Raw genomic sequence first — 84,496 nt, forward strand, 5'->3', positions numbered from 1 at the left:
AATCTCCGTTACCTACTACGGCGGTGCTGGTGCACGCCGCGATGTCATCGAGCTGGTGCTATTGCAACAGGCCTTACACTTGGGCGGGTTTACGGGCAAAGTGATAATGCGCCCGGAAAACAGTTATCTGCGAATTTTAAAGTTGGTGCAAGACGGCCAGGTGCCTCTATCCGGCGCGCTTATGTGGCGGGAAGATTTAATCAGCTATTCCGACTCTTTATTCACCACCAAGGCCGTAATAAAAGAAGGTGAATTTATCGCCGGGCTTTATACCCACGCCACTAACACTAAAGCACTTAGTGCAACAACACCCGATAAAATCCGGCAATTAAGTGCAGCATCCAATGATCATTGGAAAGCCGATGTCGCTACCCTCAAATCACTTGGCATTAAAAAAATTCATTACGCTACTTATTGGGTACAGATTGTTCGCATGGTGGTAGCAGACCGCGCTGATATCACCCTCGCCCCCTTTCAAAGTAATTCTGATATGAAAGTTCACCTGGATAATCTGGAACTAGTGCCAATTCCCGGTGTAAAAGTCAGTCTACCCGGTAGCCGGCACTGGCCGATTAGTAAGAAGCACCCGCGTGGTGAAGAAATTTATACCGCTCTTGAAAAAGGTATTAGGCTGCTGGAAGAAAAAAATATTATCCAGCGCGCTTATGAAGAGTGCGGTTTTTTTCATCCCGCAGTTAAAGAGTGGAAGCTAGTAAATCCACATCCCTGAATAATCTCACCTAACCCCTAATCTGATTTAGGGGCTGGACCTGTACTCTCACGAATCATTAACTGATGCGGCAAAATCCGTTTGATCGGTATCATAGGCTCACCATTAAGCTGAGGTAAAAGCAACTCCATACAGGCTATGCCAATTTCAGTCATTGGTTGTGCAATAGTGGTTAGCGATGGACTGCAATACTCGGCATAGCGAATATTATCAAAACCCATCACTGAAAAATCCTGTGGAATTTTAAAGCCCATTTTGTGCAGAGTGGATATACAGCTCATCCCCATCTCATCACTGAATGCAAATATCGCTGTTGGCGGATGTGTTAATTGCGTCAGTTTGTAAGTCGCCTCAGCTGCCCCCGAAAGCGCGTAATTGCCAATTTCGACTAACTGCTCATCAAATGCAATGCCTGCTTTTTGCAATGCATTTTTATAACCTTCCATCCGGCTTTGAGTACTAGGTACGGCCATATTCCCGGCAATAACACCGATGCGTTTATGCCCCAGACTAAGCAAATAATTTACCGCATCTTCAGCTGCGGCAGAGTTATCGATATTCACGCTGGGAATCCCCTCAATATCGACCGGCTCGCAGGCATTCACCAGCGGTGGTAGCTGCTCAGCCAAGCCGCGCTCAGGGTCTATGTCAAATGGCAGGCGCGAGCAAAATAATAAAATCCCATCTGCCTGACGTGAACGCACCATATTGGCAAATGAGCGCTCGCGACTTTCTTTTTCCTGAGTGTCACCCAACAGTAGGGAGTAGCCCTTTTCAAGCGCGATACTTTCAATGGCGCGAATAACCGGATAGTTAAATACACTGATTGCATCAGGGATAATCGCGACCAAATTATAGGTTTTGGACATTCGCAAGCTCACCCCGAGGCTATTCGGGGTGTAACCAGTGCGCTTCACCGCTTCCAATACACGTGTGCGCTTATCTTCTGTTACCAATTCGGGGTTGCGCAGCACGCGCGATACGGTGGCAGGAGACACTCTGGCCTCTTTGGCGATATCTTTAATTCCGATCATTGAGTGACCCTATTTTTTGTTGTTATTGATTGACGCTGTGTCTAACGCATAAAGGCTAGCACCTTTTCGGATCAGGGGGTATTTCAGGCAGAGTTAAGAAAAATAAAAAAGGAGCAGCGTGATACACCAGCAATTAAGGATAGACACTTTCCCAATTGGCTATTCACTACTGCCCCCAAAGAAGGGAGAGACTATGGATTACAAAAGATCATTTCAAAACAAACAACTATCTGGCGACAAGGCTAATGGCAGCACCTCCTCCGGGAGCCAATTGCAATGAAATTGCATCGCCAGCGGTGACGTCCATTTCTTTAATGCCATAACTGCCCGGATTCTTTGCGTAGTGAGCATCTTTGCCATCTTGATAAATACGCGCAGTGTATTTTTTACCCGCTTCGAGAAAATCCAATTTGATTTCCAGCTTACGCGCGTTTTCATTGGTTAAAGCCCCCACAAACCAGTTGCTGCTATCGCGCGCCTTGCGGGCAATAGCCACATACTCGCCAATTTCACCTGCTAGTGGACGTGTAGTTTCCCAATCCACGGCAACATCTTTAATAAATTGAAATGCATCCAAATGTTGCTCGTAATGTTCCGGTAAATCCGAGGCCATTTGCACGGGAGAATAGATCACCACATAGAGTGCCAATTGCTTGGCCAGCGTGGTATTCACCTGATTATTCGGGCGCGATGGCAGCGTTAATTCAAATGCACCGGGGGTAAAATCCATTGGCCCTGACAACAAGCGAGTAAACGGAATAATGGCAGTGTGACTAGGCGGATTACCACCATCGGCAGACCAAGCGTCATACTCCTGTCCGCGCGCCACTTCACGCGAAATAATATTGGGATAGGTACGGCGCTCGCCGGTATCCTTCACAGTTTCATGAGCCACTACCGCAACTTTATGCTTGGCAGCAATATCGATCACACGCTGGGCGTGGTTCACATAAAACTGTCCGTGATGATACAAACCATTCACCAACTCTTCACCCGTTTCCACATAACCGGTTTTCACCGCCTTCATGCCGTAACGTTCCAGAAACGCAAACGCATCTTCCAATTGGCTTTCATAATTTTCGATAGCGGCACCAGTCTCATGGTGACCGATAATGTAAACACCTTTTTGTTGTGCATAGCGACTTAACTCAGCCACATCAAAGTCCGGGGTGGGCGTATAAAAGTTAAATGCATTGCCACCTCCGGGCAGCCACCACTCTCCATCCCAGCCTTTATTCCAGCCTTCTACCAACACACCAGCGAAGCCATGCTTAGCGGCAAAGTCGATATATTTTTTGGTGTTGGCTGTCGTAGCACCATGCTTCTCGCCGGATTTCCAACTAGTTTTTTCCAAATGCAGCTCCCACCAAATCCCAACATATTTCGCCGGTTTGATCCAGGAGACATCGCCCAACTTATTGGGCTCATTCAAATTCAAGGTTAAATAGTTAGTGATTAAGTCTGCCGCTGAATCTTCAACCTGCAATGTCCGCCACGGAGTGACTGCAGGAGCATCAATACGCACAGCAGTAGGCATATTTTTAGAAATAGGCACCAGAGTCGCACTGATTTTACCGCCGGCACCGCCGGTGACATTCATCGTGGAATAATTGTGCAACGCTGCTTCATGCAAGGCGACATAAACACCGCTTGCAGTTTTCAAAGTCACCGGCGTATGAACCAAACCCATTTTGCTAATGGGCGTGTGTTGATACAGATATTCATACTGATTTCCCGCCTGTGCTGGTGTCCACCAAGCGGCGTGATCAGCTGTCATATTAAACTCCGTCAGCTCATGCAATATCTCCAGCGATTGCAGTGACTTTTGCTCGGGAAATTCATAGCGAAAACCAACACCATCATCATAAACACGAAAAACCACATCCAATTTGCGTTTGGCGCCACTAGCTTCGCGCAAAGCAACGCGCAATTGGTTGTAATGATTGCGAATAAATCTCTCTTCTCCCCAAGGCTGCTCCCAGGTTTGATCGAAACGGCTGGCTTTTGCCGACACCATTTTAAAACCACTTGCCAGATCAGCCTGGTTTTTCAAAGCAAAGCCCAAGCGAGAATCAGCGACCAATTCATTGCCCTTGTAATTCACCTTGTAACTTGGAGCGCCGGCATCGGACAAATAAAAGTTAACTTCTAGCGTTTGACCAGGAGACGAAATACTGGCTGCAGGTGTTTGTGCTGCAGCTACCGAAGAAATCAGGGAGGCAAAAAAAACCATAACTATTTTTTTCATTGTGATGAACGTCTTGATAATTAATATTGTTATGAAATTAACTCGGCCAAAAAAATTACCTAATCAATCAATTTCAGCGCAGAGTTTTTATTCTTTCGTTCCCCTGCACTTGCTATCAATTTAATAGCAGCTTTTTTCCAGTGTCCAGCAGCAAAATATTGTTTTATAAAAAGAAATCGTTTTCATTTTTTTGAAAACGATTTCAGAATTTTATCTTCCTAAAATTAAGAAAAATTTTTATTAAAAAATGCCAAACCCATAACCCCACTGAGACCATAAAAAATGATCGCCATCAAAAATTTTAAAACTGCAAACGTTTTCAAAAAAAGAAATCGATTTCAGATTTTTTTTGCGGCGCCTTTTAATCTAGACACGAACACTTTTTCATCATTAAGATATTTTCGCGCTATCCAATAACTATAAAAAAACGTGGGCTTCACTTCAGACACGAGCCTGCCCATATCACCTTACAAGTCGGATATGGGCAGGCTCACAGCAAGCACATAACAATAATTGTTTCACTCTCATGCAGTAACCACGGGGGTTGTTTGAATCCAGGTCAACGGCATCGACTCAAACTGCACCCAACAACATCAATAACAATGAGGAAACTCACAATGAATATTCCACGAACCAACAGACACTTAAGTCTGTTTCGGCGCAGCATGCTCTTTAGCGCGCTAGGATTAATCGGCTCAATTGTAGCTAGCGGCGCTCACGCCCAAACCAATCTGGCACAAGGAAAGGTTGCCAGTGTCACCAGCAGCGTCGATGTCTATGGCGCCGCCAACACTATCGATGGCAATCAAGGCACCTATTGGGAAAGCCAAAACAATGCCTTCCCACAATCGCTCACCGTGGATTTGGGTAGCGCTTATAGCGTCAATCAAGTGCGCGTGAAATTGCCCACTAACTGGGGCTCGCGCACGCAAAATATTTCTGTCTCCGGCAGCGTGAATGGTTCCAGTTATTCAACGCTGGTCGGCGCCACGAACTACAACTTTGTTCCCGGCAGCAGCAACATAGTAAACATCAGTGTGCCGAGCAGCAGTGCGCGTTATGTGCGTTTGAATGTGGCAAGCAATACCGGTTGGCCAGCGGCGCAAATTTCTGAAATGGAAGTCTACGGCGATAACCAAACGCCACCGCGCGATGCAACCGCACAAATTAAAGCCACCTCTTACAACAGCATGAGCGGCATTCAAACTGAAGCAACAACCGATACTGGTGGTGGCAACAACATTGGTTGGATTGATGACGGCGATTGGGTTGTTTTCAATAATGTAAATTTCGGAACTGGCGTAAATAAAGTGAGTGCGCGCGTTGCAACTAACACCGCAGGCGGCACGATTGAAATGCGTTTGGGTGGCGTGAGCGGTTCACTGATCGGCACTATTACAGTGGCCAACACCGGCGGCTGGCAAACCTGGATCACCAAAACCGCAAACGTATCGGCAATGGGTACACAGGATTTGTACCTGGTCTTTAAGGGCACTGCAGCGGGTGGTTTGTTTAACCTGAACTGGTTGCAGTTCAGTAATGACAACGCACCGGCAGTTCCTGCAGCGCCAACCAATTTGGCATCCACTGGCAAAACCACTTCCAGCGTTTCATTGTCATGGACTGCATCCAGCGGTGCAGATGGTTATGAAATTCTGCGCAATGGAAATTTAGTGACTACAACAACCGGAACCACTTACACAGATTCTGGTTTAAGTGCAGGCACCAGTTACGCCTACACAGTGCGTGCGTTTAACGCCTCTGGCAGCTCTACACAAAGCAACAGCGTGAGTGTGACTACCGATAGCAATAATCAAAATCCATTGGTGGTAAAAGTGTCTGGAGGTAAACCTGTTACTGCAAGCACATCGCTTGGACATACGCCTCCCACTAATGCGGTTGACAACAATCAAGCGACTTATTGGGAAAGTAATAGCAACGCCTTCCCACAAACACTCACCATCGATTTGGGCAGCACCCATCGCGTAAGCAAAGTTGTTTTGAAATTACCGAATGATCCTGCTTGGGCAACGCGCACACAAACTTTGTCAGTACTCGGTAGCAGCAACGGCACTGCATTTACCAATTTGGTGAATTCAAGCGGTTATGTTTTTAATCCTGCATCAGCGAACACTGCCACCATTAACTTCAATGAAACCGCAACTCGCTATGTGCGCATTAATGTCACTGACAATACTGGCTGGCCTGCCGCGCAAATTTCTGAATTTGAAGTGCATGGTTATCCTGATCCTGTTCCGCCTACTACACCGCAGAATTTGCGCGTGACGGGCACATCGGCATCATCTGTTTTCCTCGCGTGGGATGCAGCAAATGGCGCAACCAGTTATCGCATTATGCGCGGCAATACTTTGGCGGCAACTGTATCTGGCACTACTTATGAAGATACAGGCTTAACGCCAGTCACCAATTACAACTACACAGTGGTTGCGGTAAACCAATACGGTAATTCAACCGCGAGCAATCAAGCAACGGCAACCACTACCCAAGAAAATACTGGCGGTGGCGGCACTGATCCGTGGGAGCCAAATGGTACTCACGGTGCGCAAGTTCCTTATGATCGCTACGACACTGAGCACGCAACATTTGGCGGTGGCGCGCAATTAAAAACTGCTCCAACTCATATCCAAACACTCACTGCTTCTGAAGCGTCCGGCCAAGCCTATATCGCATTACCCTCTAACGGTTCATATGCACAATGGACGGTAAGACCCGGTGAAGGTGGCGCTGGTGTGACTATGCGTTTCACTATGCCCGACTCCAGCAATGGCATGGGTTTGAACGGGTCATTGGATGTTTTGGTTAACGGCGTAAAAGCGCAAACTATTTCGCTGACCTCTTACTACAACTACCAATACTTCAATGCCGGTAGTGGTCATCCTTCTGATACACCCGGTGGTGGCGATCCACTCTTCCGCTTCGATGAAGTGCATTGGAAACTGAGCACGGCACTGAATCCGGGCGATGTAATTCGCATCGTAAAAGCTAACGGCGACAACCTGGAATACGGCGTTGACTTCCTCGAGATTGAACAGGTTCCTACTGCAATTTCTCGCCCAGCCAATTCTGTTTCTGTTACCGATTTTGGTGCAGTCGCTAACGACGGCAATGATGACTTGGCTGCGTTTAACTCTGCGGTGACTGCGGCAGTTGCCAACAATCAAATCCTTTACATTCCAGCGGGAACTTTCAACCTGAGCAACATGTGGGTGATTGGTTCTGTTGCCAACAAAATTAACAACATCACCATTCGCGGTGCGGGTATGTGGCATACCAACATTCAATTTACCAACCCGAATGTGGCTGGTGGCGGTATCTCCTTCCGCGTTGCAGGCAAGTTGGATTTCAGTAACGTCTACATGAATTCCATGCTGCGTTCACGCTACAACGAAGGTGCAATATACAAAGCCTTTATGGATAACTTCGGTAAAGACTCCAAAGTGTATAACGTGTGGGTTGAACACTTTGAATGTGGATTCTGGGTTGCGGATTACGCACATACGCCAGCGATTTATGCGGATAATTTGTTGATCGAAAACAGCCGTATTCGCAACAACCTGGCCGATGGAGTGAACTTCGCACAAGGCACCAGAAACTCTACCGTGCGCAACACTAGCATTCGCAATAATGGTGATGATGGCCTTGCCGTATGGACCAGTAACGTAAACGCAGCACCAGCGGGAATCAACAACACCTTTACCTACAACACCATTGAATTTAACTGGCGAGCAGCGGGTATTGCCTTCTTCGGCGGCAGTGGCCACAAAGCCACATTCAATTTAATTGTGGACGGTGTTGGCAGTTCAGGCTTCCGCATGAATACCGTATTCCCCGGTTATCATTTCCAGGACAACACCGGCATAGTCTTCTCAGACAGCACCATTATTCGCAGCGGCACCAGTTTGGATACCTGGGGCGGTGAGCGCGGCGCGATTGATTTGGAGGCATCGAGCGACCCAATCCGCAACGTGACCATTTCTAATATCGATATCTATGATACTCAACGCGATGCAGTGCAAATGGGTTACAGCGGCGGTTTCCAAAATGTAGTGTTTAACAACATCAACATTAACGGAACCGGTAAAGATGGCGTTACCACTTCACGCTTTGCCGGCCAACATCTAGGCGCTGCGATTTACACCTACACCAATAACGGCACAGCGACATTCAATGGCTTAACCACCAGCAACATCGCCAACCCCAATACCAATTTTGTACAACAAGGGTTTAATTTAATTATCAACAACTAACCAGCGCAGCCTGAACCATTGCAAAATGGTTTGGGCACAAACCTACAGGCATAAAAAATCCTGCTGATCACTCAGCAGGATTTTTTATTGCCAACCATTAGAGATAGATCAGCAGCCAAAATTTCAAATTAAACAGTTACGCCATTATAAATAGCGAGCCAACTTTCTCATATTAGCCAGAGAAAAATACTGCGCATAAACATAGTTAGCGATTACTAAAAATGCATCCTTTTGTTGAGTATCGCCCTCAATGACTCGGGAAATTCTATTCGGATCTATTCCATAAAGTCCTTCAAGGGTTACCGAAGGCTTATCTTTATATTGCACCTGAGCATGTAGCTTTGAAACCAGATCCAGCTCTAGCACCTTATCCACATACTTATCCGTTTGTTCAAAGCCGTGATGCAACTCAACCAATGCCGCAACAGCTACATCAAAGCCGTCAGATTGATTTTTAAAAATATAATCGCCAACTCCAGACTGTAATTTCACTCCGGCAGCACTCCAATTGATACCAATTAACGGCTGCCCTTTATCCTCTTGCGGCGCCACTGCAACCAAGGGCAGGCGCCGGATATTCAGCGGCAGTACTTCATCATCAGCCCAATCACAATGATCCAACAAATTGGTTTCAGCAGAAATACCCAGCAGTATTGAACAATTAAATTTACCAGTGGCCTGATCTTTCACAAACACAATGGGGTAGTGAAACATTAAGCTTTGAAATTCGGAAACCACCACTGGAATCAACTCACGCCGAGGTCCACGCCGCGCCGCATTAAAATCAATATTAATATCAGCGTGCAGGTTGCGATCAAGTATTTCTATATTTCCCATTTTTATATCCTCTGCAGACCATATTCATGGATTTTATCTATCAGGGCACGATTATTTGGCAGTGCATTCACAAGTGCAGCCATAGCATTCTGTTGTTGTTTAATTTTCTTTTCCAGAATATTTAACTGTGCATCCCCAACGGCATGAGTTTCTGTTTGAAATTGCATGCCGTACAAGATGTAAGCGTAACTTTCAAAGGGAAATACATCTGCCCGATTTAGAAAATCCACTACAGAAAGACAATGCTCTCCCCATGTCTTCAGCTTTTCTTGTAGCAGGATCGGAATAGAATTCGAATGCGTATTGTCTCGCCAAAAATCCGTATCAGTACGCTTGGAAATGCAGTAGTGCAGCTTCAAAAATTCGATAATGGAATCCCAACGATAAAGAAATGTATCGTTAAATTGTTTAGCGCAGCTTTCGAACCCAGACTTTTTATAAGGCAATTTTTCGGCAACCCAGTAGGCAGAGATTTCCACCAGCAAAATAGAGGATGCTTCAAGCGGCTCCACAAAACCCGCCGCCAGCCCCACCGCTACGCAATTTTTCTCCCAGAATTTTGCGCGATGACCAGGCGCGTATTTAATATGGCGAACATCCAACTGATCGATTTTTTTTCCAACATACTTACGCAAATCGCTCTCTGCCTGATCACTGCGAGTATGCTGCGATGAATAGACATGGCCGATACCGCGGCGTTTTTGCAAGCCTATATCCCATATCCAGCCTGAGCCTGTTGCAGTTGAAATTGTATGACTGGCAATAGGAGCATCTAAACTCTCATAAGGGCATTGCACGGCAAGCGCCCTATCACAAAATAAGATATCGCTTTTATCAAGAAAGGGAATTTTAAAATGCTTATCGATCAACAGGCCCGCAAAGCCAGAGCAGTCTATATAAAAATCGCCGATTAATTCTGAGCCATCCACTAGACAAAGCGCACCCACACCGCCATCTTCACTTAAGGTAGTGCCCACAATGTCTGCCACCACATGATTAATGTTTAATTTGCTCACGCAGTGGTCTTTAATAAATACCGAAAATTTATTGGTATCCAAATGGTATGCATAATTCAACAGCCCCTGATATTCAGGCGTCGTAATATTCTTTGGAGCCAAACCTCGCTCACACACAGCCTCTTGTGCGCACACTATATTGGAATATGACCAGGCATCTACACCTGATTTCATATTCAATTTTCGAACAACTGAATTCAGCGGGCCAAGATTGGATGGGAGCATCAAGGGATGGTAGTAAAAATCGTTTTCACGGTTATCGATCCAGCGATTAAAACGTGCACCCTGCTTGAAAGTTGCATCGCAGTGGCTAATAAAATCGGACTCGGAAACGCCGATTGCCTGCAGCGTAGTTCTTAGCGAAGGCCAAGTACCTTCTCCGACACCAACATTGCCTAAAGTGGGCGATTCAATCAGGGTAATTTTTAAATCGCGCCCCTGCTCTTTTACACATTTTGCCGCGAGTATGCCTGCAGTCAGCCATCCGGCGGTGCCTCCACCGACAACGACTACATGCTTAATGCTGGTGTTTGTCATTATGTATCCCATTATTGTTTTGCGCGTTTATTGTTATAGCGCGATCTGGTTTTGACACATAAGACAAGGGCCTTATAAAAAGGCCCTTATCCGCTCAACTTAAATCGACTTCATGAATTCAATCTGCATTAAAAAGAAGCTCGTATACCCAAGGTATAGCGTGCACCACTTTCTTCGGCAAGCAAGAATTGATTATCAAAGCGCGCATGATGGAGATTTTCTTCACCCGTAATGTTTATGCCGTCCAACGTCAGCGTTATATTTTGAGTCAGGTTGTAGCTCGCGCCTAAATCCCACTGCCCATAGGCTTCAACAAACACCGGCTCATTGTTTCTGAAATCCATCAGAAACTCATCGCGCCAGTTGTAAGCCAAACGCACTTGAAACTTCTCATTCTCGTAGAAGCCTACAAGATTATAGGTATCGCTCAAACCAGTGATAACAAAATTGCGATCAAACTGCGTTTTGTCATACTCAGCATTAGTATTCACAATAGTCGCGTTCGCAACAGCACCGAAGCCACTATCACCAAACATATGCTGCACAGCAAATTCAAAACCTTCGACATCAGCTGTTTCAATGTTTGATGGTTTAGTTACCTGGAAGACAATTTCCTGACCGGTAGCTGGGTCAACAACGGGCGAGCCATCCTGACCATTTATTTTTTCACCGCTGGTTGCATTAACGATAAAGTTATCAACCTGTTTGTAGAACACGCCCGCAGAGGCATAGCTACCTTCGTCGTAATACCACTCAAGTGATAAATCAATATTTTCTGATTCAAGTGGTTTTAACTCTGAATTACCTGCCTCGACTGGATATGGGCCGCGCTGTTTTAAATCGCCAAATGTCAAACCGGGACGCATATCCGTCATAGATGGACGCGTAATGGTTTTTGAGTAAGACACACGACCAACCACGTCATCAGTAAAATCAAACTTAAAATCAACATTTGGTAAAAACAAAGCGTAGTCTGATTTAAATGTTGTCGGCGTAACCGGCGTAAGAACCTCTTGCAACACCTCGTTGCCAACCGGCATTACATCGATTAAGGATGCCAGATTACCTTCGACATCAAGATTTGTTTTTTCATAGCGCAAACCGGTAACGAAATCATAGCGATGCCCAGCCAAATCTCCGGCGAACTCCAACTGAGTGTAGAGCGACAAAATGTCTTCACCAATAGTGTAAGACTCGCTGGGAACCTTCGCGGTTTCAAACGGAAGACCGACGTGCCCTTCATAAATGCGACGGAATTCATCGTGATCAAACTGCAACCATTTGGTTTGAATTTTTCCACCACTACTGACACCACTTAAAAAATCCGAGCCCACATCAAGTACTGTCACATTGGGAGGTGTAACGGCGGTCCAGTAAAATTGACCATCACAGAACATGCAGTTCATTGCGCCCTTCACCCAATCAGGAACATTAGGTTCATTTGCTTTCACGGTTGCCCATTCAGCATCCGTCATACTGCGTTCGGTGGTGGTTTTTTCACGAGATTTTTCGCGCGACTTATAAGACATACCGAAGTTTGCCTTTACCAGTCCCTGATCGTCGTTTGATTGATACACACCCTCAAATTTAAATTGATCAATAGTGTCTTCTACTATTCGACCAGTGCGCGTGGTAAATCCAGGGCGAAGATTGCTTGGATCAAGATAATCTTTATTCGGAATAGTTAACTGACCATTGGCATCTGGTTGATAGCCAACATCGCCAGTGCCAGATTCAAATCCGGAAATATAGGGAATAAATCCGCCTTCCATATCCCAGGTTAAACGGTTGCGATAACCCATAGTGACCTGTGAATTGCCAAAACCCATTGGGTCTTCATAATTGGATTCCGAACTATAGACATCACCGATCAAACTAAAATTGTCGGTAATCTCCCATTCAGCATTAAATCCGGCCACTAACGTATCGGATTTGCGATTCTCTCTAATCGCATTAAATTCTGTCGCCTGAACGGCACCCTCACCTTCACGTCTATCGGCAATAAAGTGCGTCACAGTTCCATTTTCATCGGCAACCACATCACGCCAACTGCCGCGACTACCAAACCAGTTCACCAACATATTTTGATCACGCAACAGCTCGTAATCGGAATAAAGCACATCCGCAGTTAAGGTAAGGCCATCAACAGGTGCAAATTGCAAAACCAGATTGGCATTGTCCCGTGTGCGCCTATCTTGTTGCAGATTGATAAAGTGGTTTTGTGGCAAATAAATGCGGCCGTCTGGATTGGCATTTGAGCGCAATTCATCTGGATCAGGATAGTTTGCATCGCCCGAATCTTTTTCAATTCGCAGCCAATTATTATTGGTAATACGATTTACTGTAGAGTCGCGCTCAAAATGATTGTAAGCAAAAAGAACGCCGAGAGTATCATCAGCAAAGGTTTGGCTAACCAGAATAGAACCTTGTGGTGCAGTTTCTTCACCCAGAGTTTCATAATCCATCTTTAATGAGCCGGCAATTTTGTCACCTAGATCAAACGGTCGAGAGGTTCTGATATCAATAGTCGCACCTATACCGCCTGATTCAGTGAGTGCAGAACCGGTCTTATTGATTACCAAACCGCTAATCATTTCGGAACCAAGCGTATCAAACTCAAAGTCACGGTTAACGTTTTCCGACGTAATTTGGCGACCATTCAAAGTTGTTACGTTAAAACCCGCCCCAAATCCACGAACAGTCACGTATTTCCCTTCTCCGCCTTCACGATCAATTGAAACACCGGGAATACGCTGCAAAGATTCTGCGAGATTGGTATCTGGAAATTTACCAATATCCTCGGCGCTAATCGCATCAACAACACCAGAAGCATCGCGCTTGGTTTCCATTGCCGATATCAACGCGGCGCGAACTCCGGTTACCACGACCTCTTCAACACTACCATCATTACTTTGGCTTTGCGCAATCGCAGGGGAGGCAAAACCGACAGCTACGATTGAAGTGACAGCACTGGCAATAAGATTTTTTTTAAAGTATCGCATTGTGCTCATGAACGTCTCCTTTATCAGTTATGAATTATTTTTGGACTGTATTTATATCCCCGCCGCTTTATGCACACACCAAAAAACTTCTGCTGTATGCATACCATTCACCTGACAGGAAAGAGTGAATGTTTCGTTTCAAACATCTTAATAATGGCTATTGGCAGATGTCTATATGCACGCTTTAAAAGAAATCGTTTTCAATTTTTTGAAATCGATTTCAACTTAAATTTATTTTTTATTTTGTAAAAAATAAATTTAAGTATTCACTGAAAACGTTTTCAGAATGGGATAAAAATAGCCGGCATATATTGGCTTTATATGCCAAAAAATTGGCCCGGATTTGTTGGAAAGGAAGGAATCGGAAAGGAATCAAAATTCAAACTAATCGCCCCCAAAAACCAGTCGAATTGAGCAGTGAGCACAAAGCCCACGAGCAGAGGGGATTTAGCTATAATTGCCAGCATCAGCGCACAAATATAATCATACAAATAAATGACCGCTTTCACCTAAAGCTGGTCGCAGAAAAACCAATAATTAGACACAGCTATGAACAGCAAACCGCAACTCGGGTTTTGGCAGATATGGAATCTCTGCTTTGGCTTTTTTGGAATCCAATTTGGGTTTGCCCTGCAAAACGCCAATGTCAGCCGCATTTTCCAAATTTTGGGCGCCCCTATCGAAGAAATTCCCATTCTGTGGGTTGCCGCACCTATCACCGGTCTACTGATTCAGCCAATCATAGGCTATATGAGCGATAAAACCTGGCATCGCAACGGGCGCCGCCGCCCCTATATTTTATTTGGAGCAATTGCCGCAACACTGGCACTACTGGTGATGCCCAATTCTCCGGAGCTGTGGATTGCCGCCGGCATGCTCTGGGTATTGGATGCATCGCTGAATATTGCGCTCGCCCCTTCTATCGCATTGGTCAGCGACATGCTCCCTGATGAACAGCGTTCCGCCGGATTTTCCATGCAAAGTTTTTTTATTGGAGTCAGCGCTGTCGTTGCCTCAGCCTTGCCGTGGATTCTGAGTAACTGGCTGGAGATAACCAACACTGCACCACAAGGACAGGTTCCGCCATCAGTCACCTATTCTTTTTATATTGGCGGGGTGATGCTGTTGCTCAGTTTACTGTGGTCGACTTACAACACCCGCGAATACAGCCCGGCGCAGATAGCACTATTCCAACGCTGGCACGATGCACAACAAGCTCACCTCAAACAACAGCAGAACCACACCGGATTTTTTCGTCAAGGCATCATTTTTCTAACCATCGGCACCATCGCCAGTGCACTGATAGCCAGCCTCGATTTTGACAGCAAACTCTATGTGCTCAGCGTTGGAATTGCTCTGTTCGGCCTATTACAACTTGCCGCAGGTAAGCTGCAAAACTCCAACCTCACTGACAATGCGCTCTACCAAATCACACGCGATATGGTGCAAATGCCGCGCACCATGAAGCAACTTGCAATTGTTCAATGTCTCTCTTGGTTTGCGCTCTTTTCAATGTGGATTTACGCCACTGCTGCAGTTACATCGCATCACTATCACAGTTCTGACCCCAGTAGTCACAACTACAACGAAGGTGCTGATTGGGTCGGAGTACTGTTTGCCGCCTACAATGGTTTTGCCGCGTTGGCGGCTATTGCAATTCCTTTTCTAGTTCTCAAAACCAATAGAAAAATTGCCCACATGATCAATCTTTGTTTAGGTGCACTTGGGCTAGTATCGTTTTTGTTTATAGAAAATTCGCACTGGTTGCTACTGGCAATGGTCGGCGTTGGTTTCGCCTGGGCATCCATACTCGCACTGCCACTGGCGATGCTGACTAGCGCATTGCCTCCGGGGAAAATGGGCGTCTATGCTGGCATTTATAATTTTTTTATCGTCATACCCCAGATCCTCGCCTCAAGCATACTGGCGATAGTGGTAAGCCAGTTATTTAATGGTCAGCCTATTTACGCCATAGTCACTGCCGGTATATTTATGTTGTTTGCTGCAATAGCTACCGCTTTTGTCGATGATGTAAACAGCGACTAAACGATTACTCAAAGGCAACGCTATGCCCGCCAATATCGAAACATTGATTAATGGAGTTTATCGCACTGAGTCGCGCCGGGTATTGGCGACATTAATTCGTTTGCTCAAAGATTTTGATCTCGCTGAAGAAGCACTACAGGATGCGTTTGCTGCAGCTTTACAACAGTGGCCAGTAGATGGTGTGCCGCAAAATCCGCGCGCGTGGCTGGTGTCTACGGGGCGCTTTAAAGCGATTGATCAATTGCGTCGCCGCGCTAAATTTCATGTATCGTTAGAAGATGTGATCGAACAGCTAGAGGATGAAGTTCAAGAGCAGGATGATGATTTAAACAGTCATCTTGAAGACGACCAGCTGCGGCTAATCTTTACTTGTTGCCACCCTAGCCTCGCACCAGAGGCGCAAATGGCGCTGACGTTGCGTGAAATTTGTGGATTGACGACAGAGGCCATCGCACGCGCTTTTCTCACCACACCCAGTACCTTGGCGCAACGAATTGTGCGCGCCAAAAATAAAATCCGCGACGCCAACATTCCCTATGAAATTCCCGCGCGCAACGAATTACCTGAGCGTTTAAGCGCTGTTCTGCATGTGATTTATTTGCTATTTAACGAAGGCTATTCTGCATCATCCGGCAGCGAATTAATTCGTCAGGAACTCACAACAGAAGCAATCCGCTTGGGGCGCTTACTCACGCAACTCTTACCCGATGCAGAAGTACTGGGGTTAGTTGCCCTGATGCTAATTCAGGACTCGCGCAAACATGCACGCATAGATAGCAAGGGTGATTTGATACGACTGGAAGATCAGGACAGATCGCAATGGAACCACGAGCAAATTGCCGAAGGCTCTGTATTAATCCAACGCGCACTTAGCAGTGGCAATGCCGACATTTATTGTTTGCAGGCCGCGATTGCGGTACTCCATGCAGAAGCCAAAAGTTTTGCTGAAACAGACTGGGCTGAAATTTGCGGCTTCTACGATTTACTGCTGGAGCGCAGCCCATCGCCGATTATTGAACTGAATCGTGCGGTTGCCATTGCACAGCGCGATGGTGCACAGCAAGGTTTGGCACTATTGGATGATTTACTCACACGCAACCTGCTCACTGAATATCACTTACTACACGCTGCACGCGCCGAGTTTCTCACTCAACTCAACCAAATTCCTGCCGCAAAACTCGCTTACGAAAAAGCACTGACGTTAACCACACAAGAACCGGAGCTACGATTTCTGCGCAACAAACTCAGTGCCTTATAAAACGAAAAAATCAGGCGTCTTTTCCGTTGTAGTGCTGCACCGGAATGGATGCCAAATCAATGTTTTCAATGCAACGAATATTAATTGCCGCTATCTGATTCCCCGCAGGATCAGCACCTTCAGCATAAGGGCTTACACCACAAATCTGACAGAATTTATGATGAATAACATGCTTGTTAAATGTGTAGCTACCTATATTCTCACCGGATGTGAGCAGCTTAAATGCATTAAACGGTGCAAACCACAAAATCGATCCTTTTCGCTGGCAGATCGAACAATTACACGAAACACCTGAATCTATATCACCTTCCACTTCAAAACGAATATTCCCACAATGACAGCTACCGATGTTTTTCATAAAGCCTCCGTCAATAAAAATAGAAATCCACACCCGTTGTTAAATTAATATCGGAAAAATCTGAGCAATCGCAACTTGAGCATTGGTATCACATCTTCCCGCTTTAAAAACTCTTCAATATCCATCAATTGCCAATACTGCCCTTCATCACCAAAAACAATATTTTCAATCTCAACTTGGCTACCTGAGACCACAAAAAAATATGACATTCCCGTGCATAAGTGATTGGCCAAGTACGTTTTATAAACCAGTCGGGATACTGGCATCTTTATTGAAAACTCTTCCTGAAGCTCACGTAATACGCATTGTTCAGGTGTTTCATCGCCCTCCCGTCCGCCACCAGGAAAGTCCCACAGATCAGGAAATATAAGACCAGCCTTGTTATCACGCCGATACACAAGAAGTTTACCCTTGAATATATAAGCGAGCTTGCAGCCAGTAAATTCATTAGCGGTTGAATACAAGTCAAACCCTCAATAACCCGCGAAAACCACGCGCTGCATAATAGGACTGGGCACCATTGTGATAGACAAACACATGGTTGTAGCGACGATCGGCAAACAAAGCGCCACCGAGCTTGCGGATTGCTTCAGGAGTTTTAATCCAACTGGAGGTTTTTAAATCGAATTCACCAAGTTGTTGCAGTGCGCGATATTGTTCTTCATCGAGCAAATCTATACCTATGGTTGCAGCCATATCCAAAGCATTATTTTCCGGTTTATGCTCTTTGCGTGATTCCAGCCCGGCACGGTCGTAGCAAGTACTACGGCGCCCTGCTGGGCTTTCTGTAGAGCAATCGCAAAAAAGGTATTCGCCCGTTTTTGCATCGCAGCCAATTACATCTGGCTCACCGCCAGTTGCTTCCATTTCTGCAAGCACTTTTACTTTTTTCGGTGAAGACTCCAGCTTTTTTTGTACATCTGCCCAATTAATACCCTTATGGAGATGCATATTCTTTTCAAAACGGGATTGCAATAACGACATCAGCTCGTCATGTTTTTTGGTAGCCATAGATATTTCCTTTTAATTAATCATTGATTACAACTGCCCATCTTTACTGAATAAATCTTTCAGCTCTTTACGACTTTGATTTATCAGCTGCGACAATTCTTTTGGGTCTTTACTAAGCGCGATAACCTGATGCAGCAAGCTTTGATCGTGCTCACGAAAAATATCGATTGCATGTTGGGATTGCCCTTCGGTGTAGCCAATTTCGTTTAAAGTTTTCATCGCCGCAGTTAGGCTTGATTCATAAATTTCCCTAATCGGATTTTCAACCCCTAGCTCAGCTAAACGATAGGCATGAGCGCGGTCGCGTGCACGAACGATCAACGTAATATGCGGAAAATGTTGTTTGACCAACCGGGTAATCGCAAGCGAAGCCTCAACATTAATCAGCGCAATCACCAACACCTTGGCCTCACGAATACCGGCAGCCTCTAACAATTCCAAACGTGTCGCATCGCCGTAGTAACTCTTCACGCCGTAATTTTTTAAGAATTCGATATGCTCCGAATTTTTATCCAGCGCATTAAACGGGATATTTCCCGCCGTCAAAATACGCCCGATAATTTGCCCAAAACGACCAAAGCCCGCGATTATTACTTCTGCGTTATGCGCATCCGGCTCATCCAACTCTTTAAATGAATGCTCCGTTTGTTTTGCATCTTCCGAGGCTTGCTCCTGCTGTCTAAGCTTGCGGGTCAACAGTTCATACAACATCACCAGAGGGCTAGTTAGCGCCATAGAAACTCCAACGACTAACACTACATAGCTGCTGATATCGGCGGGTATAAACGCACTCTGCTCCGCAGTCGCCATTACCACAAAGGCAAACTCGCCGCTCTGTGCCAACAAAATTCCAACAAGCAAACTGTCTTTTGGTGATTGCTTGCGCAAGCGCAAGATGATGCTAATCACCAACATTTTTATCAGCATCAATGCAAATGCAAGCGCAATGATTAGCAGCGGCTCGGCGAAGAGCAGGCGCAAATCGAGCGACATACCAACGGCGATAAAAAATAGACCGAGCAACAGACCTTTGAAGGGTTCTATATCTGCAGCCAATTGATGTCGAAAACTGGATTGCGCCAATAACATTCCCGCAAGAAATGCGCCCATGCTCATGGAAAAACCGACCAACTGCATTAAATAGGCGACGCTTAATACAATCAGCAATCCCGCGGCGGTGAGAATTTCGCGGCTGCCATATTTGGCCACCACTTGCAGCAGAGGATTAAATAAACGCGCACCTGCCAGCAATAAAAATGCAACAGTACTCAACCCCAACCACCAGGGAACCTGATGCTCAGGGTCAAGCGCAGGCGACCAGCTTGCGAGCAATAACAAAATCGGAATTACCGCCAGATCTTGTAGCAGTAAAATCGAAAATCCTTTGCGGCCAATCGGCGAGCCCATAATTTTTTGCTCTTCCATCAAAGGCACCGCAAATGCGGTCGATGAAAGCGCAAGCGCAAGCCCAATAATAAAACCCTGCTGCCAATTTAAATCCAGAATCGCCGTTAGCAATCCTGTAATGGCCAACGCAGTAAGCAGCATTTGCGCGCTGCCAATCAGGCCGATATCAAAACGCATCTTCCACAATTGCTGCGGGTTCAGCTCCAGCCCGATAACAAACAACAGCAGCACCACACCCAATTCGGAAAATTGGAAAGTGGCCTCAGGTTGATAAATCAACCCCAGCTCATAGGGACCGATAATGGCGCCTGCAACCAAATATCCCAAAATCGCCCCCAAACCGAGGCGACGAAATAGCGGCACCGCAATAGTCGCGGCCAACAAAAAATAGATGGCGTGAAGCAGTGTTTCATGGTGATCCATAGCGTTGACCTTGTTGTGTTACTGCGACTGACTATAGAGCAGTTTTCATATTTGCCCAAATGAACGATTTTTTTGTTAATCGCTGTCGATTTTAGCAATGCCTATTCGACTAGAGTATGAAACCAACTATTTTCACCGATTGCTTTCTGCGTAAAGCCACAAACCTGTATAGCCACAAACCAAAGGAGTCTGTTATGTCACATTATGTCGATGGTTTTTTATTACCGATTGCCCCGGAAAAATTACCGGAATACCAAAAAATGGCCGATAAGGCGGGTGCCGTATGGAAAGAGCACGGCGCTATCGCCTACTGGGAGTGTGTGGGCGATGATTTGGATATCGCCGATATGACCTCGTTTCGCACATCGGCTGGCTGTAAAGATAACGAAACAGTCGTCATCGCCTGGATTATCTTCCCCTCACGCGAGGAGCGCGACCGCATTAACGCCTTGGTGATGGCCGACCCGCGCCTGAAAGATATGTGCGATGAGAAAAATCCACCTTTTGATTTTAAACGCATGGCCTATGGTGGATTTAAATCCATAGTGCACCACGAATAAAAACATTCCAGAAACCATTTTTCGCAACTATTAACCACTATTCGCAACTATTCGCAACTATTAACAACTAAAGGAGATACCTATGCCAACACAAGTATTTATCAATTTGCCGGTGAAAGATCTGGAAAAATCCAAGGCGTTTTTTTCACATCTGGGCTACACCTTCAATCAGCAATTTACCGATGACACAGCCGCCTGCATGGTCATTAGCGACACCATTTACTCGATGCTAGTAACCGAACCCAAATTTCAGACCTTCACCTCAAAGACCATTGTAAACAGCCATGAGTCTAAAGAAGTGATTGTCTGTTTATCCTGCGAAAGCCGTGAACAAGTCGATAAAATCATTTCCAATGCCGTGGCAGCAGGCGGTAAAGCCTGGCCTGCCGAGCCACTGGATTATGGCTTTATGTACTATCACGGTTTTGAAGACTTGGATGGCCATCACTGGGAGATCATGTATATGGATCCCACTCACATTCAACCTGCATAACACAGGATTCACTATGAAATATTTATGCCTGGTTTATTACGATGAAAACATCATCAACAAAATGACATCGGAAGAATGGCAATCGTTAAATGCGGAGTGTGAAAACTGCGGCCAAAACCTGCGCGACACCGGCAAAATGATTGGCGGTAATGCACTGCACCCAGTCGCTACCGCAACCAGTTTGCGCGTGCGCGATGGCAAACCGATTATCACTGATGGCCCATTTGCCGAAACCAAAGAGCAACTGGCTGGGTTTTATATGTTGGATGCGCGTGATTTAAATGAAGCAATTCAACTGGCAAGAAAAATACCACCTGCACGCTTAGGCACAATTGAAATCCGCCCTGTGCGCGAATTGGATTCAAGCAAGGATGAGCGCAATCAAAAGCTGGCGGTCTGAGCTTTGTAATAGATTGTAGCGTTGCAATAGGTTCGAAGAGCAAAGCTCTCCGAACCTATACATCACTGCATAGGCGAATTAAGCGAGACAATACGCGTCTTGCTGATTCTATGGCGATAAATTTCGCGCAGGTACTTAATGGCTTTTTTCACACTATCGCGCGATAGGCGAATATCGTTAATCGAGCAGAATTTGGCGGAGTCATTGATCAACTCGCGATATTTTTTCTCGTACATAGGTTTGATCGCATACCAATTGGTATCGAGAATTTTGGCGGGGTTTTCGTACTCGTTCAGCATTTTATCGACCAGCTGCTCATCGAACTCTTCTGCACGAATAAAGTCGAGCATGGCGGTGTCCAGCTGCTCATCAAAGCGATAAGGATCTTTGGCAAAACAGCGCTTGATGAAAGCGACAATCAATGTCAAAAAGTCATCGCTCAAACATGGGCTTTTTACAATCAAGGTCGTCAACGAAATATTGGCCGACGCACCAATCACCAGCGCATAACGTTTTAAGGTGGTATTGGGAAACAAAGCATTTAGATGGGATTTGAGTTTATTCAAATCCATGTAGCTGAGCTTGTAATCTTTCGGCAGGGAAATTATCGATACCACTGACGAACAATTTTTAAAGAAATGCAGGTCTTTAAGTTCGTTGGCGTCGTAGCCTTTTTGCAGGTAACGCGACAGCGCTTCGCGATAGCGCACCGATTCAATCGGCAGCAAGCTAATCCCTTCAATTGCCTGTGTGACTTTATTAAAGTGCGGCAAATCAATTGAGCGATAAAATAAATCATCGATATTAAGATCGCCCGGTTTTTTCACTTCAATTCCGCGCAGCTTATCCACACCTTGCGGTGCATGATGTGGAATAACTGATTCAGCATAGGCAACTGCCACAGGCCCCGCCAAACTCATAAATAAATCGTTAGCGTCAAGGCGAATGGTTTCGCCTATATCAATCCCCGCGCGACGGAAATAATTTTCGTCGTAATCGGTTGTCACTGCTTGCGCGGTGAGAATGTTGAATATCTGCTGGGAAATATATTGGTTCGCATATTTCTCCATCGCATTCACATCTATGTGCTGAATAATGCCATCGTCGGTTGCCTCGGCGTAGCGCATGATGTCGTTGGAAATTAACATCATCGCATTCCAGGGGCGAATGCGATGCATAACACTTGACTCGCTGCTGTCTTCATTGTCGAAGTTGTACGAAAAATCCCACTCTTCCGATAAATATTTGCACAATAAGCGCCCGGCATTAATGTGCAATGCCTCCGACATTTCTACGCCGTGGTCAGAAATATTCGGCAATATACAAATGCCGCTGGTAAAAATTGGCTCAAACACAAATGAATGGCCGCGATTCTCTGCCGACTCCGACTGCGCGCGCGAATCAAAGGTTTTGCTCATGTAGGCATACTGCTGCGCGAGGCCAAACTCACTGGCCATACCTGAACCTGTGCCGCCGCCAGCGCTGAAAATATAAAAATACAAACGCGACTGATTGGCTTTAATGCCACAGGAATCGATTAGATACGAGTGCACATGTTTCCAATCGGGATTGGAAAAGCGCTGGGTATCTTTATTCAAAATAATTTTGGCAAGGTATTGCCCCAGAATCGGCGCGTTACCTGAGCCGCCCGCATGGACTTCGGACAAGTCCATGATTTTCATTTTGGTGTAATCCTTGAGAAAACCAGAGCGCTCGCCTTTGTGCGAAAAGCGAATACGCCCCTCGATGTCTTTATCCAAATCGCCCAACATTACCAGCGGCTCGATCAAAAAAACCGGCTTGAGTTGATGCCCGCCTTTCAGGTGCAGGCTGCGCTTGATCCAGCGCATAGGCTTATCTTGTTCGCGGACTTCTTTTTCTTCGCTGTTAAATTCGTTGAGATAAAAATTGCGCGCGTTGTACACCAGCGAGGCGACATCCAGCGCGATATTAGAACCACAGCGCCCAAGACCTATCAGGCACACTGAGGGAAATTGCGGCTGTTTGTAATTATCGGAATCCTGTTGATTGGCGAGGCGGGGATAAACGCTGGTGCGCAGAGTATCGAGATTAAACAGGATTTTATTGAGGTCGCGCTCGGTGAAGTACATATAGCCATTAGCAGGCGCGAGCAGGTCGATCACTTCTGCTGCGGGAGGCACATCATCCAAAACAACTACATCACTCTGTTCTTCGTTTTCCGAGCTGCGGGAGGTTTTCTTGATGGCCATTGCTGTAAGTCCTTGAAAGCAGTCTGTGGGAGATATCAATACAATTCTGCGATTACTCTGCATTCGCTGAATTTGCTGAATTTGCTGAATTTGTATTGACGCTCAATTAACGCTAGCTGCGACCCGGCATAAATACAAACTCAGATGCCGGATTTTCGCGCACAGACTGCTCGCCTGACCTACAGTGTTTAGTTTTTTATTTAACCTTTTATTTAGCTTCGTTATTTAACTGCGCTTATTTAACGCAGCGAGCACTTTGGCGTCGCGCGCGTAAATATCCGGCTTGAATGCAACCTGAGTTTCACTCACCGCATCCACCGTCCAATAGGCCAGCAGGATAGGTACACGTTTCGCTAGCGTGACATTGCGCGTTTTTCCGGTCGCCAGTTGTCTATCGATTGCTGCGGCATCCCAGTTGGGGGTTTCAGCGAGCAGCAATTCCACCAGTTCCAGCGCGCGCTCAACGCGAATACAGCCCGAACTAAATGCACGCTGGCTTTTATTAAACAGCGCCTGATGGGGCGTATCGTGCAAATACACAGCGTGGGAATTGGGGAAGCGGATCACTGCCTTTCCTAAAGCTGCACCTTCGCCCGCATCCTGCCGCAGAGTGACACCGCTCGGGCGATTCCAATCCACTGTCGCCGGGTCCAGTTCGCGGCCACTGCTATCCAATACCCGAATTCGATGTTCGCGCAGATAATTCAGATTTTTACGTACCTTGGGCAAAATATCTTTGCGCAAGATTGTCGGCGGCACAGTCCAGGTGGGGTTGAGCGTAATGTAGTTTACTTCCGACTTGAAAATCGGGCTGGTGCGATAGGCCATGCCCACCTGCACGCGCGAGCGCCAAATCGGCTGATTTTCTTTGTAATAGGTGACTTTGAATCCCGCCACATCGACCAATAACATTTCCGCAGGAATGTTGTGCAGCAGCCAACGCGCGCGATCGAGGTTGACGCGAATCTGGTCGATACGCGATTGCACCGAAATATTCAGCGCCGCGCGCGTAGCCGGACCTATAGCGCCATCCACATCCAAATACTGTTCGCTTTGGAATTGTTTAACGGCGGCAACCAAATGCTCATCAAAAACTTCATCGGAATTAACCGAGGAAGCGCTATCAGCATCGCTGCTGGCAACTTCGGCAACAGCACCACCGCTGAGCGCCGGCTCACTGGAACTGGAATCTGAAGATGTGACTGGGGTGAGGCATTTTTCTACCGCTATGCGCACCTCAGCTTCAGAGGGTGCGACATATTCGCCGGTGACGGTCAGACGCTGGCGCAGAATTGCCACCTGCGGATCAATCATGCAGGGTTTCAACGTGGGGCCAACCGGCAAGGATGGCCAACCGCCCTGCTCCGCCAACTCGCGGTAGCGGCGCAACCCCGCTTTAAAGCTGCGGTAGTTCACGTGTTGCGGCCGAGTCTCCTCGAACAATTGCGCAATCTGCCCCTGTTCTGCGGCATTGGCGACGCGCACCACATCGGCCACTGGCGACATATCCCGAAATTCGAAATTCCACTGCGGATCAAGCCCGGCCGGATCGACCTTGCCGTTATATAAATGATAGAGCGCGCGCAGGTAAGCATTGGTCGCGCGCAGCTCATCGACAATGCGCGCAGGTAACGCCTCTACTGAATCATCACCCACCAGAGGCAAGGCTTGGCGCAATTGCTCGACACGATAATCCTCGGGAGACAAACCGTCATCCGCCAGCGACTCAAGCGCACTGATCAACTGCTCCATACGCGCCGGCTCATCCCACAGCGGGCGATACTGACGCTGCTCATACAGGCTAATCATGGCCTGCGTCAGCTGCTGGGAACCGGATGCGGAGCGCCCTTCGGCGATATCCAGCTGCAACCCGATCATCTGGGCTTCGATTTCACGGCCAAGCAAGGTGGATGAACTGAGCATTTTGCCCATCTCAGCGCTTGCCAACTCATCGCCCTCAACCGCCTTGGCTGAGCTGACTTGCAACCCAATCACCCCCAACAACACCAATAACACCAATAACACCAATAACAAGCCTTTTGCCAAAACGGCACCAGGGCGATAGATACATCCCAATACATCTGATAACAGCATAAACGAGCGCTCCTGCACGCTTAAAAATGAAAACCGACAACCCTAAAAGCGAACAAAAAAGATACAAATTGATCACTTTTTTGATATTTTGTTATTTGCCCCATCCTTTTTAGGATGTTAGGATTCAACCACTTCGCCAGTTTTAACTGGGAAAACCGCAAATTTCCATAGCAAGGCCGCTACAAATTTCAATAAACAAGAGTGTTCGGCCATCATGTTGTACTCATTCATTAAGGGCCTCCTTTTTACGGCCTGCTGCAGTATTCTGTTTTCGTTTAATACCGCCGTGGCGAAAGATCGTCCGACCAATCCATTTAACGCAGTTGCCAGCTTTAACCATGACCAAAAATCGTTAGCACTGCTCACCAAAATGAGCAAAGCGGCACCTGCGGCCAATCCCAATGTGATCGGTCTCGCACTATCAGCACTCGACTGCGCACTGAGCCAGGGAATGACACCCGCACGCAACTTGACGGTTATCGACTACTCATTAGTGTCCACAACGCCGCGTTTATGGGTATTTGATCTGATCACCGGCAAACTTTTGTTTCAGGAGCTGGTCGCCCACGGCAAAAACACCGGTGAAAACTTCGCACGTAACTTTTCCAATACCTATGGTAGCCTCCAAACCAGCCTTGGGCTATTCCGCACCAAAGAAACCTATATGGGATCCAACGGTTACTCACTGCGCATGGAAGGTTTGGAAGACGGCTTTAATGACAAGGCTATGGAGCGTGCGATTGTGTTCCACGGTGCCGACTATGTAGATTTGAAACTCGCCAAAAAACTGGGGCGCCTCGGCCGCAGTTGGGGCTGCCCCGCAGTGCGCAGAGGTATAGCGCGCAAGGTGATTGATACCATCAAGGGTGATCAATTCTTGTTTTCCTACTACCCGGATCAAAAATGGCTTACCACCTCGCAGTTTCTGAATTGCCCCGGTCGCCAACTGGCTAAAAACTAGTGCAATAGAACCTGCAATAGCCCGGCTGGTTTTTAGCCAGCCGCAAACCTTCCGTAAAGCTTTGTTAAAAAAGCAGTTCCCGCCTCGCCAATTGATCAAGCTGTGTAAAAAGCATCGCCGCCTGCGTAGACAAATAGTATAAATACGCTAATGGTTTAAATGACTTTTACGATTTTTAATCGCTTGGCAATCCCCTTCTTCCCTGCCATTCATTGATGGCCATTTACCCAATGGCGATTGAATACGATTGCAGCGGCGACAATTTGATCGCAGCCAAAGAGGAGGTTTTGTAAAAATCTGCCAAGCTTAAGGTTCACATTAATAACCACCCTGACACACTCAACCCACTATAAAAAAATCCAGGTCAACACTATGAAAAAGCTCTTTGCTCTTAACCCCCTATTAGTTACCACTAGCCTGCTGTGTGCTGTATCGGCACCACTTGTGTCTGCTGCCGAAAAAGAACCTTGGGAACTCGCACAAGAAACCGAAGTATGGGAGCCGGTTCCGCCGGTTATCAGCGCTCCAGCCAATGGTATTCCGTCCGACGCTATTGTGCTGTTCGATGGTAAAAATCTGGATCAATGGCAAGCAGTTGAAGGCGGCGGCGCCGCGCAATGGAAAGTTGCCGATAACGCATTTACTGTTGTACCGAAAAAGGGTGATATCAGAACCAAAGAATCTTTTTGCGATGTGCAATTGCACATTGAATGGAAAACCCCAACCGATTTTATCGGTGAAGATGGCAAGCCAACCGAAAGCCAAGGCCGCAGCAATAGCGGTGTATTTTTCCAAGAGCGCTATGAAATTCAAGTATTGGATAACTACAACAACAAGACCTATCCCAACGGTCAGGTTGCGTCGGTTTATAAACAAACTATCCCACTGGTAAATGCCTCGCGCGCACCGGGCGAATGGCAGACCTACGATATTATTTTCACTGCACCAAAATTTGATAGCGCACAAAAACTCACCACGCCGGGCTACGTCACTGTGATGCACAACGGTGTAGTTGCACAAAACCATGTTGAAATCCAAGGCGCAACCGAGTGGATTGGCAAACCGGTTTATAAAGCTCACGGCTGCGCGCCTCTGCGCCTGCAAGATCACGGCAATCTGGTGAGCTTCCGCAATATTTGGGTACGCAAACTTTAATTCCCTTTTCTATCCGCGACAGCTCCCTGTTGACTGTCTTTTTCGCGCCGCCGTGTTTCACCGCGGCGCTATTTTTATCCGCTTACGCAGGCACAGATTATGTCCCTCCTGAAGAAAACACTCATAAGCACACTGCTCCTTTGCAGTACCCCACTTTACGCACAAAACCCCGTCGATTATTTCACGCCCAACAGTGATTGGATCAGCGCCAGTAAAGTCAGCGCCGTTGGCAATAAATTGCAAGTTACACCAGCATCTGACGGTGAGATATTGGTGCTTAAAGCTAACGGCAGTAGCCAACATTTGAATACCAATGTTCATATTGGTGATTCGGTGATGGACACAGAATTTTTAGTCCCCGAAGGCAGCGATGCAAAATTGTATGTGCAGGGTCGCTACGCGATCGACCTTAAAAACGTCAACAACGAATGGCAAAAATTGCACGTCACTTTTCGTGCACCGCGCTACAACGACGCCAGCGCAAAAATAAATTCCGCATTGATTATGGAAGTGCGCATTAACGGCGAAACCGTTTTGCTCAATGATATTCGCAACGGCATGAGTGAAAACGCCAATGTCGGCTGGGAAAATCCGGCCGGTATCACCAGCTTTTTAGTCAATAAAGGCCAACTGGCACTGCGCAATTTCAGTATCGCCCCAGCTGACTTTTCACTGATCAAAATGCCGGCCAACTCCGGTGAAAAAACCAATATCGATGAACTGGTGGATTTTGTTGCGCTCGGCAAAGAAACTTTTGAATCCGTCGGCTGTAACGCCTGTCACCTGACTGCAAAAAATGATGGCGGTGTGAGCACTGGGCCAAATCTCTTCGGTTTATTTAAACGCGAACCGCGCGACCGCGAAGTCGTAGAAGGCGGTGAAGGTCATAGATTTACCATCAAAGCTGACCGCCAATATTTGCACCGCAGCCTACGCGCCGCGACTGATCAATTAGCAGTTGCTGAAAGCGGTGCAAAAAAAGGTGAGGCCTTTTTACCGATCATGCCAACGTTTTCGCAACAAGTATTAAGTGATGTACAAATTGACGCTATTGGCGATTACCTCGCCACACTCAATGATCTGCGCGAACAAGGCCCTGCAATTAAATTACTTGCACAAACCGGCGCCGAAGAATACGACCCTATCGCCGACCGTTTGCAATTATTGGTTGACGATGAAGTGCGTTTACAACGAGGCCCAATGGCAGGAGTGTCTGGCCGCGCTATTCATGTGGGGTCGCCTTGGGGCGTGAACTACTCCTTTGATCCACGCCTGCTCGCCATTACCAAAATCTGGCAAGGCGGCTTTTTGGATATGACCGGCGAATTTACCAATCGCGGCGGCAAAGGTTTGAAGATGGGTTTTGAAAGCCGGGAAATTAATTTTGGCGATCAGGAATTTTTATTTGCGCCTGCAAATGCTCAGGGCAAGCTCATCGATTTCTCGTTTAAAGATGCAAAGTTTGGCGATGTAGAAACCATTAAAGCATCGCTCAATAGCAAAGAAGATCATCTAACACGCGTTGCCGCTATGGATGCGCAATTTTTAGGTTACACGCGCAACTCCAAACAAAAAGATGAGCTGCCAACCTTTAATTATCGCGTCGGCAAAAATACGCTAAAAGTACAAACACTGATTGCCGCAACTGGCGATGTAAAAATCACAGTGACTGGCGATGTAAAAGCCGCACAAACTTTTTTGCTTAACACACAATTGCTGCAAAACGCTGCTGTGAGCACTGGCAAAATCGAAAACGGCCAATGGCAATTGCCAGCGGGCAGCAAGAGCGCAACGCTCACCGCCAAAATGCAAGTTGCGGAAAACGTCTGGCACGCAAAAAAATCTGACTTTGATTATCGCAAACAGCCGATCAAAATCACCGAATCCAAAGCGGATATGCCTGCGGGTTACAGCATCGAAAGTTATTATCCCCCTAAAGATAATTTTGGCCGCGAGCAATTATTTGAAGCACTGGGCTTAGCATTAACTGAAGACAACACTACCGTGATCGCCACGCGCACTGCCGGTATCTGGCGCATGGTAAAAGGTGAATGGCATTTTTTTGCCGAAGGCACCTTCGATAGCCTCGGCGTGTTAGTGGAAGATAAAAAAGGCTTCACGGTTGTTGCTGGACAAAAAGCGGAATTAACACGTATTAGCGATACCAATGGCGATGGCATCGCCGACAATTATGAAACTTTATTTGATGCACATTCCTACCACGGCAACTATCACTCCTATATGCACGGGCCGACGCGCGGCAGCGATGGAGCTTACTACCTCAGCATCAACCTCGCCGATGGCGGCGATGGTTCTACCTACAATGCTGGCGGCAAATACATGGGCAGCCAAGGTGGTCTGGCAGGTTGGAATATTCGCGTTGAACCCAACGGCAAATTTGAGCTTTGGGCGAACGGTTTGCGCAGTCCCGCCGGTATAGGCACAGGGCCAGATGGTCGCATTTGGTATTCCGACAATCAGGGCGAATACATGGGCACTTCGAAATTATTTACTATCGAAAAAAATAATTTCTTTGGTCATCCATCTGCACTGGTTGATCTGCCGGGTATGACGCCCGCATCGCCAGAAATTGCGTGGGAAAAAATGCAAAACAAACGCACCAATGCAATTGTATTACTGCCACATAACCGCGTTGCCAACTCACCGGGTAATCCTGCGTGGGACACTACCAAAGGTAAATTCGGCGCATTTCCAGGGCAGATGTTAATGGGCGATCAAACCCAATCGAATTTGCTGCGCATTGCGATTCAAAAAGTGGATGGCATTGAACAAGGCAGTGTTATGCCGTTTATCGATGGTTTGGAATCCGGTGTGATGCGCCCACTGTTTTTGAAAGACGGCAGTTTGTTGCTCGGCCAAACTGGTCGCGGTTGGCAGGCAAAAGGTGGCCATGTCGCCAGCTTGCAGCGCATCACTTGGGATGGCAAAACCATCGCACCTGCAATTACCCAAATGCTCGCAACACCAACTGGGTTTGCGCTGGAGTTAACGCAACCGATTAAAAACTCTGCAACTGTGGAAGAATTAAAATCACTGCTGGCAATTGAGTCTTGGGTTTATCGCGATGCGCCGGATTACGGTTCAGATGAACTGGGCTTGCAGCAGGATGCAATTAAATCAGTAACGTTGAGCGATAATCGCAAAACACTGCTGATTGATTTGGAATCGCTAGAGCAAGCCAACGTTCACCCACAACAAACGGCACGTGTTTATCATGCGCAATTAAAAACCGAAACTTTGTTCGACAAAAATGCGCCGGAAAAAATGGATGCGTATTACACGCTTTATCAATTTCCGAAAAAGAATTAACCGCGATGTTTCCAAGTGCGATAAAAATGGATTCCGGCATTTACTCTGAGACCGTGCGCAGCATGGATGCTGTGCTCGAGCCTACAGGGATGTATTCACGGCGAGTCTCAGAGTGAATGACGGAGTCCATTTATCTATCAGCAACAGATCAAACTATCAAACACAGTAATTAAGGCGACAAATGAAAAAGTTTAGTTTCTCTCCCTTGTTCCTTGCACTTCTTGCAGTTCCAGCGCTCTCCGCACCTGAAGAATTAATCGTTACCGGCAGCTATAGCCCGGTCACTAACGAACAACTTTCCTCATCGGTTTCTGTCATCAACAAAGAACAATTGCTGCAACTGAGCAACAACAGTTTGATTGATGCACTGCGTCAAATTCCAAGCCTTTGGATTGAAGAACAAGGTGGCCCTGGCGGTGTTACTTCCATCGTGTTGCGCGGTGCAGAAGCTAACCACACTATGGTGTTGCTCGACGGCGTACAAATGAATGACCCAACCAATACCCGCGGCGGCGCGTTTGATTTAAATGCAATCAATATTGAATCTATCGAGCGCATTGAAATTGTGCGCGGTGCGCAATCGTCTGTGTACGGTTCCGATGCGCTCGCCGGTGTGATTCACATCATTACCCAAGCACCGGGCAAAAAATCCACCAGCCTGAATGCAACACTCGGCACTGACGATTACAGCAGCGTCGGCGTTGCTACCAGTGGCAGCGTGAAAAACTTGGGTTACGCATTTTCGCTACAAGGTAAAGATGCAGGCGAGCCAGTTGAAGGCAGCACTGCAAAAAATACTGAATTCACCAGCCGTTTAAATTGGCAACAAGATCAGCACACGCTGAATTTTAGTTATCGCTATTTTGATGGCGAACGCACCAGCTTCCCCGAACAAAGTGGCGGCCCTGAATACGCCGTTGACCGCGACCTGGATACCAGTGATTACACCGATCAAAACGCTGCGTTAAATTGGACTATGAAAGTCAATGATTTCTGGACCAGTAAAACCAATGCCAGCTGGTATGAACGCGAGGAAGACTACGCATCGCCCGGCATTGCACCATACGATGCGGTTCCTGCAAATGGTTCAACAACCGACTTTACCCGCACTTCATTTAGCTGGGTAAACACCTTGGGCGACCAGAATAAAATCTGGAGCAACATTGGTGTTGAAACACGCAAAGAGGAAGGTGATAGCCAAGGCTATCTCGATATAGGTTTTGAGATGCCGACAGACTTTTCCCTTTCGCGTCGTATCGACAGCGGCTTTATTAATATCAATGCCTATGTCATCGAGCAGTTATTGGTACAAGCCAGTGTGCGCCGTGACGACTCCGAAGATATAGCAGCCAACACCAGTAGCCAAGCAGGTGTTCGCTACAATTTTAATGAGCAGTGGAGCTGGTTTGCCAACTGGGGCGAAGGCTTTAAATTGCCGAGCTTTTTTGCACTTGGCCATCCGTTGGTTGGCAATCCGGATTTAAAACCGGAAACCGTGACCAGTGCCGATACCGGCATTGAATTCACGCAGAATAACTTGAGCGCGCGTTTCAGTTATTTTGAAAATGATTACCGCGACCTGATCGATTTTGATAGCGAAACTTTTAGAAACGTAAACCGCGCGCGCGTAGAAACCAGCGGTGTTGAAGGCGAACTGAATTGGCAGCTGCAAGATAATCTCGCGCTGCGCGCCTACGCCACCTATACCGACATCGACATGCTGTCATCCGACAATCACCTGCTCGGCCGTCCGCAAGTGACTTACGGCACTTCGGTTAACTATGCGTTAAACGATGCGTGGAGTTTCAATGCGCACTATATGCGTGTCGATGAGCGCTTTGCGGTGAGCCGTTATACCGGCATGGACGTTGAAGAAGTGCTGGATGCTTACAACCGCATTGATGCGCGCATCACCTGGCAGGCCAACACACAAACCAAAGTAGGCTTGAGCTTGGAAAACCTCGCTGATGAAAACTACTACACCGACATAGGTTTCCCGGCCGCAGGTCGCGGGGCCAAGCTCAGCATGAACTGGAGTTTCTAATCCGGTAATTAAGCTCGCACCAGATTCCGGGACGCCTTCTATCCCGGAATCTTTTTCTTCCTTCCCTCCTGCTTATCCCCCCCTTTCAATCCCGATCACCTGTTAGCTTTGGCGCCGAAATTTTGCCGATATTCTTTACAAGACTGATCATTTTTCGACCACGCTCGCGATCACAAAAATCCAACTGCTTGATTTGCTGCGCTTAAATTACCGTGGTGCATAAATTGCTGATTCCGCTTAAGTGCCACAAGGAATTAGCTATATGAATAATTTTCTTTTATACAGCGGTTCATCGGGAACAGAGGTCGCGCAGCTGCGCCAGCAACTGGCCAGCCTGTTAGTGGACGACGGCAAAGAGTTTCAGCCGTTGACCAAGGGCGATACCTTTGACGCGCTTACCGAGTCTGCGGTGCGCCGCTGGCAGGCAGGTATCGGTATTCTGGCCGATGGCATAGTCGGCCCCTACTGCCAAAGCTTACTGGACAACACTAAAGCCAAGGTGAGCCTGAGTGTCGATCAGGTAAGGCCTCTCTTCCCCGCCACCAAAGCTTCAAATATTGCCCGCTACCTGCCCTATGTCACCGCTGCGCTGGCGGCAACAGGGTTGACGGACGAACCTATGATTTGCGCTGCGCTGGGCACCATCCGCGCCGAAACCGAGGGGTTCGTACCTATTTCCGAGCTGCCCTCGCACTTCAACACCCCCGCTGGCCGCCCGCCATTTAGCGCCTATGACGGGCGCAAGGATTTGGGCAATACCCAACCCGGCGACGGCGCGCGCTATCGCGGCCGCGGCTTTGTACAGCTAACCGGCCGCCACAACTATCGCGAGTACACCAAGCGCATTAAAGCCGATATTGAAGCGCTGCCCGATTTGGCCAATGCGCCCGAGGTTGCCGCGCTCTTACTTGCGCTCTTCCTCGCTGACCGCGCCGAGCCGATGCGCAAAGCGTTGGATGCCGACGACTACAAAAAAGCGCGCAAGCTGGTGAATGGCGGTTCTCATGGACTGGATAAATTCAAAAGCGTCTTTGCAATTGCCCGACAAGTCTGGCTACCCACTGCCGCCGCCAGTATTGCCGCCTCCATGCAGCAGAAAGCCGCAGGCAAATTACATCTGGCGGGAAAATCAGGCATCGACCATAGGGAAGTCCCCGTCGCCGAGCCGCCGGGCACTAAAGCCAACGCACCGCGTCGCCTGACGGTCACCAAAGACCCTATCGACCTGCGTGACCGCAGCTATATGCCGCCGCCGCTCAGCCTGAGTGAACGCTATCCCAGCGATGAACATATCGCGCAATTTCTCGGCATCTACTCCAAAGCCGGGTTGATTCTCGATCAGGGTCAAGAGGGCGCCTGCACCGGTTTCGGCTTGGCCTGTGTAGTAAATTACCTGCGCTGGCGTAAAGCTGGAGCCCCTGCAAAGCTGGAGTCGGTCAGCCCGCGCATGCTCTACAATTTTGCGCGCCGCTACGATGAATATGCCGGTGAGGATTACGACGGTTCCAGCTGCCGCGGTGCGCTCAAGGGCTGGTTCCATCACGGCGTATGTATGGAATCCGACTGGCCCTACAGCTCACAGGATACAGCGCCCCCCAAGTACGGTTATGCCACCCGCGCCACCAATCATACCCTCGGCGTTTACTACCGCATCGACCTTAAACTTATCAGCGACTTGCAGGCCGCCATCTTTGAAACAGGCGCTATTTATGTATCCAGTTTCACGCACGATGGCTGGGATGAGGTCAAGGTCAGCAAACGCAAAAAAATCTCCGGCCACAACTCGCTGCCGATCATCCCCTTTGACGGCAAACCTTCGCGCAGCGGCGGCCATGCCTTTGCCTTGGTCGGCTTTAATACCGATGGATTTATTGTGCAAAACTCCTGGGGCAATGGCTGGGGCGCAGGCGGATTTGCCGTACTCACCTACGCCGACTGGCTCGCCAATGCGATGGATGCCTGGGTTGCCGCTCTAGGCGTACCCGGCGTGGTGCTGGGGCAGCTGGCCTCGGGCAGCAAACTCGGCAACAGCCGCGCCGGCGTCAACCGCAGCGAATGGTGGGATGAAGCTACCGCCTATGAACACAGTGTAGTGCTGGGCAACGACGGCCGGGTCGATCGCTATCTCACCCAAGATGAGATGAGCCGCGCACTCCTCTACCAAGCCTGTGGCCTGCCAGACCAGTGGTTTCGCAAGCAACCTGGCAGCAAAAAGCGCCTGCTGATCTACGCCCACGGCGGTTTGAACAGCGAGGCAGATGCCATCAAACGCGCACGCGTGATGGGGCGTTACTTTATTGGCAACGGCTGCTATCCACTGTTTATGGTGTGGAAAACCGGTTTGCTGGAATCCATCGGCAATATCATCAGCGAGCAGTTCAAACGCGAGGAGGCGCGCGCCGGCAGCCTGCGCGAAAGCATTACCGACGCCAGCGACTGGCTGATTGAAAAGTCCATCGCCCGCCCCTTGGCGCGGCCGCTGTGGAGCGAGATGAAAGAAAACGCCGAATTCGCCAGCCTGCCAACCCGCGGCGGGGATTTATTAGTCGGCGCCCTGCAAAACCTCAAAGCTATCTGGGGCAATCAATTGGAGATTCATTTAGTCGGTCACTCCGCTGGCTCCATCTTCCTCGGCTATTTGATCGACCTGTTAACAGCGCGTGGCTTGGAGGCGCAGACAGGCACCATCCACCTCTATGCCCCCGCTTGCACGGTGCAATTCGCCAATCGCCATTTCGCGCCCCATGACGCACTGATGAAACGCTTGTATCTGGATATTTTGTCCGATGAAAACGAGCGCGATGACAGTGTGACGATTTATCGCAAATCCCTGCTCTACATGGTGTCCAATGCACTGGAAGGCGATTTACGTACACCGATATTAGGCTTGGAAAACGTACTCGATGAAAACTACAAAGGCTGGGATGGATCATCCAGCACCGGCGAAGCGCTCGGCAACTGGCGGCAGGCGGTCAAACTGAGCGGCATGGAAAAAGCGCACCGGCTCAATATCGTCAAGGCCAATAAGGCGCTGGTGTGTCGCACACCGGAAACCCGTATCAATACCAGCCACGGCAGCTTCGATAACGATATTGCCATCATCGAAAAAACCCTGAGCCGCATTCTCGGTGGGCCACTACTATTACCAGTGAATGATTTGCGCACGTCTTAAATGCACAAGGCCCTCGGTTGAGGGCCTTGTGTGCAAAAGTAAACGAATACACAAATAGACGAATAGCAAACTAGCGAATCATGATTGAACGTACATCCGGCTGCACCAGTTCGCCCGCATCCAGTTCAACCGACGTTTTTTGCATGCGGCTACTCGCGGTAGTTGGACAGGCTCCGGTAGCGCGCAACTGCAATGCAGCAGCGAGCAGTTTTTCATTGGGGTCGCCCAATTCGTGATTGAGGTCATCCGCCACCACACAGCCTTTAACTTTATCCAAACCGTTATCAGTCGCCGATGGAATAAAACCATCGCTGTATTCGCCAAAACCTTTGGCGTTAACCGCTTTGAATTGGATGGTGTAATAGGTGGTACCGCAGTTGGGTTGAGGGATAAAACCATAGGGTTTTCCGCAAGTCGTATCGCCAATCAAATACACACTCACACCAATGCCGCGCAGACTGTTGATCACCAACTCACTGGCCGAACAGGTGCCGCTGGTCGCCAACACATATACACGCGGTAAATTCAGCGTCGGCAAAACCAGATATTTATTGGTTCCATAAAGCCCGGTATTGATAAAATCCCAAGCGGCTTCCCTTGGCATTTTGGAATTGGCGACATCCTGATAAAACACTTTGCCCGTGGTATAGCTGCCCGCAATCATATAGGCCACTTGCGATGCTACCGCGATATAACCGCCGCCGTTGTAGCGCATATCCACTACCAGATCGGTCACACCTGCCTGACTCAGATTATTAATAGCCGCGACCCACTTATCCTGCGCATCGGGAATAAAAGTGTTGAATTGCACATAGCCTACTTTGCTGCCGTTGTGGTCTATCGCTTTGGCAACCGATACCGAATCAGTCGCGAGCGATGCAGATTCCAGTGTCACCTTGCGGGTATTACTCGCACCAACATCCTGCAGCTCAAATTCATGGGCTGCGTTGATTTGTGATGGATAGAGTGCATTGATCAAGGTGTTCTCATTCATGGTCGCCACACTTAAACCATCGATGGCGATAATCTTTGCACCACGTTTGATATTTTTCGTAGCCGCGGGCGAGCCAGTATCGCTATAGACCACAGTAATTGTGCGCGGAATATTCCAATTAACTTTCAGGTTGAGGCCGTAGCCATAAGTGATGCCAGCAGTCCATGCCTCTTCATCTTCAGTCGGTTCGTAAAAATGGAAATTATCTTTGTATGAGCCAGATGCGGTTCTCTCGTTAGAGACCAGACGATTGAAATAAGTTTGTGGGGTATCGCTATTGTTGGGATTGATATCGGGCAAGTCTTCAAACCATAAATAGGTTTCAAAACTCCATGAGCGCAGGAATTGTTTTTCTTGCAGGCTTGTGCCTTTTTTATCGGGAAAAGGAATGCCGGTAATGCTGCTCACCCCCACGCGTGGGCTTGCACAAAAATTCGCGTAATCACTAGATGGCTTATAACTGCCGGCAACCCAGGAATCTTTGGTTCCACCACCGGGAATTACATCACCCCCACCACTGCCGCCGCAGCCAGAGAGCATGACTAACGCAGCACTTGCGAGTGCAAACGACGCAACGTATTTAACAAAAATGTGAAGCACTGATGAGCGCTGAACAACAGAGGTTTTGTGCACAGTAATTTCCTTGAATATCCATTTAACCGTCAGTGAAATACTGACCGGCGCAAGAATAAAAGAAATACCAGCGAAACACTATGCAGATAAAAAACCGCTCATCACAGTTTCATTAGAAACCACAATGAGCGGTTAAGCTTTGCAAGGAAATCAGTTAATTCAAACTATTCATTCAACGAACGGAATTAACGGATGTATTGGTTGATGATGTTTTCGTACAACTCTTGACGGCCAGAGGTCAAGGCTGGCTCACCGCCTTTGTTGCCGATTTCTGCCAGCTGTTGCAGGGTCAGGTTGCCCAGCTCGTAAGCAGCGCCGTTACCAGCATCAAAAGTGGAGTAACGCTCTTTGCGCATGCCTTCCAGTTTGGATTTTTGGATCAGGTTATCAGCGATGATCAATGCACGAGCAAAGGTGTCCATACCGCCGATGTGGCCGTAGAACATATCAACTGGATCTGGAGAGTTACGACGAACTTTTGCATCGAAGTTCACACCGCCACCTTGCAGACCGCCAGCGCGCAGGAATACCAACATCATCTCAACAGTTTCATTGAGGTTGTATGGGAACTGGTCGGTATCCCATGCGTTTTGGTAATCGCCACGGTTAGCATCCATCGAACCCAACATGCCAGCATTAGCTGCTGCTTGCATATCGTGACACATGGTGTGACCAGCCAGGGTCGCGTGGTTGGTTTCCAAATTGAGTTTGAAATCTTTATCCAAACCGTGGTGACGCAAGAAGCCGATTACGGTTTCAGCATCGAAATCGTATTGGTGCTTTGATGGTTCCATCGGCTTTGGCTCGATGAAGAAAGTACCTTTAAAGCCTTGGCCGCGCGCGTAATCGCGAGCCATGGTCAGGAAGCGCGCCATATGCTCTTGTTCGCGTTTCATGTCGGTATTGAGCAGGCTCATATAACCTTCACGGCCGCCCCAGAATACATAGTTCTCACCGTTCAGCGCGATGGTTGCATCAATCGCATCTTTCAATTGCGCACCGGCGTAAGCCACTACGTTGAAATCCGGGTTGGTAGAAGCACCGTTCATGTAACGAGGATTGCTGAACAGGTTTGCAGTGCCCCACAACAATTTAATGCCGGATGCTTTTTGCTTTTCTTTCGCGTATTCAACAATGGTTTGCAGACGGTTAGAGAATTCTGCGCGCGAAGCATTGCCTTCATCAACCAAATCCACGTCGTGGAAGCAGTAGTAAGGAGTGCCCAACTTGGTGATGAACTCAAACGCGGCATCCATTTTTTCACGCGCACGCGCGATTGGATCTTGCGTTGCGGCCCATGGGAAAATTTTGGTGCCTGGACCGAATGGATCGTGACCAGCGCCACAGAAACTGTGCCAGTAACAGGTGGAAAACTTGAAGTGATCTTTCAACGTTTTACCGGCAACAACGCGATTCTCATCATAATATTTAAATGCCAACGGATTGTCAGAATCCGGGCCTTCGTAAGCGATTTTGCCAACACCGGGGAAGTATTCTTTGCTACCGAGAACAATACTCATAATTTTCACCTTGAGGTTTTAACAACACACGTTCAAAAAAAATTGTTTATCGAAACTGCTAAAACTATTTGCCACTTTCATTCGGCAAAAAATTAGTTGGGCAAAAGCGCAACCCAGTTTTGATAAGCATCCTGATACTGCGCAAACAACGCCGCCTGAGGTTCAACCACACTTAAACGGGTCAAACCGGTAAAGGCTTCTGTTGCTGACGCGTAATAACCACTACCCAATGCCGCCGCGCGCGCCGCGCCTTCTGCACCATCGGTTTCAAACAATTCCACTGCGGCTTGCGTGGTGTTGGCAAAGGTTTGTGCAAACACATTGCTCAAAAACATATTGCCCTTGCCCGCACGTACTACTTCGCAGCTGCCGCCCAAGGATTTCAAAACATCGAAACCCTGATTGAGCGAAAACACTATGCCCTCTTGCGCCGCACGCACCATGTGCCCCAAACCATGACGGTTAAAGTCGAGGTTACGCAGCTGTGCGCCAGGATTTTTATTTTGGAAAATTCGCTCAGCGCCATTGCCAAACGGATGAAACAACAAGCCTTCACTGCCCACCGGAACCGCAGCAGCCAAATCATTTAATTGCGGATAAGACGGTGTTGCGCCCGCCGCACTAATGGTTTGACGCAGCCATGAATACAAACGACCACAGCCATTCACACACACCAACACACCATTGCGCTTTTGCTCTTCGGTGTTAGTCACATGCAAAAAAGTATTTACGCGCGATGCGGTATCCGCCGCAGGCTGATCGGTCACACCGTAAATCACACCCGAGGTTCCCGCAGTCGCCGCCACTTCGCCCGGCTCCAGCACATTCAAGCTAAACGCATTGTTCGGCTGATCGCCGGCGCGATAACAAATTTTCACGCCGCTGCGCAAACCCAGTTCCGCAGCAACCGCATCACTCACTACCGACTGCACACCAAAACTTGGGGCGATATCGGGAATCAGCGCCGCATCAATTCCCCAGTGCGCGAGCAATTCAGTGGCGACACGATTTTCTTTGAAATCCCACAAAGTCCCTTCGGATAAACCCGAGGCAGTGGTGTTGATCACGCCGGATAATTTCATCGCAATAAAATCGCCCGGCAGCATAATTTTATGAATGCGCGCAAAAATTTCTGGCTGGTTTTCTTGCACCCAGCGCAATTTCGCTGCGGTGAAATTACCGGGCGAATTGAGCAGATGATCAAAACAGTAATCGCTGCCCAGATCCTGCAAAGCTTTATTGCCCAGCGGCACCGCACGGCTGTCGCACCAGATAATCGACGGGCGCAGCACTTTTTGTTCTTTATCGACAACTACCAAACCGTGCATTTGATAAGAGATACCAATCGCGTCGATTTGCTGTGGATTAAAACTGCCGCGCGCAACCAAACGCGCAAAACCCTGACGCACACACTCCCACCAGGTTTCTGGATTCTGCTCAGCAAAACCGGCTGCAGGGCTGTCGATCGATAACTCAGAATCAGGATAGGAAAGCGCGCCCAAACTTTTACCAGTGTGACCGTCCAACACCGATAACTTGACTGAGGAACTGCCAACATCAATACCAAGAAACAACATAGAGGCTCGCTAATCCAGAGGGTAAATGCGCCCCTGCAGGTGTCGTACACGCCCAGCAAAGGCAATATGAAAAGGTCACGCACACTTATGATTAAAACTTGTGCGCTTCCATAAGATGTAAACAGCTTATCTTATTGTCCAACTGACAACAAGATAAAGGAATGTAAATTTTTTCCACTCGCTTATACAATGCAGTCAAATGAGCCTATCGGTCAGCCCGCTAACAACCAATAGCAATAATCACCCCAGCGTAGCTATGAGGACATTGCACGTGCCTAACACCCATATTCCCGGCAGCCAACAATCCGCTAACGCCTTAAGCCTTTCCGAAAACGTCATCAAAGCGCTGTCCATCGACAACCTGATTTTCGGGCTGGATGACAATGAGCTGAAAATCCTGCTCGTCAAACAAACTGACCCTATGCACCAGGGAAAATGGGCATTGCCCGGTGGCTGGATTCGCTACGACGAAAACCTGCGCGATGCGGCCTATCGCCTGCTGGAAGAGTTGACGGGCGTACGCGATTTGTTTTTGGAGCAACTGAAAACCTTCGGCCGTGTTGATCGCTTTCCGGATGAGCGCGTTGTGACCATCGCCTATTACGCCTTGGTAAGCGCCGACAAATTCTCGTTAGTGGCCGGTCAAAGTGCTGCCGATGTAAGCTGGCAAAGTGTGAAAAACCTGCCCGAGCTGGTTTATGACCATGCCGAGATTATCGAACACGGCTTAAAAGTGCTGCGCCATCAGGTCTGCCATCAACCGATTGGCTTTAACCTGTTGCCAGAAAAGTTCACCCTGTTGCAGCTGCAGGCGCTCTATGAGGCGATCCTCAATACCACACTGGATAAGCCCAACTTCCGTCGCAAAATCATGAAGATGAACCTGTTAACTCCCTGCAATGAAAAGCAGCAAGGTGTGCCGCATCGCGCAGCCAGTCTGTATCGCTTTGACGCCGATGCCTATAAACACCTGAGCGAATCCGGTTTTGCATTTGAGATTTGATCTGCGAATTTAACTGACTGTTTACGAACCCACATATAGTCAACTTAACCCTACTGCATTACCATTTCCACCATTACGCCAGTTCACCGACTGGCGTTTTTGTTACCACAGCCAAACTGCTTGCAAGCAGCTAATAACGATAAATCAATAATAGGTATCACCATGAACGAGACGTCCAGCTCAGCCCAGACAAACATGGGTTTTGTCATCTTAATTAGCTTGATCGCCACCATTGGCGGCTTCCTTTTCGGCTACGACAGCGGTGTAATCAACGGTACCGTTGATGGCCTGCAACAAGCCTTTAACTCCGATTCCATGGGCACCGGCTTTAGCGTGTCATCCATGCTGCTTGGCTGTGCGATAGGCGCCTTTTTTGCCGGCCAATGGGCCGATAAATTCGGGCGCTGGTGGGTACTGATGGTCGCCTCGGTGATGTTTATTATTTCAGCCTTCGGCTCAGGCATAGCGACCGACTCGGTTGAATTTATTATCTACCGCGTGATTGGCGGTTTAGCGGTGGGCGCAGCGAGCATTATTTGCCCCGCTTACATCAGCGAAGTTGCGCCAGCGAAATATCGCGGTAAACTCAGCTCGATTCAGCAAATCGCCATCATCAGCGGTTTGTTTTTTTCCTTCCTGAGCAACTACCACCTCGCCGAAAATGCGGGCGGCTCTACTGCAGAATTCTGGGGCGGCTACGAAACCTGGCGCTGGATGTTCTGGATGGAGTTGATCCCCGCCAGCCTGTTCTTTTTGGCGCTATTTTTAATCCCCGAAAGCCCGCGCTTTTTGGTCGCCAATGGCAAAAAAGACAAAGCCCGCACTGTACTAACCAAGCTCTACGGCAGTCAGGCAGCCGATGCAAAAGTAGACGAGATTTACAACACTCTGGCGCACGATCACAAACCCAGCTTCCGCGACCTGCTTGATAAAACCACCAACAAGATTCGCCCCATTGTGTGGATAGGTTTTGGCTTGGCAGTGCTGCAACAGTTTGTTGGTATCAACGTGGTGTTTTACTACGGCTCAGTGCTCTGGCAAGCGGCAGGCTTTTCCGAAAGCGATGCGCTTTTTACCAACGTAATCTCGGGTGCGGTGAGTATCGGCGCCTGCTTTGTGACCTTCTTTCTGGTCGATAAAATTGGCCGCAAACCGCTGCTGTGGATTGGCTCCATCGGCATGAGCTTCACTCTCGCACTGGTTGCATTCGCCTTCTCCGGCGCGCCAGTTGATGAAGCGGGAAAACTGCAACTCTCTTCTACTAACGGCCTGCTCGCGCTGATAGCCGCCAACGTTTACGTGGTGTTTTTCAACATGTCTTGGGGGCCAGTAGTGTGGATCATGCTCGGCGAGATGTTCCCCAACCAAATGCGCGGTTCAGCCTTGGCTGTGGCTGGTTTGGCGCAATGGGGCGCGAACTTCCTGATCACCTGGACCTTCCCGATGCTGCTTGCATCAGCGATTGGTTTGGCCGGCGCGTACAGCATCTACACCTTCTTCTCGCTCTTCTCGGTATTTTTTGTGATGTGGTACATCAAAGAAACCAAAGGCAAAGAATTGGAGCAGATGGAAGGTTAAACCAATATTTATCCACTGCTTTAACTGCATTTCACAACAAAAAGGCGAGCCACTGGTTCGCCTTTTTGTTTTCTATTCTTTTCAATTCTCTTCGGCATTAGCTGCCATTTGTCGAACAAAGAACGTCACTGATATACAAGCACACATGAGTTATGGTGTAATTGACCACAACAATAAACCATAACATCATAGGACTACCGCAATGAAAACTCGTCAATACCTGTATCTAGGCTTTTTGTCTGTCAGTCTGGTCGCCTGTGGCGGCGGCAATAGCAACTCCACCCCCAAAAGCAGTAGCTCATCCGTAGCTATTTCATCCGCCGCGCCCAGCTCAGAGGCATCCTCTTCAGCAGCGCCAGTATCATCCGCAGAGGCATCTTCTTCGGAGGCGACCTCAAGTCAGATTCCGTCTTCTACCGCCTCATCTGAGCCAATATCCAGTGAAGCCTCATCAGCAATCAGCTCTTCAAGCAGCGCAGCAGCAACCGACATCAGCCTGAATATGACCAATGGCTGGCGCGGCAACGGCACAGGCAATAGCGGCGTTACCTTCAATAGTGACGGTGTGAGCTTTGCCGCCAGTGGCGACAACATAGGTGCAGTCACTGACATCGCCAAACCTATACAGCTAGAAGACGCAGTGATCACTATGGTGGTCAATGTCAGCAGTGAATTCAAAGCCAGCGGCGCCAACTTGCAAATTTTTGCGCAAATCAAAAGCGGCGAAAGCTGGCCGGGCGAATGGAACTGCTGGTCAGCTAACAGCACACTAACTGCAGGGGCGGATACAACACTCAGTTGCACCGTGAGCGAAGCCGATAAATTCAATCAGGTCGATTACGATGTGCAAATCGGCCTGCAAGCCAAAGGCTCGCCGACGGGTGTAGTCACCATCAAAAGCGCGACTGTCACTCTTGCTGCCAGCCAGACAAGTTCATCAGCTGCCAGCAGTGTTGCATCCAGTAGCGGCAGTGTTTATTCCGCCAATGTCGCCAGTCTGCGTGAGCTAGCAGAGTTTCCCATTGGAGTTGCGGTATCCAATACTGATTCTCAGACTTACAACATTCTGACTAACGCGTCGGAACAAACGGTGGTAGAAAAACACTTCGATCAAATGACCGCCGGTAACATCATGAAAATGAGTTATCTGCAGGCGACGCAAGGTACTTTCACTTTCACTAATGCCGATGCGTTCGTCGATTACGCCAACGAAAATAATATGGATGTACACGGCCACGCGCTGGTGTGGCATTCCGATTACCAAGTGCCAACTTTTATGAAAAATTGGTCGGGCTCTGCAGCGGATTTTATTACTGCTGTTGAAACCCATGTGACTACTGTTGTTGATCACTTTGAAACAAAAGGCAATGTAGTGAGCTGGGATGTGGTGAATGAAGCGCTGAATGACAATAGCCCGTCTAACTTCCGCAGCGACTCGGCGTTTTATATCAAAAGCGGTAATAGCGCGATCTATATCGAAAAAGCATTTCAAGCGGCGCGCGCTGCAGATGCAAACGCAACGCTTTATTACAACGATTACAACATCGATCAAAACGGCGCGAAGATGACCAAGCTGGTGGAGATGCTGACCGATTTCCAAACACGCAATATTCCTATCGATGGTGTCGGTTTTCAGATGCACGTTTTTATGGATTACCCGAGTATCGCCAGCATCAGCTCCGCTATGCAAAAAGTGGTAGATAAAGGTTTGAAAGTGAAAATCACCGAATTGGATATTGCAGTTAATAATCCTTACAGCGGCAGCTGGCCGGGCAGCAAAATCACTAGCCTTACCGAAGCCGCAGCACTGGCGCAAAAGAAACGTTACTGCCAAATCGTAAAAGCTTATTTGGATACAGTACCGGCCAATTTACGCGGCGGTATTTCTGTGTGGGGCACTACCGATGCCAACACTTGGCTCACCGACGTTTACAAAACCCAATACAACAACGAAAAAATCGCATGGCCATTGTTGTTCGACGACAACTATAACGATAAGCCAGCACTGCGCGGTTTTGCGGATGCGCTGGAAAACAAAACCTGCAACTAAGCCCCCGTTAACTTCTCTCTCTCCCTATCTTGGGCCAGCCTTATCCGCTGGCCTTTTTTATAATTAAAACCGCCACTTGTATACAAGTGCGCAAACCTATGCTGTAATTTATCCCATCAATAGAAGCCAGAGAAAACGCGAGCACGCCATGCCACCATTACCACGACGAAATAGACCGTACACTCATAGCACGATCCGCAGCTGCTGTTATGGCTATTTGCTAACGCTGCTTATGACTCTAATCAGCACCAATGTGTCGGCGCTGGGCGAAGAGTCTTGGCTGGCAACCAGTGCGCGCGACAATTTGGTCTTAGTGGAAAAGCAGCAGACCGCTGACATTATTATCGACAGCAATGATTTTCCCGGCGTAAAACGCGCGGCGAACAATTTGCAATCCGATATTGAAAAAGTCACCGGCAAAAAGCCTTCGCTCGTTCATAGCACTGAGGCGATTAGCGCATCCGCAATCCTTATCGGCACCTTGGGCAACAGCCAATTAATCGATGCACTGGTCGCAGCAAAAAAAATCGATATCACAAAAATCCAAAACCAATGGGATGCCTACCAGATTCAAGTGGTAGATAAACCGCTACCCAATATTGAGCGCGCGCTGGTGATTATCGGTGCAAACAAACGCGGCACAATGTACGGCATTTACAGCCTGAGCGAACAAATCGGTGTGTCGCCTTGGTATTGGTGGGCAGATGTTCCTATCGCTAAAAAAGATGCGTTGATTATCGATAGCAAAATACAGATCACTGAAATTCCCAAAGTAAAATACCGCGGCATTTTTCTCAACGACGAAGCGCCCGCACTCAGCAATTGGGTTGCGGAAAAATACGGCAATTACAACCACCATTTTTATGAAAAGGTTTTTGAATTATTGCTGCGTTTGAAAGCCAACTTTTTATGGCCGGCGATGTGGAATAACGCCTTTGCCGACGATGATCCTCAAAATATGATCCTTGCCGATGAATACGGCATAGTCATGAGCACCTCGCACCACGAACCCATGATGCGTGCCGATAAAGAATGGAACCGCTATGGCAAAGGTCTCTGGGAATATTCCAAAAATCCGGAAAATTTATACAACTTCTGGGTTGATGGTGTTAAGCGCAATAAGCCTTACGAAAGCATTTACACACTGGGTATGCGCGGCCAACAAGATGAACCTATGAGCGAGGGCGAAAATATTGGCTTGCTGGAAAAAATTGTGCACGACCAGCGCGAAATTCTCACCAATCAATTCGGTAAAGACAAAGTCACAGAGGTTCCGCAAGTCTGGGCGCTTTACAAAGAAGTGCAGGGATTTTACGAGCGCGGAATGCGCGTGCCCGACGATGTAATTTTGCTTTGGTGCGATGATAACTGGGGCAATATCCGCAGGCTGCCATCACCCGAGGAGCGCAAACGCGCGGGCGGCGCAGGTGTTTATTATCACTTTGATTATGTCGGCGGGCCACGCTCCTATCGCTGGATTAACACCGTTTCCATCGCCAAAATTTGGGAGCAAATGCATCAGGCTTACACCTATGAAGCCAATCAAATTTGGATCGTCAATGTCGGGGATTTAAAACCAATGGAATACCCGACGGAGTTTTTTCTGCGTATGGCATGGAACCCGGAGGCTTGGCCAAAAGAGCGGATTCCCGAGTTTGCAATTCTTTGGGCTGAACGTGAATTTGGCAAAGAATACGCGCAAGAAATTGCGCAAATTATGACTGGCTACACGCGCCATAATTTGCGCCGCAAACCCGAGTTGCAAGATGCCAATACCTACAACCAACTCAATTATGATGAAGCTAATCGCATCACCGTCGAAATAAAATCATTCGCCGCGCGCGCTGAAAAAATCTATGCGCAATTGCCAAAAGAAAAGCGCGATGCGTTTTATCAATTAGTGCTCTTCCCCACTAAAGCCAGTGCGACTATTACCGAGCTTTACGATGCGCAAGCGAAAAACCATTTGTACGCAGCACAAGCGCGCGCCAACACCAATGACTACGCCGATAAGGTGAAACAGCTCTTTGCCGCTGACGCTGCGCTGGAGCAGGAATATCACCAGCTCAATAACGGCAAGTGGAATCACTTTATGTCGCAGCCCCATATCGGCTACAGCAATTGGAATAATCCGCCGGAAGACACATTGCCCGTCACCCATCACTACGAGCCACACAACTCGGCCGAAATGGGTATCGCCATTGAAGGCACAGCAAACGCTTGGCCTGCGTCTGGCAATTATCAGCTGGGACGTTTTGATCCCTTCGGCAAACAACAAAGAATTGTTGAGATCTTCAATAAAGGTAAAAAATCCTTCACAGCCACTGCCAAAGTGAGTGCACCCTGGATTAAAATAAGTCATACTAGTGTACAAGTGAAAACGATTGCACAGTTGCAGGTATCGATCGACTGGAGCAAGGCTCCCAAAGGCGAAGCCAGCGGAAGCATCCAGATTGCCGGCACCGGCTGGAGCAGCGCGACTATTGCAGTCAACGCATTCAACCCCGGCATTGCGCGCCGTGACCTGAAAGGCTTTATGGAAGCCGATGGTGTTATCGCGATTGATGCCGAGCACTATCAACGCACAGGCGCAGGCAAAGGCAGCAAGGGCGAGATTTTGCGCTGGGAGAAAATCCCCGAACACGGGCGCAACCTGTCGTCTATGTCGGTTTACCCGATTAGCGATACGCACTTTGCGTCTGCCGAGCAGGCGCCCTATTTGGAATACGATATTTACACCAGTTCGCAAGGCAAGGTTGAAGTCACCGGATTCTTTGCCCCCAGCTGGCCCATGCTTCCGGGGCAAGGTTTGCGCTACGCCATCGCGATTGATGATGAGCCACCGCAAATTATTGATTTAACAAGCGATATGAGCAGTGCGACCTGGGAAGAAACTGCACGGACCGATGTACGCATCAGCCGCAGCAACCATGAGTTGAACAAAGCAGGCGCACACAAACTGCGAATTTATAGTCTCGATCCGGGTGTAAGCCTGCAAAAAATTGTGCTTGATACCGGCGGTTTACTGCCCAGCTACTTGGGGCCACAAGAAAGCCGCTTTTATAAATAAATGAGACACGAAAAATTTACGAACCACGCAAAGCCGTAGAGAACGACTGAATGAAAATTGTTGATGCAAAAGTGATTGTCACCTGCCCCGGCAGAAATTTTGTCACCGTAAAAATCACCACGGATCAAGGTGTGTATGGCATCGGCGATGCGACACTCAACGGCCGCGAAAAAAGCGTGGCGTCCTATCTTGAAGATTATTTACTGCCAGCGTTGATCGGCCGCGACCCTCAGCAAATTGAAGATATCTGGCAATTCTTTTATCGCGGCGCTTACTGGCGTCGCGGGCCAGTGGGCATGACGGCGCTGGCGGGAATTGATGTCGCCCTCTGGGACATCAAAGCCAAACTGGCCAATATGCCGCTCTATCAATTGCTCGGTGGCAAGAGCCGCGAACGCATCCTCACCTACACTCACGCCAACGGCAAAGATTTGGATTCAACGCTCGATGCGGTGCGCAAAGCCAAAGAAAAAGGCTATCAGGCAATTCGCGTACAGTGCGGTATTCCCGGTATCGAAAAAACCTACGGCGTAGCTAAAGGCGAAAAAAGTTACGAACCTGCCGATGCAGATTTGCCATCGACCGAAATCTGGTCAACTGAAAAATATTTGAATTTTATTCCCGAAGTTTTTGCGCAAGTGCGCAAGGAATTCGGCAACGAGATTCATCTGCTGCACGATGTACATCACCGCTTAACACCGATTGAAGCCGCGCGCTTGGGTAAAGATTTAGAGCCCTATCGTCTGTTTTGGATGGAAGATGCGGTGCCGGCAGAGAATCAGGAATCGTTTAAATTAATTCGTCAGCACACCACCACACCACTGGCGGTAGGCGAAGTATTTAACTCAATTCACGACTGCCGCGAGCTGATTCAAAACCAGCTGATTGATTACATCCGCACGACTATTGTGCACGCTGGCGGCATCACCCACGTGCGTCGCATCGCCGATTTTGCCAGTCTGTTTAACGTGCGCACCGGCTTCCACGGCGCGACTGATTTATCGCCCGTGTGCATGGGCGCCGCATTGCATTTTGATTATTGGGTGCCTAACTTCGGTATTCAGGAACACATGGCGCACAGCGCGCAAATGGATGAAGTTTTCCCGCACGCGTATCAATTTGATAAAGGTTTCTTCACCCCCGGCGATGTACCCGGCCACGGCGTGGATATCGATGAAGCGCTCGCCGCGAAATATCCCTACAAGCGCGCGTGCCTTCCTGTGAATCGGTTGGAAGACGGAACTCTCTGGCATTGGTAATATCTCGTTGGCAAAAAAATAATCACACCTCAACGAGATAATAAGCATGACAACACCATACTCATTCCTGACAGCAGGAATTATCGCAGGCAGCCTGTTAATTACAGGCTGTCAGGATAAATCATCTGCAGACAATCAAACCCAAGCTGCATCTACAGCGGCTTCATTGGCAGCAGCTTCATCAGCGCCTGCCGCGCCAGTAGCTGCTGATCCAGCGCTGTTTTTAAATCAGCCATTGATCAGCGAGATTTACACCGCTGACCCATCGGCGCACGTATTTAACGGCAAGCTTTATATTTATCCTTCACACGATATCGACAGCGGCATTACCAGCAATGGTGAAGGCGATAAATTTGATATGAAAGATTATCGCGTGATCTCCATGGACAGTGCTGATGGTGCCGCCACTCTGCACGATGTTGCACTCAAGCTGGAAGATATTCCTTGGGCAAGCAGCCAACTCTGGGCACCAGATGCCGCAGAAAAAGATGGCAAATTCTTTTTGTATTTCCCCGCAAAAAATAAAGAGGGAATTTTCCAAATCGGTGTTGCCACCAGCGACTCTCCCACCGGCCCCTTCAAAGCAGAACCAGAGCCAATCAACGGCAGCTTTAGTGTCGACCCTGCGGTATTTAAAGATGACGACGGCGCTCACTACATGATTTTCGGCGGCATCTGGGGCGGGCAATTACAGCGCTGGGCAAGCGGCAATTATGTTGCAGAAGATAAATATCCCGCAAGCAACGAACCTGCTTACAGCCCCAAAATTGCCAAGTTAAGCGATGACATGCTGCAATTTGCCGAAGCGCCAAAAGATGTACAAATTATTGATGGCGGCGGCGTGCCACTGCTTGGCACAGATACTAATCGCCGCTTTTTTGAAGCAGCCTGGATTCACAAACACAGCGACAAATATTATTTGACCTACTCCACCGGCGACACCCACTACATCGCCTACGCGGTTGGCGATTCACCCTACGGCCCATTCACTTACAAGGGCATTGTGCTGACCCCAGTTCTTGGCTGGACGACGCACCACTCAATCGTGCAGCACAACGGCAAGTGGCTGTTGTTTTATCACGACACCCAGTTATCCAACGGCACAACTCATTTGCGTAACGTGAAAGTGACCGAGCTGACCCACCTTGATGATGGCAGCATCCAGACATTGAATACTTATTTGAAGTAGGAAATATCTAAACTCATCAGCTAAAAAAGCCCTGCCCGATACAATCTGGCAGGGCTTTTTCATTTGTATAAAATTTGACATTTATCATGTCACAAGGAATATTACTGACGCGCCATAACACAACTTTACTGGCAACCATAATAATTAACTTAGTGAGATTCCTATGAAAAAATCCTTGTTTCGCACTCTGGCAATGGCACCGGCAATTTTTCTCTGTTCTTTACCATCAATCAGCCATGCCCAAAATGACAACCTCAACCCAAACTATTTTTATCTAGTTAAAGGCGAGCTAATCCAGCGCTCCATCGCACTCGGTGATCCAAGTAATTGGAATATCAATTTACAGGGGCGCGGAGGAAAATCAGCCAGCGGCAAACTCACTGTTGCGCCCGTTGATTTTCAAGCGAAAGGCGATGCCATCCAGCTCACCTGGTCGAAGAAACAAAAAGTGGTTGGGAGCTTTGGACTCTATGGCAATGCAATCGACATGTCCAAATTTAAAGACGCCGCCTCACTCACCATTGATATGCGTGTCGATGTAAAACCCGACAAAGATGTAAGAGTCGGATTAAATTGCGGCTACCCCTGCCAAGCAGACATCGCCATTAACGGCATGATCAAAAAAATGCCCAAAGGCGAATGGTTTTCTCTGCCCATTCCACTCAATTGTTTTAAAAGCGATAACTTTGATTTAAGCAAAATCGCCGGCCCTTTTACCATAGCAACAGAAGGGAAATTTACGGTTAGCATCACTAACGTTCGCTTGGAAAAATTGCCTGAAGGCGAGAAGGGTTGCGTAGAAGAAAAATAGGGAAACCGAAAATAAAAAGGCCAAGCATCTCTGCTTGGCCTTTTTATTTTTAAAGCGAGCAGAAGCTTATTCAGCGTCTACAGCAGCTTCGAGAGCTTTAACCGGGCGGTCAACCAACTCTACATAAGCCATAGGAGCTTTATCACCAGCACGGAAACCGCATTTCAAAATGCGCACATAACCACCTGGACGAGTGTTGTAACGTGGGCCAAGCTGACTGAACAACTTACCTACAGCTTCTTTGCTGTTCAAACGGGCAAACGCCAAGCGGCGGTTAGCAACGCTATCCACTTTAGCCAAAGTAATCAGAGGTTCTGCAAAACGACGCAGCTCTTTTGCTTTTGGTAAAGTAGTTTTAATTAATTCATGCTCAACCAAAGAAATAACCATGTTACGAAACATAGCTTTACGGTGAGAAGCATTACGGCCTAATTGACGACCACTTAATTTATGACGCATGACAAAATTCCTTCAAAAATGGATTGCTAACAGCAATCTCGTTAATCACCCGCACCGAAGTGAGTTGACGGGCGAACTAATAATAAAAATAACCCGCTGTTATCACCTGAGTGATAACAGCGGGTTATTTCAGTTTTTAGTCGTTTCTCAAGCTAGCCGGTGGCCAGTTTTCCAAACGCATACCGAGCGACAGACCGCGTGAAGCCAGCACATCTTTGATCTCGGTAAGAGATTTTTTACCCAAATTTGGAGTCTTCAACAGCTCTACTTCTGTGCGCTGTATCAAATCACCAATATAGTAAATGTTTTCCGCTTTCAAGCAGTTTGCTGAACGAACGGTAAGCTCAAGATCATCAACAGGGCGCAGCAGAATTGGGTCAATCGCCTCTTCTTTTTGCTCCGGTGCAGATTGTTTTTCGCCTTCCAGATCAACAAATACAGCAAGTTGTTGCTGCAGAATAGTCGCTGCGCGACGGATAGCTTCTTCAGGATCAATGGTGCCATTAGTTTCCAGATCCAAAATCAACTTGTCCAAGTCAGTACGCTGCTCAACACGTGCACTTTCAACACTGTAAGCCAAACGCTTAACTGGACTGAAAGATGCATCTAATTGCAAGCGACCAATAGCACGACTTTCATCATCATCACGACGACGACTATCTGCTGGTTGGTAGCCACGACCACGGGCAATTGTCAGGCGCATTTTCAATTCAGTATTGCCAGTAATATTCGCAATTACATGATCTGGGTTTTTAATTTCCACATCATGATCAAGCTGAATATCAGCAGCAGTAACAACACCGGGGCCTTTTTTAGTCAGAGTAAGAACCGCATGATCCTTACCGTGCATAATTACCGCAACACCTTTAAGGTTCAGAAGGATTTCAATTACATCCTCACGAACACCTTCAATGGCGCTGTATTCATGCAGCACACCATCGATTTCTACTTCTGTAATAGCACAACCAGCCATTGAAGAAAGCAAAATACGACGCAATGCGTTGCCTAAAGTATGTCCAAAACCACGTTCCAGAGGTTCCAATACTACACGAGCGCGAGTTGGACCACTTTCTGAAACATCGATATGACGCGGAGTTAAAAATTCGTTTACTGCAGTCTGCATAGCCACACCTGTTAGCGGTTCGTCCCTTACTTGGAGTAAAGCTCGACGATGAGGTTCTCATTGATATCAGCAGGCAAATCAATACGATCAGGAACGCGCTTGAAAACGCCTTCTTTCTTCTCGCTATTCACATCAACCCACTCGACATTGCTACGTTGACCAGCCAAGTTCAATGCGTTTTGTACACGCAGTTGCTTCTTAGCTTTCTCACGCACAGCAACAACATCACCAGCAGCAACCTGATAAGAAGCAACATTAACAGTTTTGCCGTTTACGCTGATTGCTTTGTGAGACACCAACTGACGAGATTCTGCACGAGTAGAGCCAAAGCCCATGCGATATACAACGTTATCCAAACGGCATTCAAGCAACTTCAACAAGTTCTCACCGCTTGCACCTTTACGGCGAGCAGCTTCTTTGTAGTAACCGCGGAATTGTTTTTCCAGAATGCCGTAAATACGACGAACTTTTTGCTTTTCACGCAACTGCACACCATAGTCAGACAAACGACCACGACGTTGACCGTGTTGACCAGGAGCAGTTTCAATTTTACATTTTGAGTCTAACGCACGCGCACCACTCTTAAGAAAAAGATCGGTACCTTCACGGCGAGACAGTTTACAGGTAGGTCCAATATAACGAGCCATTCTCTACTCCCCCTTATACGCGACGTTTCTTCGGCGGACGACAACCGTTGTGAGGAATCGGCGTAACGTCAGTAATGTTAGTAATTTTGTAACCAACATTGTTAAGTGCGCGAACAGCAGATTCGCGGCCTGGGCCTGGGCCCTTAACTTCGACGTCGAGGTTCTTCAAACCATATTCTTTTGCCGCTTCACCAGCGCGCTCAGCAGCAACCTGAGCAGCAAAAGGAGTACTTTTACGTGAACCACGGAAACCAGAACCACCGGAGGTCGCCCAAGCAAGTGCATTGCCTTGACGATCAGTGATTGTCACGATGGTGTTGTTAAAAGAGGCATGGATGTGCGCAACGCCATCTACTACCGTCTTTTTAACTTTTTTCTTGGCTGTGGTTTTATTACTTGGCTTAGCCATAGCAATTTCTTCCTACTAATTTGTTACCGTAAGTGAATGAAAGACGTAAGCAAGAATTACTTCTTAATTGGCTTACGTGGGCCTTTACGGGTACGAGCGTTCGTTTTAGTGCGCTGACCACGAAGTGGCAAACCACGACGATGGCGCAAGCCACGGTAGCATCCCAAATCCATCAAACGCTTAATATTCATAGATATTACACGACGCAAGTCACCCTCTACGGTGCGCTTAGCAACCTCAGCACGGATAGAATCCATCTGCTCTTCTGACAAAGTGCCGATTTTTACATCTTCAGCAATGCCAGTAGCAGCACAGATTTGCTTGGCTGTGGTACGGCCAATCCCATACACATAAGTCAATGAGATAACGGCGTGTTTGTTATCTGGTATGTTTACACCAGCAATACGAGCCATTCAAATTACTCCAGTAACACTTAAATTGTAGCGTTGACAGCGTAAGCGCCACCCTCGCCCTGAACAAAAGGCGCGCAGGATAGCTGCAAATACACCCAAAAGCAATAGCCAAGCAATTTCTTACTTGACGACAGTCAACGCCCCCGATGCCAAACCAAATGTTTCAACTTAAAAGTTAAGGCAGGAGTCACTAGGTGACTCCTGCCTTAACTTGATGCCGAAACGTTAGGTATTAGCCTTGACGCTGCTTATGGCGCGGCTCAACGTTGCAGATAACACGCAGAACACCGTTACGACGCACCATTTTGCAATTACGACAAATCTTTTTAACAGAAGCACGAACTTTCATGATTCAACCTCAATATCACGGATTAGCGTGCGTTGCCGCTGCCATATCCTTTCAAATTTGACTTCTTCATCAATGATTCATATTGATGAGACATCAAGTGAGCCTGGACCTGAGACATAAAGTCCATCACAACAACCACTACGATGAGCAGTGAAGTTCCGCCCAAGTAGAATGGCACACCAGTGGCAACTACAAGGAACTCAGGCAACAAGCAAACTGCCGACATATAAATAGCACCAACTACAGTTAAGCGAGTTAGAACACTATCAATATATTTAGCTGAGTGCTCACCTGGGCGAATGCCCGGGATATATGCACCCGATTTTTTTAGATTCTCAGCGACTTCTTTAGGGTTAAACATTAGAGCCGTATAGAAGAAGCAGAAAAACGTAATCAGACCAGCAAAAAACAAAATATATAAAGGCTGCCCTGGACCAATTGCAAGAGCCAATTCCTGCAGCATTTCATTCGCAACACCCTCACCACCTTGACCAAACCACTGGGCAATAGATGCAGGAAATAATAAAATACTACTGGCAAAGATAGCCGGAATTACACCTGCCATATTGATTTTTAATGGCAGATGACTGCTTTGCGCAGCATAACCTTGGCGACCTTGTTGACGCTTGGCGTAGTTAATTGTGATACGACGTTGGCCACGCTCAATACGCACAACAAACCAAATCACTGCAACAGCAAGAATAGTGACAACCAACAGAGCAATAATATGTAAATCACCCTGTCTTGCACTTTCAAACGCTTGACCTATGGCACTTGGCATACCAGCTACGATACCTGCGAAGATCAGCATGGATATACCATTGCCAATACCGCGCTCTGTAACCTGCTCACCCAACCACATCATAAATACTGCACCAGTCACCAAAGAGACCACCGCAATGAAGTAGTAAGAGAAGCTTGGCTCACCACCAAAAGCATAAGAGGAAAAGCTAACAGCCATTGCCAATGCTTGAACACTTGCCAAAACCACTGTGAAGTAACGAGTATACTGGTTAATCTTGCGACGACCAGCATCACCTTCTTTCTTCAACTGCTCCAATGAAGGAGTAACTGCCGTCAGCAACTGCATAATAATCGATGCAGAAATGTAAGGCATGATACCCAGCGCAAGAATACTCATCCGCTCCAAAGCACCACCAGAGAACATGTTAAACATGCCCAAGATAGTCCCTTGGTTTTGATTAAACAGATTTGCAATTCTCTCTGGATCTAAACCTGGCACTGGTATGTGAGTACCAATACGATAAATCACTATAGCCAGAAACAAAAAGCGCAGGCGAGCCCATAGCTCGCCCAAGCCTCTTTGATTTGCTAATGGCAGATTACCTGGAGTTGCCATTCGCGCCTCGTTACTCTTCTACTGTTCCGCCAGCGGCTTCAATCGCTGCTTTAGCACCTTTAGATACAGACAGGCCCTTAACAGTGACAGCTTTCTTGACTTCACCTGAAGCGAAAATCTTGGCACGTTTGATCACTGAACTAATCAAACCTGCTTGCTTCAGAGTCTCGATATCAACAACTGAACCTTCAACAGCATTCAATTCTGACAAACGGATTTCTGCAGTCACCAAGCTAATACGTGAAGTAAAACCGTATTTAGGCAAACGGATTTGCAAAGGCATTTGACCGCCCTCGAAACCGGGTCTTACAGAACCACCTGAACGAGACTTCAAACCTTTGTGACCACGGCCGGCAGTCTTACCTAAACCACTACCAATACCGCGACCAACACGCTTTTTAGCGTGAGTACTGCCCGGTGCCGGGCTAAGGGTATTCAGACGCATCTTATTCTCCCTCTACCTTAACCAGATAGTTAACAACATTAATCATGCCACGAACTGAAGGAGTATCTTCTACTTCAACAGTGTGACGGATGCGACGCAAGCCAAGGCCTCTTACACAGGCTTTATGGCTCTCCAGACGATGAGCAGTGCTCTTGATCTGGGTCACTTTAATCATTTTCTTTGACATGGTGAATTCCGCCTTCTAGTAATCGAACCAGTCGATTAGTTCAGAATATCTTCAACACTTTTACCACGCTTGGCAGCAACGGCTTCCGGAGAAGTCATTTCTTTCAGCGCATTAAAAGTGGCGCGAACTACGTTAACCGGATTGGTTGAGCCGTAGCACTTGGACAGAACGTTCTGAATACCTGCGATTTCCAGTACGGCGCGCATTGCACCGCCAGCGATAACGCCAGTACCTTGCGAAGCTGGTTGCATGTAAACCTTTGACGCACCATGAGCACCTTTGGTTGGGTATTGAATGGTATCGCCATTCAACTCAACAGTAATCATGTTACGACGTGCAGCTTCCATTGCTTTTTGGATAGCAGTAGGAACTTCACGAGCTTTACCACGGCCAAAACCAACTTTGCCATTACCATCACCAACTACAGTCAGTGCGGTAAATTGAAAGATACGACCACCCTTTACAGTTTTAGCAACACGATTAACTTGAACTAATTTCTCTTGCAAGCCTTCGTTGTTGTCTTCTTCTTTCTTAGCGTATGCCATATCTCACCTTTAGAATTCCAGTCCGCCTTCACGAGCAGCGTCAGCAAGTGCCTTAACGCGACCGTGGTATTTGAAACCACTACGGTCAAAAGCGACTTGAGTAACACCTGCTGCTTTAGCGCGCTCTGCAATCAGAGCACCTACAGCTTTAGCTGCTTCAGCGTTGCCAGTTTTGCCACTGCGCAAATCTTTATCCAGAGTAGAAGCGCTTGCCAATACTTTTGCACCATCGCCAGAAATCAGCTGTGCATAAATATGGCGCGGAGTGCGATGGATAGATAAACGCGTAACACCTAATTCACGAATCTTGGCGCGAGCACGACGTGCACGGCGAAGACGGGTTTGCTTTTTATCGCTCATATCCTAGGCCTACTTCTTCTTAGCTTCTTTACGCAGTACTACTTCGTCCGAATAACGGATACCCTTGCCTTTGTATGGCTCTGGCTCACGGTATGCACGGATTTCAGCGGCAACCTGACCAAGCAATTGCTTGTCGTTGCCTTTCAGTACTATTTCAGTCTGACTTGGGGTCTCTACGGTAACGCCTGCAGGCAGGACGTAATTTACCGGATGAGAAAGACCCACAGACAGGTTTACAGTATTGCCTTCTGCTTTAACACGATAACCAACACCAACCAAGGTCAACTTCTTCTCGAAACCCTGGGTGACACCGCGAACCATGTTATTAACTAGCGCACGGGTAGTACCTGCTAGCGCATCTGACTGCTTGGCACCATCACGTGGAGCAAAAGTCAGCACATTGTTTTCGTGCTTAACTTCTACACTCGCGTGAACTTGCAGCGCCAATGTACCTTTGCTGCCTTTAACGGACAGAGACTGTCCGTTAAGAGTGACAGTCACTGCAGCAGGTACTTCAACCGGACTTTTTGCAACTCGTGACATGACGATTTCCCAATTAGAATACTGTGCAGAGGACTTCGCCACCCACGCCAGCGGCGCGTGCAGCACGATCAGTCATTACACCTTTACTGGTAGAAACAATTGCGATACCTAAACCACCGCGAACGGTTGGCAGCGCAGTTTTACCAGCATAATTACGCAAGCCAGGACGACTTACACGGTCAAGCTCAACAATTACTGGCTTGCCTTCAAAGTATTTCAGGTCAACAGTCAGCTCTTGCTTAGCGCCTTCGCTAACTGAAAAACCATTAATGTAACCCTCATCAGAGAGTACTTTAGCCACGCTTACTTTCAATTTTGAAGAAGGCATGGTTACAGCTGCTTTACCCACGTTTTGCGCGTTGCGAATGCGGGTCAGCATATCTGCCATTGGATCTTGCATGCTCATCAGATTCTGCTCCTAAAATTAAGCCGAGGCTTACCAGCTGGCCTTAACCAAGCCGGGGACATCACCACGCATGGCTGCTTCGCGCAACTTGTGACGGCACAGGCCGAATTTGCGGTAAACACCATGAGGACGACCAGTCACACGGCAACGATTGCGTTGACGAGATGCGCTGGCATCACGAGGCATTTTTTGCAGTTTGATTTGCGCTTCCCATACTTGCTCTTCAGTAGATGAAGGGCTAACGATCAACGCTTTCAATTCTGCACGCTTGGCAGCAAATTTTTTCACGGTCTCTGCACGTTTAACTTCGCGTGCAATCATAGATTTCTTAGCCATGACGTCACCTTAACCTTTGAAAGGGAAGTTAAATGCTTTCAACAGTGCACGACCTTCTTCATCGGTACGAGCAGTAGTGGTGATACAAATATCCAAACCACGCAAACGATCTACTTTGTCATAGTCGATTTCAGGGAAGATAATTTGCTCAGTCACACCCATTGAAAAGTTACCGCGGCCATCAAATTGCTTTGGACTGATACCACGGAAGTCACGAATACGTGGAATTGCAATGGTAATCAGACGATCCAAAAATTCGTACATACGATCTGAACGCAGAGTTACTTTGCAACCAATTGGCCATTCTTCACGAATTTTAAAACCCGCGATAGATTTGCGCGCATTGGTAACAACCACTTTCTGACCAGCAATTTTCACCAGATCGTTAACGGCGTTTTCAAGAATTTTCTTGTCGCCAGTTGCTTCGCCCACACCCATATTCAGGGTGATTTTGGTAATGCGAGGAACTTCCATCACATTTTCCAAGCCCAACTCAGACTTGAGTTTGGGGGCGATTTCTTTAACGTAAAGCTCTTTTAACCTTGCCATGTTTCATTACGCCCCTAGGGTTTCACCATTGGATTTGAAAACACGAACTTTCTCGCCGTTTTCAAGCACTTTGAAACCTACGCGGTCAGCCTTCTTGGTTGCCGGATTGTAGATGGCAACATTGGAAGCATGAATCGCAGCTTCTTTTTCAACGATCCCACCAGCAACACCCAGTTGTGGGTTTGGCTTTTGGTGTTTTTTGATCATGTTGATGCCGCTTACAATCAAACGATCTTCGGCTAATACGCGAACTACTTTACCGCGCTTACCCTTGTCACGTCCGGCGACAACAATCACTTCGTCATCACGTTTAATTTTACGCATTTATCTGCCCTCGACTCTTTAACGCAAAGTGCTTACAGCACTTCTGGCGCCAAAGAAATGATTTTCATAAATTTCTCGCCACGTAACTCACGAGTTACAGGTCCGAAAATACGGGTACCAATCGGAGCATCTTGGTTATTCAGCAGTACGGCAGCATTATCGTCAAACTTGATTAATGAACCGTCTTGACGACGCACGCCTTTTTTGGTGCGTACAACAACTGCCTTCATTACTTGGCCTTTTTTCACCTTACCGCGAGGAATTGCTTCCTTAACGGTAACTTTGATGATGTCGCCCACTGCCGCATAGCGACGGTGAGAGCCGCCAAGAACCTTGATGCACATGACACGGCGAGCACCGCTGTTGTCAGCAACATCTAAGTAGCTTTCTGTTTGAATCATCGTCCGTCTCCGAAACTGACTTACAAAAGCGCGGAAGTCTTAGACTTCTGATGCGCGCTCTTCAATTTTCACTAAAGACCAGGTCTTGGTTTTTGACAGGGGACGCGACTCAGATACAGTCACTAAATCACCTATCTTGCACTCATTATTTTCATCGTGAGCGTGAAGCTTGGATGATTTAGTAGTGTATTTACCGTAAAGCTCATGCTTTACACGACGCTCAATCAACACGGTGATGGTTTTATCCATCTTGTCGCTGACAACTTTGCCAGTCAGTGTACGAGCCACTTTAGTTTCTTGAGTCATCGTTACTTACCTGCCTTTTGACTAAGCGCCGTCTTGATGCGAGCGATGTCTTTGCGAACTTGCGACAGCAAGTGCGATTGGTTCAATTGGCCAGTAGAAGCCTGCAAGCGCAGTTTGAACTGCTCTTTTAATTGTTCCAATAAGACGCCATTCAGCTCTTCGACGGATTTTTCGCGGAGTTCTGAAGCTTTCATCACATCACCGAACGTTTAACAAATGTTGTTGTAATTGGCAATTTAGCCGCAGCAAGGGCGAAGGCTTGACGAGCTAATTCCTCGCTTACACCATCCATCTCGTAGAGAACCTTACCAGGACGAATTTGCGCTACCCAGTATTCAACACCACCTTTACCGCTACCCATACGAACTTCGAGTGGTTTAGCTGTAATCGGCTTATCGGGGAACACACGGATCCAGATTTTACCGCCACGCTTAACGTGACGAGTCATCGCACGACGTGCTGCTTCGATTTGACGCGCAGTAATGCGACCGCGACCAGTTGCCTTCAAGCCGAAATCACCAAAGCTAACTTTGGAGCCACGCTGGGCCAGACCGCGGTTGCGGCCTTTCATCTGCTTGCGAAACTTTGTACGCTTAGGTTGTAACATGATGCGTACCCCTTACTTGGATTTAGCGGTTTTTTTCTTGGACGCTGCTTCGGTTTCAGTAACGTCACCGATAACTTCGCCTTTGAAAACCCACACTTTTACACCAATGATACCGTAGGTGGTGTTCGCTTCTGCTGTTGCATAATCGATATCTGCACGCAGAGTGTGCAGAGGTACACGACCTTCGCGATACCACTCAGTACGAGCGATTTCGGCACCACCCAAGCGGCCACCCACTTGGATCTTGATACCTTCAGCACCTTGACGCATTGCGTTTTGAACTGCGCGCTTCATAGCGCGACGGAACATTACACGACGCTCGAGTTGCTGAGCCACGCCTTGCGCAACCAATGCTGCATCCAAATCAGGCTTGCGAATCTCTTCAATATTAATATGAACAGGCACGCCCATTTGTTTGCTAACTTCAGCGCGCAACTTATCAACATCTTCGCCTTTTTTACCAATCACAATACCTGGACGGGCAGTGTGAATAGTAATGCGCGCAGTATTAGCGGGGCGTTCGATATCAACGCGGCTAACTGACGCACTAGCAAGCTTGTCTTGAATGTACGCACGTACTTTCAAATCGATGTTGAGTTTGTCTGCGTAATCGGTGCCATCGGCATACCAAATAGAAGTATGCTTTTTGATGATCCCCAGACGAATACCGTTTGGATGTACTTTCTGACCCATAACGCGCTCTCTTACTTATCGGCTACTTTAACGGTGATATGACAAGTACGCTTGGTAATACGATCAGCACGGCCTTTGGCACGTGGCTTAATGCGTTTCAGGCTTACACCCTCATCCACAAAAATCGTTTTTACTTTCAACTCATCAACATCAGCGCCTTCGTTGTGCTCGGCATTTGCAATTGCAGATTCCAGCACTTTCTTGATGATCTCTGCGCCCTTCTTGGTACTAAAGGCCAGGATATCAAGCGCGTCTTCAACGCCCTTACCGCGAATTTGATCAGCAACCAAACGCGCTTTTTGCGCCGACAGACGAGCACCGCTTAATTTTGCTGCTACTTCCATCGTATACCTCGATTAGCGTTTTTTCGCTTTCTTATCAGCGGCATGGCCACGATAAGTGCGAGTTGCTGCAAATTCGCCAAGCTTATGGCCAACCATTTCTTCGTTAACCAGAACCGGAACATGCTGACGTCCGTTGTGCACCGCCAGAGTCAGACCAACCATTTCTGGCATGATCATGGAACGGCGAGACCAAGTCTTGATTGGACGACGATCATTGCTCGCGATCGCGGCTTCGACCTTCTTAATCAGGTGAAGGTCGATGAAAGGACCTTTTTTCAGTGAACGTGGCACTGTCTCTTCCTCTATTCAGCTGTTAAGTCGGCGCTTATTTCTTGTCGCGACGACGAACAATCATGTTATCGGTGCGCTTGTTTTTGCGCGTTTTGTAACCCTTGGTTGGAGTACCCCATGGTGAAACTGGGTGACGCCCGCCGGAAGTACGGCCTTCACCACCACCCATTGGGTGATCTACCGGGTTCATCGCAACACCGCGAACAGTAGGACGAATGCCAAGCCAACGTTTGGCGCCAGCCTTGCCCAATGAGCGCAAATTGTGTTCACTGTTAGAGACCTCACCCAGAGTTGCGCGACAATCACTCAACACTTTACGCATTTCACCGCTGCGCAGACGCAAAGTTGCGTAAGCACCATCGCGCGCAACCAACTGAGCAGAAGCACCAGCAGAACGAGCGATTTGAGCGCCCTTACCAGGCTTGAGCTCAACACAGTGAATTACACTACCCAACGGGATGTTACGGATTGGCAGAGCATTGCCTGGCTTGATAGCCGCAGCGTTACCCGACTCAATTTTGTCACCAGCGCTCAAACCTTTTGGCGCAATGATGTAGCGACGCTCACCATCTGCATAACATACGAGAGCAATATAAGCAGTACGGTTTGGATCGTACTCAATGCGCTCAACAGTTGCAGGGATGCCGTCTTTGTTACGACGGAAATCAACTACACGGTAATGTTGTTTATGGCCGCCACCAACATGGCGAGTAGTAATGCGACCGGTATTGTTACGACCACCTGACTTAGACTTTTTGTCCAACAGAGGAGCGTAAGGATCACCCTTATACAAATCCGGATTAACAACCTTTACTACAAAGCGGCGACCTGGAGAGGTTGGTTTACATTTTACAATTGGCATTGCAACAATCCCCTTACTCAGCTACCGCAAAGTCGATTTCTTGACCTTGCTCAAGACGTACATACGCTTTTTTCCAATCGCTTCTCTTGCCGATTCCGTAGCGTGTACGCTTGGTTTTGCCCTTAACATTCAATACATTTACTGACTCAACTTTAGCGTTGAACAATGATTGAACTGCGGCTTTAATCTCCAATTTGCTAGCGTTAGCCAACACTTTGAAAACCACTTGATTACTAGTCTCACCAGCTGCAGCTGACTTCTCAGAAACCACAGGACCTAGCAACACTTTATAAATGCGTTCTTGGTTCATCCCAGGATCTCCTCAAATTTTTTCAGAGCAGGAACAGTAACGACAACTTTGTCAAAACCGATCAGACTAACAGGATCAACACCCTGCACATCAATCACACCAACCTTGTACAGGTTGCGCGATGCAAGAAACAAATTCTCACTCATTTCTTCGGTAATGATCAGAGCATCAGTCAGATTGAACTGAGCCAGTTTTTGAACCAAAGATTTGGTCTTTGGCGCGTCAACATCAAAACTCTCAACAACAATCAAACGTTCCTGACGATTCAACTCGGACAGGATGCACTGCAAAGCAGCACGGTACATTTTCTTGTTCAGCTTTTGCTCGAAGTTGCGAGGCTTAGCAGCGAAAGTCGCGCCACCACCACGCCAGATTGGGCTACGAATAGTACCCGCACGAGCACGACCAGTACCCTTTTGACGCCAAGGCTTTTTGCCACCACCAGACACTTCAGCGCGAGTTTTTTGCGCCTTAGTACCCTGACGAGCACCAGCCATATAAGCAACAACAGTTTGGTGAACCAGGTCTTGATTAAACTCTCTACCGAAGGCAACTTCAGATACAGAAACTGTACCTTGCGCGCCGCCGGGACTAACAATTTTTAATTCCATGGTCGATTCCCCTCGGATACTTAAGCGTTAGTGCGCGCTTTAACAGCAGGACGCACAATAACGTCGCCACCTGGAGCACCAGGAATAGCACCCTTAACAAGAAGCAGATTGCGCTCAGCATCGACACGAACGATCTCAAGGTTTTGAACGGTTACACGCTCAGCACCCAAGTGACCAGCCATTTTCTTGCCTTTGAATACGCGACCTGGAGATTGACACTGGCCGATAGAACCAAGTACACGGTGCGAACGGGAGTTACCGTGAGTCGCATCTTGCATACCAAAGTTCCAGCGTTTAATACCGCCAGCAAAACCTTTACCTTTAGATGTGCCGGTTACATCAATTATTTGACCTGCAGAGAAAGCCTCAACAGTAATTGTTGCACCAACTTCGAAAGCTTCTTGAGCTTCGTTACGCAATTCCCAAACACCACGACCTGCTTCAACGTTAGCTTTAGCAAAGTGGCCAGCTTCGGATTTGGTAACACGGGAGGCACGACGAGCACCAATAGTTACTTGCACAGCAGAGTAACCGTCAGTCTCTACGTTTTTAACCTGAGTGATGCGGTTAGGCTCAACCTCAATCACAGAGACAGGGATGGAAACACCATCATCGGTAAATACACGAGTCATACCGCTTTTGCGGCCGACAATACCAATCGTCATTTTACTAACCTCTTAGTGTACGGGGCTTTTACCCGCTATGGCCGCCCATTTCAGAGCGTTACACAGTTCGAGCACCCAATGCGCCCGAACCTTAAACATTTACTTAGCCGAGACTAATTTGAACCTCAACACCAGCAGCCAAATCAAGCTTCATAAGTGCATCAACGGTTTTTTCAGTAGGCTCAACAATATCCAGCAAACGCTTATGTGTACGGATCTCGTATTGATCACGCGCGTCTTTATTAACGTGCGGGGAAATCAATACAGTGAAGCGCTCTTTACGAGTCGGCAGCGGAATCGGACCGCGCACTTGAGCACCTGTACGCTTTGCTGTTTCAACGATCTCTTGAGTAGAGGCGTCAATAAGCTTGTGATCAAAAGCCTTCAGGCGAATTCTAATGCGTTGATTCTGCATGTGAACCAAACTCCAATTGTTTGTTTTAAAGAACTTCCAATGCGCAAGGGAAAAGTACCCCGGCAAAAGGAGGCGCAATTCTAATGGCGAGTTAATGACCTGTCAACAAATAATCAATTCATTTGCGATTATTTGATCAAGCAGCCCAAAAACCCAATTAAATAAAAAAGCGGGCCACATGGGCCCGCCCCTTTTAACAGCAAATCTTACTGAATGATTTTAGCAACAACACCAGCACCAACAGTACGACCACCTTCACGGATAGCAAAACGCAAACCATCTTCCATCGCGATTGGGTGAATCAAGGTAACAACCATCTTGATGTTGTCGCCTGGCATTACCATCTCTACACCTTCTGGCAATTCAACAGCACCAGTTACGTCAGTAGTACGGAAGTAGAACTGTGGACGATAACCTTTAAAGAATGGAGTGTGACGACCACCTTCATCTTTAGACAGTACGTACACTTCTGACTCAAACTTGGTGTGCGGAGTTACTGAACCGGGCTTACACAATACTTGACCACGCTCAACATCATCACGCTTGGTACCACGCAACAGAACACCAACATTCTCACCAGCACGACCTTCGTCGAGCAGCTTGCGGAACATTTCAACACCAGTACAGGTAGTTTTAACGGTGTCTTTCAAACCAACGATTGCAATTTCTTCGCCAACTTTAACAATACCGCGCTCTACACGACCAGTTACTACAGTACCGCGACCAGAGATAGAGAATACATCTTCTACTGGCATCAGGAACGGCTGATCAATTGCACGTACAGGCTCTGGAATGTATGCATCCAAAGATTCAACCAGCTTGCGCACAGCAGAAGTACCCAGCTCGTTATCATCTTGACCATTAAGAGCCATCAATGCAGAACCAGCGATGATTGGAGTGTCATCACCCGGGAAGTCATAGGTAGACAGCAACTCACGCAGCTCCATCTCTACCAATTCCAACATTTCGTTGTACTCTTCGGTACCAACACCACCACAGTCTTCCGCCAACAAGTCAGCCTTGTTCAGGAATACTACGATGAAAGGAACACCTACTTGGCGAGACAACAGGATGTGCTCGCGAGTTTGCGGCATCGGACCATCGGTCGCACCACACACCAGAATTGCACCATCCATCTGGGCAGCACCGGTAATCATGTTTTTCACATAGTCGGCGTGGCCTGGGCAGTCAACGTGAGCGTAGTGACGAATTGGTGAGTCATACTCTACGTGTGAAGTGTTAATAGTAATACCGCGAGCTTTTTCTTCCGGTGCCTTATCGATACCATCAAAAGCTACAGCCTCACCACCCCAGCTTTCTGCACACACGCGGGTCAACGCGGCGGTCAGCGTGGTTTTACCGTGGTCAACGTGACCAATGGTGCCCACGTTGACGTGGGGCTTGTTACGTTCAAACTTCTCTTTAGCCACTTTTCAATTCCTCGTATTAAGATGAAATATCAAAAACTATTCTTCGTCGCGTTGCATTCCACTTTTCGCAATCACCTCATCGGCGACATTGCGAGCAGCTTCCTGATACTTCAAAAACTCCATGGTGTAAGTTGCACGCCCCTGAGTTGCTGAACGCAAGGCCGTTGCATAACCAAACATTTCCGATAACGGAACTTCAGCATCAATTACCTTACCCATCGGGCTTTCACCCATACCCAGAATCAAGCCGCGGCGGCGATTTAAATCACCAACCACATCACCCATGTTAGCTTCGGGAGTAACCACTTCAACCTTCATGATTGGCTCAAGTAAAACCGCACCACCCTTTTGCGCCAATTTCTTGGTCGCCATGGATGCCGCAATCTTAAATGCCATTTCTGACGAATCCACGTCATGGTATGAGCCATCAAAAACAACAGCCTTCAAACCCAACAGTGGATAGCCAGCCAGTACGCCGTTTTGCATCTGCTCGGCAATACCTTTTTGAATCGCAGGGATGAATTCCTTAGGAACCACACCACCCACAATTTCATTTACAAATTCCAAGCCTTCGGCGCCCTCATCCTCAGCAGGAGAGAAACGAATCCAACAATGCCCAAACTGCCCGCGCCCACCCGACTGACGAACAAAACGCCCTTCAATTTCGCAGGTATTACGGATAGCTTCGCGGTAGGCCACTTGCGGCTTACCAATATTTGCCTCAACACCAAATTCGCGACGCATACGGTCAACGATGATGTCGAGGTGCAACTCGCCCATACCACCAATAATGGTCTGACCAGTCTCTTCATCTGTACGCACACGGAATGACGGATCCTCTTGAGCCAATTTACCCAGAGCAACCCCCATCTTCTCCTGATCAACCTTGGTTTTTGGCTCAACAGCCACATGAATAACCGGCTCAGGAAAGTCCATGCGCTCAAGAACAATCACACTATCCAGCGCACACAGGGTGTCGCCCGTTGTGCAATCCTTGAATCCGATACCGGCAGCGATATCACCAGCCAATACCTCTTTAATTTCATTGCGCTGATTGGCGTGCATTTGCACCATACGACCAACACGCTCCTTCTTACCTTTTACCGAGTTGAGCACAGTATCGCCAGACTCAAGCGTGCCAGAGTAAACACGGAAAAAGGTTAAGGTGCCCACAAAGGGGTCTGTAGCAATCTTAAAGGCTAGAGCAGAAAAAGGTTCATCGTCACTCGCTTTACGCACTGCAACCGTTTCGCCATCCTCAAGCACACCCTCGATAGCTTTTACTTCTGTTGGCGCCGGCAGATATTCAATAACCGCATCCAGCATCGCCTGAACACCTTTGTTTTTAAAGGCCGAACCACCAATGACAGGAATAATTTCATTTGCCAAAGTACGTGCGCGAATACCAGCCTTGATTTCCTCTTCGGTCAACTCTTCGCCGCCCAAATACTTTTCCATCAATTCTTCACTGGATTCAGCTGCCGACTCAACAAGAAACTCGCGCATTTTTTCACAAGTCGATACCAAATCCGCAGGAATTGGCTCGTAAGTGAAGGTCATACCCTGATCATCTTCACTCCAGATGATGGCGCGCATCTTAACCAGATCGACCACACCTTTAAATTCGTCTTCAGCACCAATTGTCATCTGCAGCGGAACAGCATTTGCACCCAGTCGGGTTTTCAGCTGCTCGACAACACGCATATAACTTGCGCCGGTACGATCCATTTTATTAACAAATACGATACGAGGAACTTCGTATTTGTTTGCCTGACGCCATACCGTTTCAGTTTGCGGCTGCACACCAGAAGAACCACACAAAACAACTACTGCACCATCAAGGACGCGCAATGAACGCTCAACCTCAATAGTAAAATCTACGTGTCCGGGCGTATCAATTACATTAATACGATGCTCATCAAACTGGCCACCCATCCCCTTCCAGAAGGTCGTTACAGCTGCCGAGGTGATAGTAATGCCACGCTCCTGCTCCTGCACCATCCAGTCTGTAGTAGCCGCACCGTCATGCACCTCACCAATCTTGTGAGATAAACCGGTATAAAAAAGTACGCGCTCAGTTGTTGTCGTTTTACCCGCATCAACGTGAGCACAAATACCGATATTACGATAACGTGCGATAGGTGTTTTACGTGCCACAGCAGAATTTCCCGATTACATATTCGCTTCTAAAGATAAAGGCAGCGATTGCTGCCCTTATTTTTCGATAGGCGCTTAAACAAGCTTCCATTAGAAACGGAAGTGAGAGAACGCCTTGTTCGCTTCAGCCATGCGGTGAACGTCTTCACGCTTTTTAACCGCTGCGCCTTTGCCTTGTGCCGCATCCATCAGCTCACCAGCCAGACGCGCAGGCATTGATTTCTCACCACGCTTGCGCGAGTAATCCACCAACCAACGCATTGCCAGAGCACTGCGACGTGACGCACGCACTTCAACAGGCACTTGATAGGTCGCACCACCCACACGGCGAGATTTAACCTCAACCAGAGGAGCGATGTTTTCGAGAGCCTCAGAGAAAACCTCCAAAGGATCACGATTCAATTTGGTTTGCACGATATCCATTGCGCCGTAAATGATGCGCTCTGCTACCGATTTTTTACCACTGATCATCACGTGGTTCATGAATTTCGCCAGAGTTACGTTACCGAATTTTGGATCCGGCAGCGTCTCACGCTTGGCGACAACACGTCTTCTTGGCATTTTAAATAGCCTCTCTTCAGGAATTTTCCAAGACAACATTTGAAGCCCGATTGCTTCGAAATTTGCTTGGCCTTACTCGGTTTGTAAACCGAAAACATTAAACGCAAGCATAGGCGGCGGATGAATATCCGCCCACTATTACTTAGGACGTTTAGCACCGTACTTGGAACGACCCTGTCTACGCTTGGCAACACCAGAAGTATCCAGTGAACCGCGTACAGTATGGTAACGAACACCTGGCAAGTCCTTAACACGACCGCCACGGATCAGTACCACGCTGTGCTCTTGCAAGTTATGGCCTTCACCGCCGATATAGGAAGACACTTCGAAGCCATTGGTCAAACGAACACGGCACACTTTACGCAGTGCTGAGTTTGGCTTTTTAGGTGTAGTCGTATATACGCGAGTGCAAACACCGCGCTTTTGCGGATTGCCTTGCAGAGCAGGAACGTCGCTCTTATCTACGATGGGTTTTCTCGGCTTACGAATCAATTGATTGATCGTTGGCATGAAAACAAACTCCAAAGGTAATACGCCTTCATCACGAAGGCAGGTTTAAGAAAGCGGGCAATTAAACATAGCCCAGCTTCCCACTTCGAAAAAGTGGGTGGCGCATTGTAAAGATGCACCCCACCACCGTCAAGGTAAAGTCCGCCTATTTAATGGACAAGTGTCCGATAAAAAAGCAAGGCTGGGATCGCCAGCCTTGCTTCGGGTTTACCAAGAGAGCTTGCGCCCTCCTTACCTCGGCATTAAATCTGCATTAGCCAATGCTGGATTTCAATGCCTCGGTCAATGCTGCTTCAACGTCTTCTGCGCTTACGCCTACATCATTGCTGACTTCAGCTTCGCGACGACGCTTGCGATCCGAGTGATACGCCAAGCCGGTACCAGCCGGGATCAAGCGACCAACAACCACGTTCTCTTTCAAGCCGCGCAGAGCATCTTTCTTGCCTGTTACTGCCGCTTCGGTCAGTACGCGAGTAGTTTCCTGGAACGATGCCGCAGAGATGAACGATTCGGTCGCCAGAGATGCTTTGGTAATACCCAGCAGTTGACGCTCGAAATTCGCCGGCTGACGCGCTTCTGCACGCAGCTTTTCATTCTCTTCCAGCACCTGGTTGTACTCAACCTGCTCACCTTTCACGAACGAAGAGTCACCCATAGTGCTGATTTCTACCTTGCGCAGCATTTGACGAACGATAGTTTCGATGTGCTTATCGTTAATCTTTACACCTTGCAGGCGGTAAACGTCCTGAATTTCGTTGGTGATGTAACGCGACAGCGCCTCTACACCCTGCAAGCGCAGAATGTCGTGCGGATTACTTGGGCCGTCAGATACAACTTCACCCTTGGCAACCATCTCACCTTCAAACACGGTCAGCTGGCGATGTTTTGGAATCAACACTTCGTAGTGAGTTGAGCCATCATCCAAAACCTGGCCATCAGTTGGGGTGATGATCAAGCGACGCTTGCCCTTGGTTTCTTTACCAAAGCTCACAGTACCGCTGATTTCCGCCAGAATTGATGGCTCTTTCGGGCGACGCGCTTCAAACAAGTCAGCAACGCGCGGCAGACCACCGGTGATGTCGCGGGTCTTGGAACCTTCTTGTGGGATACGCGCAATAATGTCACCTACATTGATGATGTCACCATTGTTGATGCTCAGAATTGCTTTTGCGGGAAGCATGTAGTGCGCAGGAACATTAGTGTTCGCCAGGAACAACTCTTTACCTTTCGCATCTACCAGCGTTACCGCAGGGCGCAAATCCTTACCAGCTGATGGGCGCTCTGCCGGATCCAGAATCTCGATAGAACTCAAACCAGTCAATTCGTCGGTTTGGCGACGGATAGAGAGGCCGTCCTCCATACCAGAGAAAGCAACAGTACCCGCCACTTCCGATACGATCGGGTGGGTGTGCGGATCCCACTTGGCGATGATTTGACCGCCTTTTACGGCTTCGCCATCTTTAACGGTGATCAATGCACCGTAAGGAATCTTGTAACGCTCACGCTCACGACCACTACCATCGGCAATTGCCAATTCACCTGAACGAGATACGGCTACCAAGTTGCCCGCCGGGTTGCTTACAACCTTCACGTTCAACAAGCGCACAGTACCTTCTTGCTTAACTTGTACGCTATCAGCCGCAGATGCTCGCGATGCCGCACCACCGATGTGGAAGGTACGCATGGTCAGCTGGGTACCCGGCTCACCGATTGATTGCGCAGCGATAACACCAACTGCTTCACCTACGTTTACACGGTGGCCACGAGCCAAGTCACGGCCGTAACACATAGAACAGATACCGCTACGAGCCTCACAAGTAATTGGTGAGCGCACCAATACTTCGTCGATCCCCATAGCCTCTACGCGCTCAACCCAGGCTTCGTCGATCATGGTGCCAGCTGGAACCAAAATCTCGTCAGAGCCAGGACGGATAACATCGCGAGCGATAATACGACCAAGGATACGGTCACCCAAGGACTCGATTACATCACCGCCTTCGATTACCGGCGACATAGTCAGACCTTCATCGGTACCACAGTCGATTGCGGTAACTACCAAGTCTTGTGCTACGTCTACCAGACGACGAGTCAGGTAACCGGAGTTCGCAGTTTTCAATGCGGTATCCGCCAAACCTTTACGCGCACCATGGGTAGAAATAAAGTACTGGAGTACGTTCAGACCTTCGCGGAAGTTCGCTTTAATGGGGGTCTCGATGATCGAGCCGTCTGGACGCGCCATCAAACCACGCATACCCGCCAACTGACGGATCTGGGCTGGCGAACCACGCGCACCTGAGTCGGCATACATAAATACCGAGTTGAAAGAAGGTTGCAATTCTTCAACGCCATCGCGGTTGATAACTGCTTCTTTAGAAATACCTTCCATCATCGACTTGGCTACCAAGTCGTTAGCGCGCGACCAGATATCAATAACCTTGTTGTACTTCTCGCCTTGGGTTACCAGGCCAGAAGCATATTGGGTTTCGATCTCTTTCACTTCTGCGTCAGCGCGGCCAATGATGTCGGCTTTGGCAGCAGGGATAGTGAAGTCATTAACACCAATAGATGAACCTGACTTGGTTGAGAAGTCATAACCGGTGTACATCAAGCGGTCAGCAAAAATCACAGTCGCTTTCAATCCCACTACGCGATAGCAGTAGTTAATTGCAGCCGAGATTGCTTTTTTGACCATAGGACGATTGATCATTTCCAAGGGCATGCCTGGAGGGCAAATATCCCACAGCAAGGTACGACCAACAGTAGTGTCAACGATCTTAACAGTCGTAGTCTTCTCACCTTCTTCGCCAATCAAGGTTTCACTCAAGCGCACTTTAATACGCGCCTGCAAATCAACTTGTTTGGAGTAATAAGCACGTGATACTTCGGCGATATCCGCAAATACCATGTTTTCGCCTTTGGCGTTTACACGGTCACGGGTCATCCAGTACAAGCCCAAAACCACGTCCTGAGAAGGAACAATAACCGGCTCGCCTGACGCTGGAGACAAAATGTTGTTGGTTGACATCATCAGTGCACGCGCTTCCAACTGAGCTTCGATAGTCAGTGGAACGTGAACAGCCATCTGGTCACCGTCGAAGTCAGCGTTGTACGCAGAACACACGAGTGGGTGCAGCTGGATCGCCTTACCTTCAATCAGTACTGGCTCGAACGCCTGAATACCGAGACGGTGAAGGGTTGGTGCACGGTTAAGAAGAACCGGATGCTCGCGGATTACTTCATCAAGGATGTCCCAAACGACAGCTTCTTCGCGCTCAACCATTTTCTTGGCAGCTTTAATAGTGGTCGCCAAACCACGCAATTCGAGCTTGCTGAAAATAAATGGCTTGAACAATTCCAACGCCATTTTCTTCGGCAGACCACATTGGTGTAGACGCAGAGTTGGGCCTACCACGATCACCGAACGACCAGAGTAGTCTACGCGCTTACCGAGCAGGTTTTGACGGAAACGACCCTGCTTACCTTTGATCATGTCAGCCAAAGATTTCAGCGGACGCTTGTTGGAGCCAGTAATCGCACGACCGCGACGACCGTTATCCAACAATGCATCTACTGCTTCTTGCAGCATACGCTTTTCGTTGCGCACGATGATGTCTGGCGCATTCAAGTCCAACAGGCGCTTCAAACGGTTGTTACGGTTGATTACACGACGATACAAATCGTTCAAGTCGGAAGTTGCAAAACGACCGCCGTCCAGCGGAACCAGCGGGCGCAAATCGGGCGGCAATACTGGCAGCACTTCCATCACCATCCACTCAGGCTTGTTGCCAGAGAAGAAGAAGGCTTCAAGCAACTTCAAGCGCTTGGAATACTTCTTGATTTTGGTTTCGCTGGTAGTGTTAGGAATTTCTTCGCGCAGGCGTTGAATTTCAGACTCCAGATCAATAGCACGCATCAGCGTCTGAATAGCTTCAGCGCCCATTTGTGCTTCGAACTCGTCGCCGAACTCTTCCATTGCTTCGAAGTATTGCTCGTCAGAGAGCAATTGACCGCGCTCCAGCGTAGTCATACCTGGCTCGGTAACTACGTAGGACTCAAAATAAAGTACGCGCTCGATATCACGCAGAGTCATGTCCAGCAACAGACCGATGCGGGACGGCAGTGATTTCAAGAACCAGATATGTGCAACTGGGCTTGCCAGTTCAATGTGACCCATGCGCTCACGACGCACTTTAGCCAAAGTCACTTCAACGCCGCACTTCTCACAGATAATACCGCGATGCTTCATACGCTTGTACTTGCCACACAAGCATTCGTAATCTTTTACTGGACCAAAAATCTTGGCACAGAACAGACCTTCACGCTCTGGCTTGAAGGTACGGTAGTTGATGGTCTCCGGCTTTTTTACTTCGCCGAACGACCATGAACGAATCATTTCAGGTGATGCCAAGCTAATACGAATAGAGTCGAACTCTTCGACTTGTCCCTGGGACTTGAGCAAATTCAGTAAGTCTTTCAAGGCGCTTTCTCCTGTTGGCTCCGGGGAGCTCTCATTAAACTTCTAGGCAAATTCTTTGGTGGTTCCGGGTCAATGCCAGCTCCGCAGAGCTGGCATTAGCTGAGCATTACTCGTCTTGCTCAAGCTCGATATTGATACCCAGAGAGCGGATTTCCTTAACGAGTACGTTGAAGGACTCAGGCATACCCGGTTCCATACGATGGTCGCCATCAACGATGTTTTTATACATCTTGGTACGACCCGCAACGTCATCCGACTTAACAGTAAGCATTTCCTGCAAGGTGTAAGCGGCGCCGTATGCTTCCAGAGCCCACACTTCCATCTCACCAAAACGCTGACCACCGAACTGCGCTTTACCACCCAATGGCTGTTGAGTAACAAGGCTGTAAGAACCAGTAGAACGGGCATGCATCTTGTCGTCCACCAAGTGGTTCAACTTGAGCATGTACATATAGCCAACAGTTACTGGACGGGTGAATTGATCACCGGTACGACCATCATAGAGAACGGTTTGACCTGTGTCAGACAAGCCAGCCAAGCGCAACAATGCTTTGATCTCGTGCTCTTTAGCACCGTCAAACACCGGCGTCGCCATAGGTACGCCGTCGACCAGATTCTTGGCAAGATCCAGAATGTCTTTGTCGCTGAATGAAGCCAAATCTTCTTTCGCGGCAACATCGCCAGTCTTGTTGTAAATCTCTTCCAGCAGGGCACGAATATCAGCAACGGCTTTTTGCTCTTGCAGCAGCTTGTTGATCTTCACACCCAAGCCTTTAGCAGCCATACCCAAGTGCATTTCCAACACCTGACCCACGTTCATACGTGAAGGTACGCCGAGCGGGTTGAGAACGATATCAACGGTTTCACCGTTTTCGTCGTAAGGCATATCTTCGATCGGCATAATGACCGAGATAACCCCTTTGTTACCGTGACGACCTGCCATCTTGTCGCCCGGTTGGATGCGACGTTTGATTGCGAGGTAAACCTTAACAATTTTGAGTACGCCAGGAGCCAGATCATCGCCAGTCGACAGCTTGCGTTTTTTGTCTTCGAATCTTTCATCAAGAATCTTACGGCGCTCTGCAAGCTGCTCTTCAGCGCGATCGATTTGCTCATTCAGCGCATCTTCGTTCATGCGCAGCTTGAACCATTGATCTTTTTCCAAGCCATCAAGAGTTTCGTGAGTCATGGCTTCGCCTTTCTTCACGTTCTTACCTGATGCAACGATTTGGCCAACCAAAGCAGAACGCAGACGTTCAAAGGTAGCCGCTTCAACAATACGGTACTCTTCGTTGAGGTCTTTACGCACTTCATCAAGTTGCGCTTTTTCGATTTCCAAACTGCGTTGATCTTTTTCCAGACCATCACGAGTGAAAACCTGTACATCGATTACAGTACCCTTGGTGCTTGAAGGTACACGCAGGGAAGTATCTTTAACGTCAGAGGCTTTCTCACCGAAGATTGCGCGCAGCAGTTTCTCTTCTGGCGTCAGTTGGGTTTCACCTTTTGGTGTCACTTTACCAACCAGAATATCGCCACCAACTACTTCAGCACCGATGTAAACAATACCGGACTCATCCAGTTTGCTCAGGGCGCTTTCACCTACGTTGGGAATATCGGCGGTGATTTCTTCGCTGCCCAACTTGGTATCACGTGCGATACAAGTCAATTCCTGAATGTGGATAGTGGTGAAGCGATCTTCTTGAACTACGCGCTCGGAAACCAGAATCGAGTCTTCAAAGTTGTAACCATTCCACGGCATAAATGCGATACGCATGTTTTGGCCAAGCGCCAACTCACCCATATCAACAGAAGGACCATCTGCCAAAATATCACCGCGGGAAACAGAGTCACCCATGCTGACGATTGGGCGCTGGTTAATGCAGGTGTTTTGGTTAGAACGGGTGTATTTGATCAGGTTGTAGATATCCACACCTGCATCGCCCGCTTCTACTTCGTCATGATGTACTTTTACAACGATACGACCAGCGTCAACGCTGTCGATCACACCACCACGTTTAGCAACCACACACACGCCTGAGTCGGCAGCGACGTTGCGCTCCATACCAGTACCAACCAGCGGCTTTTGTGAGCGCAGGGTTGGAACAGCTTGACGTTGCATGTTTGACCCCATCAATGCACGGTTCGCATCGTCGTGCTCCAGGAACGGAATCAAAGACGCCGCTACAGACACAACCTGACGCGCTGATACGTCCATATATTGAACGTCAGCAGGTGCTTTCAGAGTAAATTCATTCAAGTGACGAACAGATACGAATTCTTCAGTCAGATTGCCGGCTTCGTCGAGAGTTGCAGACGCCTGCGCAATTACATATTCGGATTCGTTAATCGCCGACAGGAAGTCGATTTCATTGGTTACCTTGCCATTAACAACTTTGCGATACGGACTCTCAAGGAAGCCATAGTTGTTGGTACGGGCATAGGTGGCCAAAGAGTTGATCAAACCAATGTTTGGACCTTCAGGCGTTTCAATTGGACATACACGACCATAGTGAGTTGGGTGTACGTCACGCACTTCAAAGCCTGCGCGCTCACGAGTCAAACCACCTGGGCCAAGCGCAGAAACACGACGCTTGTGAGTAATCTCAGACAGCGGGTTGTTTTGATCCATAAACTGGGACAACTGAGAAGAACCGAAGAATTCTTTCACTGCAGCTGCAACAGGTTTTGCATTGATCAAGTCTTGCGGCATCAAGCCTTCGCTTTCTGCCATTGACAGACGCTCTTTCACTGCACGTTCAACACGCACCAAACCAACACGGAATTGGTTTTCAGCCATCTCACCTACAGAGCGAACACGACGGTTACCCAAGTGATCGATATCATCCACAACGCCCTTACCGTTACGGATTGAAATCAGAGTCTTCATCACATCAACGATATCGTCGTTCGACAAAGTGCCTTCGCCAGTTTCTGCTTCGCGGCCAAGGCGACGGTTGAACTTCATGCGACCTACTGCAGAAAGATCATAACGCTCTTGTGAGAAGAACAGATTTTGGAACAGCGCTTCAGCCGATTCTTTGGTTGGCGGCTCACCAGGACGCATCATGCGGTAGATTTCTACCAATGCTTCCAAAGCAGTACGAGTTGGATCAACACGCAGGGTTTCAGAGATAAACGCACCGCAATCCAATTCGTTGGTATACAGAGTTTCAACATCAGTAACACCAGCGGTTACCAATTTGGCGAGCACATCCGCAGTAATTTCGGTGTTGCATTCAAACAGCAATTCGCCGCTGCGAGTGTCGATAATGTCTTTCGCCAATGAACGCCCCAACAGATACTCTGAAGGAACATCCATTTGATTAACGCCAGCTTTTTCCAATTGACGAATATGGCGCGCAGTAATACGGCGTCCTTCTTCAACAATAATATTGCCTTTGTCATCTTTAATATCAAAAGTCGCAACATCGCCACGCAGGCGGGATGGAACTACTTCATAGCTGAATTGACCGTCTTTGCCTAATGCAAACGAGCTAGTCTCGAAGAACATAGCCAGCATTTCTTGTGAGCTAAAGCCCAGCGCGCGCAGCAAAATAGTTGCTGGCAATTTGCGACGACGGTCGATACGTACGTACAGCAAATCTTTTGGATCGAATTCGAAATCCAACCAAGAACCACGGTAAGGAATAATACGAGCGGAATACAGGAGCTTACCTGAAGAGTGAGTCTTGCCTTTATCGTGGTCGAAGAACACACCAGGAGAACGGTGCAACTGGGAAACAATTACACGCTCAGTACCATTAATTACAAAGGTACCGTTGTCAGTCATGAGCGGGATTTCGCCCATGTAGACTTCTTGTTCTTTAATGTCTTTGATCGCCTTGTTAGAAGATTCGCGATCATAAATAATCAAACGGACTTTTACGCGCAGAGGGACGGCATAAGTAACGCCGCGCAGGATACACTCGTTTACATCAAACGCCGCCTTACCAAGGTTGTAGCTCACATATTCGAGCGCAGCATTACCTGAGTAGCTAACGATTGGAAAAACAGAACGGAATGCAGCGTGCAGCCCCATATCATCACGCTTACCGGGCGCTGTATCTGCCTGAGTAAACTTTCTGTAGGAATCTAACTGAATCGCCAAAAGGTAAGGTACATCCATTACGTGCGGCAGTTTGCCAAAATCCTTGCGGATACGTTTTTTCTCAGTATATGAGTAAGCCATCTGTATTCCCCAGCTTGTTCGCGGATCGGGCTTGATCGCAGCCATGAAAACGCCAATGCGTTTCTTTGTAAAAACTTAACACTCGATAAACTTACGATTACTTCTACAGTAATCAATGGTGCACCTGATGCTCACCATTCTCAGTACCACTACAGAAATTAACAGGGTCTCTTCTGAAACAGAAAAAGGCTGGCAAGCAAATGCTCACCAGCCCTGCGTCCAAACTGTAAATGGACCGCGGCACAGAAGTAGAATTATTTAACTTCTACAACAGCACCAGCTTCTTCCAACTTAGCTTTTGCTGCGTCAGCATCAGCTTTGGAAACAGCTTCTTTGATCGCTTTAGGAGCTGCTTCTACCAAGTCTTTAGCTTCTTTCAAGCCCAGACCAGTCAGTTCGCGCACAGCCTTAATAACGTTAACTTTCTTATCACCAACAGATGAAAGAATTACGTCAAATTCGGTTTGCTCTTCAGCAGCGGCAGCAGCGCCACCAACAGCAGGACCAGCAGCTACTGCAGCAGCAGCGCTAACACCGAACTTTTCTTCCATTGCAGAGATCAACTCAACAACGTCTTTAACAGACATTTCTGCGATGGCATTGATGATATCTTCTTTAGTCAGAGACATGTCTCAATTCCTAATTAATGGAGCATTTTGCTCGTTAAAACTTTAAGTAAACTGCAATCCAAAGATTAAGCAGCTTGCTGTTCTTTTTGATCGCGAACGGCCGCAATAGTGCGAACCAGTTTGCCAGCTGAAGCTTCTTTCATCACGCTCATCAAGCGAGCAATAGCTTCGTCGTAAGTCGGCAAAGTAGCCAACATTGCAACGTTTACTAACTCACCTTCAAAGGCAGCAGCTTTCAACTCGAACTTGTCATTTTCTTTAGCAAAATCCTGAAGGATGCGCGCACCAGCACCAGGATGTTCTTTAGAGAATGCAATCAGAGTTGGACCTACGAACTTGTCTGCGAGACACTCGTAAGCTGTACCTTGAACAGCGCGACGGGCCAATGTGTTACGGACGACTTTTACCCAGACGCCAGCTTCACGGGCCTGCTTACGCAGAGCAGTCATTTTGCCAACAGTTACACCGCGAGAATCGGCGATAACAGCAGACAGAGCGCTCTTTGCAGCGTCTTGGACTTCAGCAACAATCGCTTTTTTGCCTTCAAGACCTAATGCCACGGGATTTCTCCTGCATTGATAAATCTTTTTGCTTAACAAATCGATTTATCGTTAACTACAAGCTTCAATAAAGTTATTGAGGCCATTATTCGGTGATGTCATTCAACAACTTTTGTAACAATAAATTTGTACATTGCTGATTGAATAGGGTCTCACCATCTGCGTAGGCGTTTTACATTAAGCCTTTATTAATCATTTAAATAATTAACAAAGACACCTACGGTCTTTGACGGCCCGTTTTAATAAAACGGACCCCAAAGTTCTTTGCGCGCCGCGAATTAAATCGCCAGTGACGCTTGATCGATTACCAAGCCTGGGCCCATGGTAGAACTCAAGGAGATCTTCTTGATGTATACACCTTTAGAAGTTGCAGGCTTAGCTTTTTTCAGATCGGCAATCAGTGCTTCCAAGTTTTCTTTGATAGCAACAGCATCAAATGAAATTTTACCCAAACCGCCATGAATGATGCCGCCTTTTTCTGCGCGGTAACGAATCTGACCAGCTTTTGCATTTTTAACTGCAGTAGCCACATCAGGAGTAACGGTGCCAGTCTTAGGGTTTGGCATTAAACCACGAGGACCAAGAACTTGACCCAACTGACCAACAACACGCATTGCATCAGGGCTAGCGATAACCACATCAAAGTCCATTTTACCGGCCTTGATTTCAGCAGCTAACTCATCCATACCAACGAACTCTGCACCAGCAGCTTTTGCCGCTTCTGCATTTGCACCTTGAGTAAAGACAGCAACGCGAACTGACTTACCATTACCATGAGGAAGAGTAGTGGCACCACGAACTGATTGATCTGATTTACGAGGATCAATACCAAGATTTACAGAAACATCTACAGTTTCAGCAAATTTCACATTGGAAAGATCCTTCAGAAGAGCAACAGCCTCTTCGATAGAATATTGCTTGCTTGAATCAACTTTCTCGTTGATAGCACGTTGACGCTTGGTAATTTTAGCCATCTTATACGCCCTCCACTTCCAGACCCATTGAACGAGCAGAGCCTGCAATAGTGCGCACTGCAGCATCCATATCAGCAGCAGTCAAATCTGCCATTTTGGTAGTCGCAATTGCTTCCAATTGTGCGCGATTCACCTTACCGACCTTGTTGGTATTAGGGCGACCGCTACCACTGGTGATACCAGCAGCCTTCTTCAACAAGAAAGAAGCTGGAGGGGTTTTCATTACGAAAGTAAAGCTGCGGTCACTGTATACACTGATAATTACAGGTACAGGTGCACCCGCTTCCATGCCCTGAGTTTGCGCATTGAAAGCCTTACAGAATTCCATAATGTTTACACCATGCTGACCCAATGCTGGACCAACAGGCGGACTTGGATTTGCTTTGCCAGCTGCAACTTGCAGCTTAACGTAAGCGGTTACTTTTTTTGCCATGATAGTACTCCCCTATGGGTGTTAGCGCCTCAACCAAACCTTTGGCAAAGCTTGGTGTCTTAGGCTCCCCGCCTTGGCTAGACCAAGGACACGAAAACCCCTCTTTGCAAAGCAAAGAAGGGCATTAAAAATCTGCTTACAACCTAGGTCTTCTCGACCTGCCCAAACTCCAGCTCAACAGGAGTAGAGCGACCAAAAATTAACACCGCAACTCGCAATTTGTTTTTGTCGTAATTCACTTCTTCAACGACGCCATTAAAATCATTAAATGGGCCATCGATAACACGAACCATTTCGCCAGGCTCGAAAATGGTTTTTGGCTTTGGTTTTTCCAGCGAGTCATCAACACGACGCAAAATCGCATCAGCTTCTTTTTCACTAATTGGCGCTGGCTGATCAGCCTTGCCCCCAATAAAACCCATTACTCGCGGGGTATCTTTTACCAAATGCCATGTATCATCATTCAATTCCATCTGAACCAACACATAACCAGGGAAAAACTTACGCTCGCTTTTACGTTTTTGGCCGCCTCGCATCTCGATTACCTCTTCCGTAGGAACGAGAATTTCGCCAAAACTTTCCTCCATCCCATAAAGAGCAACGCGATCACGCAAAGAAGATGCTACTTTTTTTTCATAGCCAGAATAGGCATGCACTACGTACCAACGCTTAGCCATACTTATCTACCCTATGATATTAGACGCAACAAAACCAAAAAAGGTATCCAGCAACCACAAAATGATTGCCATGACAAATACCACAACTAAAACAATAAGTGTTGTTTGATTGGTTTCTTGACGACTAGGCCAAACCACTTTACGCAGCTCAACCAATGAACCACGAACCACATCAGCAATCGCCGCACCTTTAGCTGTCTGCAAGGCGACAAAAACCGCAACTGCAGCTAACACAAGCAAACCAAGCGCGCGATATAAAATTGATTCGGCGGAGAAATGAGAGTTCCCGACAACACCTGCAGCAACCACAGCAACAACCAAAAGCCACTTAATGGCATCTAGTCGGTAAACTTTTTCTTCAGTATTAGCAGTCATTATCGCAACAAACCTTCATGAAATTTGGCAGGCCAGGAGGGACTCGAACCCCCAACACCCGGTTTTGGAGACCGGTGCTCTACCAATTGAACTACTGGCCTAACATAACTTGAAGCAAATGCAAGCAGCAGTATTTACTGCCGCCCGCAAATTAATTACTGAATGATTTTGGCAACAACACCAGCACCAACAGTACGACCACCTTCACGGATAGCAAAACGCAAACCATCTTCCATCGCGATTGGGTGAATCAAGGTAACAACCATCTTGATGTTGTCGCCTGGCATTACCATCTCTACACCTTCTGGCAATTCAACAGCACCAGTTACGTCAGTAGTACGGAAGTAGAACTGTGGACGATAACCTTTAAAGAATGGAGTGTGACGACCACCTTCATCTTTAGACAGTACGTACACTTCTGACTCAAACTTGGTGTGCGGAGTTACTGAACCGGGCTTACACAATACTTGACCACGCTCAACATCATCACGCTTGGTACCACGCAACAGAACACCAACATTCTCACCAGCACGACCTTCGTCGAGCAGCTTGCGGAACATTTCAACACCAGTACAGGTAGTTTTAACGGTGTCTTTCAAACCAACGATTGCAATTTCTTCGCCAACTTTAACAATACCGCGCTCTACACGACCAGTTACTACAGTACCGCGACCAGAGATAGAGAATACATCTTCTACTGGCATCAGGAACGGCTGATCAATTGCACGTACAGGCTCTGGAATGTATGCATCCAAAGATTCAACCAGCTTGCGCACAGCAGAAGTACCCAGCTCGTTATCATCTTGACCATTAAGAGCCATCAATGCAGAACCAGCGATGATTGGAGTGTCATCACCCGGGAAGTCATAGGTAGACAGCAACTCACGCAGCTCCATCTCTACCAATTCCAACATTTCGTTGTACTCTTCGGTACCAACACCACCACAGTCTTCCGCCAACAAGTCAGCCTTGTTCAGGAATACTACGATGAAAGGAACACCTACTTGGCGAGACAACAGGATGTGCTCGCGAGTTTGCGGCATCGGACCATCGGTCGCACCACACACCAGAATTGCACCATCCATCTGGGCAGCACCGGTAATCATGTTTTTCACATAGTCGGCGTGGCCTGGGCAGTCAACGTGAGCGTAGTGACGAATTGGTGAGTCATACTCTACGTGTGAAGTGTTAATAGTAATACCGCGAGCTTTTTCTTCCGGTGCCTTATCGATACCATCAAAAGCTACAGCCTCACCACCCCA

General features: G+C 47.9%; 74 protein-coding genes and 1 tRNA gene (1 of these 75 cut by a window edge). 19 read left to right on the forward strand and 56 right to left on the reverse strand.

Translation table 11 applies throughout. From position 1 onward, the window contains the following. On the forward strand, positions 1 to 730 hold the 3' portion of the coding sequence (locus tag SPL68_RS15030; RefSeq protein ID WP_323815988.1) for a hypothetical protein. The gene continues 140 nt to the left of window position 1, outside the view; 730 of the gene's 870 nt are visible here — the last part of the coding sequence; its start codon lies off the left edge, out of view; it ends in the stop codon at positions 728 to 730. 17 nt (positions 731 to 747) lie between these two features. Here the strand turns inward: SPL68_RS15030 and SPL68_RS15035 are convergent, their stop codons facing one another. After that, positions 748 to 1,764, reverse strand: coding sequence for a LacI family DNA-binding transcriptional regulator (locus SPL68_RS15035; RefSeq protein WP_323815989.1), 1,017 nt, complete (start codon positions 1,762 to 1,764; stop codon positions 748 to 750). A 226-nt stretch (positions 1,765 to 1,990) separates the two neighbouring features. Beyond that, positions 1,991 to 4,012 (reverse strand): glycoside hydrolase family 97 protein, encoded by a 2,022-nt coding sequence (locus SPL68_RS15040; protein ID WP_323815990.1) that lies wholly within the window; start codon positions 4,010 to 4,012, stop codon positions 1,991 to 1,993. A 617-nt stretch (positions 4,013 to 4,629) separates the two neighbouring features. Between SPL68_RS15040 and SPL68_RS15045 the strand changes: the two genes are divergently transcribed. Next, on the forward strand, positions 4,630 to 8,280 hold the full coding sequence (locus tag SPL68_RS15045) for a discoidin domain-containing protein (protein ID WP_323815991.1): 3,651 nt from the start codon (positions 4,630 to 4,632) through the stop codon (positions 8,278 to 8,280). Positions 8,281 to 8,424: 144 nt separating this feature from the next. On the opposite strand, the gene SPL68_RS15050 is transcribed toward SPL68_RS15045, so the two are convergent. The 3 genes from SPL68_RS15050 to SPL68_RS15060 all read right to left on the reverse strand — a co-directional run bounded on the left by SPL68_RS15050 (position 8,425) and on the right by SPL68_RS15060 (position 13,681). Continuing rightward, a complete protein-coding gene (locus SPL68_RS15050; RefSeq protein ID WP_323815992.1) occupies positions 8,425 to 9,117 on the reverse strand; it encodes a SapC family protein in 693 nt (230 codons plus the stop codon). 2 nt (positions 9,118 to 9,119) lie between these two features. Next, complete coding sequence (locus SPL68_RS15055; RefSeq protein WP_323815993.1) at positions 9,120 to 10,670, reverse strand: tryptophan halogenase family protein; 1,551 nt, start codon at positions 10,668 to 10,670, stop codon at positions 9,120 to 9,122. A gap of 128 nt (positions 10,671 to 10,798) precedes the next feature. Beyond that, positions 10,799 to 13,681: a TonB-dependent receptor gene (locus SPL68_RS15060; RefSeq protein WP_323815994.1), complete on the reverse strand. Its 2,883-nt coding sequence runs from the start codon at positions 13,679 to 13,681 to the stop codon at positions 10,799 to 10,801. 540 nt (positions 13,682 to 14,221) lie between these two features. On the opposite strand from SPL68_RS15060, the gene SPL68_RS15065 reads away from it, so the two are divergent. After that, positions 14,222 to 15,718 (forward strand): MFS transporter, encoded by a 1,497-nt coding sequence (locus SPL68_RS15065; protein ID WP_323815995.1) that lies wholly within the window; start codon positions 14,222 to 14,224, stop codon positions 15,716 to 15,718. A 22-nt stretch (positions 15,719 to 15,740) separates the two neighbouring features. Continuing rightward, entirely contained in the window at positions 15,741 to 16,976 is a 1,236-nt protein-coding gene (locus SPL68_RS15070; RefSeq protein WP_323815996.1) for an RNA polymerase sigma factor, read from the forward strand. A 10-nt stretch (positions 16,977 to 16,986) separates the two neighbouring features. Here SPL68_RS15070 and SPL68_RS15075 read toward each other — a convergent pair whose 3' ends face one another. From SPL68_RS15075 to SPL68_RS15090, 4 genes are read right to left on the reverse strand one after another with little or no spacing between them, the layout of a single operon-like run. After that, a complete protein-coding gene (locus tag SPL68_RS15075) occupies positions 16,987 to 17,334 on the reverse strand; it encodes a GFA family protein (protein ID WP_323815997.1) in 348 nt (115 codons plus the stop codon). A gap of 44 nt (positions 17,335 to 17,378) precedes the next feature. Then, on the reverse strand, positions 17,379 to 17,798 hold the full coding sequence (locus SPL68_RS15080; RefSeq protein ID WP_323815998.1) for an NUDIX hydrolase: 420 nt from the start codon (positions 17,796 to 17,798) through the stop codon (positions 17,379 to 17,381). 1 nt (position 17,799) lies between these two features. Further along, complete coding sequence (locus SPL68_RS15085) at positions 17,800 to 18,345, reverse strand: DUF4256 domain-containing protein (protein ID WP_323815999.1); 546 nt, start codon at positions 18,343 to 18,345, stop codon at positions 17,800 to 17,802. Between the two features lie 27 nt (positions 18,346 to 18,372). Next, a complete protein-coding gene (locus SPL68_RS15090) occupies positions 18,373 to 20,175 on the reverse strand; it encodes a monovalent cation:proton antiporter-2 (CPA2) family protein (protein ID WP_323816000.1) in 1,803 nt (600 codons plus the stop codon). A 194-nt stretch (positions 20,176 to 20,369) separates the two neighbouring features. Here SPL68_RS15090 and SPL68_RS15095 point away from each other — a divergent pair, with 194 nt between their 5' ends. From SPL68_RS15095 to SPL68_RS15105, 3 genes are all read left to right on the forward strand, one after another. Next, positions 20,370 to 20,735, forward strand: coding sequence for a DUF1428 domain-containing protein (locus tag SPL68_RS15095; RefSeq protein ID WP_323816001.1), 366 nt, complete (start codon positions 20,370 to 20,372; stop codon positions 20,733 to 20,735). Between the two features lie 82 nt (positions 20,736 to 20,817). Beyond that, a complete protein-coding gene (locus SPL68_RS15100; protein WP_323816002.1) occupies positions 20,818 to 21,228 on the forward strand; it encodes a VOC family protein in 411 nt (136 codons plus the stop codon). Between the two features lie 13 nt (positions 21,229 to 21,241). Continuing rightward, on the forward strand, positions 21,242 to 21,628 hold the full coding sequence (locus tag SPL68_RS15105; protein WP_323816003.1) for a YciI family protein: 387 nt from the start codon (positions 21,242 to 21,244) through the stop codon (positions 21,626 to 21,628). A gap of 62 nt (positions 21,629 to 21,690) precedes the next feature. Here SPL68_RS15105 and SPL68_RS15110 read toward each other — a convergent pair whose 3' ends face one another. Then, positions 21,691 to 23,859: a hypothetical protein gene (locus SPL68_RS15110; RefSeq protein WP_323816004.1), complete on the reverse strand. Its 2,169-nt coding sequence runs from the start codon at positions 23,857 to 23,859 to the stop codon at positions 21,691 to 21,693. A gap of 225 nt (positions 23,860 to 24,084) precedes the next feature. Beyond that, positions 24,085 to 25,953, reverse strand: coding sequence for a L,D-transpeptidase family protein (locus SPL68_RS15115; RefSeq protein ID WP_323816005.1), 1,869 nt, complete (start codon positions 25,951 to 25,953; stop codon positions 24,085 to 24,087). Positions 25,954 to 26,167: 214 nt separating this feature from the next. On the opposite strand from SPL68_RS15115, the gene SPL68_RS15120 reads away from it, so the two are divergent. The 5 genes from SPL68_RS15120 (at position 26,168) to SPL68_RS15140 (ending at position 36,615) form a co-directional block, all read left to right on the forward strand. Next, positions 26,168 to 26,914: a murein L,D-transpeptidase catalytic domain family protein gene (locus tag SPL68_RS15120; RefSeq protein WP_323816006.1), complete on the forward strand. Its 747-nt coding sequence runs from the start codon at positions 26,168 to 26,170 to the stop codon at positions 26,912 to 26,914. A gap of 372 nt (positions 26,915 to 27,286) precedes the next feature. Further along, a complete protein-coding gene (locus tag SPL68_RS15125; RefSeq protein WP_323816007.1) occupies positions 27,287 to 28,069 on the forward strand; it encodes a 3-keto-disaccharide hydrolase in 783 nt (260 codons plus the stop codon). A 99-nt stretch (positions 28,070 to 28,168) separates the two neighbouring features. Continuing rightward, positions 28,169 to 31,399 carry a DUF7133 domain-containing protein gene (locus SPL68_RS15130; protein ID WP_323816008.1) on the forward strand — a complete coding sequence of 1,077 codons (3,231 nt, stop codon included), beginning with the start codon at positions 28,169 to 28,171 and terminating at the stop codon, positions 31,397 to 31,399. Positions 31,400 to 31,580: 181 nt separating this feature from the next. Then, a complete protein-coding gene (locus tag SPL68_RS15135; RefSeq protein WP_323816009.1) occupies positions 31,581 to 33,443 on the forward strand; it encodes a TonB-dependent receptor plug domain-containing protein in 1,863 nt (620 codons plus the stop codon). 262 nt (positions 33,444 to 33,705) lie between these two features. After that, entirely contained in the window at positions 33,706 to 36,615 is a 2,910-nt protein-coding gene (locus SPL68_RS15140) for a C1 family peptidase (RefSeq protein ID WP_323816010.1), read from the forward strand. A 70-nt stretch (positions 36,616 to 36,685) separates the two neighbouring features. Here SPL68_RS15140 and SPL68_RS15145 read toward each other — a convergent pair whose 3' ends face one another. The 3 genes from SPL68_RS15145 to SPL68_RS15155 all read right to left on the reverse strand — a co-directional run bounded on the left by SPL68_RS15145 (position 36,686) and on the right by SPL68_RS15155 (position 41,339). Next, positions 36,686 to 38,242: a S41 family peptidase gene (locus tag SPL68_RS15145; protein ID WP_323816011.1), complete on the reverse strand. Its 1,557-nt coding sequence runs from the start codon at positions 38,240 to 38,242 to the stop codon at positions 36,686 to 36,688. A gap of 185 nt (positions 38,243 to 38,427) precedes the next feature. Then, entirely contained in the window at positions 38,428 to 39,762 is a 1,335-nt protein-coding gene (gene xylA / locus SPL68_RS15150; RefSeq protein ID WP_323816012.1) for a xylose isomerase, read from the reverse strand. Positions 39,763 to 39,854: 92 nt separating this feature from the next. After that, positions 39,855 to 41,339: a xylulokinase gene (locus tag SPL68_RS15155; RefSeq protein ID WP_323816013.1), complete on the reverse strand. Its 1,485-nt coding sequence runs from the start codon at positions 41,337 to 41,339 to the stop codon at positions 39,855 to 39,857. Positions 41,340 to 41,610: 271 nt separating this feature from the next. On the opposite strand from SPL68_RS15155, the gene SPL68_RS15160 reads away from it, so the two are divergent. The 7 genes from SPL68_RS15160 to SPL68_RS15190 all read left to right on the forward strand — a co-directional run bounded on the left by SPL68_RS15160 (position 41,611) and on the right by SPL68_RS15190 (position 52,299). After that, positions 41,611 to 42,342, forward strand: coding sequence for an NUDIX hydrolase (locus tag SPL68_RS15160; protein WP_323816014.1), 732 nt, complete (start codon positions 41,611 to 41,613; stop codon positions 42,340 to 42,342). 162 nt (positions 42,343 to 42,504) lie between these two features. Continuing rightward, positions 42,505 to 43,920: a sugar porter family MFS transporter gene (locus tag SPL68_RS15165; RefSeq protein ID WP_323816015.1), complete on the forward strand. Its 1,416-nt coding sequence runs from the start codon at positions 42,505 to 42,507 to the stop codon at positions 43,918 to 43,920. A gap of 202 nt (positions 43,921 to 44,122) precedes the next feature. Further along, positions 44,123 to 45,970, forward strand: a complete 1,848-nt coding sequence (locus tag SPL68_RS15170; RefSeq protein ID WP_323816016.1) for an endo-1,4-beta-xylanase — start codon at positions 44,123 to 44,125, stop codon at positions 45,968 to 45,970. 232 nt (positions 45,971 to 46,202) lie between these two features. Beyond that, a complete protein-coding gene (locus SPL68_RS15175; RefSeq protein ID WP_323816017.1) occupies positions 46,203 to 49,040 on the forward strand; it encodes a glycosyl hydrolase 115 family protein in 2,838 nt (945 codons plus the stop codon). A 50-nt stretch (positions 49,041 to 49,090) separates the two neighbouring features. Continuing rightward, positions 49,091 to 50,299, forward strand: coding sequence for a D-mannonate dehydratase ManD (gene manD, locus SPL68_RS15180; RefSeq protein ID WP_323816018.1), 1,209 nt, complete (start codon positions 49,091 to 49,093; stop codon positions 50,297 to 50,299). A gap of 46 nt (positions 50,300 to 50,345) precedes the next feature. Further along, positions 50,346 to 51,488: a glycoside hydrolase family 43 protein gene (locus SPL68_RS15185; protein WP_323816019.1), complete on the forward strand. Its 1,143-nt coding sequence runs from the start codon at positions 50,346 to 50,348 to the stop codon at positions 51,486 to 51,488. 163 nt (positions 51,489 to 51,651) lie between these two features. Beyond that, positions 51,652 to 52,299 carry a putative glycoside hydrolase gene (locus SPL68_RS15190; protein WP_323816020.1) on the forward strand — a complete coding sequence of 216 codons (648 nt, stop codon included), beginning with the start codon at positions 51,652 to 51,654 and terminating at the stop codon, positions 52,297 to 52,299. Positions 52,300 to 52,365: 66 nt separating this feature from the next. Here the strand turns inward: SPL68_RS15190 and rplQ are convergent, their stop codons facing one another. The 42 genes from rplQ to tuf (SPL68_RS15400) form a co-directional block, all read right to left on the reverse strand. Beyond that, positions 52,366 to 52,758 carry a 50S ribosomal protein L17 gene (gene rplQ / locus SPL68_RS15195; protein WP_323816021.1) on the reverse strand — a complete coding sequence of 131 codons (393 nt, stop codon included), beginning with the start codon at positions 52,756 to 52,758 and terminating at the stop codon, positions 52,366 to 52,368. A gap of 136 nt (positions 52,759 to 52,894) precedes the next feature. After that, entirely contained in the window at positions 52,895 to 53,881 is a 987-nt protein-coding gene (locus tag SPL68_RS15200) for a DNA-directed RNA polymerase subunit alpha (RefSeq protein ID WP_323816022.1), read from the reverse strand. Positions 53,882 to 53,907: 26 nt separating this feature from the next. Then, on the reverse strand, positions 53,908 to 54,528 hold the full coding sequence (rpsD, locus tag SPL68_RS15205; protein WP_323816023.1) for a 30S ribosomal protein S4: 621 nt from the start codon (positions 54,526 to 54,528) through the stop codon (positions 53,908 to 53,910). Positions 54,529 to 54,541: 13 nt separating this feature from the next. Beyond that, positions 54,542 to 54,937: a 30S ribosomal protein S11 gene (gene rpsK / locus SPL68_RS15210; RefSeq protein WP_049630903.1), complete on the reverse strand. Its 396-nt coding sequence runs from the start codon at positions 54,935 to 54,937 to the stop codon at positions 54,542 to 54,544. Between the two features lie 56 nt (positions 54,938 to 54,993). Next, positions 54,994 to 55,350 (reverse strand): 30S ribosomal protein S13, encoded by a 357-nt coding sequence (gene rpsM / locus SPL68_RS15215; RefSeq protein WP_323816024.1) that lies wholly within the window; start codon positions 55,348 to 55,350, stop codon positions 54,994 to 54,996. A gap of 232 nt (positions 55,351 to 55,582) precedes the next feature. Continuing rightward, the gene (rpmJ, locus tag SPL68_RS15220) at positions 55,583 to 55,699 is read right to left on the reverse strand and encodes a 50S ribosomal protein L36 (protein WP_039912586.1); all 117 of its coding nucleotides are present in this window, start codon (positions 55,697 to 55,699) and stop codon (positions 55,583 to 55,585) included. Between the two features lie 22 nt (positions 55,700 to 55,721). Further along, positions 55,722 to 57,059 carry a preprotein translocase subunit SecY gene (gene secY / locus SPL68_RS15225; protein WP_323816025.1) on the reverse strand — a complete coding sequence of 446 codons (1,338 nt, stop codon included), beginning with the start codon at positions 57,057 to 57,059 and terminating at the stop codon, positions 55,722 to 55,724. Positions 57,060 to 57,069: 10 nt separating this feature from the next. Next, positions 57,070 to 57,504 (reverse strand): 50S ribosomal protein L15, encoded by a 435-nt coding sequence (rplO, locus tag SPL68_RS15230; RefSeq protein WP_323816026.1) that lies wholly within the window; start codon positions 57,502 to 57,504, stop codon positions 57,070 to 57,072. 1 nt (position 57,505) lies between these two features. Continuing rightward, the gene (rpmD, locus tag SPL68_RS15235) at positions 57,506 to 57,691 is read right to left on the reverse strand and encodes a 50S ribosomal protein L30 (RefSeq protein ID WP_133684979.1); all 186 of its coding nucleotides are present in this window, start codon (positions 57,689 to 57,691) and stop codon (positions 57,506 to 57,508) included. Between the two features lie 35 nt (positions 57,692 to 57,726). Beyond that, complete coding sequence (gene rpsE / locus SPL68_RS15240; protein WP_323816027.1) at positions 57,727 to 58,236, reverse strand: 30S ribosomal protein S5; 510 nt, start codon at positions 58,234 to 58,236, stop codon at positions 57,727 to 57,729. Positions 58,237 to 58,245: 9 nt separating this feature from the next. Continuing rightward, complete coding sequence (rplR, locus tag SPL68_RS15245; RefSeq protein ID WP_323816028.1) at positions 58,246 to 58,596, reverse strand: 50S ribosomal protein L18; 351 nt, start codon at positions 58,594 to 58,596, stop codon at positions 58,246 to 58,248. A gap of 9 nt (positions 58,597 to 58,605) precedes the next feature. Then, positions 58,606 to 59,139: a 50S ribosomal protein L6 gene (rplF, locus tag SPL68_RS15250; RefSeq protein WP_323816029.1), complete on the reverse strand. Its 534-nt coding sequence runs from the start codon at positions 59,137 to 59,139 to the stop codon at positions 58,606 to 58,608. A 13-nt stretch (positions 59,140 to 59,152) separates the two neighbouring features. After that, entirely contained in the window at positions 59,153 to 59,545 is a 393-nt protein-coding gene (gene rpsH, locus SPL68_RS15255; RefSeq protein WP_323816030.1) for a 30S ribosomal protein S8, read from the reverse strand. A gap of 30 nt (positions 59,546 to 59,575) precedes the next feature. After that, positions 59,576 to 59,881 (reverse strand): 30S ribosomal protein S14, encoded by a 306-nt coding sequence (rpsN, locus tag SPL68_RS15260; RefSeq protein WP_062059503.1) that lies wholly within the window; start codon positions 59,879 to 59,881, stop codon positions 59,576 to 59,578. A 9-nt stretch (positions 59,882 to 59,890) separates the two neighbouring features. Further along, positions 59,891 to 60,430, reverse strand: coding sequence for a 50S ribosomal protein L5 (gene rplE, locus SPL68_RS15265; RefSeq protein ID WP_323816031.1), 540 nt, complete (start codon positions 60,428 to 60,430; stop codon positions 59,891 to 59,893). 6 nt (positions 60,431 to 60,436) lie between these two features. Then, on the reverse strand, positions 60,437 to 60,754 hold the full coding sequence (gene rplX, locus SPL68_RS15270; protein WP_323816032.1) for a 50S ribosomal protein L24: 318 nt from the start codon (positions 60,752 to 60,754) through the stop codon (positions 60,437 to 60,439). Between the two features lie 32 nt (positions 60,755 to 60,786). Further along, positions 60,787 to 61,155 carry a 50S ribosomal protein L14 gene (gene rplN, locus SPL68_RS15275; RefSeq protein WP_007644480.1) on the reverse strand — a complete coding sequence of 123 codons (369 nt, stop codon included), beginning with the start codon at positions 61,153 to 61,155 and terminating at the stop codon, positions 60,787 to 60,789. 39 nt (positions 61,156 to 61,194) lie between these two features. Beyond that, a complete protein-coding gene (rpsQ, locus tag SPL68_RS15280; RefSeq protein ID WP_039912573.1) occupies positions 61,195 to 61,461 on the reverse strand; it encodes a 30S ribosomal protein S17 in 267 nt (88 codons plus the stop codon). 2 nt (positions 61,462 to 61,463) lie between these two features. Further along, positions 61,464 to 61,655: a 50S ribosomal protein L29 gene (gene rpmC / locus SPL68_RS15285; protein WP_323816033.1), complete on the reverse strand. Its 192-nt coding sequence runs from the start codon at positions 61,653 to 61,655 to the stop codon at positions 61,464 to 61,466. Further along, positions 61,655 to 62,068 (reverse strand): 50S ribosomal protein L16, encoded by a 414-nt coding sequence (gene rplP / locus SPL68_RS15290; RefSeq protein ID WP_062059495.1) that lies wholly within the window; start codon positions 62,066 to 62,068, stop codon positions 61,655 to 61,657. Before rplP ends, rpmC begins: the two co-directional genes overlap by 1 nt. 12 nt (positions 62,069 to 62,080) lie before the next feature. After that, on the reverse strand, positions 62,081 to 62,761 hold the full coding sequence (rpsC, locus tag SPL68_RS15295; RefSeq protein WP_323816034.1) for a 30S ribosomal protein S3: 681 nt from the start codon (positions 62,759 to 62,761) through the stop codon (positions 62,081 to 62,083). Between the two features lie 11 nt (positions 62,762 to 62,772). After that, positions 62,773 to 63,105, reverse strand: a complete 333-nt coding sequence (gene rplV / locus SPL68_RS15300; RefSeq protein WP_007644463.1) for a 50S ribosomal protein L22 — start codon at positions 63,103 to 63,105, stop codon at positions 62,773 to 62,775. 12 nt (positions 63,106 to 63,117) lie between these two features. After that, positions 63,118 to 63,396 carry a 30S ribosomal protein S19 gene (gene rpsS, locus SPL68_RS15305; RefSeq protein WP_039912567.1) on the reverse strand — a complete coding sequence of 93 codons (279 nt, stop codon included), beginning with the start codon at positions 63,394 to 63,396 and terminating at the stop codon, positions 63,118 to 63,120. 34 nt (positions 63,397 to 63,430) lie between these two features. Beyond that, a complete protein-coding gene (gene rplB, locus SPL68_RS15310; protein WP_310073252.1) occupies positions 63,431 to 64,258 on the reverse strand; it encodes a 50S ribosomal protein L2 in 828 nt (275 codons plus the stop codon). A 13-nt stretch (positions 64,259 to 64,271) separates the two neighbouring features. After that, entirely contained in the window at positions 64,272 to 64,568 is a 297-nt protein-coding gene (rplW, locus tag SPL68_RS15315; protein WP_323816035.1) for a 50S ribosomal protein L23, read from the reverse strand. Then, positions 64,565 to 65,179 (reverse strand): 50S ribosomal protein L4, encoded by a 615-nt coding sequence (gene rplD / locus SPL68_RS15320; RefSeq protein ID WP_049630921.1) that lies wholly within the window; start codon positions 65,177 to 65,179, stop codon positions 64,565 to 64,567. The genes rplW and rplD overlap by 4 nt, the downstream gene beginning before the upstream one ends. A 20-nt stretch (positions 65,180 to 65,199) precedes the next feature. After that, on the reverse strand, positions 65,200 to 65,844 hold the full coding sequence (rplC, locus tag SPL68_RS15325) for a 50S ribosomal protein L3 (RefSeq protein WP_323816036.1): 645 nt from the start codon (positions 65,842 to 65,844) through the stop codon (positions 65,200 to 65,202). 103 nt (positions 65,845 to 65,947) lie between these two features. Beyond that, entirely contained in the window at positions 65,948 to 66,259 is a 312-nt protein-coding gene (gene rpsJ, locus SPL68_RS15330; protein WP_007644456.1) for a 30S ribosomal protein S10, read from the reverse strand. Positions 66,260 to 66,465: 206 nt separating this feature from the next. After that, positions 66,466 to 67,689 (reverse strand): elongation factor Tu, encoded by a 1,224-nt coding sequence (tuf, locus tag SPL68_RS15335; RefSeq protein ID WP_323816037.1) that lies wholly within the window; start codon positions 67,687 to 67,689, stop codon positions 66,466 to 66,468. Positions 67,690 to 67,725: 36 nt separating this feature from the next. Beyond that, positions 67,726 to 69,846: an elongation factor G gene (gene fusA / locus SPL68_RS15340; RefSeq protein WP_323816038.1), complete on the reverse strand. Its 2,121-nt coding sequence runs from the start codon at positions 69,844 to 69,846 to the stop codon at positions 67,726 to 67,728. 90 nt (positions 69,847 to 69,936) lie between these two features. Next, positions 69,937 to 70,407 (reverse strand): 30S ribosomal protein S7, encoded by a 471-nt coding sequence (gene rpsG / locus SPL68_RS15345; RefSeq protein WP_133684968.1) that lies wholly within the window; start codon positions 70,405 to 70,407, stop codon positions 69,937 to 69,939. Between the two features lie 138 nt (positions 70,408 to 70,545). Beyond that, a complete protein-coding gene (rpsL, locus tag SPL68_RS15350) occupies positions 70,546 to 70,917 on the reverse strand; it encodes a 30S ribosomal protein S12 (RefSeq protein ID WP_323816039.1) in 372 nt (123 codons plus the stop codon). Positions 70,918 to 71,170: 253 nt separating this feature from the next. Further along, entirely contained in the window at positions 71,171 to 75,394 is a 4,224-nt protein-coding gene (rpoC, locus tag SPL68_RS15355; RefSeq protein ID WP_323816040.1) for a DNA-directed RNA polymerase subunit beta', read from the reverse strand. Between the two features lie 106 nt (positions 75,395 to 75,500). Beyond that, entirely contained in the window at positions 75,501 to 79,586 is a 4,086-nt protein-coding gene (gene rpoB / locus SPL68_RS15360) for a DNA-directed RNA polymerase subunit beta (protein WP_323816041.1), read from the reverse strand. 254 nt (positions 79,587 to 79,840) lie between these two features. After that, positions 79,841 to 80,215, reverse strand: coding sequence for a 50S ribosomal protein L7/L12 (rplL, locus tag SPL68_RS15365; protein WP_323816042.1), 375 nt, complete (start codon positions 80,213 to 80,215; stop codon positions 79,841 to 79,843). Between the two features lie 65 nt (positions 80,216 to 80,280). Next, positions 80,281 to 80,775 (reverse strand): 50S ribosomal protein L10, encoded by a 495-nt coding sequence (rplJ, locus tag SPL68_RS15370; RefSeq protein WP_323816043.1) that lies wholly within the window; start codon positions 80,773 to 80,775, stop codon positions 80,281 to 80,283. Positions 80,776 to 81,053: 278 nt separating this feature from the next. Further along, complete coding sequence (gene rplA, locus SPL68_RS15375) at positions 81,054 to 81,749, reverse strand: 50S ribosomal protein L1 (RefSeq protein ID WP_323816044.1); 696 nt, start codon at positions 81,747 to 81,749, stop codon at positions 81,054 to 81,056. A 1-nt stretch (position 81,750) separates the two neighbouring features. Next, positions 81,751 to 82,182 carry a 50S ribosomal protein L11 gene (rplK, locus tag SPL68_RS15380; protein ID WP_323816045.1) on the reverse strand — a complete coding sequence of 144 codons (432 nt, stop codon included), beginning with the start codon at positions 82,180 to 82,182 and terminating at the stop codon, positions 81,751 to 81,753. Positions 82,183 to 82,325: 143 nt separating this feature from the next. Further along, positions 82,326 to 82,859 carry a transcription termination/antitermination protein NusG gene (nusG, locus tag SPL68_RS15385; RefSeq protein ID WP_323816046.1) on the reverse strand — a complete coding sequence of 178 codons (534 nt, stop codon included), beginning with the start codon at positions 82,857 to 82,859 and terminating at the stop codon, positions 82,326 to 82,328. Positions 82,860 to 82,865: 6 nt separating this feature from the next. Continuing rightward, positions 82,866 to 83,234, reverse strand: a complete 369-nt coding sequence (secE, locus tag SPL68_RS15390; protein WP_323816047.1) for a preprotein translocase subunit SecE — start codon at positions 83,232 to 83,234, stop codon at positions 82,866 to 82,868. 25 nt (positions 83,235 to 83,259) lie between these two features. Then, positions 83,260 to 83,335 (reverse strand) — tRNA-Trp (locus tag SPL68_RS15395). Between the two features lie 54 nt (positions 83,336 to 83,389). After that, positions 83,390 to 84,496: elongation factor Tu (gene tuf, locus SPL68_RS15400; RefSeq protein WP_323816048.1), on the reverse strand; the 1,107-nt coding region annotated here is incomplete at its 5' end.

This window comes from Cellvibrio chitinivorans (genome assembly GCF_035117775.1).
GTDB lineage: Bacteria > Pseudomonadota > Gammaproteobacteria > Pseudomonadales > Cellvibrionaceae > Cellvibrio > Cellvibrio chitinivorans.

Bases quoted from the DNA above. Each gene is read 5' to 3' on its own strand.
- SPL68_RS15035 (WP_323815989.1), bottom strand. From the start codon at position 1,764: ATGATCGGAATTAAAGATATCGCCAAAGAGGCCAGAGTGTCTCCTGCC.
- SPL68_RS15040 (WP_323815990.1), bottom strand. From the start codon at position 4,012: ATGAAAAAAATAGTTATGGTTTTTTTTGCCTCCCTGATTTCTTCGGTA.
- SPL68_RS15045 (WP_323815991.1), top strand. From the start codon at position 4,630: ATGAATATTCCACGAACCAACAGACACTTAAGTCTGTTTCGGCGCAGC.
- SPL68_RS15050 (WP_323815992.1), bottom strand. From the start codon at position 9,117: ATGGGAAATATAGAAATACTTGATCGCAACCTGCACGCTGATATTAAT.
- SPL68_RS15055 (WP_323815993.1), bottom strand. From the start codon at position 10,670: ATGACAAACACCAGCATTAAGCATGTAGTCGTTGTCGGTGGAGGCACC.
- SPL68_RS15060 (WP_323815994.1), bottom strand. From the start codon at position 13,681: ATGAGCACAATGCGATACTTTAAAAAAAATCTTATTGCCAGTGCTGTC.
- SPL68_RS15065 (WP_323815995.1), top strand. From the start codon at position 14,222: ATGAACAGCAAACCGCAACTCGGGTTTTGGCAGATATGGAATCTCTGC.
- SPL68_RS15070 (WP_323815996.1), top strand. From the start codon at position 15,741: ATGCCCGCCAATATCGAAACATTGATTAATGGAGTTTATCGCACTGAG.
- SPL68_RS15075 (WP_323815997.1), bottom strand. From the start codon at position 17,334: ATGAAAAACATCGGTAGCTGTCATTGTGGGAATATTCGTTTTGAAGTG.
- SPL68_RS15085 (WP_323815999.1), bottom strand. From the start codon at position 18,345: ATGGCTACCAAAAAACATGACGAGCTGATGTCGTTATTGCAATCCCGT.
- SPL68_RS15090 (WP_323816000.1), bottom strand. From the start codon at position 20,175: ATGGATCACCATGAAACACTGCTTCACGCCATCTATTTTTTGTTGGCC.
- SPL68_RS15095 (WP_323816001.1), top strand. From the start codon at position 20,370: ATGTCACATTATGTCGATGGTTTTTTATTACCGATTGCCCCGGAAAAA.
- SPL68_RS15100 (WP_323816002.1), top strand. From the start codon at position 20,818: ATGCCAACACAAGTATTTATCAATTTGCCGGTGAAAGATCTGGAAAAA.
- SPL68_RS15105 (WP_323816003.1), top strand. From the start codon at position 21,242: ATGAAATATTTATGCCTGGTTTATTACGATGAAAACATCATCAACAAA.
- SPL68_RS15110 (WP_323816004.1), bottom strand. From the start codon at position 23,859: ATGGCCATCAAGAAAACCTCCCGCAGCTCGGAAAACGAAGAACAGAGT.
- SPL68_RS15115 (WP_323816005.1), bottom strand. From the start codon at position 25,953: ATGCTGTTATCAGATGTATTGGGATGTATCTATCGCCCTGGTGCCGTT.
- SPL68_RS15120 (WP_323816006.1), top strand. From the start codon at position 26,168: ATGTTGTACTCATTCATTAAGGGCCTCCTTTTTACGGCCTGCTGCAGT.
- SPL68_RS15125 (WP_323816007.1), top strand. From the start codon at position 27,287: ATGAAAAAGCTCTTTGCTCTTAACCCCCTATTAGTTACCACTAGCCTG.
- SPL68_RS15130 (WP_323816008.1), top strand. From the start codon at position 28,169: ATGTCCCTCCTGAAGAAAACACTCATAAGCACACTGCTCCTTTGCAGT.
- SPL68_RS15135 (WP_323816009.1), top strand. From the start codon at position 31,581: ATGAAAAAGTTTAGTTTCTCTCCCTTGTTCCTTGCACTTCTTGCAGTT.
- SPL68_RS15140 (WP_323816010.1), top strand. From the start codon at position 33,706: ATGAATAATTTTCTTTTATACAGCGGTTCATCGGGAACAGAGGTCGCG.
- xylA (WP_323816012.1), bottom strand. From the start codon at position 39,762: ATGAGTATTGTTCTCGGTAGCAAAGAATACTTCCCCGGTGTTGGCAAA.
- SPL68_RS15155 (WP_323816013.1), bottom strand. From the start codon at position 41,339: ATGTTGTTTCTTGGTATTGATGTTGGCAGTTCCTCAGTCAAGTTATCG.
- SPL68_RS15165 (WP_323816015.1), top strand. From the start codon at position 42,505: ATGAACGAGACGTCCAGCTCAGCCCAGACAAACATGGGTTTTGTCATC.
- SPL68_RS15170 (WP_323816016.1), top strand. From the start codon at position 44,123: ATGAAAACTCGTCAATACCTGTATCTAGGCTTTTTGTCTGTCAGTCTG.
- SPL68_RS15175 (WP_323816017.1), top strand. From the start codon at position 46,203: ATGACTCTAATCAGCACCAATGTGTCGGCGCTGGGCGAAGAGTCTTGG.
- manD (WP_323816018.1), top strand. From the start codon at position 49,091: ATGAAAATTGTTGATGCAAAAGTGATTGTCACCTGCCCCGGCAGAAAT.
- SPL68_RS15185 (WP_323816019.1), top strand. From the start codon at position 50,346: ATGACAACACCATACTCATTCCTGACAGCAGGAATTATCGCAGGCAGC.
- SPL68_RS15190 (WP_323816020.1), top strand. From the start codon at position 51,652: ATGAAAAAATCCTTGTTTCGCACTCTGGCAATGGCACCGGCAATTTTT.
- rplQ (WP_323816021.1), bottom strand. From the start codon at position 52,758: ATGCGTCATAAATTAAGTGGTCGTCAATTAGGCCGTAATGCTTCTCAC.
- SPL68_RS15200 (WP_323816022.1), bottom strand. From the start codon at position 53,881: ATGCAGACTGCAGTAAACGAATTTTTAACTCCGCGTCATATCGATGTT.
- rpsD (WP_323816023.1), bottom strand. From the start codon at position 54,528: ATGGCTCGTTATATTGGACCTACCTGTAAACTGTCTCGCCGTGAAGGT.
- rpsK (WP_049630903.1), bottom strand. From the start codon at position 54,937: ATGGCTAAGCCAAGTAATAAAACCACAGCCAAGAAAAAAGTTAAAAAG.
- rpsM (WP_323816024.1), bottom strand. From the start codon at position 55,350: ATGGCTCGTATTGCTGGTGTAAACATACCAGATAACAAACACGCCGTT.
- rpmJ (WP_039912586.1), bottom strand. From the start codon at position 55,699: ATGAAAGTTCGTGCTTCTGTTAAAAAGATTTGTCGTAATTGCAAAATG.
- secY (WP_323816025.1), bottom strand. From the start codon at position 57,059: ATGGCAACTCCAGGTAATCTGCCATTAGCAAATCAAAGAGGCTTGGGC.
- rplO (WP_323816026.1), bottom strand. From the start codon at position 57,504: ATGCGTCTGAATACCCTTAGCCCGGCACCGGGCAGTACTCACGCTAAA.
- rpmD (WP_133684979.1), bottom strand. From the start codon at position 57,691: ATGTCAAAGAAAATGATTAAAGTGACCCAGATCAAGAGCACTGCTCAT.
- rpsE (WP_323816027.1), bottom strand. From the start codon at position 58,236: ATGGCATACGCTAAGAAAGAAGAAGACAACAACGAAGGCTTGCAAGAG.
- rplR (WP_323816028.1), bottom strand. From the start codon at position 58,596: ATGAGCGATAAAAAGCAAACCCGTCTTCGCCGTGCACGTCGTGCTCGC.
- rplF (WP_323816029.1), bottom strand. From the start codon at position 59,139: ATGTCACGAGTTGCAAAAAGTCCGGTTGAAGTACCTGCTGCAGTGACT.
- rpsH (WP_323816030.1), bottom strand. From the start codon at position 59,545: ATGAGCATGCAAGATCCAATGGCAGATATGCTGACCCGCATTCGCAAC.
- rpsN (WP_062059503.1), bottom strand. From the start codon at position 59,881: ATGGCTAAGAAATCTATGATTGCACGCGAAGTTAAACGTGCAGAGACC.
- rplE (WP_323816031.1), bottom strand. From the start codon at position 60,430: ATGGCAAGGTTAAAAGAGCTTTACGTTAAAGAAATCGCCCCCAAACTC.
- rplX (WP_323816032.1), bottom strand. From the start codon at position 60,754: ATGCGTAAAATTAAACGTGATGACGAAGTGATTGTTGTCGCCGGACGT.
- rplN (WP_007644480.1), bottom strand. From the start codon at position 61,155: ATGATTCAAACAGAAAGCTACTTAGATGTTGCTGACAACAGCGGTGCT.
- rpsQ (WP_039912573.1), bottom strand. From the start codon at position 61,461: ATGACTCAAGAAACTAAAGTGGCTCGTACACTGACTGGCAAAGTTGTC.
- rpmC (WP_323816033.1), bottom strand. From the start codon at position 61,655: ATGAAAGCTTCAGAACTCCGCGAAAAATCCGTCGAAGAGCTGAATGGC.
- rplP (WP_062059495.1), bottom strand. From the start codon at position 62,068: ATGTTACAACCTAAGCGTACAAAGTTTCGCAAGCAGATGAAAGGCCGC.
- rpsC (WP_323816034.1), bottom strand. From the start codon at position 62,761: ATGGGTCAGAAAGTACATCCAAACGGTATTCGTCTGGGGATCATCAAA.
- rplV (WP_007644463.1), bottom strand. From the start codon at position 63,105: ATGGAAGTAGCAGCAAAATTAAGCGGTGCTCGTCTGTCGGCGCAAAAA.
- rplB (WP_310073252.1), bottom strand. From the start codon at position 64,258: ATGCCAATTGTAAAATGTAAACCAACCTCTCCAGGTCGCCGCTTTGTA.
- rplW (WP_323816035.1), bottom strand. From the start codon at position 64,568: ATGAACCAAGAACGCATTTATAAAGTGTTGCTAGGTCCTGTGGTTTCT.
- rplD (WP_049630921.1), bottom strand. From the start codon at position 65,179: ATGGAATTAAAAATTGTTAGTCCCGGCGGCGCGCAAGGTACAGTTTCT.
- rplC (WP_323816036.1), bottom strand. From the start codon at position 65,844: ATGACGATTGGTATTGTCGGCCGCAAAAGCGGTATGACTCGTGTATTT.
- rpsJ (WP_007644456.1), bottom strand. From the start codon at position 66,259: ATGCAGAATCAACGCATTAGAATTCGCCTGAAGGCTTTTGATCACAAG.
- rpsG (WP_133684968.1), bottom strand. From the start codon at position 70,407: ATGCCAAGAAGACGTGTTGTCGCCAAGCGTGAGACGCTGCCGGATCCA.
- rpsL (WP_323816039.1), bottom strand. From the start codon at position 70,917: ATGCCAACGATCAATCAATTGATTCGTAAGCCGAGAAAACCCATCGTA.
- rpoB (WP_323816041.1), bottom strand. From the start codon at position 79,586: ATGGCTTACTCATATACTGAGAAAAAACGTATCCGCAAGGATTTTGGC.
- rplL (WP_323816042.1), bottom strand. From the start codon at position 80,215: ATGTCTCTGACTAAAGAAGATATCATCAATGCCATCGCAGAAATGTCT.
- rplA (WP_323816044.1), bottom strand. From the start codon at position 81,749: ATGGCTAAAATTACCAAGCGTCAACGTGCTATCAACGAGAAAGTTGAT.
- rplK (WP_323816045.1), bottom strand. From the start codon at position 82,182: ATGGCAAAAAAAGTAACCGCTTACGTTAAGCTGCAAGTTGCAGCTGGC.
- nusG (WP_323816046.1), bottom strand. From the start codon at position 82,859: ATGGCTAAGCGTTGGTACGTAGTGCATGCCTATTCTGGCTATGAAAAA.
- secE (WP_323816047.1), bottom strand. From the start codon at position 83,234: ATGACTGCTAATACTGAAGAAAAAGTTTACCGACTAGATGCCATTAAG.